General features: G+C 63.3%; 108 protein-coding genes and 2 tRNA genes (2 of these 110 running past the window's edge). 56 read left to right on the top strand and 54 right to left on the bottom strand.

Annotated features, from left to right (window positions below):
- Together EN824_RS05090 and EN824_RS05085 are read left to right on the top strand one after the other, a co-directional pair.
- Positions 1-679, top strand: the 3' portion of a protein-coding gene (locus EN824_RS05090; protein ID WP_127872680.1) for an FIST signal transduction protein. Its footprint begins 458 nt before the window's first position; the window shows 679 of its 1,137 coding nt (coding positions 459-1,137); its start codon lies off the left edge, out of view; its stop codon occupies positions 677-679.
- A 14-nt stretch (positions 680-693) separates the two neighbouring features.
- Positions 694-2,034 carry a hybrid sensor histidine kinase/response regulator gene (locus EN824_RS05085; RefSeq protein WP_135915751.1) on the top strand — a complete coding sequence of 447 codons (1,341 nt, stop codon included), beginning with the start codon at positions 694-696 and terminating at the stop codon, positions 2,032-2,034.
- Positions 2,035-2,049: 15 nt separating this feature from the next.
- Here the strand turns inward: EN824_RS05085 and EN824_RS05080 are convergent, their stop codons facing one another.
- Entirely contained in the window at positions 2,050-2,733 is a 684-nt protein-coding gene (locus EN824_RS05080) for a response regulator transcription factor (protein WP_127280441.1), read from the bottom strand.
- Positions 2,734-2,954: 221 nt separating this feature from the next.
- Here EN824_RS05080 and EN824_RS05075 point away from each other — a divergent pair, with 221 nt between their 5' ends.
- Entirely contained in the window at positions 2,955-3,653 is a 699-nt protein-coding gene (locus EN824_RS05075) for a fumarylacetoacetate hydrolase family protein (RefSeq protein ID WP_127280440.1), read from the top strand.
- Positions 3,654-3,663: 10 nt separating this feature from the next.
- Positions 3,664-4,314 (top strand): maleylacetoacetate isomerase, encoded by a 651-nt coding sequence (gene maiA, locus EN824_RS05070; RefSeq protein WP_127872683.1) that lies wholly within the window; start codon positions 3,664-3,666, stop codon positions 4,312-4,314.
- 2 nt (positions 4,315-4,316) lie between these two features.
- Here maiA and EN824_RS05065 read toward each other — a convergent pair whose 3' ends face one another.
- On the bottom strand, positions 4,317-5,561 hold the full coding sequence (locus EN824_RS05065; RefSeq protein WP_127280259.1) for an MFS transporter: 1,245 nt from the start codon (positions 5,559-5,561) through the stop codon (positions 4,317-4,319).
- 99 nt (positions 5,562-5,660) lie between these two features.
- Between EN824_RS05065 and EN824_RS05060 the strand changes: the two genes are divergently transcribed.
- Positions 5,661-6,122 (top strand): helix-turn-helix domain-containing protein, encoded by a 462-nt coding sequence (locus EN824_RS05060; RefSeq protein WP_135866789.1) that lies wholly within the window; start codon positions 5,661-5,663, stop codon positions 6,120-6,122.
- 116 nt (positions 6,123-6,238) lie between these two features.
- The gene (locus EN824_RS05055) at positions 6,239-7,279 is read left to right on the top strand and encodes a zinc-dependent alcohol dehydrogenase family protein (protein ID WP_135866787.1); all 1,041 of its coding nucleotides are present in this window, start codon (positions 6,239-6,241) and stop codon (positions 7,277-7,279) included.
- An 18-nt stretch (positions 7,280-7,297) separates the two neighbouring features.
- On the opposite strand, the gene EN824_RS05050 is transcribed toward EN824_RS05055, so the two are convergent.
- The gene (locus EN824_RS05050; RefSeq protein WP_127280262.1) at positions 7,298-8,188 is read right to left on the bottom strand and encodes a DMT family transporter; all 891 of its coding nucleotides are present in this window, start codon (positions 8,186-8,188) and stop codon (positions 7,298-7,300) included.
- A 106-nt stretch (positions 8,189-8,294) separates the two neighbouring features.
- Between EN824_RS05050 and EN824_RS05045 the strand changes: the two genes are divergently transcribed.
- Positions 8,295-9,698: a PLP-dependent aminotransferase family protein gene (locus EN824_RS05045; RefSeq protein ID WP_127872688.1), complete on the top strand. Its 1,404-nt coding sequence runs from the start codon at positions 8,295-8,297 to the stop codon at positions 9,696-9,698.
- A gap of 4 nt (positions 9,699-9,702) precedes the next feature.
- On the opposite strand, the gene EN824_RS05040 is transcribed toward EN824_RS05045, so the two are convergent.
- Positions 9,703-10,593, bottom strand: coding sequence for a LysR family transcriptional regulator (locus EN824_RS05040; protein ID WP_127280150.1), 891 nt, complete (start codon positions 10,591-10,593; stop codon positions 9,703-9,705).
- A 131-nt stretch (positions 10,594-10,724) separates the two neighbouring features.
- Here EN824_RS05040 and EN824_RS05035 point away from each other — a divergent pair, with 131 nt between their 5' ends.
- Positions 10,725-12,182 (top strand): MFS transporter, encoded by a 1,458-nt coding sequence (locus EN824_RS05035; protein WP_127280149.1) that lies wholly within the window; start codon positions 10,725-10,727, stop codon positions 12,180-12,182.
- Positions 12,183-12,324: 142 nt separating this feature from the next.
- Here EN824_RS05035 and EN824_RS05030 read toward each other — a convergent pair whose 3' ends face one another.
- The 3 genes from EN824_RS05030 to EN824_RS05020 form a co-directional block, all read right to left on the bottom strand.
- Complete coding sequence (locus EN824_RS05030; RefSeq protein ID WP_127280148.1) at positions 12,325-12,822, bottom strand: MaoC family dehydratase; 498 nt, start codon at positions 12,820-12,822, stop codon at positions 12,325-12,327.
- Between the two features lie 257 nt (positions 12,823-13,079).
- Positions 13,080-13,508, bottom strand: coding sequence for a phasin family protein (locus EN824_RS05025; RefSeq protein ID WP_127280147.1), 429 nt, complete (start codon positions 13,506-13,508; stop codon positions 13,080-13,082).
- Between the two features lie 104 nt (positions 13,509-13,612).
- Positions 13,613-14,908: a DUF445 domain-containing protein gene (locus tag EN824_RS05020; protein ID WP_135931952.1), complete on the bottom strand. Its 1,296-nt coding sequence runs from the start codon at positions 14,906-14,908 to the stop codon at positions 13,613-13,615.
- 271 nt (positions 14,909-15,179) lie between these two features.
- On the opposite strand from EN824_RS05020, the gene rirA reads away from it, so the two are divergent.
- Positions 15,180-15,644 carry an iron-responsive transcriptional regulator RirA gene (gene rirA, locus EN824_RS05015; protein WP_127278767.1) on the top strand — a complete coding sequence of 155 codons (465 nt, stop codon included), beginning with the start codon at positions 15,180-15,182 and terminating at the stop codon, positions 15,642-15,644.
- 31 nt (positions 15,645-15,675) lie between these two features.
- On the opposite strand, the gene EN824_RS05010 is transcribed toward rirA, so the two are convergent.
- Genes EN824_RS05010 through hemP form a run of 5 tightly spaced genes read right to left on the bottom strand, consistent with a single transcriptional unit; the run spans position 15,676 to position 19,807 of the window.
- Entirely contained in the window at positions 15,676-16,464 is a 789-nt protein-coding gene (locus tag EN824_RS05010) for a heme ABC transporter ATP-binding protein (protein WP_127278768.1), read from the bottom strand.
- Between the two features lie 26 nt (positions 16,465-16,490).
- Entirely contained in the window at positions 16,491-17,591 is a 1,101-nt protein-coding gene (locus tag EN824_RS05005; protein ID WP_135931951.1) for an iron ABC transporter permease, read from the bottom strand.
- Positions 17,592-17,596: 5 nt separating this feature from the next.
- The gene (locus tag EN824_RS05000) at positions 17,597-18,505 is read right to left on the bottom strand and encodes a hemin ABC transporter substrate-binding protein (RefSeq protein WP_135931950.1); all 909 of its coding nucleotides are present in this window, start codon (positions 18,503-18,505) and stop codon (positions 17,597-17,599) included.
- A gap of 10 nt (positions 18,506-18,515) precedes the next feature.
- Positions 18,516-19,577 (bottom strand): hemin-degrading factor, encoded by a 1,062-nt coding sequence (locus tag EN824_RS04995; RefSeq protein ID WP_135921424.1) that lies wholly within the window; start codon positions 19,575-19,577, stop codon positions 18,516-18,518.
- A 23-nt stretch (positions 19,578-19,600) separates the two neighbouring features.
- Positions 19,601-19,807 carry a hemin uptake protein HemP gene (gene hemP / locus EN824_RS04990; RefSeq protein WP_027051401.1) on the bottom strand — a complete coding sequence of 69 codons (207 nt, stop codon included), beginning with the start codon at positions 19,805-19,807 and terminating at the stop codon, positions 19,601-19,603.
- Between the two features lie 200 nt (positions 19,808-20,007).
- Here hemP and EN824_RS04985 point away from each other — a divergent pair, with 200 nt between their 5' ends.
- The 4 genes from EN824_RS04985 to EN824_RS04970 all read left to right on the top strand — a co-directional run bounded on the left by EN824_RS04985 (position 20,008) and on the right by EN824_RS04970 (position 24,162).
- Positions 20,008-22,197, top strand: coding sequence for a TonB-dependent hemoglobin/transferrin/lactoferrin family receptor (locus EN824_RS04985; protein ID WP_135931949.1), 2,190 nt, complete (start codon positions 20,008-20,010; stop codon positions 22,195-22,197).
- A gap of 6 nt (positions 22,198-22,203) precedes the next feature.
- A complete protein-coding gene (locus EN824_RS04980) occupies positions 22,204-22,641 on the top strand; it encodes a hypothetical protein (protein ID WP_135915735.1) in 438 nt (145 codons plus the stop codon).
- A 181-nt stretch (positions 22,642-22,822) separates the two neighbouring features.
- Entirely contained in the window at positions 22,823-23,788 is a 966-nt protein-coding gene (locus EN824_RS04975; RefSeq protein WP_245520962.1) for an energy transducer TonB, read from the top strand.
- A 59-nt stretch (positions 23,789-23,847) separates the two neighbouring features.
- Positions 23,848-24,162 carry an antibiotic biosynthesis monooxygenase gene (locus EN824_RS04970; protein ID WP_127872698.1) on the top strand — a complete coding sequence of 105 codons (315 nt, stop codon included), beginning with the start codon at positions 23,848-23,850 and terminating at the stop codon, positions 24,160-24,162.
- Positions 24,163-24,174: 12 nt separating this feature from the next.
- Here EN824_RS04970 and putA read toward each other — a convergent pair whose 3' ends face one another.
- The gene (putA, locus tag EN824_RS04965) at positions 24,175-27,783 is read right to left on the bottom strand and encodes a bifunctional proline dehydrogenase/L-glutamate gamma-semialdehyde dehydrogenase PutA (protein ID WP_135931947.1); all 3,609 of its coding nucleotides are present in this window, start codon (positions 27,781-27,783) and stop codon (positions 24,175-24,177) included.
- A 163-nt stretch (positions 27,784-27,946) separates the two neighbouring features.
- Between putA and EN824_RS04960 the strand changes: the two genes are divergently transcribed.
- Positions 27,947-28,399, top strand: coding sequence for an Lrp/AsnC ligand binding domain-containing protein (locus tag EN824_RS04960; protein ID WP_027046935.1), 453 nt, complete (start codon positions 27,947-27,949; stop codon positions 28,397-28,399).
- 57 nt (positions 28,400-28,456) lie between these two features.
- Here the strand turns inward: EN824_RS04960 and EN824_RS04955 are convergent, their stop codons facing one another.
- A complete protein-coding gene (locus tag EN824_RS04955) occupies positions 28,457-29,656 on the bottom strand; it encodes a cytochrome-c peroxidase (RefSeq protein ID WP_127280326.1) in 1,200 nt (399 codons plus the stop codon).
- Between the two features lie 7 nt (positions 29,657-29,663).
- Positions 29,664-30,113 carry a FixH family protein gene (locus EN824_RS04950; RefSeq protein WP_127280325.1) on the bottom strand — a complete coding sequence of 150 codons (450 nt, stop codon included), beginning with the start codon at positions 30,111-30,113 and terminating at the stop codon, positions 29,664-29,666.
- 151 nt (positions 30,114-30,264) lie between these two features.
- Here EN824_RS04950 and EN824_RS04945 point away from each other — a divergent pair, with 151 nt between their 5' ends.
- Positions 30,265-31,188, top strand: a complete 924-nt coding sequence (locus EN824_RS04945; protein ID WP_135880575.1) for a sugar kinase — start codon at positions 30,265-30,267, stop codon at positions 31,186-31,188.
- A gap of 5 nt (positions 31,189-31,193) precedes the next feature.
- Here EN824_RS04945 and EN824_RS04940 read toward each other — a convergent pair whose 3' ends face one another.
- From EN824_RS04940 to EN824_RS04930, 3 genes are all read right to left on the bottom strand, one after another.
- Positions 31,194-32,216 (bottom strand): aldose epimerase family protein, encoded by a 1,023-nt coding sequence (locus tag EN824_RS04940; RefSeq protein ID WP_127872702.1) that lies wholly within the window; start codon positions 32,214-32,216, stop codon positions 31,194-31,196.
- A gap of 86 nt (positions 32,217-32,302) precedes the next feature.
- Complete coding sequence (locus EN824_RS04935; protein ID WP_135931946.1) at positions 32,303-33,760, bottom strand: NAD-dependent succinate-semialdehyde dehydrogenase; 1,458 nt, start codon at positions 33,758-33,760, stop codon at positions 32,303-32,305.
- 182 nt (positions 33,761-33,942) lie between these two features.
- On the bottom strand, positions 33,943-34,893 hold the full coding sequence (locus tag EN824_RS04930) for an AEC family transporter (protein WP_127280495.1): 951 nt from the start codon (positions 34,891-34,893) through the stop codon (positions 33,943-33,945).
- Between the two features lie 106 nt (positions 34,894-34,999).
- Between EN824_RS04930 and EN824_RS04925 the strand changes: the two genes are divergently transcribed.
- Positions 35,000-38,020 carry a caspase family protein gene (locus tag EN824_RS04925; protein ID WP_135931945.1) on the top strand — a complete coding sequence of 1,007 codons (3,021 nt, stop codon included), beginning with the start codon at positions 35,000-35,002 and terminating at the stop codon, positions 38,018-38,020.
- A 100-nt stretch (positions 38,021-38,120) separates the two neighbouring features.
- Positions 38,121-38,669 (top strand): histidine phosphatase family protein, encoded by a 549-nt coding sequence (locus tag EN824_RS04920; protein ID WP_127872704.1) that lies wholly within the window; start codon positions 38,121-38,123, stop codon positions 38,667-38,669.
- Here the strand turns inward: EN824_RS04920 and EN824_RS04915 are convergent.
- Entirely contained in the window at positions 38,666-39,136 is a 471-nt protein-coding gene (locus EN824_RS04915; protein WP_135866750.1) for an SRPBCC family protein, read from the bottom strand. The genes EN824_RS04920 and EN824_RS04915 overlap by 4 nt on opposite strands.
- Before the next feature lie 17 nt (positions 39,137-39,153).
- Entirely contained in the window at positions 39,154-39,405 is a 252-nt protein-coding gene (locus EN824_RS04910) for a hypothetical protein (protein ID WP_127280385.1), read from the bottom strand.
- A gap of 246 nt (positions 39,406-39,651) precedes the next feature.
- Here EN824_RS04910 and EN824_RS04905 point away from each other — a divergent pair.
- The 8 genes from EN824_RS04905 (at position 39,652) to EN824_RS04870 (ending at position 46,457) form a co-directional block, all read left to right on the top strand.
- Positions 39,652-39,725, top strand: a tRNA-OTHER gene (locus EN824_RS04905).
- Between the two features lie 2 nt (positions 39,726-39,727).
- A tRNA-Leu gene (locus EN824_RS04900) sits at positions 39,728-39,796 on the top strand.
- Positions 39,797-40,154: 358 nt separating this feature from the next.
- A complete protein-coding gene (locus EN824_RS04895) occupies positions 40,155-41,297 on the top strand; it encodes a slipin family protein (RefSeq protein WP_189522124.1) in 1,143 nt (380 codons plus the stop codon).
- A gap of 230 nt (positions 41,298-41,527) precedes the next feature.
- Complete coding sequence (locus EN824_RS04890; RefSeq protein ID WP_135931944.1) at positions 41,528-41,821, top strand: acyl carrier protein; 294 nt, start codon at positions 41,528-41,530, stop codon at positions 41,819-41,821.
- A gap of 55 nt (positions 41,822-41,876) precedes the next feature.
- Positions 41,877-43,067 (top strand): beta-ketoacyl-ACP synthase, encoded by a 1,191-nt coding sequence (locus tag EN824_RS04885; RefSeq protein ID WP_135931943.1) that lies wholly within the window; start codon positions 41,877-41,879, stop codon positions 43,065-43,067.
- Between the two features lie 50 nt (positions 43,068-43,117).
- Positions 43,118-44,395, top strand: a complete 1,278-nt coding sequence (locus EN824_RS04880; protein WP_127279729.1) for a beta-ketoacyl-ACP synthase — start codon at positions 43,118-43,120, stop codon at positions 44,393-44,395.
- 36 nt (positions 44,396-44,431) lie between these two features.
- A complete protein-coding gene (locus EN824_RS04875; RefSeq protein WP_127279730.1) occupies positions 44,432-45,460 on the top strand; it encodes a zinc-binding dehydrogenase in 1,029 nt (342 codons plus the stop codon).
- A gap of 13 nt (positions 45,461-45,473) precedes the next feature.
- Entirely contained in the window at positions 45,474-46,457 is a 984-nt protein-coding gene (locus EN824_RS04870; protein WP_189343747.1) for a lipid A biosynthesis lauroyl acyltransferase, read from the top strand.
- Positions 46,458-46,527: 70 nt separating this feature from the next.
- Here the strand turns inward: EN824_RS04870 and EN824_RS04865 are convergent, their stop codons facing one another.
- A complete protein-coding gene (locus tag EN824_RS04865) occupies positions 46,528-46,956 on the bottom strand; it encodes a L,D-transpeptidase (RefSeq protein WP_127278311.1) in 429 nt (142 codons plus the stop codon).
- 217 nt (positions 46,957-47,173) lie between these two features.
- Between EN824_RS04865 and EN824_RS04860 the strand changes: the two genes are divergently transcribed.
- From EN824_RS04860 to EN824_RS04840, 5 genes are all read left to right on the top strand, one after another.
- A complete protein-coding gene (locus tag EN824_RS04860) occupies positions 47,174-48,454 on the top strand; it encodes an acetylornithine deacetylase/succinyl-diaminopimelate desuccinylase family protein (RefSeq protein ID WP_127278310.1) in 1,281 nt (426 codons plus the stop codon).
- Positions 48,455-48,615: 161 nt separating this feature from the next.
- Positions 48,616-50,094, top strand: coding sequence for an ABC transporter substrate-binding protein (locus tag EN824_RS04855; protein WP_127278309.1), 1,479 nt, complete (start codon positions 48,616-48,618; stop codon positions 50,092-50,094).
- A gap of 34 nt (positions 50,095-50,128) precedes the next feature.
- Positions 50,129-51,076, top strand: coding sequence for an ABC transporter permease (locus EN824_RS04850; RefSeq protein WP_127278308.1), 948 nt, complete (start codon positions 50,129-50,131; stop codon positions 51,074-51,076).
- Entirely contained in the window at positions 51,073-51,942 is an 870-nt protein-coding gene (locus EN824_RS04845) for an ABC transporter permease (protein ID WP_127278307.1), read from the top strand. Before EN824_RS04850 ends, EN824_RS04845 begins: the two co-directional genes overlap by 4 nt.
- Positions 51,939-53,561 (top strand): dipeptide ABC transporter ATP-binding protein, encoded by a 1,623-nt coding sequence (locus EN824_RS04840; protein ID WP_135866746.1) that lies wholly within the window; start codon positions 51,939-51,941, stop codon positions 53,559-53,561. The genes EN824_RS04845 and EN824_RS04840 overlap by 4 nt, the downstream gene beginning before the upstream one ends.
- Positions 53,562-53,664: 103 nt before the next feature.
- Here EN824_RS04840 and EN824_RS04835 read toward each other — a convergent pair whose 3' ends face one another.
- On the bottom strand, positions 53,665-54,096 hold the full coding sequence (locus EN824_RS04835; RefSeq protein ID WP_127278305.1) for a TerB family tellurite resistance protein: 432 nt from the start codon (positions 54,094-54,096) through the stop codon (positions 53,665-53,667).
- A 119-nt stretch (positions 54,097-54,215) separates the two neighbouring features.
- Between EN824_RS04835 and EN824_RS04830 the strand changes: the two genes are divergently transcribed.
- The 4 genes from EN824_RS04830 to EN824_RS04815 all read left to right on the top strand — a co-directional run bounded on the left by EN824_RS04830 (position 54,216) and on the right by EN824_RS04815 (position 56,649).
- On the top strand, positions 54,216-55,001 hold the full coding sequence (locus EN824_RS04830) for a TSUP family transporter (RefSeq protein ID WP_127278304.1): 786 nt from the start codon (positions 54,216-54,218) through the stop codon (positions 54,999-55,001).
- 51 nt (positions 55,002-55,052) lie between these two features.
- Positions 55,053-55,223, top strand: a complete 171-nt coding sequence (locus EN824_RS04825) for a hypothetical protein (protein ID WP_127278303.1) — start codon at positions 55,053-55,055, stop codon at positions 55,221-55,223.
- 103 nt (positions 55,224-55,326) lie between these two features.
- Positions 55,327-56,157, top strand: coding sequence for an AraC family transcriptional regulator (locus EN824_RS04820; RefSeq protein WP_127278302.1), 831 nt, complete (start codon positions 55,327-55,329; stop codon positions 56,155-56,157).
- A 72-nt stretch (positions 56,158-56,229) separates the two neighbouring features.
- Positions 56,230-56,649, top strand: a complete 420-nt coding sequence (locus EN824_RS04815) for a VOC family protein (RefSeq protein ID WP_127278301.1) — start codon at positions 56,230-56,232, stop codon at positions 56,647-56,649.
- A gap of 3 nt (positions 56,650-56,652) precedes the next feature.
- On the opposite strand, the gene EN824_RS04810 is transcribed toward EN824_RS04815, so the two are convergent.
- Positions 56,653-58,128, bottom strand: coding sequence for a cobyric acid synthase (locus EN824_RS04810; protein WP_135866744.1), 1,476 nt, complete (start codon positions 58,126-58,128; stop codon positions 56,653-56,655).
- Entirely contained in the window at positions 58,128-58,742 is a 615-nt protein-coding gene (locus EN824_RS04805; RefSeq protein WP_127279365.1) for a dimethylsulfonioproprionate lyase family protein, read from the bottom strand. The genes EN824_RS04810 and EN824_RS04805 overlap by 1 nt, the downstream gene beginning before the upstream one ends.
- 136 nt (positions 58,743-58,878) lie before the next feature.
- On the opposite strand from EN824_RS04805, the gene EN824_RS04800 reads away from it, so the two are divergent.
- Together EN824_RS04800 and mmsB are read left to right on the top strand one after the other, a co-directional pair.
- A complete protein-coding gene (locus tag EN824_RS04800) occupies positions 58,879-60,045 on the top strand; it encodes an isobutyryl-CoA dehydrogenase (RefSeq protein WP_127279364.1) in 1,167 nt (388 codons plus the stop codon).
- A 26-nt stretch (positions 60,046-60,071) separates the two neighbouring features.
- Positions 60,072-60,956 carry a 3-hydroxyisobutyrate dehydrogenase gene (mmsB, locus tag EN824_RS04795; protein ID WP_127279363.1) on the top strand — a complete coding sequence of 295 codons (885 nt, stop codon included), beginning with the start codon at positions 60,072-60,074 and terminating at the stop codon, positions 60,954-60,956.
- A 281-nt stretch (positions 60,957-61,237) separates the two neighbouring features.
- Here mmsB and EN824_RS04790 read toward each other — a convergent pair whose 3' ends face one another.
- The 4 genes from EN824_RS04790 to EN824_RS04770 form a co-directional block, all read right to left on the bottom strand.
- The gene (locus EN824_RS04790) at positions 61,238-61,882 is read right to left on the bottom strand and encodes a cytochrome c oxidase assembly factor Coa1 family protein (protein ID WP_127279362.1); all 645 of its coding nucleotides are present in this window, start codon (positions 61,880-61,882) and stop codon (positions 61,238-61,240) included.
- 105 nt (positions 61,883-61,987) lie between these two features.
- Positions 61,988-62,353, bottom strand: a complete 366-nt coding sequence (locus EN824_RS04785; RefSeq protein WP_127279367.1) for a hypothetical protein — start codon at positions 62,351-62,353, stop codon at positions 61,988-61,990.
- 123 nt (positions 62,354-62,476) lie between these two features.
- The gene (locus EN824_RS04780) at positions 62,477-63,856 is read right to left on the bottom strand and encodes an aspartate aminotransferase family protein (protein ID WP_127279361.1); all 1,380 of its coding nucleotides are present in this window, start codon (positions 63,854-63,856) and stop codon (positions 62,477-62,479) included.
- Positions 63,857-64,099: 243 nt separating this feature from the next.
- Positions 64,100-66,175, bottom strand: a complete 2,076-nt coding sequence (locus EN824_RS04770) for a prolyl oligopeptidase family protein (RefSeq protein ID WP_135866742.1) — start codon at positions 66,173-66,175, stop codon at positions 64,100-64,102.
- Positions 66,176-66,297: 122 nt separating this feature from the next.
- On the opposite strand from EN824_RS04770, the gene EN824_RS04765 reads away from it, so the two are divergent.
- Entirely contained in the window at positions 66,298-66,849 is a 552-nt protein-coding gene (locus EN824_RS04765; RefSeq protein ID WP_135866740.1) for a hypothetical protein, read from the top strand.
- 19 nt (positions 66,850-66,868) lie between these two features.
- Here EN824_RS04765 and EN824_RS04760 read toward each other — a convergent pair whose 3' ends face one another.
- Together EN824_RS04760 and EN824_RS04755 are read right to left on the bottom strand one after the other, a co-directional pair.
- On the bottom strand, positions 66,869-68,029 hold the full coding sequence (locus EN824_RS04760) for an MFS transporter (protein ID WP_135931942.1): 1,161 nt from the start codon (positions 68,027-68,029) through the stop codon (positions 66,869-66,871).
- 96 nt (positions 68,030-68,125) lie between these two features.
- Complete coding sequence (locus EN824_RS04755) at positions 68,126-69,301, bottom strand: MFS transporter (RefSeq protein ID WP_127278736.1); 1,176 nt, start codon at positions 69,299-69,301, stop codon at positions 68,126-68,128.
- A 256-nt stretch (positions 69,302-69,557) separates the two neighbouring features.
- Here EN824_RS04755 and EN824_RS04750 point away from each other — a divergent pair, with 256 nt between their 5' ends.
- The 3 genes from EN824_RS04750 to EN824_RS04740 all read left to right on the top strand — a co-directional run bounded on the left by EN824_RS04750 (position 69,558) and on the right by EN824_RS04740 (position 75,166).
- On the top strand, positions 69,558-71,135 hold the full coding sequence (locus EN824_RS04750) for a trimethylamine methyltransferase family protein (RefSeq protein ID WP_127278737.1): 1,578 nt from the start codon (positions 69,558-69,560) through the stop codon (positions 71,133-71,135).
- 95 nt (positions 71,136-71,230) lie between these two features.
- Entirely contained in the window at positions 71,231-73,801 is a 2,571-nt protein-coding gene (locus EN824_RS04745) for an FAD-dependent oxidoreductase (protein ID WP_135931941.1), read from the top strand.
- A 9-nt stretch (positions 73,802-73,810) separates the two neighbouring features.
- The gene (locus EN824_RS04740) at positions 73,811-75,166 is read left to right on the top strand and encodes a Xaa-Pro peptidase family protein (protein ID WP_135866732.1); all 1,356 of its coding nucleotides are present in this window, start codon (positions 73,811-73,813) and stop codon (positions 75,164-75,166) included.
- Here EN824_RS04740 and EN824_RS04735 read toward each other — a convergent pair.
- Positions 75,131-75,958 (bottom strand): PhnD/SsuA/transferrin family substrate-binding protein, encoded by an 828-nt coding sequence (locus EN824_RS04735; protein ID WP_135866730.1) that lies wholly within the window; start codon positions 75,956-75,958, stop codon positions 75,131-75,133. The two genes, EN824_RS04740 and EN824_RS04735, sit on opposite strands and share 36 nt — an antisense overlap.
- A gap of 93 nt (positions 75,959-76,051) precedes the next feature.
- Entirely contained in the window at positions 76,052-77,071 is a 1,020-nt protein-coding gene (locus EN824_RS04730) for a fatty acid desaturase (RefSeq protein ID WP_189343746.1), read from the bottom strand.
- 230 nt (positions 77,072-77,301) lie between these two features.
- Between EN824_RS04730 and EN824_RS04725 the strand changes: the two genes are divergently transcribed.
- Positions 77,302-78,159: a helix-turn-helix transcriptional regulator gene (locus EN824_RS04725; RefSeq protein WP_127280234.1), complete on the top strand. Its 858-nt coding sequence runs from the start codon at positions 77,302-77,304 to the stop codon at positions 78,157-78,159.
- Positions 78,160-78,245: 86 nt separating this feature from the next.
- Complete coding sequence (bmt, locus tag EN824_RS04720; protein WP_189521746.1) at positions 78,246-79,268, top strand: betaine--homocysteine S-methyltransferase; 1,023 nt, start codon at positions 78,246-78,248, stop codon at positions 79,266-79,268.
- A gap of 17 nt (positions 79,269-79,285) precedes the next feature.
- On the opposite strand, the gene EN824_RS35095 is transcribed toward bmt, so the two are convergent.
- From EN824_RS35095 to EN824_RS04680, 8 genes are all read right to left on the bottom strand, one after another.
- On the bottom strand, positions 79,286-79,555 hold the full coding sequence (locus tag EN824_RS35095) for a hypothetical protein (RefSeq protein ID WP_167531374.1): 270 nt from the start codon (positions 79,553-79,555) through the stop codon (positions 79,286-79,288).
- 352 nt (positions 79,556-79,907) lie between these two features.
- Complete coding sequence (locus EN824_RS04710; RefSeq protein ID WP_127871519.1) at positions 79,908-82,067, bottom strand: VWA domain-containing protein; 2,160 nt, start codon at positions 82,065-82,067, stop codon at positions 79,908-79,910.
- Positions 82,068-82,069: 2 nt separating this feature from the next.
- Positions 82,070-82,630, bottom strand: a complete 561-nt coding sequence (locus tag EN824_RS04705) for an RNA polymerase sigma factor (RefSeq protein ID WP_127871520.1) — start codon at positions 82,628-82,630, stop codon at positions 82,070-82,072.
- 114 nt (positions 82,631-82,744) lie between these two features.
- Positions 82,745-83,923, bottom strand: a complete 1,179-nt coding sequence (locus tag EN824_RS04700) for an NAD(P)/FAD-dependent oxidoreductase (RefSeq protein ID WP_127871521.1) — start codon at positions 83,921-83,923, stop codon at positions 82,745-82,747.
- A 102-nt stretch (positions 83,924-84,025) separates the two neighbouring features.
- On the bottom strand, positions 84,026-84,757 hold the full coding sequence (locus EN824_RS04695; RefSeq protein WP_135922126.1) for a dienelactone hydrolase family protein: 732 nt from the start codon (positions 84,755-84,757) through the stop codon (positions 84,026-84,028).
- A 104-nt stretch (positions 84,758-84,861) separates the two neighbouring features.
- Positions 84,862-85,542 carry a 4Fe-4S dicluster domain-containing protein gene (locus EN824_RS04690; RefSeq protein ID WP_127871522.1) on the bottom strand — a complete coding sequence of 227 codons (681 nt, stop codon included), beginning with the start codon at positions 85,540-85,542 and terminating at the stop codon, positions 84,862-84,864.
- Complete coding sequence (locus tag EN824_RS04685; RefSeq protein ID WP_127278060.1) at positions 85,539-85,988, bottom strand: hypothetical protein; 450 nt, start codon at positions 85,986-85,988, stop codon at positions 85,539-85,541. Before EN824_RS04685 ends, EN824_RS04690 begins: the two co-directional genes overlap by 4 nt.
- A gap of 142 nt (positions 85,989-86,130) precedes the next feature.
- A complete protein-coding gene (locus EN824_RS04680) occupies positions 86,131-87,705 on the bottom strand; it encodes a trimethylamine methyltransferase family protein (RefSeq protein WP_127278059.1) in 1,575 nt (524 codons plus the stop codon).
- 289 nt (positions 87,706-87,994) lie between these two features.
- On the opposite strand from EN824_RS04680, the gene EN824_RS04675 reads away from it, so the two are divergent.
- A complete protein-coding gene (locus EN824_RS04675) occupies positions 87,995-88,693 on the top strand; it encodes a B12-binding domain-containing protein (RefSeq protein ID WP_032930649.1) in 699 nt (232 codons plus the stop codon).
- Positions 88,694-88,775: 82 nt separating this feature from the next.
- On the opposite strand, the gene EN824_RS04670 is transcribed toward EN824_RS04675, so the two are convergent.
- Positions 88,776-88,913 (bottom strand): entericidin A/B family lipoprotein, encoded by a 138-nt coding sequence (locus EN824_RS04670; protein WP_019858698.1) that lies wholly within the window; start codon positions 88,911-88,913, stop codon positions 88,776-88,778.
- 54 nt (positions 88,914-88,967) lie between these two features.
- Here EN824_RS04670 and EN824_RS04665 point away from each other — a divergent pair, with 54 nt between their 5' ends.
- Positions 88,968-89,597 (top strand): DUF1638 domain-containing protein, encoded by a 630-nt coding sequence (locus EN824_RS04665; RefSeq protein ID WP_127278058.1) that lies wholly within the window; start codon positions 88,968-88,970, stop codon positions 89,595-89,597.
- A gap of 5 nt (positions 89,598-89,602) precedes the next feature.
- Here the strand turns inward: EN824_RS04665 and EN824_RS04660 are convergent, their stop codons facing one another.
- Positions 89,603-90,523 (bottom strand): NAD(P)-dependent oxidoreductase, encoded by a 921-nt coding sequence (locus tag EN824_RS04660; RefSeq protein ID WP_127278057.1) that lies wholly within the window; start codon positions 90,521-90,523, stop codon positions 89,603-89,605.
- Between the two features lie 120 nt (positions 90,524-90,643).
- Between EN824_RS04660 and EN824_RS04655 the strand changes: the two genes are divergently transcribed.
- The 9 genes from EN824_RS04655 to EN824_RS04615 all read left to right on the top strand — a co-directional run bounded on the left by EN824_RS04655 (position 90,644) and on the right by EN824_RS04615 (position 98,997).
- A complete protein-coding gene (locus EN824_RS04655) occupies positions 90,644-91,219 on the top strand; it encodes a DUF4893 domain-containing protein (RefSeq protein ID WP_127278056.1) in 576 nt (191 codons plus the stop codon).
- A 101-nt stretch (positions 91,220-91,320) separates the two neighbouring features.
- Entirely contained in the window at positions 91,321-92,103 is a 783-nt protein-coding gene (locus tag EN824_RS04650) for a formyl transferase (protein ID WP_127278055.1), read from the top strand.
- A gap of 202 nt (positions 92,104-92,305) precedes the next feature.
- Positions 92,306-92,608 carry a virulence factor gene (locus tag EN824_RS04645; protein ID WP_127278054.1) on the top strand — a complete coding sequence of 101 codons (303 nt, stop codon included), beginning with the start codon at positions 92,306-92,308 and terminating at the stop codon, positions 92,606-92,608.
- Positions 92,601-93,197 (top strand): methylenetetrahydrofolate reductase C-terminal domain-containing protein, encoded by a 597-nt coding sequence (locus EN824_RS04640; RefSeq protein WP_127278053.1) that lies wholly within the window; start codon positions 92,601-92,603, stop codon positions 93,195-93,197. The genes EN824_RS04645 and EN824_RS04640 overlap by 8 nt, the downstream gene beginning before the upstream one ends.
- Complete coding sequence (locus tag EN824_RS04635) at positions 93,194-94,285, top strand: methylenetetrahydrofolate reductase (RefSeq protein WP_127278052.1); 1,092 nt, start codon at positions 93,194-93,196, stop codon at positions 94,283-94,285. Before EN824_RS04640 ends, EN824_RS04635 begins: the two co-directional genes overlap by 4 nt.
- Positions 94,286-94,365: 80 nt before the next feature.
- Entirely contained in the window at positions 94,366-95,340 is a 975-nt protein-coding gene (locus EN824_RS04630) for a methyltetrahydrofolate cobalamin methyltransferase (RefSeq protein WP_135866672.1), read from the top strand.
- Entirely contained in the window at positions 95,291-97,420 is a 2,130-nt protein-coding gene (locus tag EN824_RS04625) for an ASKHA domain-containing protein (RefSeq protein WP_135866668.1), read from the top strand. The genes EN824_RS04630 and EN824_RS04625 overlap by 50 nt, the downstream gene beginning before the upstream one ends.
- A 178-nt stretch (positions 97,421-97,598) precedes the next feature.
- Positions 97,599-97,784, top strand: a complete 186-nt coding sequence (locus EN824_RS35090; protein WP_167531375.1) for a hypothetical protein — start codon at positions 97,599-97,601, stop codon at positions 97,782-97,784.
- Between the two features lie 232 nt (positions 97,785-98,016).
- Entirely contained in the window at positions 98,017-98,997 is a 981-nt protein-coding gene (locus EN824_RS04615) for an alpha/beta hydrolase (RefSeq protein ID WP_127280940.1), read from the top strand.
- Here the strand turns inward: EN824_RS04615 and EN824_RS04610 are convergent, their stop codons facing one another.
- On the bottom strand, positions 98,998-99,897 hold the full coding sequence (locus EN824_RS04610) for a LysR substrate-binding domain-containing protein (RefSeq protein WP_015317416.1): 900 nt from the start codon (positions 99,895-99,897) through the stop codon (positions 98,998-99,000). It lies immediately after the preceding gene.
- A 219-nt stretch (positions 99,898-100,116) separates the two neighbouring features.
- Here EN824_RS04610 and EN824_RS04605 point away from each other — a divergent pair, with 219 nt between their 5' ends.
- From EN824_RS04605 to EN824_RS04595, 3 genes are all read left to right on the top strand, one after another.
- Positions 100,117-100,302 carry a hypothetical protein gene (locus EN824_RS04605; protein WP_127280941.1) on the top strand — a complete coding sequence of 62 codons (186 nt, stop codon included), beginning with the start codon at positions 100,117-100,119 and terminating at the stop codon, positions 100,300-100,302.
- Between the two features lie 350 nt (positions 100,303-100,652).
- Positions 100,653-100,787 carry a hypothetical protein gene (locus EN824_RS36525; protein WP_127281166.1) on the top strand — a complete coding sequence of 45 codons (135 nt, stop codon included), beginning with the start codon at positions 100,653-100,655 and terminating at the stop codon, positions 100,785-100,787.
- Between the two features lie 404 nt (positions 100,788-101,191).
- Positions 101,192-102,130, top strand: coding sequence for a GlxA family transcriptional regulator (locus EN824_RS04595; protein ID WP_348630721.1), 939 nt, complete (start codon positions 101,192-101,194; stop codon positions 102,128-102,130).
- A gap of 37 nt (positions 102,131-102,167) precedes the next feature.
- Here EN824_RS04595 and EN824_RS04590 read toward each other — a convergent pair whose 3' ends face one another.
- From EN824_RS04590 to EN824_RS04540, 11 genes are all read right to left on the bottom strand, one after another.
- Entirely contained in the window at positions 102,168-102,953 is a 786-nt protein-coding gene (locus tag EN824_RS04590) for an ABC transporter ATP-binding protein (protein WP_135866666.1), read from the bottom strand.
- Positions 102,950-103,723, bottom strand: a complete 774-nt coding sequence (locus EN824_RS04585; RefSeq protein ID WP_135931940.1) for an ABC transporter permease — start codon at positions 103,721-103,723, stop codon at positions 102,950-102,952. The genes EN824_RS04590 and EN824_RS04585 overlap by 4 nt, the downstream gene beginning before the upstream one ends.
- Positions 103,724-103,791: 68 nt before the next feature.
- Complete coding sequence (locus EN824_RS04580) at positions 103,792-104,742, bottom strand: ABC transporter substrate-binding protein (RefSeq protein WP_127279860.1); 951 nt, start codon at positions 104,740-104,742, stop codon at positions 103,792-103,794.
- A gap of 113 nt (positions 104,743-104,855) precedes the next feature.
- A complete protein-coding gene (locus EN824_RS04575) occupies positions 104,856-105,704 on the bottom strand; it encodes a DUF1194 domain-containing protein (RefSeq protein WP_189343743.1) in 849 nt (282 codons plus the stop codon).
- Between the two features lie 94 nt (positions 105,705-105,798).
- Positions 105,799-108,360: an FAD-dependent oxidoreductase gene (locus EN824_RS04570; RefSeq protein WP_135931939.1), complete on the bottom strand. Its 2,562-nt coding sequence runs from the start codon at positions 108,358-108,360 to the stop codon at positions 105,799-105,801.
- 149 nt (positions 108,361-108,509) lie between these two features.
- Entirely contained in the window at positions 108,510-109,268 is a 759-nt protein-coding gene (locus tag EN824_RS04565; RefSeq protein WP_127277688.1) for an FkbM family methyltransferase, read from the bottom strand.
- The gene (locus tag EN824_RS04560; RefSeq protein WP_127277687.1) at positions 109,265-110,497 is read right to left on the bottom strand and encodes a hypothetical protein; all 1,233 of its coding nucleotides are present in this window, start codon (positions 110,495-110,497) and stop codon (positions 109,265-109,267) included. Before EN824_RS04560 ends, EN824_RS04565 begins: the two co-directional genes overlap by 4 nt.
- Before the next feature lie 21 nt (positions 110,498-110,518).
- The gene (locus EN824_RS04555) at positions 110,519-111,982 is read right to left on the bottom strand and encodes an aspartate aminotransferase family protein (protein WP_189522139.1); all 1,464 of its coding nucleotides are present in this window, start codon (positions 111,980-111,982) and stop codon (positions 110,519-110,521) included.
- Positions 111,983-112,051: 69 nt separating this feature from the next.
- Positions 112,052-113,059 (bottom strand): NAD(P)-dependent oxidoreductase, encoded by a 1,008-nt coding sequence (locus EN824_RS04550; RefSeq protein ID WP_127277685.1) that lies wholly within the window; start codon positions 113,057-113,059, stop codon positions 112,052-112,054.
- The gene (locus tag EN824_RS04545) at positions 113,056-113,490 is read right to left on the bottom strand and encodes an EamA family transporter (protein ID WP_127277684.1); all 435 of its coding nucleotides are present in this window, start codon (positions 113,488-113,490) and stop codon (positions 113,056-113,058) included. Before EN824_RS04545 ends, EN824_RS04550 begins: the two co-directional genes overlap by 4 nt.
- A 124-nt stretch (positions 113,491-113,614) precedes the next feature.
- On the bottom strand, positions 113,615-113,723 hold the 3' portion of the coding sequence (locus EN824_RS04540) for an FAD-binding oxidoreductase (RefSeq protein ID WP_127277683.1). It continues 1,241 nt past the right edge of the window; the window shows 109 of its 1,350 coding nt (coding positions 1,242-1,350); the start codon falls outside the window, past its right edge; it ends in the stop codon at positions 113,615-113,617.

Genomic DNA, 113,723 nt, shown 5'->3' with positions numbered 1-113,723 from the left:
CATACCGCTGCTCGGCGGCTCGGCCGGCGACGATTTGAAATTCGAGACGACGCGTCTGATCTCGAACGGCAGGGTCGCTTCGGACAGCGCCATCATCGTGCTGGTCGCCACAGAAATTCCGTTCCACGTCTTCAAGACCGACAACTTCGTTCCCACCGACGAAAAGCTGGTGGTGACCGCGTCCGATCCGGATCACCGCATCGTGCGGGAGTTCAACGCCACCAATGCGGCCGAGGAATATGCCGCTTCGGTCGGCATCCTGCCGCAGACCCTGACACCGCTGAGCTTCGCCTCGCATCCCGTGGTGGTGAAGGTGGGCGGCGAATATTACTGCCGCTCGATCCAGAGGATGCACGCGGATGGCTCGCTGTCGTTCTTCTGCGCCATCGACGACGGTGTGGTGCTGTCGATCGCCCAACCCAAGGACATGGTGGAATCGACACGAGCGGCATTGCGCGAGGTCGAGGAAAGGCTGGGCGGTATCGATATGATCCTTGGCTTCGACTGCGTGCTGCGCCGGCTGGACGCACGGAACCGGCAGGTCTTTCGCGATATTTCGGAGCTCTACCGGGTCAACAATGTCGTCGGCTTCGGCACCTATGGCGAACAGTACCGGTCAATGCACTTGAACCAGACTTTCACCGGCATCGCTTTCGGTGACCGGCAAGCGGCTGAATAGGGCGGCGCAACAAAATGCCGCTCAGGGACATCAACGATCTCGACAGGCTGAAGAGGATCAACGCCGCCCTGGTCAGCCGCGTCGAGCGCTCGATGGACCAGCAAGGCAACGCCTTTTCGCTGTTCCAGACCGCGATCTCGCTGGAAAACCGGGTGCGTACGCGCACCGAGGAACTGCATTCGACCTTGCGCAGGCTGGAGCAGTCGAACATCGACCTCAGCGCCGCCAAGGAAAACGCCGAACTGGCGAACCTGTCCAAGACGAGATTTCTCGCCGCCGCCAGCCACGACGTGCTGCAGCCGCTGAACGCCGCCCACCTCTCCGTCTCGGCGCTTGCCGAGGTGCAGACCAGCGAGGAGGGAAAAAAGCTGGTGCGGCAGGTCGAGCGCTCGCTGGAAACCATGGAAGACCTGCTGCGCACCTTGCTCGACATTTCCAAGCTCGACGCGGGCGTGGTCCAGCCCGACATTGGCGACGTCAGCCTGGAGGCGTTGTTCTCGTCGCTGCGTTCGGATTTCGAGCCTGTGGCGCAGTTGAAGGGGCTGTCGCTGAAATTCCGGCCGGTCAATGCGGTTGTTCGCTCGGACAGGACGCTGCTGCGCCGTATCCTGCAGAACATTCTCTCCAACGCGCTGGGTTATACACGCTCGGGCGGCGTCCTTGTCGGCACACGCCATCGCGGCGACACCATCCGCATCGATGTCGCCGACACCGGCTGCGGCATTCCGGAGGATCAGCGCGAAGCGGTGTTCGAGGAATTCCATCGCGGCACCTCGCCGGCCAGTGCCGAGATCGACGGCGGTGGTCTTGGGCTCGGGCTGGCCATCGTTCGCCGCATGGCCGGCGCGCTCGGCCACCCCGTGACGTTTTCCTCCAGGGTCGGCCGCGGCACCATCTTCCACATCGATGTTCCCGTCGGCATCGGCGCGCCAGCCGACGCCATCGCCAGTGCCGCCAGCCTGGAGCGGCCGCGCGGCTACGGCCTGTTCGGCACCAAGGTGCTGCTGGTCGAAAACGATGCCGAGGTGCTGGAAGCCATGACCTTCCTGCTTGAGCGCTGGCAGTGCCTGGTACGCGCCGCGACCTCGACCGACGATGCGCTTGACCTGCTTGGCGACACCGATTGGGTGCCTGATATCGTCATCGCCGACCAGCATCTCGACGGCGGCGATCTCGGCACCGCGACAATATCGGAGGTCCGCGACTATCTTGGCCGCGCCGTGCCGGCGTTGATCGTCACCGCCGACAGTTCGGAAGCTGTCGCCAAGGCGGCCCGCGCCGGCGGCATCGAGTTGATGCGCAAGCCGGTGAAGCCCGCGCAACTGCGCGCGCTGCTGGCGCATTTGCTGGCTTAGGGGACAGTTAATGGCTCAAAATCCGGCCTGATCCCGAAACAGCTCCGCATTGTCCAGCTTCGACACCTCGATCACCGCTTGCGTGCGGCTATAGACGTTGAGCTTGCGCAATATCTCCGACACATGCGCCTTCACCGTCGTCTCGCCGACCTGCAGCTCGTAGGCGATCTGCTTGTTGAGCAGGCCCTGGCGCAGCATCTGCAGCACGCGCAATTGCTGCGGCGTCAGCTTGGAAAGCCGCTGCACCATGTCGGCGCGGTCGGTGCTGTCGGGATCCGGCGGCTGGCCTTCGTAATTCTCCGGTACATAGACGGCGCCGTCCATCACCGAGCGGATGGCGGCGGCGAGATCGCTCTTGCGCGCCGATTTCGGGATGAAGCCGGCGGCACCATAGGACAAGGCCTCTGAAATGATCCTCGGCTCCTCATGACCCGATACGATCACCACAGGCAGGCGCGGATAGCGGGTCCTGAGCTGCAGGAGCCCGTCGAAGCCGTGCACGTCGGGCATGCTGAGGTCGAGAAGCGCAAGGTCGAAAGGCTTGGCGTCGGCCAACAGATCCAGCGCCTCGGCAATCGACCGTGCCTCGACCGTATCGACCTCGGGATAAGCCATCTGCACGGCACTGTGCAGCGCCTCGCGAAACAGCGGATGGTCGTCGATGATGAGGAACCGGGCACGATCGGTAGGGGCTGTCATAGGGCTCGTTCCGGTTTACCGGGCACACCATAGTCTCCTGACTGTGGCCGGATTATTGGCAAATAGTCTATCGCCTGTTGACGGGATTCATCGCTGCAAAAAATGATGGGAAGCCTGAATTCTTTATCCAGCCGCGGCAAAGCCCGTGCTTTATGAAAAGCGACGCCTTGCCCGATCCCCGAAATCGGCCGAATGTGCCGCCATCAAATGCAAAGATCGCCATGACCGCCTTTGTCCTTGCCGTGCCGCCAACGCCTTCCGTCGCCATTGCCGGCTCCAGCGAACGCTTTGCCGTGCGGCGTATTTTCTGCGTTGGCCGCAACTACGCGGCGCATGCGCGCGAATTCGGCAATGACGAGCGTGATCCGCCCTTCTTCTTCACCAAACCGGCCGACGCGGTGGTCGATTCCGGCACTGAAATCCCCTACCCGCCGCTGACGCAAAACCTCCACTTCGAGATCGAACTGGTGGCGGCGATCGGTACATCGGGTTTTCGCATATCCCGCGACAAGGCACTGGATCATGTCTGGGGTTATGCCGTCGGCATCGACCTCACCCGCCGCGACCTGCAGGATGTCGCCAAGAAGGCGGCCCGGCCCTGGGACTGGTCAAAGGCCTTCGACCGTTCCGCGCCTTGCGGCCCACTGGTCCCGGCACAAAAAGCCGGGCACCCGGCGAAGGGGCGTATCTGGCTCGCCGTCGACGGCGCGGTGAAACAGGATGCCGACCTTGCCGAACTGATCTGGCCGATATCGGACATCGTTTCGATCTGCAGCGAAGGCGTGGAATTGCAGGCGGGCGACCTTATCTTCACCGGTACGCCCGCCGGGGTCGGCGCGGTCAAGCCGGGCGAGACGATATCAGGCGGGGTCGAGGGCATCGGCACGATCGACGTGACCATCGGCCAGCCGCGGTCATGAGTGAAAAGTCATGAGCAATATCGTCCTGCACAACTACTATCGCTCTTCCACCTCCTATCGGGTGCGGATCGCGCTGGAGATGAAGGGGCTGAGCTATGACTATGTGCCGCATCACCTGCGCCATGGCGAGCATCTGGAAGCGGCCTATCTCGCGGTCAACCCTCAAGGGTTGGTCCCCGCGCTGATCTGCAACGACGGCACGCTGCTGACGCAGTCGCTGGCGATCATCGAATTCCTCGACGAGACCACGCCGGAACCACCGCTGCTGCCAAAAGACCCGCTTGGCCGGGCGCGGGTCAGGATGCTGGCGCAGATGATCGCCTGCGACATCCATCCGGTGAACAATCTGCGCGTGCTGACTTCGCTGCGCACCCTGTTCGGCGCCGGCGACCAGGATGTCGCCAACTGGTTCCGGCATTGGGTCAATGAAGGTTTTGGCCCACTCGAGACATTGCTGACGGCTTCGCCCGAAACCGGCACATTCTGTCATGGCGACACGCCGGGGCTGGCAGACATCTGCCTTGTCGCCCAGGTCACCAGCAACGCCCGTTTTGGCGTCGATATGACGCCCTACCCGACGATTTCGCGCATCAACGCCGCCTGCATGGCGCTACCCGCCTTCCAGAAAGCCGCGCCCCAGAACCAGATCGACGCCGAGTAAATTCACCGGCCGACGCGCAGCGACAGCGCCCAGAACAGCAGCGCTAGCAAGCCGATGCCAACGCCGAGCAGCGAGACACCGCTCCAGCCGGCCACGCCATAGGCCATGGTCGAGACGATCGAGCCCAGCGCGCTGCCGAGCGAATAGAAGATCATGTAGCCACCGACCAGCCGGCTGCGGGCATCCGGTCGACGCGCGAAGATCAGGCTCTGGTTGGTGACGTGTGTGGCCTGGATCGCCAGATCCAGCATGACGATGCCGGCGACCAGTAGCCACAGCGACATGCCCATGAAGGCGATCGGCAACCAAGCCGCTGTCATCAGCAGCAGGCTGAGCCCGGTGACCAGTTGCCCGCGTCCCCGATCCACCAGGCCACCGGTCCATCGCGCCCCCAGCGCGCCGGCGACGCCGGCGAGCCCGAAAAGTCCGATTGCGGTGTGCGACAGCGAGAACGGTGGCGCGCTGAGAGGCAGCACCAGCGGTGCCCACAGCACGTTGAAGCTGGCGAAGATCAGCAGGGCGAGAACCGCGCGCACACGCAGCAGTGGCTCCTTCACGAACAAGAGCACCACCGAGGCCAGCAGGCGCGGATAGCATGTGCTTGGCCGCTCCGCCTCATGGCGCGGCAGGACGAAGTAGAGAAGCACCGCCATGACGAGCGTGAGTGCGGCCGAGATGAGATAGACCCAGCGCCAGCCGGCGAAATCGGCGACGACGCCGGCGACGAAGCGGGCAAGCAGGATGCCCAGGATGACGCCGCTGGTGACGGTGCCGACCGCTCGCCCCCCCTGCGATGGCGCGGCGAGATCGGCCGCGTAGGCCACCAGCACCTGCACCACCACGGCAAGCAGCCCGACAACGGCGAGGCTCGCCAGCAGCATCGCCGCGTTCGGCGCGGCCCCAACGGCTATCAGCGCCACGCCCGAAAGGACCGCCTGCCCGGCAATCAGCTTGCGGCGATCGAACAGATCGCCCAGCGGCACGATGAAGAACAGGCCAAGCGCATAGCCGATCTGGGTGACCGTCACCACGATGCCGATCGAGGCCGGCGCAATGCCAAAATCATGCGCCATGGCGTCGAGCAGCGGATGGGCGAAATAGACATTGGCCACGCTCAGGCCGCAGGCGATGGCGAAAATCAGCGTGGTCATCCCGGACAATCCCGGCGATGACGCCGGCGTCACCTGCTCGCGCTCCTCGGTTCGCTCCGCCTTCGTCGCGGCGCCGTTCATCACCTCTATATTCATGTCGCTCTCCGCAAACGGTTTCAAATTGAAACCGCTTGCTGGATAGACAGAACAGTTTTATGTTGCAACCAAAATGACCGATCTGGACCAACCATTGCCATGGTGAAACGAACGAGCCACCAGAGTGCGGACTGCCTGATCGCACGACCGCTCGACGCGATTGGCGACTGGTGGTCGCTGCTCATCGTGCGCGACGCGTTCGACGGGTTGCGGCGCTTCGGTGAGTTCCAGAAAAGTCTCGGCGTTGCCAAGAACATCCTGTCGGCGCGCCTGCGCAATCTGGTTACGCACGGCATCCTCGAAACCGTCCCAGCGCCCAACGGCGGCGCGCATCATGAATATGTGCTGACGCAAAAAGGACGCGGCCTGTTCTACGTGCTGGTCGCGTTGCGCCAATGGGGCGAGACCTATTTCTCCGGCCCCGGCGAGCCCTACACATTCATGGTGGATACCGAGAGCGGCAGGCCGATAAAGCGCCTTGAAGTGCATGCCGAGGACGGTCGTCTGCTAGCCCCCGGCGACACCAGGCTTGCCGATTTCCGCAACCAGGAAAACAGGTAAACGTCGTTCCTTGGTTCGGCGGAGCGGCCATCCTGGTGGAATCGATTTCCGCTTGACCGGACAAGGAATCGGCTATCTTTCCGGTGACAAATGCCGTCTCAAGGGTGGAGTGACCGATGAAAGCCGTCGTCTTCGAAAAATTCGGCGAAGCGCCGACGATCCAGACTGTTCCCGATCCCAAGCCGGCTGCCGATGGCGTCGTCATCAAGGTCGAGGCGACCGGGCTGTGCCGCAGCGACTGGCATGGCTGGATGGGCCATGATGACGGCATCACCCTACCGCACGTGCCGGGACATGAACTGGCCGGCGTGGTTGTGGCGGCCGGCAAACAGGTCACCCGCTGGAAGGCGGGCGAGCGCGTCACCGTGCCGTTCGCCGTCGGCTGCGGCCGCTGCTTCGAATGCAACTCCGGCAATCACCAGGTCTGCGAGCATCAGACACAGCCTGGCTTCACCGGCTGGGGCTCGTTCGCCGAATATGTCGCTATCGAGCACGCCGACACCAATCTGGTGCGCCTTCCCGACGAAATGGAATTCGCCACCGCCGCCAGCCTCGGCTGCCGCTTCGTCACCTCTTTTCGCGCCATCGTCGACCAGGGCCGGGTGACGCCGGGCGAGTGGGTGGCGGTGCATGGCTGCGGCGGCGTCGGCCTGTCGGCGATCATGATTGCCAGCTCGATGGGCGCCAATGTCATCGCCATCGACCTCACCGACGAGAAACTGGACTTCGCCAAAAAGATCGGCGCCGTGGCGACCATCAACGCGTCCACGACGCCGAACGTCGTCAAGGCCGTCAAGCAGATCACCAATGGCGGCGCCCACATGTCGATGGACGCGCTCGGTCACCCCACGACGTCCTTCAACTCGATAGCCAACCTGCGCCGGCGTGGACGTCACGTGCAGGTCGGCCTGATGCTGGGCGAGCACGCCCGCCCCCAGGTGCCGATGGACAAGGTGATCGCCTTCGAGCTCGAAATCCTCGGCAGCCACGGCATGCAGGCCTATCGCTACCCCGCGATGATGGAGATGATCCGCCACGGCAAGCTGAAGCCCGAACTGCTGGTCGGCAAGAAGATCAGCCTCGACGAGGCGCCCGCGGCCTTGATGGCGATGGGCGGTTTCGAGGGCATCGGCATTGGCGTGGTGACGAAGTTCTAGCGAGGGTCGGCATCATCACTATGCAGCCGCACGCCGCGGCAAATCCTGCTTGGCGAATTTCTTCGCGCCGAACACACATGTCACCACGCCGAGCGTGACGACGATCATCATCGGACTGACCTGTTCACGCAGCAGTGTCGCCGCTAATGCGAGCCCGAAAAACGGCTGCAGCAGCTGCAACTGCCCCACTGCTGCAATGCCGCCTTGCGCCAGGCCGCGATACCAGAAGACGAAGCCGATCAGCATGCTGAACAGCGAGACATAGCCAAGACCGATCCAGGCATTGGAGCCAACGCTGGCGAAGGACGACGGCAGGGTAGCAACCGTCAGCACCAGCATGACCGGCAGGGACAGCACCAGCGCCCAGCAGATCACTTGCCAGCCGCCCAACCTGCGCGACAGCGCGGCGCCTTCCGCGTAGCCAAGGCCGCAGACGATGATGGCCGCAAGCATCAGCCCATCGCCGACCGGCGAAGCCGTCACGCCTTGCGCAAGCGCGAAGCCCGCCACCAGCGCACTGCCGAGGCATGAGAACAGCCAGAAGGCCGGCCTTGGCCGTTCGCCGCCACGCAACACGCCGAAGATCGCGGTCGCCAGCGGCAGCAAGCCGACGAAGATGATGGAATGGGCCGACGTGACATGCTTCAGCGCGAGCGCCGTCAGCAAGGGGAAGCCGACGACCACGCCAAGCGCAACGATGATGAGCGACAGCAAGTCATGACGCCCGGGGCGCTTCTCGCGGAACACAAGCAGAAGGGCGAGACCAAGCAGGCCGGCTATGACCGCGCGGGCCGATGTCAGGAATATCGGATCGAGATCCATCACCGCCACGCGCGTCGCAGGCAACGAGCCGCTGAAGATCAGCACGCCGATAAATCCGTTCACCCAGCCGCTCGCCGTCTTGTCCATTGCAGGCTCCATTGCTTTCGCCCTCTATGGTGCGAACAACCGTGGCGCGGCCAGAGACAATGGGGTACAATTCGACGAAACTGTAGTGACGAATTGAGCAGTACGGATGACAGACCTTGCTTTGGAACCCGACGGCGCACGCACCCTTGTGGAGAGTGTGATGGCGACCATCCGTCAGCGGATCGCCGCGCGCAGCCTGACACCGGGAACCCGGTTACCGTCTATCCGTGCCTTCGCGAAGTCCATGCAGGTATCCAAATCCACCGTCGTCGAAGCCTATGAGCGGCTCGCCGCCGAAGGCGCGATCCGCTCCCGGCCGGGTTCCGGTTTTTATGCCGCCGGCTCGCTGGCGCCGCTGTCTTTGGCCGAGATCGGCCCCCGGCTCGATCGTGCCGTCGATCCGCTCTGGGTTTCGCGCCAGTCGCTGGAGGCTGGCGAGGAAGTCCTGAAACCCGGCTGCGGCTGGCTACCGGCTTCATGGATGCCACAGGCCGGGCTCCGCAGGGCATTGCGCACGGTCGCGCGTGCCGACGATGTCGCGCTTGCCGACTACGGCACGCCGCTCGGGCTGCCGCCGCTGCGGCAATTGCTGGCGCGGCGCCTGGCCGGGCATGGCATCGAAGCTTCGCCCGAACAGATCATGCTGACGGAATCGGGCACCCAGGCCATCGACCTGCTGTGCCGGTTCCTGATCGAGCCCGGCGACACCGTGCTGGTCGACGATCCCTGCTATTTCAATTTCCACGCTTTGCTGCGTGCCCATCGCGCCAAGGTCGTCAGCGTCCCCTACACGCAATCGGGGCCTGATATCGAGCTGTTCGCCCAGGCGCTCGCCGAACACCGGCCGCGCCTCTACATCACCAACTCCGCCATTCACAATCCGACGGGGGCGATCCTGTCTCCGGTGACGGCCCATCGTCTGCTCAAACTGGCCGACCAGTCGGGCCTGACCATCGTCGAGGACGACATCTTCGCCGATTTCGAACATGCCCCTGCCCCCAGGCTGGCGGCGTTCGACGGCCTTAGCCGCGTTGTCCAGATCGGCAGTTTCTCCAAGACGCTGTCGGCGTCGGTCCGCTGCGGCTTCATCGCCGCCCCCCGCGACTGGATCGAGGGCCTGGCCGACCTCAAGATCGCCACGACTTTCGGCGGCGGACGGCTGGCGGCCGAACTTGTGCTGACGTTGCTGAAGGACGGCAGCTACCGCAAGCACATGGATTTGCTGCGCGCGCGCCTCTCGCGTGCCATGGGCGAGACCAGCGCCCGGCTGAAGGCGATCGGCATCACGCCCTGGATCGACCAACCGGCCGGGCTGTTCCTGTGGTGCGGCCTGCCGGACCGGGTAGACGCGGCCGACGTCGCCCGCCGCGCGCTCGCCGACAACATCGTTCTGGCACCCGGCAATGCGTTCAGCCTGTCGCAGTCAGCCAGCCGCTTCCTGCGCTTCAACGTTGCCCAATGCGCGGACGAGCGGATTTTCAAGACGCTCGAAACGGCAATGTCTCGCTGATCGGTCAGCGACCCGCACAGACTTCCCGCACGCAGTCCCGCAGCCACCGTTGCGCCGGATCCGCCTCGAGGCGCGGATGCCAGAGCATCGAGATGGTGACGTCCACGGTAGCGACCGGCGGCGCAAAACTGTGCATGCCGGCACGCGCTCCTGCCGTATGCCGCTCGGGCACGCTGGCGATCAGATCCGAGGCCCGGGCCATGGCAAGTGCCGCCGAAAAACCTGAGACCATGCACACGACCCTCCGCTGCAAGCCAATCATGCCCAGGGCCTCGTCGATCGGTCCCTTCTCGCGGCCGCGTCGCGAGACGCTGATGTGCCGGCCAGCCGCATAGCGCTCGGGCGTCACCTTGCCCTCGGCCAGGGGATGGCCGGCTCGCACGGCACCGATAAAGCGGTCGCGAAACAGGGCCTGGATGCGAACCTCGGGTCCGGTCTCGCCGGCAACGCCGATTTCCAGGTCGATCGCCGCTTCGCGCAGCGACATCGCATCCTTGTCGGACTTCGGTGCGAAACGCAGCCGCACCCCTGGCGCATCGGCCTCGGTGCGGGCGACGAGGCGAGGCCCGAACTCCTCGACGAAGCTTTCGTTGGTGCGCAATGTGAAGATCCGGTCCAGGCTCCGGGGATCAAGCAACTCGGTCGGGCGCAGGAGCACCTCCGCGTCCTGGACGACACGGCCGACCTGTCGCCGCAATTCCTCCGCACGCGGCGTCGCCACCAGGCCGCGCCCGGCGCGCACCAGCAGAGGATCGCCCGTTGCCTCGCGCAGCCGCGCCAGCGTCCGGCTCATCGCCGAGGGGCTGAGCCGCAGCCGGCGCGCCGCGCGCGCCACGCTGCCTTCGGCCAGCAGGACGTCGAGGGCAAAGAGGAGATTGAGATCGGGCGATGTCATGGATCGATCATAGCATATGATATGGCGTCCGATGCACGAATAAGATGCAAATGCTGCGCCTTCCGCCGCATCGGACACAAGACTAGATCTCCGACAGCTCCGGTTCCGGAGCAGACAGAAAGGAGATCGCCTTGGCAGTCGTTGAGCAAAATCGGGAACTGATATCGGCGCCGCGACAGGCCCAGTCCGCTGGCCTGGCGCTGGTGAGCCTGTCGCTCGCCACGCTGCTATCGTCACTGGGAACCAGCATTGCCAGCGTCGGCCTGCCTTCGCTGATGCAAGCCTTCGATGCATCGTTCCAGGCCGTGCAATGGGTGGTTCTCGCCTATCTGCTCGCCATCACCACGCTGATCGTCGGCGCCGGACGGCTGGCCGACATGTTCGGGCGTCGGCCTTTGCTGCTTTGTGGCATCGCGCTGTTCACGCTGGCATCGGTGGTCTGCGGACTGGCACCGACACTCTGGCTGCTGATCGCGGCGCGCGCCGTGCAGGGACTTGGCGCCGCGCTGATGATGGCGCTGACACTGGCCTTCGTCGCGGAAACCGTAAGCAAGGAGCGAACCGGCAGCGCCATGGGCCTGCTCGGCGCCATGTCCGCGATCGGCACGACCCTCGGGCCTTCGCTTGGTGGCTTGTTGATCGCCGGCCTCGGCTGGCGGCCAATCTTTCTTGTCAATGTGCCGCTGGGTCTTCTGACCTTCGCTCTCGCCTGGCGTGCCTTGCCGGCGCGAGGCGGAACAATGGAGGCCGGTCGAGGCACGTTTGACGTCACGGGCACCGCCCTGCTGGCCCTTACCTTGGGCGCCTATGCCCTGGCATTGACGCTTGGCCGAGGCAATTTCGGCGTGCTCAATCTGGGCCTGCTGGTCGCGGCCGGTATCGGCGTCATCGTGTTCGCCATCGCTCAGGCGAAAGCGAAGGCGCCCCTCGTCCAACTCGACCGCTTCCGCGACCCGCGGCTGAGCGCCGGCCTCGCCATGAGTCTCATCGTCGCCACGGTGATGATGGCAACCCTGGTGGTTGCTCCGTTCTACCTGTCGCGCGGGCTGGGATTGAATGCCGCGATGGTTGGAATGGTGCTTTCGACAGGGCCGCTTGTCTCGACCCTGTCGGCGCTGCTGGCCGGCCGGCTGACCGATCGCTTCGGTGCCCACGGGATGATGGTCGCCGGCCTGCTCTGCCTCGTAACGGGAACGTGCCTCCTGTCGCTTGCCCTGACCAGGCTCGGCATTGCCAGCTACGTCGCTCCAATCACCGTCACCTGCTTCGGCTACGCCCTGTTCCAGACCGCCAACAACGCGGCCGTCATGGGCGGTGTAAGTGCAAACGAACGTGGCGTCGTTTCCGGTCTGCTCAACCTGTCGCGCAATCTTGGTCTCATCACTGGCGCATCGCTAATGGGTGCCATATTCGCGATCGCATCGAGTGATGCACAGCAAGGGATCGGGCAGCAGCTCTTGAGTTCCGCGGCGGCGGCCCAAGGCATGCAGATCACCTTCCGGGCAGCCACGGCCCTGGCCCTGGCCGCGCTGGTCCTTGCGGTGCTCTCCGCCCGCGCCGACCGCCGAGCGGAACCCAACCGGCGTTGAACCGCAATCGTTTGACCGCTCGCCTTCGCCGCCCCTCCTTCACGACCTTCATCCTGCCCATGTGGGTGATGGCCATGCGCATCGTCTTTGCCGGAACTGTTACGGCCAATGAAATGACGCGAGGGGCCTGGCGGACCGCCGTTCAGGCCCCTGCCCGTTTGCGGCGTTCGTAAAGCATGACGAGCGTTTCAGCCATCAGCGCCGGCTTTTCCTCGCCTTCGATCTCGACCGTGTTGGCTGCCTTCATCAGATATTGGCCTGGGCCACGGTCTTCCATGGAAAGCAGCGTCGTGCGCAGGCGGATGCGCGCGCCGACCCTGACCGGCGCCAGGAAACGCACCTTGTCGAAACCATAGTTGAAGGCGGCCTGCGTATTCTCGGGCACGATGCCCATTTCGAGGGCCAGCGCGCCGATGATCGACAACGTCAGATAGCCATGCGCGATCGTGGTGCGGAACGGGCTTTGCCGCCGCGCCCGTTCAGGATCGACGTGGATCCATTGATGGTCGCCGGTGCATTCGGCGAACTGGTTGATGCGGTTCTGGTCGACCGTGGTCCATTCCGAGACGCCGAGTTCCTGTCCGGACATCGTTCTCAGCTGTTCGTAGGTTGGCGGCGTTTTAGGCCGTACTTCCGTCATTCCTGCTTTCCCGATCGCTTCCAGAGCTTCCGGACCACGAACCGGCGGCCTCTGTCAATTCGTTCCGCGCAAAACCGTTCCGCCGGATTCGAACACACTCGTGCCATGGCTTGCCACGCAATGGCAGGCCCGAACCGGACTTTTTGACCTTCCAGCTTGCCGGGAGCTTATGCCGTGGCGCTAATGCAACTATGTGCAAGGTTGCGGAATCGCGAACCGGCGTGCCGGATAGAGGGCGAAACGACAGCCGATGGGATTCACTTCTGCCCGTAGCCGGCGCGGACCTCCTCCATCGCCTCCTTGATGCGCGCGCGCAGTATGTCGATCGATTCGGTGCCTGATTTCCTGGCCAGTTCAGCCACTTCACCAGCGTTCTTGAGCGCGGCCTCGAAGGATTTTCTGGCAAACTCCGTCTGCTTGGCCATCAGTTCCTGCGGATTGCCCGGTGCGCGGTAGCTCTGCGCCATGTCGGCGACCTCCCGCAACGTGTCCTGCAGCATTTCGCGCTGCCTTGACATCAGCGAGGTTGCCCCGGCCGCACTGGTCCGTGCCGCCTTCTCCAGTGCCTCGAGGTTCTTGCGATGATGGGCAAGGATCGCCTCGACATCGACGTTGGGCACCTTCAGGTCACGGCCGAATCTGCCGAACATCTCCATGAAGGAATCGGATTCTGCTTGTCTGGCCATGACTGTCTTCTCCCCTTTGCCGCGGTTGCGGACGCCCTCGACGGGAGAATAGCACTCGAACGCCGTGTGTCCATTTCGAACGCACGCCTGGCGATCGATACGGATCAATTGACCGGGAGCAGCAACTCGATCGTATAGAGCACGATGCCAGCCAGCCCGCCGATGATCATGCCGTTGAAGCGGATATATTGCAGGTCCCTGCCGATGTTCATCTCGATCAGGCGTGTCAGTTGCGCCAGGTCCCAGCGCTTGACCTGGTCGGCGATGAATTTCGACACGCCGCTCTTCTGGCTTTCCACGAATGAGGCCAGCGCCACCACGAATCCTTGGTTCATGTCGGCCCGGATCTGGGCATCGCCGGCAAGATGGCGGCCGACTTCGACGAACATGTTGGCGAGATGCTCCCGGACCAGCGAATTCGGCGCCTTGGCATCCTGCTCGATGAACAGGCTGAGGCTCTCCCACATGTCGCCGGCCAGCGCCCTGACTTCGGGTCTGGCGAGAAAATCGCGCTTCATTTTCTCCGCTCGCTTGGCATATTGCTTGGACGTGCGCAGCCGCTCGACGAAACTTTGCGCGAAACGGTCGAATTCGGCGCGCATCGGGTGGTCGGGATCGGCACGCACTTCGTCCAGCAGGGAGCCCGCCGAGGCGACGATCTTCTTCAGGAGGTAGGCATCGGCGCGAAACAGGTTGAACAGCGACGGCAGTTCCTCGCGGATCTTGTCGCGCATCGTCGCCAGCGCCTGTTCGTCGTTGAGGAACCGGCCGATGACCTTGATGAACTCGTCGAACAATTTCTGGTGGCGGCGATCGTCGGTGAGCGCCGACAAGAGTTCGGCGGCCAGCGGCGCCAGAGGCACCTTTTCGATCTGCTCCAGCATGCGGCTGGTGACGAAACCGCGCAGGCCCGATTGTTCGACGGCCGCAAGCGTACGCGGCACCAGCCGCACGACGAAGCGCGACAGGCCGGCGGCGCGTTCGGCATCGGCGAGCCAATCGGCGACGAGCGCCGAAAAATCGACCTCGGCGAGTTTTTCACGCACCGGCTCCGTTGCCAGGAAATTAACCTCGATGAAACGGCCGAGATTGTCGGCTATCCGATCCTTGTTTTCCGGGATGATGGCGGTGTGCGGGATGGGTAGCCCGAGCGGCCGTTTGAACAGCGCCACCACCGCGTACCAGTCGGCAAGGCCGCCGATGGTTGCCGCCTCGGCGAAGGCGGCGACGAAGCCGAGCCACGGGTAGCTGGCCTGGAAGGACTTGGCCAAGACAAAGACCAGCACGCAGAGTGCCAGCGCCGCCGTGGCGACGAACTTTGTCCGCCGCAGCGCCGAAAGCTTGGAGCCCGCGTCGGTGTCGAAACGGACGGGCGCCAGCGACTGGGCCGATTGAGACATATGAGCCGCTCCTCGTCGATCCCAGGCTATTTAGTGCGTCGGTCGTCAAAATGCCCGCGACAGCCGATTTTCTCAGCGTTTCGCCTGGCCACGCACATAAAGTTGACGAGAATATTCAGCTATGATGCGAAGCCAGTCTGGAATTATTCCAAGGTATAGGCCATATTCGACCGAGGCCAGCGCGGCGACTCCGAAAATCCGGGTGAAGCCGCGCCGGCAAAGTTCCAGACTCTGGCATGGTTGCACCGCGCCAGCGCTTTGTGAGGATGAAATGCGGCTTACCCGCCAGACCAACTATGCCATGCGCATCCTGATGTATTGTGCCGCCAACAATGAACGGTTGAGCCGCATCCCGGAAATCGCGACCGCCTATTCGGTGTCGGAACTGTTCCTGTTCAAGATCCTGCAGCCTTTGGTCGAGAACGGCCTGGTCGAGACTGTCCGCGGCCGGAACGGAGGGGTACGGCTGGGCCGCGCCGCCGAAGCGATAAGCCTGTTCGATGTTGTGCGCGTGACCGAGGAAAGCTTTGCCATGGCGGAGTGCTTCGAGAATGACGCGGCAGAATGCCCGCTGGTCGACAGCTGCGCATTGAACTCGGCGCTGCGCGAAGCGCTCAACGCCTTCTTCGCCGTGCTTGCCCGCTACACGATCGCCGATCTGGTGGCGGCGCGGCCGAATGTGCGCAACCTGCTCGGTATCGACATGCTGATGGAGCGCCGCGCCCCGGCAGCTTGATCCTGCGCGGGCCGGGCCGAAGACCGCAGATCTAGGCTGCGGATTGCGGCAGCACGAATGGCATGTTGCCGGCCGGCAGCACGCCGACCTTGAGCCGGCAGTCGAACACCTTCTCGATCAGATCGTCACTCAGCACGTCCCGCGGCGATCCGGCCGCGGCCAGCCGGCCGCGATGCATCACGAAGATGCGGTCGGCGAACATCGCCGTCAGATTGAGGTCGTGCAGGATCGCGACCACGCCGCCGCCTCTTCTGGCGAAGTCGCGGGCGATGTTCATGATGATCAGCTGATGCTTGATGTCGAGGCTGGAAACCGGTTCGTCGAGGAAGAGATAGCGCGGCACTCCGTAAAGCACCGGCGCCCAGACTTGGCACAGCACGCGGGCAAGCTGGACACGCTGCTGCTCACCACCGGAAAGCTCCTGGTAGAAACGACCGGCAAAACCGTCGAGATCGACCCGCGCAAGCGCCCGCTCCGGCAGGCGTTCGTCCTCGCCGGGCAGCACGCCCGAGCGTCCACCGACAAGGCCAAGCCTGACGATCTCGCGCACGGTGAAGGGAAAGGACAGGGTCGTTGCCTGAGGCAGCACCGCTCGCACTGTCGCCGCCTCGACCGGCTTCATCGTCGACAGCTCGCGACCGTTGATAAGGATCCGTCCGGTATGGACGAGATCCCCCGACATCGCCTTGAGAAAGGTCGTCTTGCCCGATCCGTTGGGGCCGACGATGGCCGAGATTTCACCTGGCCTGACTTCGAAATCGACGTTGGCGACAATGCGCTTCTTGCCGATCGCCACAGAAACGTCGCGGGCTTCGATCATGAAACACTCCTACAGGGTCTCAAATCTCACAAATCGATCACGCCACGCTTGCGCAGCAGGATCCAAAGGAAGAACGGCGCGCCAGCGACGGCGGTGACGATGCCGATCGGCAACTCTGCCGGCGCCACGATGGTGCGGGCGACGGCATCGGCGAGCAGCAACAGCGAGGCGCCGAGCAGCGCCGAGGCCGGCAGCAGGTAACGATTGTCCGGGCCAATCAGCAGGCGCAGCAGGTGCGGCACGACGATGCCGACGAAACCGATGCCGCCGCTGACGGCGACGGACGCCCCGACCGCCGCCGAGACACCAATGATGGCTGTGTATTTCAGCCGCTGCACCGGAATGCCGAGATGGCCGGCGGTGGCCTCGCCGAGCGCCAGCGCGTTGAGACCCCGGGCAAGGAACGGCATCGCCGCGAGTGCCAGGACGATGATGGGCCCGACGGAAGCGATCTTGGCCCATGTCGCACCACCGAGCGATCCCAGTGACCAGAAGGTCAGATCGCGCAACTGGCGATCGTCGGCCATGAAGATGAGGATTCCGGTCAGCGCCATGGCGAGTGCCGCCAGGGCGATGCCCGCGAGCAGCATGGTGGCGACAGAGGTTTGCCCGCGTCGCGTCGCGATCTGATAAAGCACCAATGTGGTGGCGAGGCCGCCGAGGAACGCCGCAAGCGGCAGCGCAAGCGTTCCGAGCAATGCGGTCACCGGTGCCAGCATGGTCCCGCCCAGCACGATGATGGCCACCGCACCGAGGCTGGAGCCAGCTGAAACGCCGATCAGTCCGGGATCGGCGAGCGGATTGCGGAACAGTCCCTGCATGACGGCTCCAGAAACCGCGAGCGCCGCACCCACCAGCATGCCGAGGATGACGCGCGGCAGCCGGATGTCATGGACGATCAGGCTGTCACGAGCGTTTGGTGCCGCATCGCCGGGGACGGTGCCAAAGAGCCAATCCCTAATGACGTTCAAGGCGGATGCGTCCGACGCCCCGGATGTGAGCGAAAGCAAGACGGCGCCGGCCAGGCCCAGGCACAGCATAAGAATGACGGCACGGGCGCGGCCGGAACGATCCCCTTCGGATGCACCCATCGCCTTCACCGGACCGGCGATCGACTGGTCGGCCATGATGCTCAGTCCGTGACCTGTGCGCCATAGAGCGACACGGCGAGATCGTGGATCGCGTCGGCCGTGCGCGGTCCGAAGCCCAGTAGATAGGCGCCGTCGATGCGGATCAGCTTGCGCGCCGTTCCGGCCGGCGTCGAGGCGATGGATGGATTGCCGAACAATTCGTCGTCCGAGACTGGCGGCCCGGCATTGCTCATCATCAAGATTACGTCCGGCCTGGCGGTGATGATCGCTTCGTCGGACATCTGCCTGTAGCCGGAAAAGCCTTCCACCGCATTGACCCCGCCCGCCAGCCTGACCATGCCGTCGGCCGCGGTTTCACTGCCGGCCGCCAGGATCTTGCCACCCTGTATCGAGAGAACGAACAGGACGCGCTTGCGCTCCTTGATCGAGGCTGTCTGCTTTTCGGCGGCCGTGAGTTTGGCATCGAGCGCCTTGGCCAGCACCTCGGCCTTGGCCTCGACCCCGAGCGCCTTGCCGACGATGCGGACCTTCTGGAGGATGCCTTCGCGGCTGTACAGCTCGGGCACTTCGATGAAGGGAATGCCCGTCTTCTTCAGCACGTCGACGGCTTCCTTGGGGCCGCTGCCGTACAATGCCAGTATGCTTGTCGGATTGACCGACAAGACACCTTCCGGCGACAGCTGGCGCATGTAACCGACATCAGGCAGGTCGAGCGCGGCTTTTGGATAATTGCTGGTGGAATCGCGAGCCACCAGACGCTTTTCCTCTCCAAGCGCATAGACGATCTCGGTGATGGACCCGCCGATGGCGGCGATCCTCGAAGGATCGACGAAGACCGAAACGCCTTCGTTGGCGCCGGCCGGCTGCATTGCGGCGAAAGCCAGGGAAAGGCCGATCGCGGAACCGATCATCGATCCGCGCAGGGCGGACAGTCTCGACACAAAACTCATTACACTGTCCTCAGGCTGCCGTCGGGCTTGGAATGCGCGGCAGGTGCTCGGCCAGGAAGCGCCAGTCGTCGCGCTCGCTTTCGCCTTCGTGGCGCTTGCCGAAGAACTGGATGATCATGTCGCCATTGGCGGCATAGACCTCGAGCGAGGTGACGTGGCCGTCCCTGGTCGGCTTGCGCACCGCCCATACCTCATGGATGTGGTCGGTTCGCAGATGCAGATGAAAGGTCTCGTCCAGCACGTTGATCCACGGCCCCATCGGCTTGATCGACTTGACCGGGCCGGAATGGATCTGGATGCAGCCGCGGTTGCCCACGAAGCACATGATCGGCATCTCGCTTTCGGCGGCGTGATGGAACATGGCGCGCACCGCGTCATTGTCGAGCAGCCAGGCGTAATCCTGGCCGACCATGCGCACCGCCTGGCGGCGGCTGAGCTTCAACGTCTTCAGCATGCCGAAGAACTGGTGCACGTCCGTCAGCCGGCTCCAGCGGTCACGCAGATCGTCCAGGCTCGCGGTCGATGTCCCGGCCTCGTTTTCCTCGTCGAGAACGGTTCCTGAAATCTCGATCGTCGGCCCCTGGTTCGGCGATTCCAGAGAGGCGACCAGCTTCTGGTAGGCATAGAGGCTGGAGGCGGGGCGCAGATGCACCTTGTGCACCGCCTCGCCGGAAGCATCGAAGAATTGCAGGCTGCGGCGGATGTCGTCGCCGTCCCGCTTTTCCAGGGCGAAGCCATGCGCCCAGATTTTCGGGAAGATGCGCAGGTCGATGTTCTCGCCAAGCACCATCGCATTGTGATTGCCGGTGACGACCTTGTCGTAAACGCCGATCTTTTCGTGCACGGCGCTTTCGTTGCGGGTCAGCGCCATCACCTCGCCAACGGCCTCTAGACCGGTCAGAAGGTCATTGACGCGCGGCTCGATGCGAATGACGCCATCACCGCAATGCGCGGCCACCAGCTCGGCCTCCGAAATGCCGAGCTGGCCGGCCAGATCACGCTCGCGCGCTTTCGGATTCTCGGTCCGTGCCCGCCGGATTTCATGCGGAGCGGGTTTTACGCACTGGTCCATGTCCTTACCCCTGATGCCTTGCCTTACTTGTTGAGAATGAGCTTGCCCTGGCGGGTGATCTTCAGCCGGTAGAGCGCCCCATGATGTTCGATGCCGATCTCGTGCTCGCCCTGGAATAGGGTGTTGCTGGACAGCGTTCGCACCGCCAGCGGAATCCGATCGAAACGGGCGGAGGCATCGTCGGAACGGCGGACGCGATAGCGAAAATCGTTGGGATTATGCGTGTTCATCTGGGTCGATCCCTTTCCTGTGCCGGGCATCTGGCTAGGCGTTGCGAAATTGCCGATTCATTTCTTGACTCGAATAATCATGTTTACTAGTCAGTGCAATACCGGACTAAATGAGTCAACATTTAAGATGCCGGATACGATCAAAAATGCCAGCAAGCCCCAGGCCAGCCAGCATGGAACCTGGGATTTGGAGTTGGGGCATGGGGTCGATGAATTGGGAACGGCGCGGCCGGGCGACGGCGAACGGCGCGGCGGCTTTACTCGCGGGCGTGGCGGCGATCGCCTTGTCCGCGCTATCGGCGCACGCCCAGCAGGCAACGCAGCCGGCGGGCAAGCAACCGGATCAATCGAAGAAGACTGACCAGGAAAAAGCAACTCCCGCGGGCGCGACGCTGCTCGACAAGATCCTGGTGCTCAGCCGCACCGGCGAAACGGCGATCGAATCGCTGGCCTCGGCCAGCCATGTCGACCAGGAACAGCTCGACCGCCGCATGGCGACGACGCCAAACGAGATGCTTTTCGGTGTGCCCGGCGTCGCCGCACAGGCGGACGCCAGGCGCGTCAGCACCAGCATCAACATCCGAGGCCTGCAGGATTTCGGCCGCGTCGCTGTCATCGTCGATGGCGCGCGCCAGAATTTCCAGCGTTCCGACCACGGCACGCAGTCGACCTTCTACATCGATCCCAAGCTCGTCAAATCCGTCGACGTGATCCGTGGCCCGGTCGCCAACACCTATGGCTCGGGCGCCATTGGCGGTGTCGTCTTCTTCGACACCAAGGATGCCCAGGATTTCCTCAAGCCTGACGAGAGCTGGGCCGGTTCCGTCACCGGACGCTACGAGAGCAACGGCAAGGGCTGGACATCAAGCGCATCCGGCGCTTATCGCGTCAGTGAGAACTGGGAGGTGCTGGGCAACATCGTCTACCGCGACTACGACAACTACAAGGACGGCGACGGCGACACCGTCAACGGCACTGGTTTCGACGTGCTGAGCGGCCTGCTCAAGACCACCATCCGGCCGACCGAGAACAGTGAGCTGAAGCTTGGCTGGGTCGGATCGAGCGACGGCTGGGACGAGACCAGCGGCGGCGTGCCTGTGAATGATATCGACCTGAAGTCGAACACGTTCACGGCCCGCTACAACATCACGGACGAAGACAAGAGCTGGCTCGATCTCCACATCAACACCTCCTACAACAAGACCCATCTCGGCCTGACCAGTCTTGTCCCGCAGAACCGCTTCGATCCGGTGACCGGTCTTCCCGTGGTGCTGCCGGCAGGGTCACAGTCGACTTTCGATGTCGGCACGACCGGCATCGATATCTGGAACACCTCACGATTCGAGACGAGCGGCATTGCGCATGAATTGAGCTATGGTGGCGACTGGGTCGGCGACGATGTCAAGACGGGCGGCGCGGCCGGCGGCGACAGCTTCTACACGCCTTCGGGCAAGCGGAATGTGTCGGGCGCCTACGTCCAGGACAAGCTCACCTGGGACTGGCTCGAAGTCATCGCCGGCCTGCGCTACGACAGCTACAGCCTGAAGAACGACACGCACGATATTTCCGGCGACGGGCTATCGCCGCGCGTCACGGTCGGTGTCTCGCCTTTCGAGAGCGCCGGCCTTGCCGGCCTGCAATTCTACGGCACCTATGCGGAAGGCTATCGCTCGCCCTCGATCACGGAAACTCTGATCAGCGGCAACCATCCGGCAGGCGTCAGCTTCCCGTTCCTGCCCAATCCAAATCTGCGGCCTGAAACCGGCAAGACGACCGAATTCGGCGTCAACTACAAGCAGAACGACATCTTCGAGGCTGGCGACGCCTTGCGCCTGAAGGCAGCCTATTTCAACAACGATGTCGACGACTATATCGACGGCGTGACGCTGTCCCCGTTCGCCCCAGGCAGCGGCTGCCCCTTCGGCCCCGGCATCCCGATCTGCTTCCAGTATCAGAATTTCGCCAAGGCCAGGATCAACGGTGTCGAGCTGGAAGGTGTCTACGACGCGGCGTGGGGCTATGCCGGCCTCTCGGCTTCGATCACAAAAGGCCACACAGTTTCCTACAAGGGCGTGGAGGCCGACCTCGCCACCATTCCCTCCTCTCAGGTCACCGCTCAGCTCGGTTTGCGTTTCCTCGAGGACAAGCTGACCGTCGGGGGCGAAGTGCAGTACAACGGCAAGCCCAAGGGCAATGCGGTGGCCACCGACTATACGCTGGTCAACGCCTTTGCCAGCTATCAGGCGACCGACGATCTGAAGGTCGATTTCCGCGCCGACAACCTGTTCGACGTCAAATACGCCAACCCGCTGAATGGCGGCACGACGGCCGCCGTCTATGAACCCGGCATCACGCTGAAACTGGCGGCAACCATGCGATTTGGAGGCTGATCCATCATGACGAGCTTGACGACATCGCTTCGTCTGCTGACCTCGGCGCTGGCGATGTCGCTTGCGATGGTTCCGGCGTGGGCTGAGCAGTCCGCGCCGGTCCTGACCCTCGAACTCAATGCAGCGCAGCCTTCCGACAAGGGCTGCCGCCTGACCTTCCTGGTCAGCAACAATCTCGGCGCCGACCTCACCAAGGCGGCGTTCGAGATCGCCCTGTTCAACGAGGCCGGTATCGTCGACCGGCTGACCGTGCTCGACTTCAAGGACCTGCCGGCCGGCAAGACCAAGGTGACGCGCTTTGACCTGGCCGGCACTGACTGCACCAAGGTCAGCCGCGTGCTGATCAACAGCGCCACGGAATGCGCCGGCACCGGCGTCGAGCCGGCCGCCTGCATGCGCAAGCTGAAGACGGACACCAGGACCGGCATCGCTTTCGGAGTCTGAGGGCGGCGGTGGGACTGGAACTCGACTTGGCGCGACATATGGTGGCCCGGCCCCTGGCCGGCCTTCCGCTGTTTGAGCCAGTCCATCTTGATTTGACAATGACGCCTGGGCCGCTGCATTTTCCGCCGCGCGACATGCAGGAATCAGTCCCCTCCGCGACGCCGGCGACGAGTTGGCCATCGTGCCGGCCGAGCCGCTTGCCCAGACACGGCCGCCGGCCGGCAACGGCAAGTGGGCAACGGCGATCGCCATCTCCGGCCTGCTCCATGCCGCGGTAGCGGCGGCTTTTCTGGTCTCACCTGCCGGCACGCTTGTTTCCAGGGAGACGGAGCAATCGGAAGGCGGCGATCACACAGGCGACAAGGTAGCCGGCAGTGCGCTGGACAAGGACCCGACGGCAATGAATGTCACGTTGGTGCCGAGCCAGCCGCCGGCCAACCCCCCTCAGGCAAAGGCAGCCAGGCCGGCGCCGCCGACGGAACCTTCGCGGCCCGCGCCGGAAGCTGTGACACAGGATCGCGAGCCCGCCCGGGACGCCGCGAAGCAGGCTTCGGAGCCCTCGCAGGAACCGGCCAAACAGCCAATGGTGACACCCGACATACTGGTGACGGCAAAACCCCGCCCGGACGACCAGAGCGTGGCCGCCAGGAACGAAACGCAGGCGCAGCCGAGCGTCCAGGCCGAAACCGTCGAGATGCCTGTCGCCGCTCCCGATCACCCGCCGACCCCCTATGCAAGGCCGACTCCGGCGGCCGCGCCTGCGACAGCTGCAGCGGCGGATGAACGGAGCGGTACGGCCGACGGCCAGGATTGGCCGGCGCAAGCGGCCAGCATGGGCAAGAGGCAGAAAGAGGCCGGCAGCGCCGCGGAAGACAGCTACCGCGGCGACGTCTTTCGAAAGCTCGGCAGAGTCAATCGAACTCTCCCGCCTTCGCTGCAATTGGCCGCGCGAAACAATGCGGTTGTGGCATTCGCCATAGGCAAGAAGGGCAACATAGATCAGTTGCGTATTCTGGAAAGCTCGGGATCGAAGACTTTCGATGAGGCCGCGCTTGGCATCGTGCGCAAGGCTGCTCCCTTCCCTCCAATTCCGCCACAGGCCGCGAATCCGGGTTTGGAATTCGAGGTCGGGATCGGCCCGTTTTAAGATGTGAGCAGCACAAACGTTGCGGCGCCAACCATCAACATCCGCAGGAAAGGGACCCCATGTATATCGCCATGAACCGCTTCAAGGTGCAGACCGGCTCCGAGGCCGATTTCGAAGCCGTGTGGAAGAACCGCGATTCCAGCCTTGCCGAGATGAAAGGCTTCCGGGAATTCCATCTGTTGCGCGGCCCGGCCAACGAGACCGAAGGCTACACGTTGTTTGCCTCGCATACGGTCTGGGCGAGCCACGCCGACTTCGTCGCCTGGACCAAATCGGAGAACTTTCGCGCCGCCCACCGCAATGTCGGCACGACAAAGGTCCATTATCTCGGCCACCCGCAATTCGAGGGTTTTTCCGTCGTCGAAGGCGCGTAAGTACCGACTAATCTATGCGGCGGCCAACAGGCTGGCATTGCCGCCGGCCGCCGTGGTGTCGACGCAGACGGCCCGCTCATGCGCGTAGGCCGCAGGATTGAGCACCTCGCTGACCAGCGGCACGATCGGCCCGCTGCGCTCGGCGATGACCTTGCGCACGATGCGCGCCGCCTCGGGCGTGCCTGAAAAAGCAACGACATCGACGCGCAGCGAGCGCGCCTCGACCGGATCGGGGCGGCCATCGATGGCCGCCAGCGGCAGGCCTTTGCCGGTCAGCGCCGACAGTGCCGCCGGGGCACCTGGCGCCACGGCCAGCACTGCATTGCCGGCGGCGAGCGCCTGGATGGTCTGCGCCAGCAGCGTGTCGGCGTCCGGCCCCAGGCACAGCACCCGGCCGCGCGGCGACAGTGACAGCGTGTTGGCCTCGCCGGTCGGGCCGGGCAAATCGACCTGACCGAAATCGATTGCAGCGGCGGCACCGATCGCCGCCGCGCCCTTGCCGCGCAGATGTTTCCTCAGGATGGCGATCCGGTCCGGCCGCGTCGACCAGCCGCCCAGCGACGGATCGGGCAGATTGTCGGCCAGTTCGGTGGCGGTGACCTTGTGCCCGTCGGCCAGGTGCGTGCCAGCTTCCGGCCCCTTGCGGAAGCGCCTGAGATAATGCGGGCCGCCGGCCTTCGGCCCGGTGCCGGAGAGGCCCTCGCCGCCAAACGGCTGCGAACCGACGACGGCGCCGATCTGGTTGCGGTTGACGTAGATGTTGCCGGCATGAATGCCGTCGACGAAATGCTGGACGCGGCCCTCGATGCGGGTGTGCAGGCCGAAGGTCAGGCCATAGCCCTTGCGGTTGATGGCGGTGATGACGCTGTCGATCTGGTCGGCATCGAAACTGGCGACATGCAGCACAGGCCCGAACACCTCGCGCTCCATGTCCTCGATACCCTTGACCCGCAAGACATGCGGCGCGACGAAACGCCCATCCTTGGGGGCCTCGAGCTTGGCGATCAGCCGGCCCTCAAGACCCTTCTTCGTGCAATAGTCGCGGATCGAGGCCTGCGCCTCGTCATCGATGACCGGGCCGACATCGGTCGAGATCAGCCAGGGATCGCCAATATTGAGCGCCTCCATGGCGCCCTTCAGCATCTCCAGCATCTTCTTCTCGACGTCCTTCTGCACATAGAGCACGCGCAGCGCCGAGCAGCGCTGGCCGGCACTCTGGAAGGCCGACGCCAGGATATCGCGCACCGCCTGTTCGGGCAGCGCTGTGGAATCGACGATCATGGCGTTGAGACCACCGGTCTCGGCGATCAGCATCGCGTCCGGCGCGGCGGTCTCGGCCAGCTGTTTTTCGATCAGCTTGGCGACCTCGGTCGAGCCGGTGAAGCAGACGCCGGCAATGCGCGGATCCGCCGTCAGCGGGCCGCCCACCGATGGGCCGTCGCCGGGCAGGAGTTGGATGACGTCTTCCGGCACGCCAGCCTCGCGGAGCATCTCGACAGCGCGGAATGCGATCAGCGGCGTCTGCTCGGCCGGCTTGGCGATCACCGAGTTGCCGGTGACGAGTGCCGCCGCGATCTGGCCGGTGAAGATGGCGAGCGGGAAATTCCATGGCGAGATGCAGACAATGGCGCCGCGCGCTTGCGTGCCCGCCTCGGCGTTTGCCGCCTCGGCGGCGTAGTAGCGCAGGAAGTCGACGGCCTCGCGCACCTCGGCGACGCCGTCGGCCAACGACTTGCCAGCTTCGCGGGTGGCGAGCGCGAAGAACTCGACCGCATTGGCCTCGTAAAGGTCGGCCGCCCGGTTGAGGATCGCGGCACGCTCGGCAACCGGCCGTTTTGCCCAGGCCGGCTGCGCCTCGACAGCGATGCGCACTGCGGTCGCAACCTGCTTGGCGGCGGCCTCGTGAACCGTGCCGACGACCTCGGAAGGCTTTGCCGGATTGACGATCGGACGCTGCTTGCCGTAGCCGGCGGCGCGCGTGATCGGCTTGGCGTGCCAGCGATCCGGCCCGGCAAAAGCCGCTTTGGCCTTGTCGATATCAGCCAGCGTCACCGTATCCGTAATGTCGAATCCTTTCGAGTTGCGGCGCCCGATCCCAAAGATCTGGGATGGCCTGGCAATCGCCGGATTGGCGGCGGGACCCTGGCTTTCGACCGTTTCCAGCGGATCACGCGCGATGTCCTCCGGCTCGACGTCCTCGTCGGTCAATTGGTGCACGAAGGAGGAATTGGCGCCGTTCTCCAGCAGGCGACGGACCAGATAGGCAAGCAGGTCCGAATGCGCGCCGACGGGAGCGTAAATGCGGCAACGCGTGCCCTCTGACCGGCGCACGGTTTCGTGCAAGGCCTCGCCCATGCCATGCAGGCGCTGGAATTCGAAGGTATCGCGGTTGTCAGCCATCGACAGGATGGCGGCGACGGTGTGGGCATTGTGGGTGGCGAATTGCGGATAGATCCGGTCGGTCATGCCAAGCAGTTTTCTCGCGCACGCAATGTAGGAAACGTCGGTGTTGGCCTTGCGCGTGAACACGGGATAGCCGGAAAGGCCGAGCGTCTGCGCCCGCTTGATCTCGGTGTCCCAATAGGCACCCTTGACCAGCCGCACCATGATGTTGCGATTGTACTTTTTCGCCAGTGCATAGAGCCAGTCGATGGTGAAAGCCGCGCGCGGACCGTAGGCCTGCACGACGACGCCGAACCCGTTCCAGCCGGCGAGCTCCGGCTCGGCCAGCACCCGTTCGATGACGTCGAGCGACAGGTCGAGACGATCGGCCTCCTCGGCATCGATGTTGAGGCCCATGCGCGAATGCCTGGCCGCGAGTGCCAGCGACAACAGCCGCTCGGCCATCACAGGCAGCATTTCCTCCTTCTGCGCCACCTCGTAGCGCGGATGCAGCGCAGAAAGCTTGACGGAGATGCCATGGTTGAAGCGGATATCGGGGCCGTTGGAGCCAGCGTCGAGCGAGGAAATGGCGTCGGCATAGGCCCTGTGATAGCGCAGCGCGTCCGCCTCGGTGCGGGCGGCCTCGCCCAGCATGTCGAAGGAATAGAGATAACCCTTCTGCGTCATCGGCCGGCCGCGCTTGACGGCCTCGGCGATGGTGCGGCCAAGTACGAACTGTTCGCCCATCTCGCGCATGGCCGCGGCCACCGCCTTGCGGATGACCGGCTCGCCCAGCCTGCGCACCATCGAGCGCAGCGTACCTTCGATGCCGCCCTCGCCTTCATCGAGCACGCGCCCGGTCAGCATGAGCGCCCAGGTCGAGGCGTTGACGAAGATCGAACTCGAACCGCCCGAATGCGCCGACCAGTCGTGCGGCGCGATCTTGTCGGCGATGAGGTCGTCCATCGTCTCGGTGTCGGGCACGCGCAGCAGCGCCTCGGCCAGGCACATCAGCGCTACGCCTTCCTTGGTGGACAGACCGTAGGCGGAGAGGAAGACTTCCATCAGCCGGGGATCGGTGGAGCCCCGCACCGCCCGCACCAGGTCGGCCGCGCGGGCCGAGATCGCCTTGCGGTCTCCGGCCGAAAGCCCGGTCGCCTCGGCCAGTCGCCTTACGGCCTCGTCTTCGTCGGGCAAATAGTTGGCGCGGATCTGCTGGCGGATGGCGTCGAGCGGCATGGCGGTCCTATGAGCAAGCACAAGGGAGCGGACCGGCGGTCACCGGACCGAATGGCGCAAGCTAGCACAAGTCACAGATCTGAGGCGGTCTGAAAAAATCGACAAGCCAGTGCAATTGACCTATCATGTCGCCGAAAAATTGCTCATACAGGCTGCGGCTTCGATGACAGAAGACCAATTGGACCGCATCGACAGGAACATCCTGTCGGCACTCGCCGGCAATGGCCGGCTTTCCATGTCGGAACTGGCGGCCAAGGTCGGCCTGTCGAAGACACCGGTGCAGGCGCGGGTGAAGCGGCTGGAGAAGGATGGCTACATCAGGGGGTACCAGGCGATCATCGATCGTGAGCGCATGGGTGAAGGCCATGTCGCCTTCGTCCAAGTGAAATTGTCGGACACCCGATCCGCGGCGCTCGATGCCTTCAACCGGTCCGTACAGGCCGTGCCGGAGATCGAGCAGTGCCACATGATGGCGTCGAGCTTCGATTATCTCCTGAAGGTCCGCACCCGCGACATCGCCGCCTACCGGCGCGTGCTCGGCGAGCGCATCTCGGCCCTGCCTCACGTCGCCCAGACCTCGACCTTCGTGGCGATGGAGACGGTGAAGGACCGATGACCATGATCCCGAAAAGTGGAAGCCGGTTTCGGACAAGATCAGGTCAAACAGAAAGGGCTATTCCGACAGCGTCTTCAGGAACGCCACCAGTGCGGCGCGCTCGCGGTCCGACAACTCCAGCGGGTGGACCTCGGATACCCCTTCGACGCTCGGCGCAGCCTTGGCATAGTGAGCCACCACCTCGTCGAGCGATGAAAACTGCCCGGCATGCATGTAGGGCGGCCGTGTCGCAGCACCGCGCAGCGACGGCGTCTTGTAGGCGCGCACCAGTTCCGGCGCATCCTTGACCATGAAGCGCAGTTCGCCGCAGGCACTGGCCTCGCCATCGCGATAAGCGCCGAAGCAGTTGAAGGGGTCGGCCTCGACCTGCGCTACCGCGTCGACGCGCCCGCGATCCGCCGGCAAGCCGGCAACAGGCGGCACACCCGTATTGTGAAAACCGTTGTCGGTGAAACGCGGGCCATTGTGGCAGGTCACGCAATTGGCCTTGCCGATGAACAGTTTCAGCCCAAGGATTTCTTCCGGCGAAAAGGCCGCATCGCCTTTCGGCTCGGCGCCTGTGGCAAGGTCCAGCGCAAAGCGGTCGAATCGCGTCGGCGCCGGCTCGATCGAGCGTTCGAAAGCGGCAATCGCCTTGCCTATATTGGCATAGACGCTGTTGATGGCGTCACGCTGCGCATCGCTCATCGCGTTCCAGGCAGCTTTTTCGGTATCGCTTCCAAGCGGGCTGGCATTCAGCGGAATGCCGGAAAAATCGGGCAATGGCCCGAAAATGCGCTCATAGCGTTCGCCGAAGCGCGCCTTCATGTAATGCGCGTAGGCGGTGCGGTTTCCCGCCTGTTCCAACGGATTTTCGAGGGGTGTCAGCGCCTGCGCCCACAGGCTGTCGCGGCGGCCATCCCAGAAGAACCAGGGGTCGCGCGCCACACCGGCCAGCGGCATGGTGCGCCGGTTGGTCCGGCCGACACCCACCGCCTGCGGCAGGTCGTCCTGGAATTGGCGGTCGATCTTGTGGCAGGTCGAGCAGGACACGGTGCCGTCGCGGCTCATCCCAACATCGAAGAACAGCGTCGAGCCGAGCGCTGCGGCGGCCGGCACATCAGCGAAGCGGTTGGTGGTGTCAGGCTTCAGCGCCGGCAGCGTATTCAGCGCGAGCGAAGCGATCGTCTTCTTCTCGGCATCGGAAAAATCCGGCTTGCCGCAACCGCCAAGGAGCACGGCCACCGTCAGCGCCAAAAAGCAGAAAAGGCGCCTCATCGACCGCTCACAGCACCACGTTGAACAGCACAGTGTCGGAGCCCGCGCCGGACGATATGGCGAAACGCAGTTGCCACCAGCCGCTCATGGTGAATTTGAGCCCCTCGATGCGGTAGCGTCCCTCGCCGAGATAGTCGGTCGCCTGCGGACTGGTCGGCAGACCGTGATTGTGCTGCGGCATGCCGCCGGAGATGGCGATCGCGGCTCGCTCCACCGAAGCCCCTGTCTTTGTCTTCAGCGTCAGCACCCAGGATTCCAGCTCGCCCTGCCGCACCACGCCGCGTTCCGGCACGAAACTCGCTACATACAATCCGTTGTCGGTTTTCTTCGTCCTCGAGACATCCGGACCGACAGGCTGTGCCGAATGCGGCGCGGTCAGATAGACGACCGCGAGAACGCCGACCAGCAAAGCAGCCAGACCAAGACCTGCCAGGAGATAACGCCATAACGATGCCAAACCGGTTCCTCTTCTGCGGATAACGTTCTGCCGGACGGATCGCATCCCGCCAGGCTGTGGGAAAACGCTGTGGCGGAAAAAAGCCTGCTTGCCAAGCATGGCGCTGCGTCCGGCAAAAAGCTACAGCACCGACATCACTGGAGGATTGCAGATGATGGGAAACGGCGTCGCCTCGATTGGCGAATGCATGCTGGAACTGTCGGGCCAGACGGGCCCGAACTGGCGCATGGGTTTTGCCGGCGACACGTTCAACACGCTGTGGGCGTTGCATGCGCTTAGCGCTGACCTGCCGGCAACCTATGTCTCGGCCTTCGGCGACGACCCCTTCTCCCAAGGCCAGATCGCTTTCTTCGCTGAAAACGGCATCGGCATCGGCTCCAGTCCGGTCATACCGGGCGCGCGCCCCGGCCTCTATGCGATCACGCTGACCGGTGCCGAGCGCTCCTTCACCTACTGGCGTGGCGACGCCGCCGCGCGGCAGCTAGCTTCGGATCCGGCGGCACTATCGAAAAGCATGCAAAATCAATCGCTTGTGTACTTTTCCGGAATCACTTTGGCAATTCTCGACGATGCCTCGCGCAAGACGCTGCTGGCGGCCGTGGGCAAGGCGCGCGCGGCGGGCTCGACGATCGCCTTCGATCCCAACTACCGGCCACGACTGTGGCGCGGCCGCGACGAAGCGCAGGCAGCGATCGTCGAAGCGCTTGCCGTCACCGACATCGCGCTGCCGACCTTCCCTGACGAGCAGATGCTGTTCGGCGATGACACCCCGCGGGCGACCGCCGAGCGGCTCAGGCAATGGGTTGGCGAAGTTGTCGTCAAGAATGGCGAGCAGCCGGCACTGATTGCCGAAAACGGATCATTGCAGGACGTGCCTGCAATCCATGTCGCGGCCCCCGCCGACACCACCGGCGCCGGCGATTCCTTCAATGGCGGCTATCTCGCCGCCCGTCTTGCCGGCCACAACCCGCAGGAGGCCGCCCGCAGAGCCCATCGCGTTGCCGCTGCCGTCGTGCAGGTGCGCGGCGCGCTGGCACCGTTCGAGACGCTGAGGGCGGCGTTCGGCAAGCCCTGAAAAAGCTAACCTTGCCGGAACCGGTATTCGGTCACGTGGTGATAGATCGCGCCAGGCCATAGCGTCGCCTGCGGGAAATAGGGCCGGTTCGGCGCGTCAGGCCATATTTGCGGCTCCAGGCAGAAGCCGCTGAAGGCCTTGTAATTCCGCCCTTCCAGGCCGGTGCGTGGCGTCACATATTGCCCGGTGTAGAGCTGGACACCGGGCTCCGTTGTCCAGACTTCCATCTCGACGCCGGAATTCGCCCCTTGCACCCACGCGGCCTGCTTGAGCGGCCCGCGCGCCGCGGCCAGGCAGAAATTCTGGTCGTAGGGCAGTTGTTCGCCCTCGGTCTCCATGCGCAATGGCCGCGCCTGGCGAAAATCGAAAGGCGTGCCGTCGACCGGCTTCACCACGCCGGTCGGGATCATGTCGCCGTCGACAGGCAGATAGGCACCGGCGTTCAGCATCATCCTGTGGTCGAGAATGTCGCCCGTGCCGCCATCATCGAGGTTGAAATAGGAATGCTGGGTGAGATTGCACGGCGTCGGCTCCTCGCAGGTCGCCGTCAGTTCGACGCTCAGCGTGCCGGGAATTTTCAGCCGGTAGGTGCAAGTAACGTCGAGCGCGCCGGGAAAGCCCATCGCACCGTCGGGATCATGCAGCGTCAGAGTGACGAAATCCCTGCCGTGCAGCGAAACCGTCCATGGTCGGTGGGAGTAGCCTTGCGAGCCGCCATGCAGCGTATGCTTGTCGAGGAAGTTGCGCTCGGTCTGGTAGCGGTTGCCGCCAATTGTGAAGCGGCCTTCGCCGATGCGGTTGGCGTAGCGCCCGACCACGGCCCCGAAGAAGCCAGTGTCGGTCTCATAGGCCTCCAGATTGTTGTAGCCGAGGACCAGCGGCGCGTCGTGCCCGGTCAGGCGCAGGTCCTGGACGATGGCGCCAAGCCCGATGATGTTGGCGGTGAGGCCGCCGCCCCTGATCGTAAAGCGGCGGATCGGTTCGCCTGCCTGTGTCGTGCCGAAAACCTCGCCGTCCTTCATCGTCATGCCCGCAAATGCCAGTGGATCCAAAGGACTTCGGCTGGTTGTTCAGCCTGGAGCAGGTTTACCAGCCTGCCCCACGCACTAGCCTATCAGAGCCCGAGGCCGCCGATGCACACATATTTGGTATCGAGGTAATCCTCGATGCCCTGATGTCCGCCTTCTTTGCCGAGGCCCGATTCCTTGACGCCGCCAAACGGTGCTTCAGGTGTGGTGATCAGCCCTTCATTGACGCCGACCATGCCGTATTTCAGGCCTTCCATGACCCGGAAGGCGCGGCCGAGATAGCCGGTGTAGAAATAGCAGGCAAGGCCGAATTCGGTGTCGTTGGCGAGCGCGATGGCTTCTTCCTCGGTTTCGAACTTGAACACCGGTGCGACCGGGCCAAAGATCTCTTCCTTCATGAAGCGCATTTTCGGCGTCGCATTGGCGATGACCGTCGGCTGGAAGAACGAACCGCCCAGTGCATGGCGATGACCGCCGGCGACGACCTTGCCGCCCTTTGAGGTGGCATCGGCGATCAGTTCCTCGACCTTCTCGACCGCCTTCTCGTCGATCAGCGGCCCCTGCTGGACGCCCTCTTCGAGGCCGGAACCGACCTTCAGTCCGTTGCTGGCCGCGGCGAGCTTTTCGACGAACTTGTCGTACACACCAGCCTGGACGAGGAAGCGGTTGGTACAGACGCAGGTCTGGCCTGAATTGCGATATTTGGCGGTGATCGCGCCGGCAACGGCACGCTCGATATCGGCGTCGTCGAAGACGATGAACGGCGCGTTGCCGCCGAGTTCCATCGACACCTTCTTGACCGTGACCGACGACTTCTGGATGAGAAGCTTGCCGACCTCCGTCGAGCCGGTGAAGGTAATCTTCGACACCAGCGGATTGGCGCAGATCTCGTCACCGATCTCGCTCGCCGAACCGGTCAGGATGTTGACGACGCCCTTGGGGAAGCCGACCTCCTCGGCCAGCGCGCCCCAGGCCAAGCCGGAATAAGGCGTCTGCGAGGCCGGCTTGACGACCGCGGTGCAACCGGCGGCAAGTGCGGGACCAAGCTTGCGGGCCAGCATCGAGGACGGGAAATTCCACGGCGTGATGGCGGCAATGACACCGACCGGTTCCTTGGTCACCAGGATGCGGCGGTCCGCCCATGGCGAGGGTACGACGTCGCCATAGGTGCGCCGGCCTTCTTCGGCGAACCACAGGATGTAGGCGGCGGCCGAACCGATCTCGCCCTTGGACTCGAACAGCGACTTGCCCTGCTCGATGGTGAGGAGTTCGGCCAGCACGTCCTGATTGTCCATCATCGCGTCATGCAGCTTGCGCAGCAGCTTGGAGCGCTCGAGCGCGGTGGTCTTGCGCCATGACTTGAAGGCGGCGTCGGCAGCCTCGATGGCACGGCGTGTCTCGGCCTTGCCCGACTTCGGCACGGTGCCGATCTTGAGGCCGGTAGCTGGATTGTTCACATCGACCGTCTGGCCGCTGTCGGCCTGGACCCATTCGCCGTTGATGAGATTGGCCTGGCGCATGAAATGGCTGGTTTTCTGAAGCATGGTCTAGCCTCCGTTCGGCGCTCGCGGGCCGCTATCTGGATGTCTTCGGTAAAGCGCAGGCAGGGCCGCACGCTGGAGCCATTGCTCTTAACCTAGGGAAAGCCCCGCAAGCAATCGCAAGATGGCATATAGGGGTTGGACCAGCGCAAGACGAGAGCGGGTTGGCGCAGCTGTCGCCAACCTCACCCGAAAACATGCAGGACAACCGTCAGCCAGAAAGCAGTAGTGATGACCGCGCAAGCAGTGGCGATGGTCATCTGGTTCGATGCTAGCGCCTGGCCGGTGTTGAACTGGACGGCGATGAGATAGGAATTGATGCCCGACGGCAGCGCCGCCACCACGACCGCCACCTTGGCCGTCAACGGCGGCAGGCCGAGCAGCCAGACGAAGGCAAGAACCAGCGCCGGCATCAGGAACAGCTTCAGCACCGAAAGTACCAGCGCTGGCCGGACATTGCCTGATATGCCGAAGCGGCGCAGGCTGAGCCCCATGGCAAACAGCGCCACCGGCCCGGCCGTGTTGGCCAGCGCATCGACCAGTCGCATGACGAGGGCCGGCAGCGGCACGCCGCTGATGCGCCATGCCAGCCCCAGCAGAATGCCGATGATCAGCGGATTGATGAACAGCCGTCTCAGGAAGCTGCGCAGGACCCGTAGCGGATGCACATGTTCGCCGCTGCCTCGGCCGAACATCTCGAACAGCACGATCGAGGCCATCATCATGATCGGCAGATGCACCGAGACCAGCAGCGACAGAACTTCGAAGCCGCTCGGACCGAATATGCCAAGGATGAAGGGAGCGCCGAGCAGCACGACATTGGAGTAGGCGGACGATACGCCGCCGACGACCCCGGCGCGCGCGTCGCGTCCGAATATCCGCGTGGTGACGAGATGGCCCGCCGCCCAGGTGATCGCCGCGGCGGTGAAATAGGCGCCCCATAGTGGCCATGGCGCGACGCCATGGAAATCAGCGTTGACCATGGTCTGGAACAGGAGCAGCGGCATGGCCACCGAGACCGCGAAGTCGGATATCCCCTCGCCGCTCGCCGGTCTCAAATAGCCTGTGAACCCAGCGAGATAGCCGAGCGCGACAAGACTGAAGACGAACAGGACGGTTTCGGTGAGTGGAGACATTTTTCAGGGATAGGCGAGCCACGGCCGCGGCGCAATCGCGCCCGAATTTGATCATCGTTGGCTGGCAGGGTTATAGAGGGTTTGGATCATCAGGGCGGAACGACAAATGACCTTTGTCGACACCTCGAAACTGCGTCTTTTCCGGCGTGCGCGGGTGACGTTATTTGTCGCCATGCTTGTCTCCGTTGCCGCGTCGATGCTTCAGGCTGCCGAGGCAAAAGACCTCAAGGGCGTGGCGCTGATCATCGGCCAGTCGCAATACGAGCACATCGCCGCCCTCCCCAATCCAGCCAACGACGCCCGCGACATGGCCAAGATGCTGACCGACCTCGGCTTCGACGCCCGCAACGTCACCGATCGCGATGCGAGCAAGCTGAAGCGCGACCTCGAACGCTTCGTCGAGGACGCCGAGGGCGCCGACGTCGCCCTCATCTATTACTCCGGTCACGGCATCGAGGCCGGTGGCGAGAATTATCTGGTTCCGGTCGACGCCGACGTCTCGTCACTCAAGGATGCCGATCAGGAACTGGTGCCGATTTCCGCCGTCATGGACGAACTGAAGAAGACCGTGCCGGTGACGATCATGCTGCTCGACGCCTGCCGCACCAATCCGTTTCCATCGGACGCCGTGGTGCGGCGCGCACCCACCGCCTCCGCCGAGCCTATCGGCGCCGGGGGACTGGAGCCGGTGCGCGGCGCAAAGGCCCTCGGCAACGCGCCGGCGGCCGACGCGAGCCTCGGCACGGTGATCGGCTTCGCCGCGGAACCCGGCCGTCCGGCGCTCGATGGCGCCGCTGGCGAAAACAGCCCCTATGCGGCGGCCCTGCTGCGCCATCTCGCGGCGATGAAAGGCACCGAGTTCGGCTCGGTCATGCGCATGGTGACGGAAGAGGTCTATCTCGACACCAAGGCGAAGCAGCGCCCCTGGGTCAACGAAAGCCTGCGCCGGCTGCTCTATTTCGGTGTCGCACCGCCCGAACCGACCGGCGACGACGGGCTGATCACCGGCGAGCGGCGGCAGTTGCTGCTGACCATTTCCGAGCTGCCCGATCCCAAGCGGGCACAGGTGGAGCTGGCGTCGCTACAGGAAGGCGTCCCGCTCGACGCGCTTTACGGCGTGCTGAGGGCGCTCGGCACGGAGAAAATCCCGGAAGATCCGGCCGACCTGCGAAAAGTGCTTGACGCCCAGGCTGAGCGTCTGAGGAAGATGATGTCCGAACGTGCGGCGCTGCGCACCGACGATCCGGAGATCAAACGCCTGGTCGCTTCCGCCGACAAGGCCATCGGCCAGGGCGCGATCGCCACGGCGCGAAAATTCCTCGATGATGCCGTGGGGCGGGTCGAAGCGACCAATGACACGGTCGACAAGGCTGAGGAATTGATCAAGCAGAAGCGCATCGCGGATGCCGCGATCTACGCCAAGCGGGCCGACGCCTCGGCGCTGGTCTTCGACTACAAGTCGGCCGCCAATGACTATGCCAAGGCGTTCTCGCTGGCCGAGAAATGGGATGACAACCTGCGCTGGAACTACAAGAACCAGGAGGCGGAAGCACTTAATTCCTATGGCTACGCCACCGGCGACCTGGATGCGCTGCGGCACGCGATCGAAGCTTATCGCGCCATCTTGAACTTCATTCCCAATGGCGAACAGAATCGCGACTGGGCCATCACCCGCAACAACATGGCGGTGGTGCTGCAGAACATCGGCGAGCGCGAGACCGAGACCGCGCATCTCGAAGAGGCCGCGCAGATCTTTCGCGATTCGCTTGCCGTGTTCGAACATGTGAAGGACGACCTCAACTGGGCCGCCGCCCAGAACAATCTCGGCAATGTGCTGCTGAAGATCGGCGAACGCGAAAGCGACCCGAAACGCTTGAACGAGGCGGTGGCGGCGATGCGCGCCACGCTGGACAAGCGCCCGCGCGACAAGGTTCCGCTCGACTGGGCGTCCTCGCAGAACAATCTTGGCCTCGCGCTCTATGCGCTCTCCGAACGCGAACCCGGCGGCGAACATCTGGCCCAGGCGGAAGCGGCCTACCGGCTGGCGCTCGAGGAATATACGCGCCAGAAAACGCCGGTCGAATGGGCGATGGTCGAGAACAATCTCGGCAACACGCTTGTGACCCTCGGCATCCAGCTCAACGACAAGGCCAGGATCAACGAGGCCGCCGACGCCTTTCGCGCCGCGCTCGAAGTGCGAAACCGCGACACATTCCCCGTCTCATGGGCCACCAGCCGGCTCAACCTCGGCAATGCGCTGAGTGGTGTCGCCCGTTTCGACATGGGCACCGGCACGCTCGAAGAGGCGGCGGCAGCCTATGACGATGCGCTGACTGTGTTCACCAGGCAACGCTTCCCGATGGATTGGGCGTCGGCGCAGAACAATCTCGGCTCGATCTACCAGACGCTTGGCCAGCGCACCCGCGACGCATCCAGGCTGGAGCAGTCGGTTGCGGCATTCCAGGCGGCCCGCCAGGTCTATGTCAGGCGGAAATTCCCGCTTGATTGGGCGATGAGCTACTACAATCTCGGCAACACGCTGCAGCTTCTCGGCGGCGTGACGGACAAGCCCGAATACTATGACGAGGCGGTCGACGCCTACCGCAACGCCTTGCGCGAATACAAGCGCGAGACAAACCCACGGCAATGGGCGCTGACCCAGGCCGGCCTCGGCTCGACGCTGCACTGGTTGAGCATGAGCAATGCCGGCCCCGCAACCTTGCGGGATTCGATCGCCGCGCGCCGTGCGGCGCTCGAAGTGCTGACCATCGAGACCGCGCCGGTCGACTGGGCGAACGCGCAGAACGGCATCGGCATGAGCCTGCTCAACCTCGGCAACATCGAACGGACCGGCAAATATCTCGACGAGGCCGAGGCGGCCTTCACGGCGACGCTGAAAGTGTTCACCAGGGAAAGTCAGCCCATGCAGTGGGCCTTCGAACAGAACAACCTTGGCGACATCCATTGGAACCGCGCCAGCTATGGCGGCGGCAAGCCGGAATATCTCAAGGCGATCGCGTTCTTCGAGAACGCCAAACAGGGCTTTACCGAAGCCGGCTACACGATCCCGATCCCGCTGACCGACCAGAAGATCGATCTGGTGAAGCAGCAGCTCGCCAAAAAGTGAGGCTTGAGACGCGACCGGCGCCCGGCTTGTCTTTGTGCCCGCTTTCCAATCCCTATATGCGAATGGTTGGAGCCCGATACGGACTCATGGAAGGGTGGCGATGATCCGGTTAGCCTTGGCGTTGTTCCTGCTTGTCGTCCCCGCCGCCGCGCACGCGACCGACGCCGGCTGGGCGCTGCTGCGCGATGGCGGCCATGTCGTGCTGCTGCGCCACGCCATGGTCACCGGCACCACCGACCCGGCCAATTTCGACATCGGCAATTGCGCCACCCAGGTCAATCTGTCGGCGCGCGGCAAGCAGCAGGCAAGCAAGATCGGCGCCCTGTTTGCCGCCCGCGCGGCTCCCATCGAGCGCATTCTGTCCAGCCGCTACTGTCGCTGCCTCGACACGGCGCGCACCGCCTTCGAGGCCGAGCCGGAACTGTTCGCACCGCTCGACCTCCTGAAGGGCGACGATGCACAGAAAGCAGCGCAGATCGCCGCCATCATGAAGGAAATCCGCGCTTATTCCGGCTCCGACAATCTGATCATGGTCACCCATCTGGAAGACATCGTGGCGCTGACCGGCATCTCGCCGCGCGAAGGCGAAGCCGTGGTGGTCGAACCGCAGGGCGACGGCCTTCGCGTGCTCGGCCGCGTCACTTTCTAATCGTGGCCCGACCCGGCTGATACATCCGAGAGCAGCGATGCATCGATGCGAACTTTCCACGTCTCGATCATGCCTGTGAACGCATCCTCCGTCAGTTCGGACAGATACGACCTGCCGGCCTCGCTTAACGCCGTCAAAGTATAGGAAATCAATGCCTCGGTGTCTCCGCTGGTTACCTGGCGGCAGGCCACGTCAACAAATCCGAACCGCGAATCCGGCGTAACCCTCACATAGCGAACCTGATGGATCCGTGGATCCCAATGCGTACAGGCCCAAAGCGTTGTCTCGTCGCCGTGAGTAGTCCGGAAGACCATGCCTTGCCGCGTTTCTCCGCTTTGCGGGTGCAGAAACTCCGGATCCCAGCCCGCCACCCACAAGCTCTCGCCGATCGGCGAGAACAGCGGGAAGACGCGGTCGACCGGACCGGAGAGCACGATGCTATGACTGCGTTCAAGATGGCTCGTCATCCGCTTTCCCTTTCCATTCAATCAGAGGATGGCGCTTCAGCCAGACCGTGGCTGTCCGCCGCGCCAAGTTCCAGCCCGTAGATGCGCTTCAGCTGGCTGATTGTGTCGAGCGTCTCGGGCGAAAACGGCGTCTGCCCTTCGAAAGCGTGCAGGACGATGCCTTCAATGAGATCGCCAAGGCTCATGTCGCGATGCTCGGCCAATGCCTTGAGCACCTTCACCAATCGTTTTTCCAGACGAACCCCGGTCTGCACGCGTTCTATATCCATGATCTATGTTGTACCACGGTACATTGGTACAAACAACTGCCGATAGGCTGAAGTTGCTGAAATGTCACTGCCGGAATAAGCCGCAAATTCGCCGCCACAATGTCGCTTGCGACAACCCGTCGCAGGAGCTATAGGCGCGCTCCCGGTCACGAGAACCGAAGTGAGCACAGCGGTTGGAGCTTTCGTCTCCGCCCGTGCAGGCGGCTTTGCCGCCCTGTATACGGCGCCGCTTTGGGGATTGGGATCGCGGATGTAGCTCAGAGGTAGAGCACCGGATTTGGGTCCGGAGGTCGCAGGTTCGAGTCCTGCTGTCTGCACCACGGATAGCTCAGTTTGGTAGAGCATCAGATTTAGGTTCTGATTGTCGAAGGTTCGAATCCTTCTCCATTGGCCTGATAAGCCAGCACCCTGCCACGGTGTTATCTGAAAAACGGTCCGGGGACTGGAATGCTGAAGATCTGACGGACGGCCGAAGCCTTCGGGCCAAGGCCGGATCGAAAGGTCCGATGCCATCGGCTCGCGGCCAGGCTCGCGGTGATGGTCAAGGCGCAACGTCGCCGGCAAAGGAGGCCAAGGCCTCCGGCGCCCGCTTCGCTGCCTCGCGATCCGCTCCCGAGGGTCCGCCAAGGATTGATGCCACCAGTCCCCGGATCATTCGTGCCGGAATTGGAAGTGAAACGAGAAACGAAGGGAAGATCGACGCATGACGTGACGCCTCGCATGGGGCCATGCCCGACAGGAGTAAGACAATGACTATTCTCGATACAGTTCTTGGGCGCGAGCGCGTCCTCGTAAAGGAAAATGAGCGTGCCCTCACCCTGTACAAGGGAGAGATCAAGGCCGTCCTGCTGCCGGGTGAGCACTGGCTCGCCAACCGGCGCGGCAGCCTGGAAGTCTCGCGGCACGATCTGAGGAACCCGGAATTCGTTTCGGCGTACGAGAAGGCGTTGTTCGACAAGCTCCCGGACGTGGCCGCGCGTCATTTCACCGTCTTCCGCACCGGGCGCACGGAGGTCGCCGTCATCGAGCGCGACGGCAATTTGCACAGCGTGCTGGCGCCGGACCGCAAGCTGGTGCTGTGGACCGATGCCGGACCGTGGAAGGTGACGATGGTCGACACCTCGGCCGATCTGGCCATCGATCCGGCGGTCATGCGCCGGCTCGGCCAGGCTCGGAAGGCGGAATTGATGTCCGTCCATCCGGTTCTGGATGGTCAGGCCGGGCTGCTGTTCGTCGACGGTGTCCTCATTCGGACGCTTGCCGCCGGCGTGCACGGCTTCTGGAACGTCGGACGGATGGTGCAGATCAAGGTCGTCGACCTCAAGCGCCAGTCGCTCGACGTCGCCGGGCAGGAAGTGCTGACCAGGGATCGCGTCACGATCCGCGTCAACATCGCGGCCGAATACCGGGTCGTCGATCCGGTCAAGGCGGTGAGCGCGGTGAAGGACTTCTCCGAGGCCCTCTACCGAGCCCTGCAGTACGCCTTCCGCAAGACGCTGGGCGCACTGACGCTTGACCAGATCCTTGAAAAGAAGGTGACGGTCGATGAGGAAGCCGCGGCCAAGGTCCGGGCCGACATGGCCGAGATCGGGGTCGAGGTCAGCGATATCGCGCTCAAGGATGTCATCCTGCCGGGCGAGATGCGCGAAATCCTCAACCAGGTGGTTTCGGCCGAAAAGCAGGCCGAGGCCAACGTCATCCGCCGCCGTGAGGAGACGAACGCCACGCGTTCCCTGCTCAACACGGCCAAGGTGATGGCAGAGAACCCGGTGATGCTGCGGCTGAAGGAGCTCGAGGCCCTGGAAGCCATCGCCGGCAAGGTCGAGCGGCTGACCGTCCACAACGGGACGGGCGGGCTGTTGAACGACCTGGTCAAGCTTCGCGAGAGCTGATGCATGTCCCCAAGTGGTTCCGGTTTTGGGATGACGACATGCATCGAACCAAGCATTGACCTTACGTCAATGGGAAGGGCCGCCGGGTTGACCGGCGGCCCTTCTTGCCTTTTCAACGCGCCCTCCCCATCTGCGCCCGGCTTATCAGGCCTTTTCCTGCCGGGAAAAACCGATTAGACAGCGCCCAAACAAGCTGCGGACAGATTCCGCCCGCAAAGAAGGAAAAGCCCTTGTCCACCACGAACTCCACCACGTTCGACAAAGTCGCCAAGATCATTGCCGACACCAGCGAGATCGATATCGACACCATCACGCCCGAGAGCCACACGATCGACGATCTCGGCATCGATAGCCTCGACTTCCTCGATATCGTCTTCGCCATCGACAAGGAATTCGGCATCAAGGTGCCGCTGGAAAAGTGGACCCAGGAAGTCAATGACGGCAGGGCCTCGACCGATGACTACTTCGTCATGAAGAACCTGTGCGCCAAGATCGACGCGCTGGTTGCCGCCAAGACTGCCTGACATCGGCCGGCGCGTGGCCTTGACGGGCCGCGCCGCCTGACCCACAAAGCCGCTCATGAGCAGCCCCCACGACGTCGTCATCACTGGTATCGGCATTGTCTCCTCCTTGGGAGAAGGCCCTGACGCACACTGGCAGAAGCTCGCGCAGCCGGGCTTGCAGCCGGTGCTCGAAGCCGCGCGGTTCGCGCCCTATACCGTCCATCCGCTGCCGGAGATCGACTGGAACCTGCAGATCGCCAAGCGCGGCGATCAGCGGCAGATGGAAACATGGCAGCGGCTCGGCACCTATGCCGCAGGCCTGGCGTTGGACGATGCCGGCATCAAGGGCAATGACGAGCTCTGCACGACCATGGACATGGTTGTGGCTGCCGGCGGCGGCGAGCGCGACGAGGCGGTCGATGCCGCCATCCTCGCCGCTTCGGAAAGCCGCAACGACCGCGACGTGCTTCTCAACGAGAAGCTGACCACCGAGTTGCGGCCGACCTTGTTTCTGGCCCAGCTCTCCAACCTGCTCGCCGGCAACATCTCCATTGTCCACAAGGTGACCGGCTCGTCGCGCACCTTCATGGGCGAGGAAGGCGCCGGCGTCGCCGCCGTCGAAACGGCCGCCGCGCGAATCCGCTCCGGCCAGTCGACGCACATCCTGGTCGGCGGCGCCTTCCAGACCGAACATTCCGACATGCTGCTAGGTTACGAGCTTGCCGGCTATTTGCATCGCGGCCCCTGGAAACCTGTGTGGCAAAGACAGGGTGCCGAGGGCGGCGGCATCGTCACTGGATCCGGCGGTGCCTTCCTGGTGCTGGAGCAGCGCGAACACGCCGTGAGCCGCGGGCGCAAGATCTATGCGGAGCTCGGACCGGTGGTTTCCGGCCGCGCCAGGCGCTCACGCGGTGAGCTCGGCGCCGAGATCGCAGCACTACTCAGCCAGGCTGCGCTGCCGGACGGCAAGCTGCTTGCCCTGTCGGGTGCCTCGGGCGCGCATGCCGCAACCACCGCCGAGAAAACGGCGCTCGATGCCAATCCTGCGATTGCCACGCGCGGCTTCTCGACGCTGACCGGGCATATGAAGGAAGCGCAGTTTCCGTTCGCCGTGGCGCTGGCGGCACTCGCCGTCGACCGCAAGGCCGCCTACCCTGTTTTCGATGCCGCAGCCGAGAAGCCGTTCGAAGGCGTTCCCGCGACCGTCCTTGCAACGGCGATCGGCTATCACCAATTCGAGGGCATGGCGCTGGTCAACGCCGCGTAACGCGGCGCTGCGCGATCCATGCTGCAACGATAAACGCTCGAGGGCTCCAGATGGCCAATCTGAACGATCACATGGGCAGGCCAATTGTCGCCGTCACCGGCATCGGCGTGGTCACCTCGCTTGGTGTCGGCAAATCAGACAATTGGGCGGCGTTGACATCAGGCAAGTCGGGTATTCACCCGATCACCCGCTTTCCCATCGATCAACTGAACACCCGCATCTCCGGCATGGTCGATTTCCTGCCGTCGAGTTCGAAAGGTGCCAGCCCGCTCACCTATGAGCTAGCCGAGCTTGCCGGCCTCGAAGCGGTGACTGAAGCCGGTCTTAATTCCAGCGATTTCGGCGGACCGCTCTTCCTCGCATCGCCGCCGGTCGAACTCGACTGGGCCGAGCGCTTCTCGCTCTACAATTCCGACAAGGACAAGGACGACACCGCCGCCGAAAGACTGCTTCGGGTGGCGCGTAGCTTGAAAGAGCTGGATATTTTCGAGACCACCCAGTTCGGCTCGATCGCCGACCGCCTTGCCGACCGCCTTGGCACACGCGGTCTGCCGATCACCCTGTCGACGGCTTGCGCTTCGGGAGCGACCGCGATCCAGCTCGGTGTCGAGGCGATCCGGCGCGGCGAATGCGACCGTGCGCTATCGATCGGCGCTGACGGTTCTGCCACCGCCGAGGCTTTGATCCGTTTCTCATTGCTCTCGGCGCTCTCCACGCACAACGACATTCCCGAAAAGGCATCGAAGCCCTTCTCCAGGGATCGCGACGGCTTCGTGTTGGCCGAGGGATCCGGGGCGCTGGTGTTGGAATCGCTTGAAGCGGCATTGGCTCGCGGCGCGACTATTCTCGGAGTCCTGGGCGGTTGCGGCGAGAAGGCCGACGACTTTCACCGCACCCGCTCGAAGCCGGACGCTTCGCCGGCCATTGCCGCGGTTCGCGCCGCCCTCGCCGATGCGGGCCTGAGTGAAGACGAGATCGACTATGTCAACGCTCACGGCACGTCGACCCCCGAGAACGACAAGATGGAGCATCTGGCGCTGTCGACCGTGTTCGGAGAGCGGATTGGCTCGATGCCGGTCTCGTCGAACAAGTCGATGATCGGCCACACACTGTCCGCGGCCGGCGCTGTCGAAGCGGCGTTTTCGCTGATGACGATGCGCGAAAGCGTCATTCCGCCGACCATCAACTATGACAATCCCGACCCCGCGATCGCGCTCGACGTCGTGCCAAACAAGAAGCGCGACGCGCAGGTTCGCACCGTTCTGTCGAACTCCTTCGGCTTCGGCGGCCAGAACACTTGCCTTGTCATGGCGCGGGAACCGGTCTAAGCGAGCCCTTTCCGCTTAACAGAACCGACAGGCTCCATGCGCGCACTGCAACTTATCGAGGACCGCCGCCTTGAAACGGTGGACCTGCCGCCCCCACCGCCACCCGCGCTCGGCGAAGTGACGCTGCGCATCAGGGCAGTGGCGCTGAACCACATCGACGTCTGGGGCTGGCGCGGCATGGCCTTCGCCAAGCGCAAGCTGCCCCTGGTCGTCGGTGCCGAGGCTTCCGGCGAGGTCGAGGCGGTCGGCCCCGGCGTTTCCAGCCTGCTGCCCGGGCAATTGGTATCGATCTACGGCGCACGCACCTGCGGCCTGTGCCGGGCCTGCCGCGAAGGCCGCGACAATCTTTGCGAGCATGTTTCGGGCGTTCACGGCTTCCATCTCGACGGCTTCGCGCAGGAGAAGATCAACCTGCCGGCGCGCCTGCTGGTCCCCGCCCCGCCCGGCGTGACCGACATTGGCGCGGCGGTAGCGCCCGTCACCTTTGGTACGGTCGAGCACATGCTGTTCGACAACGCCAGGCTGCAGCCCGGCGAGACGATCCTTGTCCATGCCGGCGGATCCGGCATCGGCTCGGCGGCGATCCAGTTGGCCAAGCGGATGGGCTGCACGATCATCACCACGGTCGGTTCGAATGACAAGATCGACAGGGCCAAGGCGCTCGGCGCCGACCATGTCATCAACTACCGCGACGACCGCTTCGAGGGCGTCGTGCGCAAGCTGACCAGGAAGAAAGGCGTCGATGTCGTGTTCGAACATGTCGGCGCCGACACCTTTGCCGGCTCGATGCTGTGCCTGAAACGCGGCGGCCGCCTGGTGACCTGCGGCTCGACCTCGGGCGTGTCGACGCAGATCAACCTGATGCAGCTTTTCCAGCAGCAGTTGAAACTGCTCGGATCCTTCGGTTGCCGCATGGAGAACATGGCCAACGCCATGCAGAAGATGGCGGCGGGACAGGTCGCGCCGGTCATCGACACCGAGGTCGGCTTCGACGATATCGATGCCGCGCTGAAGCGCATGGAAGGCCGCGACGTCTTCGGCAAGATCATCCTGCGCGTCGCCTAGAGCCTCGATTTCCGTGCTCAAGAAGCTTCGCCGGGATCTGAAATTTCGCTATGGCAGGCAACTGCGCCAGGTGAATTACTGGCTTGTCGCGCGGGCCGCGATGATCATCATGTCGCTGCTGCGCCTGCTGCCGGTGGACAGCGCGCTGAATTTTGCCGACCGCGTCGCTCGCCTCATCGGTCCGAGGGTCGGACGCCACCAGGTCGCCCTCGACAATCTGCGCAAGGCCTATCCGGAAAAGAGTGATGGCGAAATCCAGGCCATCGCCTCCGACATGTGGGGCAACATGGCCCGCCTTGCCGCCGAATACATCTTCCTCGACGCCCTGTTCGACTATGATCCCGCCGCCGGCAAGCCCGGCCGCGTCGAGGTCAAGGGAACGGAGCATTTCGTCGAGATCGCGGCCGAGAAGCAGCCGCACATCGTCTTCACCGGCCATCTCGGCAATTTCGAGCTGCTGCCGGTGGCGGCCGCGACCTTCGGCATGAACATCACGGCGCTGTTTCGCCCGCCCAACAACCCCTACCTCGCCGACTACATCCTTTCGACAAGGCGCTCGACCATGGGCGGCTTGCTGCCGTCGATGGCCGGAGCCTCGTTCGCGCTGGCCGGGGTGTTGGAGAATGGCGGCAATATCGGCGTTCTCGTCGACCAGAAATTCTCCAACGGCCTGGACACGACCTTCTTCGGCCGTCCCTGCCAGAGCAACCGCGTGCTCGGCACCCTTGCCCGTCACTATGACTGCGATGTCTACCCGGCGCGCTGCGTCAGGTTGCCGGGCAACCGCTTCCGGCTCGAGATCGAGGACAAGCTGGTCTTGCCGCGCACCGCCGACGGCAGCGTCGACGTCCACGCCACCACCCAGATGTTGAACGACGTCGTCGAGCGCTGGGTCCGCGAGGACCCCGGCCAGTGGATGTGGTTCCACAAAAGGTGGGAGATCAGCAACTGGCGGCGAAAAAAGCGCACCAAGGTGGCTCCCGTCGCAAACGCCTGAGCGAGCCGCCGGCGGGAACGTGAGTTCCTCCGCCGACAGACAAAGCCAATATCAGCGAATCGCCAACCGCCTAGTTCGTGACGACAATGCGCGTATTGCCGAATCCGACTTCGCGCACCATCGAATAGAAGGCCGCGGCATTGGCCGTATGCAGCCTTACGCAGCCATGCGAAGCTGGGCGGCCGAGTTGCCTGACGGCGCCTGTTCCATGGATGGCATAACCACCATGGAAGAACACGGAATAAGGCATCGGCGACATTTCGTACTTGCGCGAATACCACATCCGCGCCGTGCGCTGCGGCCGGTAGGTGCCGCGTGGCGTGAAATAGCCCGGACGGGCGGTCGACACGGCCCACCGATAGACCGAATCACCATAGCGGACCGTCATTGTCTGCGACGACACGTCGATATTCGCCACCAACGTGGCCGCCTCGCTCGCGACCGATGCGCCAAACAGCGCGACGGCCAGCACCGTTGCCTTAAGGAACGACATTTTCATGCGATCAAACCCCTTTGATTGCCCCTTGCCTGCCCGCCATCACGTTATTTTTCACCTTTTTAATGGCAGTGAACAGATAGCACACACTCCTTGACCAATTCGCCAATCCAATGCAGCGAATTTGAACGATTTCCCGCGATAGTTGCCGCCAGGACACGTTGCACCGATTTGGTCGACGGGCTTGCAAAACCGTGGGGTTCGCTGCTCAACTCGTGGCATGAACGAGAGACTCCTCAAGGCAATCGACAGCAAGCGCGACGAGTTGGTGGCGCTGACCGCCGACCTGATCCGCTTTCCGACCATCAATCCACCCGGCGAAGCCTACAGGCCATGCGCCGACTATATTGGTGCGCGGCTAAGGAAACGCGGCTTCGAAACCGAGTTCATCCGCGCCGAAGGCACGCCCGGCGACACCGATCGCTATCCGCGCGTCAATGTCGTTGCCCGTTTCGATGGCCGGTCACCGGGCGCCTGCGTCCACTTCAATTCGCATATCGACGTGGTCGAGGCCGGCGAAGGCTGGACGGTGGATCCCTTTGCCGGCGTCATCAAGGACGGCAAGGTCTATGGCCGAGGCGCCTGCGACATGAAGGGCGGCCTGGCTGCCTCCATCATCGCCGTCGAGGCTTTCATGGAAGTCTTCCCCGACTTTCCCGGCGCCATCGAGATCTCGGGCACGGTCGACGAGGAGTCCGGCGGCTTTGGTGGCGTCGCCCATCTCGCCGGGCTCGGCTATTTCTCGAAGCCCAGGGTCGACCACGTCATCATCCCCGAGCCCTTGAACAAGGACCGCATCTGCCTTGGCCATCGCGGCGTCTGGTGGGCGGAGATCGAGACCAAGGGCGAGATCGCGCACGGCTCGATGCCGTTTCTCGGCGACAATGCGGTGCGCCATATGGGCGCCGTCCTCAGGGCATTCGAGGACGAATTGTTCCCCGCACTCGACCGCAAGATCACGCGCATGCCGGTCGTACCGGAGGGCGCCAGGCGCTCGACCATGAACATCAACTCCATCCATGGCGGCCAGACCGAGGATTTCCGGCCCGGCCTGCCCTCGCCCAACGTGCCCGATTCCTGTCGTTTGACCATCGACCGCCGCTTCCTGCTCGAGGAGGATCTGGCCACGGTCAAAAGCGAAGTGACCGGCATTCTCGATCGGCTGAAGCGGGAGCGCAAAAAATTCGACTACGAGATACGCGACCTGATGGAAGTGCTGCCGCTGATGACCGAACGCGACGCGCCGGTGGTCAAGGCGGTGGCGCAAGGCATTCATGCCATCTTCGACCGCGAGCCCGACTATGTCATATCCCCCGGCACCTACGATCAGAAGCATATTGCCCGCATCGGCCACATCTATGACTGCATCGCCTACGGACCCGGCATTCTCGACCTCGCCCACCGGCCGGACGAATGGGTCGGCATATCGGACATGGTGGAATCGGCCAAGGTGATGGCGATCGGGCTCGACGTGCTGCTGCGTGGCACCTCCACGGGATAACCCTCCATCGCGACAAGCTTCGACCTTCCTACACGGCTGGCACGGCAAAAACATTCCCAGCCATCCTGCCTGACAGCACGAAACGCAATTTACTCCCGCGCGAAATCACGCTTCTATCGCCCGGTTTGAGCACGTGTCCTGAACGCATGGGGAGTTGCACGATGAGACTGTGGAAAACCATTCTGGCCGCGGCGGTCCTTGCGCTAGCCGCTGGAAGCCAGGCCTTTGCGGCCCGGACCGACCTGGTCATCGGCATTCCGCTCGAACCTCCGCATCTCGATCCGACCGCGGGCGCCGCGGCGGCGATCAAGGAAGTGCTCTACGCCAATGTCTTCGAGGGCCTGACCCGGATTGGCCCCAATGGCGAGGTGCTGCCGGATCTGGCCGAGAGCTGGACCATTTCCGATGACGGCAAGGTCTACACCTTCAAGCTGCACACCGGAGTCAAATTCCATGACGGCGCCGATTTCAGCGCCGACGACGTGAAATTCTCGCTCGACCGGGCCCGCGCCGACAATTCGGTGAATGCGCAAAAAGGCCTGTTCGCGGCCATCGACAAGGTCGAAATCGTCGATCCGGCAACGGTCAAGGTCACGCTGAAGAACCCGCAAGGATCCTTCCTCTACGATATGGGCTGGGGCGACGCGGTGATGGTGTCGCCAAAGTCAGCCGACACCAACAAGGAGAACCCTGTTGGTACCGGCCCGTTCAAGTTCCAGAACTGGGCCAAGGGATCGTCGATCACCCTGGTAAAAGCCGACCATTACTGGGGCGCTCCGGTGTTCCTCGACAAGGTCGAGTTCCGCATCGTGCCGGATGCCGCGGCCTATGTGCCGGCCCTGCTGTCCGGCGACATCCAGGCCTTCCCCTTCTTCGATCCCGACAGCCTGGCACAGGTGAAGGACGATCCGCGTTTCAAGGTGGTGATCGGCTCGACCGAAGGCGAGACCATCCTGTCGATCAACAACAAGAAGCCGCCTTTCGACAAGCTGCAGGTCAGGCAGGCGATCTCCTACGCGCTCGACCGCAAGGCGATCATCGACGGCGCCTCGGCCGGTCTCGGACTGCCGATCGGCTCGCACATGTCGCCGGCCAACAAGGACTATGTCGACCTCACCGGCCTCTATCCGCACAATGTCGACAAGGCCAAGGAACTGTTGAAGGAGGCCGGGCTGGAGAACGGCTTCAAGGCGACGCTGAAACTGCCGCCGCCCAGCTATGCCAGGCTCGGCGGCGAGATCATCGCCTCGCAACTTCGCGACGTCGGCATCAATCTCGAGATCATCCCTGTCGAATGGGCGCAGTGGCTGGACCAGGTGTTCACCAAGAAGGACTACGACCTGACCATCGTCTCCCACACCGAGCCCAACGACATCGATATCTATTCGCGCAAGGACTACTACTTCAACTACGACAATCCGACCTTCGACAAGGTGATCGCCGACCTCAACCTCACCTCCGACGAGGCCAAGCGCAAGGAGCTGCTTGGCGAGGCGCAGAAGATCCTGGCCGACGACGCCGTGGTCGGTTTCCTCTACGAATTGCCCAAGGTCGGTGTCTGGGACGCCAAATTGCAGGGCCTGTGGGAAAACGCGCCGATCCAGGCCAATGATCTCACCAAGGTGAAGTGGAGCGAATGAGGTCTGTGGTGCGAGCGCCGCTCCTTCGCCTCCCATGACCGCCTACCTCCTCAAGCGCCTTGCCATCGCCCTTGCCACGCTGGTGCTTGCCTCGATGGTGGTCTTCGCCGTGCTGGAAATCCTCCCCGGCGACCCTGCGCGGCTGATGCTGGGCATGAACGCCAGCGCCGATCAGGTGGAACTCTTGCGTAACCAGATGGGCCTCAACGCGCCGCTCGTCCTGCGCTATTTGCACTGGGCAGGCGGCCTGCTCAGCCTCGATTTTGGCCGCTCCTATACCTATTCGGTGCCGGTCATCGATCTCGTGCGTGAACGGCTCGCCGTCTCGCTGCCGCTGGCGCTGATCGCGCTTGCGCTCTCCACCATCATCGCCGTTCCGGTCGGGCTTTATTCCGCCAGCCGGCGCGGACGGGCCGGCGACACGATTTCAATGGGCGTGGCGCAGCTTGGCGTCGCCGTGCCCAATTTCTGGTTCGCGCTGATGCTGATCTATGTCTTTGCCGTCTGGCTGCGGCTGGTCCCGGCCGGTGGCTTCCCGGGCTGGAGCGCCGGCGCCTGGCCGGCGCTGAAATCGCTGCTGTTGCCGGCGGTGGCGCTTGCCCTACCGCAAGCGGCGATCCTGGCGCGCGTCACCCGCTCGGCGCTGATCGAGATCCTGAACGAGGACTATATCCGCACCGCCCGCGCCAAGGGTCTGCCCTATCGGGCCGTGCTGTGGCGGCACGCACTGCGCAACGCCATGATCCCGGTGCTGACCATCCTTGGCTTGCAATTCGCCTTCCTGCTCGCCGGCACCATCATCATCGAGAATGTCTTCTACTTGCCCGGGCTCGGCCGGCTGGTGTTCCAGGCGATCACCCAGCGCGACCTGATCGTCGTCGAAAGCGTCGTCATGCTGCTGGTCGCAGCCGTCATTGCCGTCAACCTCGTCGTCGACCTTTCCTATGCGGTGGTCGACCCGCGCCTGAGAAGCCGGCAATGACGCTGCGCATCGACATCCCCGAGGAGACGTTCCGCAGCATTCTGGCCAAGGCGTTTGGAAATACCGCCTTCGTCACCGGCTTCGCCATCACCGTGCTGATCGTGGCGATGGCTGTGATCTCTTACGTCTGGACACCCTACGATGTGACGAAGCTGGTCATAGCCGACAAGACGCAAGGCCCCTCGCTGGCCCATTGGTTCGGCACCGACCATTTCGGCCGCGACATCCTGTCGATGATCATGGTCGGCGCCCGCAACTCGATTGCCGTGGCGCTGGTCGCGGTCGGCATCGGCATGGGAGTCGGCGTGCCGCTCGGCACCTTTGCCGCCGCGCGCGGCGGCCTCGTCGACGAGGCGCTGATGCGCGTCAACGACCTCGTCTTCGCCTTCCCGGCGCTGCTCTCGGCGATCATGATCACCGCCATTTTCGGGCCCGGCGCCGTCAACGCCATCATCGCCATCGGCATCTTCAACATTCCGGTCTTTGCCCGCGTCGCTCGCGCCGGCGCGCTTGCCGTCTGGCCGCGCGAATTCATCCTGGCCGCGCGCGCCGCCGGAAAAAGCCGCACGCAGATATCGATCGAACATGTGCTGCCCAACATCGCCACGCTGCTCCTGGTGCAAGGCACCATCCAGTTCGCGCTGGGCATCCTGGCCGAAGCGGGGCTTTCCTATCTCGGCCTCGGCGCGCAGCCGCCAATGCCGAGCTGGGGCCGCATGCTGTTCGACGCCCAGACGCGCATGGTGGTGGCGCCGTGGATGGCGATCTTCCCCGGCATGGCGATCGTCGTCACCGTGCTCGGCCTGAACCTTTTGGGCGACGGCATCGCCGATATTCTCGACCCGAAATCGCGGCGGCAGCGATGAGCCTGCTAGAGATCGAAAACCTATCGTTGACCATCGGCGACACGCCGATCCTGAAGGAGATCGAACTCTCCGTCGCGCCCGGCGAGATCATGGGATTGGTCGGCGAATCCGGCTCCGGCAAATCCATGACCGCGCTGACGGTGATGCGACTCCTGCCCCATGCCGCACGCGCCACCGGGCGCGTCACATTCGACGGCATCGATATCCTCGCGGCAACCGAGGACCAGATGTGCGCTTTGCGCGGCGACGACATCGGCATGGTGTTCCAGGAACCGATGACGGCGCTCAATCCTGTCAAGACGATCGGCGAACAGGTCGCTGAAGGCATACGCTGGCACACCAGGGCAAGCCGAGCCGACGCAGAGGAGCGGGCGCGAAAAATGCTCGACCGCGTCGGGCTGCCCTCGGCAAAGTTCCCGCTGTCGCGCTATCCGCACGAATTGTCCGGCGGCCAGCGCCAGCGCGTCGTCATCGCCATTGCCTGCGCGCTGAAGCCGAAGCTCTTGATAGCCGACGAGCCGACGACAGCGCTCGACGTGGTGCTGCAGGCACAGATCCTCGACCTGCTGCGCGACCTCGTTGCGGAAAGCCGCATGGGCTTGCTGCTGATCTCCCATGATCTCGCTGTCGTGACCGAGATGGCCGACCGCATCACCATCCTGCGCCATGGCGAGGTGATGGAGGCCGGCGACACGGCGAGCACGCTCTCCGGTCAGCTTCATCCCTATACGCGCCAACTGGCGCAGGCCTCGATGCATGTTCCGGCGCGCGCCAAACCTCATCTCGTCGGGACGGACCAACCTCTGCTGCAGGTCGAAGGCATCACCCGCGACTATCCCGGCCGCCGGACTTCGCTGTTCAGGCGCGCGCCTGCCATCCGCGCGGTCGACGACGTCTCCCTGTCGATGGCGCCGGGCCAGTCGGTGGCGCTGGTCGGCCGCTCCGGCTGCGGCAAGTCGACCCTTGCCCGCATGATCCTGGCGCTGGACCGGCCGAGTTCGGGCGCGATCCGCTTTCGCGGCGAAGCCATCACCGGCAAGAGCGAAGCCGAGTTGAAGCCCGCCAGGCGCGATATGCAGGTCGTCTTCCAGGACCCCTACGGCTCCTTCGATCCGCGCCAGAAGGTCGAAAAACTGGTCGCCGAGCCCCTGCATGTCCTGGAGAAAAAACCGACGCGCGCCGAAAGCCGGGAGATGGTGGCGCATGCGCTGCACGAGGTCGGCCTCGACCAGCGTGACATGGACAAATACCCGCACGAATTTTCGGGCGGCCAACGCCAGCGCCTGTCGATCGCCCGCGCCATCATCACCCGCCCAAAACTGGTGGTCGCCGACGAGCCGGTCTCGGCACTCGATGTCTCGATCCGCGCGCAGATCCTGGACCTTTTCGCCGGGCTCAACCAGAAACTCGGCATCGCCTATCTCTTCATCACCCATGATTTGACCGTCGCCCGCGCCATCACGGACGAAGTGCTGGTCATGCATGAGGGCAAGATCGTCGAGCGGGGCAAGACGAACGACGTGCTCGACCATCCGCAATCCGAGGCCGCCAGGGCGCTGGTAGCGGCGGCGCCGGATCTGCACCGCGCAATCGCCAAGCGGATGCAGGAACAGGGGTGATCGACCGGTTCTCGATGCAAATCCATCGTGCCAGTGGCTCGATGGAAGGCCGCGAACGCTGGGGAGATGCCGCAGGCAGCAGGCCCGGCCGGGACCTCCGCCCCTACTCTTCCGGCTTCACCACGTCGACCGGGCTGATGTCGAGCAAATCGAGCGTGCGGCGCAGCAGCCGCACCTCGCTCTCGGCCAGTTGCGAATCCGCCTTGGCGATCTCCGCCATGTGCTGCGCCAATTGCTTGCGGCGTTCGACGTCGAGGTCGCGGAACAGCGCGATCGCTTGCGAGCCGTTGGTCTCGTAGCCGAATTCGTTGAGATATTCGATGACGCTGTCGATGCTGGTTTCCGGAATGCCGAAAGCCCCCTTGCAGATGCGCCGGAAGGCAACCATCTCGCTCTCGCTCACCGTGCCGTCGGCCAGGATCATGCGGAACAGCATCAGCAGTTCCGCCGACAGGACTGGATCGTCCGCGACCTTGCGCACGCCCGGGTCGCCGTCGAAGATCGAGCGTATCTGGTCCAGCAACGCGAATGCCATGAACGGCCCCCTTTCCGATTCCTCTTTGATAGAATTAGCGCGGAATCGGCCTTGCGCAAACGGGGTGGTCGTGGTCGAACGCGCGCTATCTCAGCCGACCGGACATCTCGACACATCAGATGATCGACCTCACCGCCCAGTCCATCGCCATCCTCGCCTTCGCGGCTTTCGCCGCGGGCTTTGTCGATTCGATTGCCGGCGGCGGCGGATTGATCACCATCCCCGCACTGCTGCTTGCCGGTTTTTCACCGGTCGAGGCGCTTGGAACCAACAAGCTGCAAGGCATGTTCGGCTCGGGGTCGGCGACCATCCACTATGCCTCGAAAGGTCATGTCGACCTGCGCCGGCAATTGCCATCGGCGCTGCTGGCACTTGCCGGCGGCGCCATCGGCGCATTACTGGCCACGATCGTGCCCGGGGACCTGTTGCGCGCGGCCTTGCCGCTGGTGCTGATTGCCATCGCGCTATACTTCGCCCTCAAGCCCAACATGAACGATGTCGACCGGGCCGAGCGCCTGTCGCCCTTCCTGTTCGGCGTGACCCTGGTGCCGGCCATCGGCTTCTATGACGGCGTGTTCGGGCCGGGCGCCGGTTCCTTCTACATGCTGGCCTTCGTCGCCCTTGCCGGCTACGGCGTGCTCAAGGCGACAGCGCACACCAAACTGCTCAATTTCGCTTCCAACATTGGCGGCTTCATCGTCTTTGCCGCTGTCGGCGTCATCTCCTGGAAGATCGGCCTGATGATGGGCGTTGCCCAGTTCCTCGGCGCCCGGCTTGGTGCCAGCCTTGCCATGCGCATCGGCGCCAGGTTGATCAAGCCGCTGCTGGTGGTCGTCTGCGTGGCTCTGGCGGTGAAGCTGCTGGCCGATCCGGCCAACCCGCTGCGTGTCATGATTGGTGTGTGATCACGCGCCTGTTACAATATCGCTGTTCGAATCATGTTGCAGGAGCCAGACATGAATCTCAACGCGCCTACCCAGATTGTTTTCATCATTTCCCTGGTCATCGCCATCATCGGCATTCTCGCCGCGCTTGGCGTTCTTGCGTTCATACCTCTTGCATCGGTGTGGATCGTGCTTGTCGCCTACATCGTGCTCGCCGCCGGCTGCCTGATGCGCGGCGCCTGACAAGTTTCCCTCGACAAGTGGGGACCGAGAGCGCCCGGCCAAAGCCGGGCGTTTTTGATTCTGATGCGGCCTCTGCTAAATTCGCTTGGCGGAAGGATGGCCGATGCCAATCGAGATGCAGCGCCCGAAAGAACAGGATCGCTCCATATCGGGGCTGTTCGAAATGCGCCGGCGGCTTCCCAACGCCGCGCTTGACGGCGTTGTCACCGACATCTGCGGCTATCGCGAAACAGCTACCGGCCATTTCCGCAATGTCGAATACGCGTCGCTGACGGTGCCGCTGGTGATCAGCTTCGCCGAGCCGTTCGCCATCGGCCTCGGCAGGACGCCTGATGACAATGACCGCGTCGCCAGTTTCGCCGCCGGCCTTTTCGCCGGTCCGGTGATGATCGAATCCTTCGGCGGCGCCTGCTGCATCCAGGTGAATTTCACCCCTCTTGGCGCACGCCGCTTCTTCCGCCTGCCGATGAGCGAATTGACTGACAACATGGTCGTACTCGACGACGTGCTTGGCGCGGAGGGCGCGGCGCTGCGCGAACGGCTGGGCAACACGCCTGACTGGACGGCACGTTTCGATCTTGCCGAGGCCTTCGTCGCCGCACGTCTCGAGAGCGCCGCCGAAACACCGCTCGAAATCGCCTGGGCCTATGACCGCATCATCACATCAGGCGGCCGGACCCGGATCGCATCGCTTGCCGAACAGTTGGGCTGGAGCCGCAAACATCTCGCCGACAAATTCTCCGACGCGACCGGCATCGGCCCCAAGACGCTGTCGCGCATCGTCCGCTTCAACCGGGCGCTCCGCCTGTCGAGCGAGCCGACCGCCGACTGGGCGGATGTCGCCGCCGATTGCGGCTATGCCGACCAGGCGCATCTGGTGCGCGAATTCCGCGAGCTCGCCGGTGAGACACCAACGGCACTTTCGGTCAGGTAACATTTCTTCAAGACGCAGGAACGGCCCTTGGCCAGAGTGAGGCATAGACCGATCCAGATGAAGGAGGTTCCGATGCCCACCACCACTGAAGCACCCCGGCTCTACCCTGCCCTGCGCTACAAGAATGCGGCGGGGATGATCGACTGGCTGGGCGAAGCCTTCGGTTTCAGTGTCCGTGCCCGCTATGGCGAAGGCGATGTCGTGCACCATGCCGAACTGGTCTTAGGCTCCTCGATGATCATGCTGGGCACGGTGCGCGACGACGACTACGGCAAGATGGTCGGCGAACCCGGTTCAGGCGGCGGCAAGTCGATCTATATCGCCGTCGACGATGCCGACGCCGCCTACGCCAAAGCCAGGAAGGCCGGCGCGACGATCATCCAGGAACTGACGAACCGCGATTATGGCAGCCGCGAATTCATCTGCCGCGACCCTGAAGGCAATGTCTGGTCGTTCGGCACCTACTGGCCGAAGGCCGGTGAGAAGGCCTGACCTTCAACGTGCCAATGAAAAAATCGCATCACAGTCGAGATGGGTTTCCAGCTCGGCGGCGACCTCGTCCAGCGCGCGCTCGACCTCGGCTCGGTAATCTATGCCACCGCTCCTGACACCCAGGCTTTCGAGGAATTTCCCGCGAAAGCCGTCGGCGCCGAACAGGCCATGCATATACGTGCCGATCACCTTGCCATCGGCCGAGATCGCGCCGTCCTCGGCGCCATTGATGATCGCCGACGGCCGCCTGGTGTCCGGGCCCGTCGTGCGGCCGAGATGGATTTCGTAACCCTCGAGCGGCAGGTCGAACGGCACCGAGCGGGCGCTGACATTGCGCACCGTCTTTTCCGGCTCCATCACCGTCTCGACATCGAGCAGGCCGAGGCCCACGGCTTCGGTGACGTTGCCTTCGATACCGTCGGGATCGCGCACCATGCGGCCGAGCATCTGGAAACCGCCGCAAATGCCGACGACATGGCCGCCGCGCTTGCGGTGCGCCGCGAGATCCCGGTCCCAGCCGTTCTCGCGAAATTTCAGGAGGTCGCCGATCGTCGACTTGGAGCCGGGAATGACCACCAGCCCGGCATCGACCGGCAGCTTCTTTCCCGGCGGCACGAACACCACTTCGACCTGCGGTTCGGCCTTGAGCGGGTCGAGATCGTCGAAATTGGCGATGCGGCCAAGCATCGGCACCGCCACTTTCAACGCGCGCGCCTCGCCGGACGCCAGCCGCTCCAACACCACGGAATCCTCCGAGGGCAGCCGCGCCGCCGCCTTGAGCCACGGCACGACGCCAAAACAGCGCCATCCGGTGAATTTCCCGATCGCCTTCAAGCCATCATCGAACAGCGAGACGTCTCCCCGGAACTTGTTGATGAGATAGCCGGCGATCATGCGCCGGTCCTCTTCCGGCAGGATCAGATGCGTGCCGGCGATCGAGGCGATGACGCCGCCGCGATCAATGTCCCCGACCAGCACCACCGGTACATCGGCCCGTGTGGCAAAACCCATATTGGCGATGTCGCGGCTTCTGAGGTTGATTTCGGCTGGCGAACCGGCACCCTCGACAATGACAAGATCGGCGCCCGCGCCGACCTTTCCCCAGGACTCCAGCACGGCATCCATCAGCCGGCCCTTCAGCGCCTGATAGTCACGAGCCCTCGCCTCGCCGAACACCTTGCCCTGGACGATGACCTGGGCGCCGACATCGGTCTGCGGCTTGAGCAGCACCGGGTTCATATGGACCGACGGCGCAACCCCGCAAGCGATCGCCTGCAGCCATTGCGCGCGGCCGATCTCGCCGCCGCCATGGTTGTTGTCGCCGGGAATATCGGCGACGGCGGCGTTGTTCGACATGTTCTGCGGCTTGAACGGCCGCACTTTCAGGCCGCGATTCCTGGCGGCACGGCATAGCCCTGCGACAAGCACCGTCTTGCCGACATCCGAGCCCGTGCCTTGCAGCATGATTGCCCTGGCCATCAGCTCCTGTCCTGCACCGAGGTTCCGGTGATCGTGGATTTCTGCGCCAGCGGCCCGCCGCGCCAGATATAAAGCGCCAGCAGCGGCTCCTTGCCGGTACGCATGGCGTGGTTGACGTTGGAAACATGGTGGACGACCTCGCCGGCCTCCCGCTTGCGAAAGCCGCCCTCGCCCATGCGCCACTCGGTGCCGCCGGTCAGCGGAATATAGATCTCCTCGGCGACGTGATGATGGTCGGGATAGACGATCCCGGGTCCGAGCATCAGCAGGCCTGCGGCGACCTCGTCATTGGCGAAATGGCCGCGCGTGCCGAACATTTCCAGCCAGCCGTAATTGTCGATGAAGGCCTTGCCGAAATCAGCCTCGGTATAGGTCTGCCCCCAATGCAATTCGTTGCGCCGCTCGGCCAGCAATCGAACCAGGGGTTTCGCATCCGGCGGTGCCAGTTCGGCGGCGCGGTCGAGATGGCGCAGGCAGCCAAGCGGACGCGGCTCCAAATCGCGGGCCGGCATATCCCAGCCGATACGCGCCACGGCGTCGCGCACCAGGGCATCATCGACGGAAGCAAGATAGGCGTGGAACTGTCCCAACAGCTCGTCGAATTTTGTCGTCACATCTTGCTCCGGACATGCATTGGTGCACAGCCGCTCCGCGGCGGCTCGGGTTGCGCGGCGGCATCATTGGTCTAGATTGGTGCGCGCGCAAAGCCAAAAACGACAGGCCAGCAGGTCAGACATCAGGGAGCACGCCATGGACGCCGCGGTCGATGCGAGCACCAGCCAGTTCGAACTCACCGAGGAACAGCGCGCCATCCAGGAGATGGCGCAGGCCTTCGCCGCCGATCGCGTCGCGCCGAACGCACTCGACTGGGACCGCAGGAAACACTTCCCCGCCGACGTGATCCGCGAGACAGGGCCGCTCGGCCTCGGCGGCATCTACATCAGGGATGATGTCGGGGGATCGGCTCTCGGACGCCTCGACGCAGTGCTGATCTTCGAGGCGCTGTCGCACGCGGATCCGGCCTTTTCGTCCTTCATCTCTATCCACAACATGGTGGCATCGATGATCGACCGTTTCGGCAATGAGGAGCAGCGACAGCGCTTCCTGCCGAAGCTCACCTCGATGGAATGGCTGGCGAGCTACTGCCTGACCGAGCCGGGTTCCGGTTCCGATGCCGCCGCCCTGAAGACGCGCGCGGTGAAGAGCGGCGGCGACTATGTGCTCAACGGCGCAAAGCAGTTCATCTCCGGCGCCGGCGACAGCGATGTCTATGCCGTCATGGTGCGCACCGGCGCCGATGGCCCGAAAGGCATCTCCACCATCGTCGTGCCCAAGGATGCGCCAGGCCTGTCCTTCGGGGCCAACGAGCACAAGATGGGCTGGCACATGCAGTCGACCCGCCAGGTCATCTTCGAGGACTGCAAGGTGCCGGCCGAGAACCTCCTGTCGGGCGAAGGCGCCGGTTTCGGCATCGCCATGGCCGGGCTCGACGGCGGCCGGCTGAACATCGCCGCCTGTTCGCTGGGCGGCGCGCAGTCGGCGCTCGACAAGGCGCTGGCCTACACGGCTGAGCGCAAGGCCTTCGGCTCGAAGATCAACCAGTTCCAGGCGCTGCAGTTCAGGCTGGCCGACATGGAGACCGAATTGCAGGCAGCGCGCATCTTCCTCTATGCGGCGGCCTCGAAGCTCGACCGCAAGGCTCCGGACGCCGGTAAATGGTCGGCGATGGCAAAGCGCTTCGTCACCGACACCGGCTTCAACGTCGCCAACGATGCGCTGCAACTGCTCGGCGGCTATGGCTATCTGCATGATTACGGCATCGAGAAGCTGGTCCGCGACCTGCGCGTCCACCAGATTCTGGAAGGCACCAACGAGATCATGCGCGTCATCATCGCGCGGGCGCTGATAGGACGCTGAAGCCAGCAAACTCCGGGAGTGAGACAATGACGACGATCGCCTTCATCGGCCTCGGTAACATGGGCAATCCGATGGCCGCCAATCTCGTCAAGGCGGGGCATGCGGTGCACGGCTTCGACCTGATGACAGAGAACCTGACGATCGCGCGCGAGCATGGCATCACAATCATGGCCAACGCCGTTGCCGCCGTGAAGGATGCCGATGTCGTCATCACCATGCTGCCTGCCGGCAAGCACGTGCTGTCGGTCTATGAGGATATCGCCCCCAAGGCGAAGAAAAATGCCTTGTTCATCGATTCCTCGACCATCGACGTGGAATCGGCGCGCAAGGCGCATGCAATCGCCGCCAAACACGGCCTGCTGTCGATCGATGCGCCGGTCTCCGGTGGCACCGGCGGGGCGACAGCCGGCACGTTGACCTTCATGGCCGGCGGTTCCGACGATGCCTTCGCCGCCGCCGAGCCGATCCTGAAGCCGATGGCCGGGCGCATCGTCCATTGCGGCGGTGACGGCGCCGGCCAGGCCGCCAAGATCTGCAACAACATGATCCTCGGCATTTCGATGATCGGCGTTGCCGAGGCCTTCGTGCTGGCGGAGAAACTCGGCCTGTCGCATCAGGCGCTGTTCGACGTCGCCTCGACCTCGTCGGGCCAATGCTGGTCTCTGACCACCTATTGCCCGGTGCCCGGCCCGGTGCCCACTTCGCCCGCCAACAGGGATTACAAGCCGGGATTTGCCGCGGCTCTCATGCTGAAAGACCTGAAATTGTCCCAGGAAGCAGCGCTTGGCGCGGGCGCCGTGACACCGCTCGGCGCCGAGGCGGCGCAGCTCTATGCGCTGTTCAACGCCCAGGGCCATGGCGGCGCCGATTTTTCCGGCATAATTAATTTTCTGCGCGGCAACCCGGCCTAAACAGCGGATTCGATAGACTTTTCCCGGGTCTTTGCGGAGAAAGACCCGCAAATTTAGATTTGCTTAAGCTCTCGATAACTCTGCGGTAACGATGTCCCTATAAAACGGATTGCGAGGCGGACATATCGCATCCGCCCGGCGCTCCGGATCAGGTCTCGCGTACCGGAGCCCGTAAGTTTCGCAAGTGTCTTCGTAGCGAAACGCCATGCGTATCTGGCAAAGCCGCGTTCCCGATGGGGCGCGGTTTTTGCATTTCAGGCCCCTTTCCTATCCACGATCATCTATATTCCGATCGCCGCACCCGGGATCGGCACGTGATCTTCATTGGTCAGCACGATCGGTGCATCGACGCCGTCGACGCGGACCACGAGCAGGCGCGTGCTCCATGTGCCTGCATTGCGAACGAGATGCGAAAACACGGTGCCCTTGCCCTTGGCGCCGTGGACGGGAATACTGAACTGGGCGTCGCCGGCGCCATTCGCATTGACATTGAGATTACCGCCGACCCAGAAATTATCGGCCACATCGTCGCCGATCGTGGCCTTCACCCGGGTGTCGGCACGGACGGCGTCCATGGTCATCCGGTAGGCGTCGCTGCCCTTGAGCACGAAAGGGATGCTGCCGACCATCGTCGCACAGCCGCCGATACTGACCACCCAGACGGCAAGGCCGGCGATCGCCCAGTTGCGCTGCGTCTTGCGGAATTGCTCCGCATCGCGCCAGGCGCGGTTCCGCCAGGCCCAGCGGCTGCCGCGCGCGCCGAGCACGAAGATCATGATGAGGTTGACGACGGGGATCAGCGCCAGCAGCGCGATGAAAGTGCTGTTGCCGATGCCCCAAATCCAGTTGAGGAAGAAGGCGCCCCAGTTCCAGCGATCAAGCTCGGCTGGAATTTCAGCCGGCTGGTTGAGCGGTTGTCCGGCCATTGCATCCCCCACTGTAACTGCACCGGCTGGTTCTAGCCCATGATCTGGACGATGCGCAAAATCAAAGTTCCGCGCACCCCCATGCGCCTGAGCAGACACTGTGGATCAGGTCTTTGTGGAAAGCCGGCGAAAATTCGCCTTCACCGCTCGGCTGGCGGGCTTCAGCGCGGCGCTGATTGATCGTTCCGCCGCAATGCCATTGAGCAGCGACGGGGTAAGGCCGGAAAGGATTTCGGGCCAGAAACGGGTCGCCGATTGCAGCAGGGACATCTGCGCCGCGAAGACACCTTCAGCCAGTGCAACCGTCTTCTCGTTGACGGCCCGCGCGGTTTCGGTTCCCCACGGCTGGCCGCTTCCGGCGTCCATTGCCATGAGAGGCAGGCGCATCATCGCCACCATCGGCGCCAGCATGAGATCGCTGCCGATCGTGACCGCTTCTCGGCGGCGCCGGCTCCTGCCAGTCCTGCTCATGAACACAATCCCCATAGGGCAGCCGCTGCGCTGCGCCATCAACTACGCGCGGTAGCAATATTCGTTCCGACCGCGACGATATTTTGAGGCAGGCGTCCGATTGGTGGGCGCCTGCCTCGTTTCTTAGCGCTTGCGCAGGTCGGCCTGCGCCAGGTCGAGCGCCTTGCCGATGCGCTCGCAGGCCATGTCGATGGTGTCGCGGGTCCAGATCAGCGGCGGCGACAGGATCATCGTGTCGCCGGTGGCGCGCAGCATCATGCCGTTGGCGATCGCGTGGTCGCGCACAACAACCGCAGCACTTCCCGACGGCAGGAAGCGCTCCTTCGTCGCCTTGTCCTTGACGATCTCGATCGCGCCCATCAGGCCGATGGAACGCACCTCGCCGACCAGATCATGCCCGGCGATGCGCTCCTGCAGCGCCTTGGCGAAATAGGGTCCGGTGTCGTTCCTGACGCGGTCGACCAGGCCTTCCCTCTCGATGATCTCGAGGTTCTTCAGCGCCACGGCGCAGGCAACGGGGTGCCCCGAATAGGTGTAGCCATGGTTGAACTCGCCGCCCTTCTCGACCAGCGCCGACGCAATGCGATCGCCCACCAGCAGCGCCGAGAGCGGCTGATAGCCCGACGTCAGCGCCTTGGCCGTGGTGATGGTGTCCGGTTCGATGCCGAAGGTCTGGGCCGCGAACCACTCGCCTGTGCGGCCATAGCCGGTGATGACCTCGTCCAGCATCAACAGCACATCGTATTTGCGGCAGATGCGCTGCACTTCGGGCCAGTAGCTTGCCGGCGGGATCTTGACGCCGCCCGCGCCCATCACCGGCTCGCCGATGAACGCCGCGACCTTCTCGGCGCCGGCCTCCAGGATGGCATCCTCGACCGATTTGGCCGCGCGCAGGCCGAAATCATGGTCGCTTTCGCCAGGCAGAGCCAGCTCATAGGCATAGGGCATCATCACATGGACGATGTTGGGCACCGCGCCGTTGAGCTGCTTGTGCATGGCATCCATGCCGCCGAGCGAGGTGCCGGCGATGGTCGAGCCGTGATAGGCCATCTTGCGCGAGATGACGCGGTTCTTCTCCGGCTTGCCTTCCAGCACCCAATAGTGGCGCACAAGCCGCAAGGCGGTGTCGTTGGCCTCTGAACCGGACGAGCCATAAAACACCTGGTTGACGTTTTTCGGTGCGATCTCGGCCAGCTTCTTCGACAACAGCACCGGCGTCGGCGTCGAGCATTTGAAGAAGGAATTGTAGTAAGGCAGTTCCTTCATCTGGGCATAGGCAGCCTCGGCCAGTTCGTCACGGCCGTAGCCGATATTGACGCACCACAGGCCGGCCATCCCATCCAGCAGTTCCGTCCCTTCGGAATCGTAGATGAACGGGCCATTGGCGTGAGTGATGACGCGCGCGCCAGCCTCGCGCAACTCCTTATGGTCGGTGAAGGGATGCAAGTGATGCGCGGCGTCGATCTGCTGAAGCTGCTTCAGCGAATAGTTCTGATAGGTCATTGATTTGATCTTTCCTCTGAAATCATTCCGGCGGCGCCGGGGCGAATTCGTCAGAGGACGGCAGGTGGCGAATAACCGATACGGGCGCACAGCCGCAAAAGCTCGGCGCGCAGCGTGCGCGATGACGGTGTCACCGCGACCCGAAACGCACGAGCTGATAGTCTAGCGAGAGCCATGAAGGTACCTTAGAGCAAAGGGCGGTCGAGGTGAACCACCCTTTGCTCAAGTGGTGCTGGAATGAGATCAGGCTTCGCCGCTCAGCGCCCGCTGCAGAAACACATACTTCATCGCCGTCTGCGCCGCCTGCGGCCGGCGGTCGCCGCGCCCGCCATGTCCGCCTTCGGTCTCCTCGAAGAACAGCGTTTTGCCATGTCCGGCCTCCAGCAGGCGGGCCGCCATCTTGCGCGCGTGGCCGGGGTGGACCCGGTCGTCGGCGGTCGAGGTGGTCAAGAGTACCGGCGGATAGGCGGCATCCGCCTTGACATGTTGATAGGGCGAATAGGCCGAAAGCCACTGGGCATCTTCCGGCTTTGACGGATCGCCATATTCGGCCATCCACGAAGCGCCCGGCGGCAATTCGGTGTAGCGCAGCATGTCGAGCAGCGGCACCTCGATGATGACGGCGCCGAAAAGCTCGGGATGCTGTGTCAGGGAAGCGCCGGTCAGCAGGCCGCCGTTGGAGCCGCCCTGAATGCCGAGCGATTGGGCTGTCGCAATACCGCGCCTGACGACATCCTCGGCCACCGCGGCAAAGTCGTCGAAGCCGTTCTGGCGCTTGCCTTTCAGCGCCGCCTGGTGCCAGCCAGGTCCGAATTCGCCACCACCGCGAATGCAGGCCTGCACATAGGCATTGCCTTTCTCCAGCCACAGCCTGCCGCGCACGCCGGCATAGCCAGGCAAGAGCGGCACTTCGAAGCCGCCATAGCCATAGAGCAGCGTCGGCACCGGCCCGTTCTGGTCCCGCCGCCTGACGACGAAGTAAGGGATCATCGTGCCGTCCTTCGATCGTGCCTCGAACTGTTCCGAGATCAGCGGCGAGGCATCGAAGCGGGCCGGCTGCGACTTCACGGTGGCCAGCGTCTCGCCATCGTCATCGGACCAGATGATCGAGCTTGGCGTGAGGAAATCGGTGAAGGAAAAGGACACGGTGGAGCCGAAATGCTCTGCATGGCTGATGCCGACAGTGCCGTTTTCAGGCAGCGCGACAGGCTTCAGCGACCAGGCGCCATCCTTGCGCTCGCAGACGATAACTTTGCCGCGGACATTGTCCATCAGGTTGATGAACAGGCGGTCCTGCGTTCTGGCGAGCCCGGCAATCGAGACGCGATGCGCCGGCGCCAGCAAGGTCTCGATGGCGCCAAAACCGCCAGTTTCGATCCAATACGCGAAGTCGAGCGAATAAAGCCCGTCCGGCTGGCATGCGGTGCCGTCCGGCGCCGTCCACGGAGTGCGCACCCCGAACACCAGCTGATCCCTGAAGAGCGCGGTGTCGGTAACGTCGTCGGGCAGCGGGATGCGGCGGTTCTCGCCCGAAGGGAGGCGCAGGAAACTGTGCGATGCGAAGAAGTTGAGTGTCCGCGCCAGAAACAGATGGCGCTTCTCGCCGTCGAACTCGACGCCGGCGCCAACGGCGAGATCCTCGGTCTTTCCCTCGAAGATCGGGGTTGCCTCTTCCAGCCTGGTGCCGCGCTTCCAGAGCTTGACCACGCGCGGATATCCGGACTCTGTCTTGTCGGCCTCTTCGAACGCGGCCGAGACGATGACCGTGTCCTCATCCAGCCAGCCGAAGCCCGATTTCGAGGCCGACGCCTGAAAACCGCCTTCGACGAAGGACTTGGCCGCGATGTCGAACTCGCGCATTGCACTGGCATCACCGCCATCGGGCGACATCGAGACCAGGCAGCGGTTGAAATCGGGGTAGAGTCTGACAGCGCCGCCGAACACCCACTTTATCCCCTCCTTCGCCGCCAGTTGGTCGAAGTCGATGATCGTTTCCCATTCGGGCTTGTCGGTCTTGTAGGAAGCGACTGTCGTGCGCCGCCACAGGCCGAGCGCATTGGTCTTGTCCTGCCAGAAATTGTAGACATGGCCCGCGATTGCCGCGCCGACCGCGATATTGTCCTCGGCCGTCATCAGGTCGAGTGCCGTCTGGAACGACGCCTGATAGGACGGATCGCCCTGCAATTGCGCCACCGTCACCTCATTCTGCTGGTGAACCCAGTCGAGCGATTGTTTGCTGGTCCTGTCCTCCAGCCAGAGAAAGGGATCTTGCGTCTCGTCAACTGGCCCTGGCTGCCTTTGTGCGATCGAATTGGTCATGCGGGTCTCCGAAAAATTCATCAGGCTCGGTGCCACAAACATCGGCATGACGCTACCGACATTCAACGGGAACACGTAAAACGGTTCGCGGACGCGACAGCTGTTCAGAGCAGGCAGCCGGCATGCAACATCTTCACATCGCAACCGAGAAGTTCAGCCCATTCCACGGAAGCGGGTGGAGGGAATACATCGAGTGGTCGGGCCTCACCCAGTTGACCGAAGTCGTTACGCTCGACGGAATGCTTTGCCCGGTTGCGCTCCCGCAGATCAAGGACAACTACTGGCCTCACATCGTCAACGAAGACAACATGCTCGATTTCTTTGTCGACCTGGACTTCCTGCTCTCGGAATTGGGCGATCCCGCCAACTTCAACATCCTTGGCGTCATCCGAAGGCCTCCGGCAGACGTACGATCGCTTGGTTGGGACGGGTTCACCTTCATGGGCTATGACCTGATGGATCAGGCTGTCGGCGTCAGCGCTTTGACCAATTGCGGTGGCTTCCCAGACGTGTTTGCAAATGCAGAGCTGTCCAGGGTCGGGCTGATTGATGACTTCGATCGAGCCGTGGAGATTCGGGATTCGCCGCGCAGGATGCATCCCGAAGAACGCCATGCCGACTGTGACCTCTGGGCCATTTTCAGGCTGGCGAGCAAACCGGGACCAGGGATTTGAGCATCCCGATACCCCGATGCTACACAACCCGTCTTCGAATAAGCGTCGCCAGCGCCAGCGTGGCGCAGATCGCGCCAAGCGTGGCCGGCAGGCCACCCGCGCCAAGCACATCCATCATGCCACCGGTAAGCGGCGGGACCAGAATGCCGCCGACGCCCCACATCAGCGAGAATGCCGCATTGCCGGCAACCAGCGCCGAGCCGGTAAAGCGCTCGCCGAGCTCGATGATCGACATCGTGTAAATGCCGTAGGACACCGCGCCCCAGACGAAGATGCAGGGCCAGATCAGCGGGGTTTCGATCAGCAGCGGCAGCAGCACACAGCCGCCCAGCGTCAGCAAGACGCAGAGGAAACGTACCAGGCGGGCCGTCAGCCGCTCGGCCAGCAGGCCAAGCGGCACCTGCATGGCAATGTTGCCGGCAATCATGACCGCCAGCAGCGCCGACATGCGCGCCTCCGCGATGCCATGATGCGTGCCATAGACAGGCAGCAGCGCCAGCGCCGCCTGCTCGAAGCCGGCGGCCACGACCACCGCCGACAGAAGCAGCCAGGCAAGCGGCATGAAACCCATCACCGAAACCCGATGCCCGGCCTCGTCCACCCTGGGCAGCTGCGGCAGAACCGACGCCAGGCAAAAGCCGCACAGCACGAAGGCGCCAATCCCGACAAGGAATGGCGGCCAGCCTTCCGTGCCGACGGCAAGCAGGCAAAGCGGCCCGGTCGCAAAGCCGGCGGAAATGATCGTCGAATAGAGACCCATGATGCGGCCGCGCCGGGCCGGCGGTGCCAGCGCGATCACCCAGATTTCACTGAGCACATAGAGCGGGTTGGTCACCACGCCGATCAGGAAGCGCAGCGGAAACCAGAGATAGACGTTCTGCGTCCAGCCGATCAACGCCAGCACGATAGCCGAGAGTGCGGCGCAGGTGAGCGCCGTGCGCCCTGCCCCGAACCGGCGCGCCAGGCCAGGTATCAGCGGCGATGACAGGATGAAGCCGACAGGGGTCATTGCCGCCGACAGGCCGATCATCGCTGGCGAGACGCCCTGGCGCTGCAGGATGAAGCTCAAAAGCGGATAGGACAGGCCCTGCGCGATGGCGAACACGGACACGGTCGCGATCACACCGGTGATCGCCGCCCACTGCATCCTCTCGTCGCTTTTGGTGTCCACCAAGTCCATGATCCCCAGTGCCGTCGCGGTTGCAGACTTAGCGGTTCGGTCCGATGGCGGTAAGCCCTGCGGCCCGAACCGACGCGCGGCTCCAGCCAAACCTTGTCAGGAGCCTCCGCGGCGGGCCGATCTATAGAGCGCGAAGGCGACCAGCAAAGCGTCGAGGCCAATGATTACGGTCGGCAATCCCAGTGGTCCGATCGCTTGCATCAGCAGGCCCGCGCCCGGCGGACCGACGATGCCGCCGACGCCCCACAGCAAGGCGAAAGCCGCATTGCCGGTGACCAGCAGCGAGCCCCCGAAGCGGCTGCCGAGTTCGACGAGCGCCATCGTATAGACGCCGTAGCCGACCGCGCCCATTACCAGAAGCACGCCCCAGATCAGCGGTGTGGTGATCAGCAGCGGCAGCAGGACAGCGCAAGTGGTCGTCGCCACCGCGCAGGCCAGGATCATCGGCCGGCCACCGAAGCGCTCGGCGAGCAGGCCAAGCGGGATCTGCAAAAGGATGTTGCCCAGCGACAGCGCCATCACCAAAGCAGCCAGCACGGCCTCGGGCAGGCCATAGCCGGCGCCGAAGACCGGGACCAGCGCATAGGTGCTTTGCTGGACGGCAGCCGAGACCAGCACGGCCAGAAGCAGCGCCGGCGCCAGCCGGGCAAAACCCACAAAACTTCCTGCCGGCTGGCCGTCATCCTCGAACCCGGCGAGCTTCGAGGAGACGAGACGCAGGATGACCGCGCAAAGTACAAAGCCGCCAATGCCGACGCTGAAAGGCCCCCACCCCTCTATGCCGACAAAGGTCAGGGTGAACGGACCCGCCGAATAGCCGGCTCCCATCAGCGTGTTGAACACGCCCATGACGCGCCCGCGTCGCGACGGCGGCGCCAGCGACAGCGCCCACACCTCGCCAAGGATGTAGAGCGGATTGATGACCACCCCGATGATGAAGCGGATGACGTACCAGGCCAACCAGTTCTGCAGATAGCCGATGCCCAGGAAGCACAGCGCTCCGATCAGCGAGCATCCGACTGCCAGGTTTCGCGCACCGACCAGCCGAACCGCCGCCGGCACGAAGGAAGCCGACAGGATCAGCCCGAGCGGCATCATCGCCGCCGACAGGCCGATCAGGCCTGGCGACATGCCTTGCTTCTGCATCAGCAGCGTGAACAGCGGCGAACTCAGCCCTTGCGCCGCTCCGAACATGGCCAGCGCGGCGGTGACGCCGGCGAGCGCTGCCCACTGCGTTCCCGCTTCGCCTTCGCTCGAGCCGGTTGCGACCATGCTGTCATTCCATGTGAGGCGCCGGCTGACCTCCCTGCCGGCAGGCCTCACCAGCTACTGGTTCGATCCGGGGAAAGAAAGGGCCGCCGAGGAAAACCCGTTTGCGCCAAGGGATGAATGATCGGGCGAATGCGGCGGCCGCGCAACTGCCGTTCGGGCATGTCGCTTCCCTCGCCCTAGTGGTCGCCGCCTCCGCAATGGCCGGACGGGCGCCGGTCCATTATGCCGCCCGTTATCGCATCCTACGAGGACCATCATGACCGCCGCCCTACAACCCTCAGAGCCGGCTTTGGCACCCGACCGTGCCCGCCGTGGCGGTCGCGCCGGCAAGCGCGCCGGAGGCTCGGCCGCCTTCGAGCAGCCAGCTTTCCGCCAACTGAAAAATCCACTGACGCCGACCAAGCTGGTTTCCGAGGATGAGCTGGAATCGATCCACCTCGCCTCCCTGCGCGTGCTCAGGGAAATCGGTGTCGATGTCCTGCACGACGAAGCCCGCCGCATCATGAAGGCGCATGGCGCCGATGTCCGCGAGGGCTCTGAGCGGGTGCGCTTCGACAGCGACATGATCCTCGATCTGGTGTCGAACTGCCCGTCCGAATTCACCATTCATGCCCGCAATCCCGCGCACAATTTGCGCTTCGGCGGCGACAATCTCATCATTTCGATGATGGCCTCGGCACCCAATTGCTCCGACATCGATCGTGGCCGCCGACCGGGCAACCAGCAGGATTATCGCAATTTCCTGCGGCTGGCCCAGATGCACAACATCCTGAACTGCACGGGCGGCTATCCGGTCGAGCCGACCGATATCCACCCGTCGGTCCGCCACCTCGAATGCATCCGCGACCTCGCAACGCTGACCGACAAGGTGTTCCACATCTATTCGCTCGGCAAGGAGCGCAATGTCGACGGCATCGAGATCACCCGCATCGCGCGCGGCATCAGCCACGAGCAACTGCTCGCGGAGCCGTCCGTCTTCACCATCATCAACACCAATTCACCGCTCAAGCTCGACGTGCCGATGATGGAAGGCATCATCCAGATGTCGAGCAAGGGCCAGGTCGTCATCGTCACGCCCTTCACCCTGTCGGGCGCCATGGCGCCCGTCACCATTGCCGGCGCGCTGGTGCAGCAGAACGCCGAGGCGCTGTCGGGCATTGCTTTCGCCCAGATGGTGCGCAAGGGCGCGCCGGTCGGCTATGGCGGCTTCACCTCCAATGTCGACATGAAATCCGGGTCACCGGCCTTCGGCACGCCCGAATACATGAAGGCGCAACTCGTCGGCGGCCAGCTTGCCCGCCGCTACAACATTCCCTACCGCACCTCCAACACCTGCGCGGCCAACACGGTCGACGCGCAGGCAGCCTATGAAAGCGTGTTCTCGCTGTGGGGCGCCATCCAGGGCGGCGGCAATCTGATGATGCACGCCGCCGGCTGGCTCGAGGGCGGCCTGCGCTGCTCCTACGAGAAGACCATTCTGGATATCGACCTGTTGCAGATGGTGGCAGAATTCCTGACCCCGCTCGACCTATCCGAAGAGGCGCTCGGCTTCGACGCCATCCAGTCGGTGGGTCCCGGCGGCCACTTCTTCGGCACCCAGCACACGCAGGATCGTTACAAGACCGCCTTCTATTCGCCCATCCTGTCCGACTGGCGCAATTTCGAGACCTGGGCCGAAGCCGGCTCGCCGACAGCGCTGGAAAAGGCCAACAAGGTCTGGAAGGAGCGTCTGGCCTCCTATGAGGAGCCTTACATGGACCCGGCGATCCGCGAGGAACTCAACGCCTTCGTCCAGAAGCGCACCGCCGAAGGCGGCGCACCGACCGATTTTTGATCGTACGCCGTAGTGAGCTTTGACTTCCAAAGTCGAGGCCGCTCGCGGCGAACTGAACCAACTGATTCAATTTACACAAAAACGGACCTATCTTCATGAAATCTCATGTAAAAGCGGTTGTCATCGGCGGTGGTGTCGTCGGCTGCTCGGTGCTCTATCACCTGGCCAAGGCCGGCTGGACCGACATCATGCTGATCGAGCGGTCCGAGCTGACCTCGGGCTCGTCCTGGCACGCGGCGGGCGGCTTTCATACGCTGAACGGCGATCCGAACGTCGCCAAGCTCCAGGCCTACACCGTCCAGCTCTACAAGGAGATCGAGGAGATTTCGGGCCAATCCTGCTCGCTGCACCTGACCGGCGGCGTGATGATGGCTGATACGCCCGAGCGCATGGATTTCCTGCGGCTGGCCCACGCCAAGGGCCGCTATCTCGGCATGGACACCGAGCTGATCACGCCGTCCGAGGCCAAGGCGATGTTCCCGCTGATGGACGAGACCAATTTCGTCGGCGCGATGTGGGATCCGGTCGAAGGCCATCTCGACCCCTCCGGCACCACCATCGCCTACTCCAAGGCGGCCAAGAAACTCGGCGCCGAGATCGTGCTGCGCAACCGCGTCGTCGACCTGACGCAGCAGCCGGACGGCACCTGGAACGTCGTCACCGAACAGGGCACGGTTCACGCTGAACATGTCGTCAACTGCGGTGGCCTGTGGGCGCGCGAGATCGGCCGCATGGTCGGCGTCGAGCTGCCGGTGCTGGCCATGGAGCACATGTATCTCCTGACCGAGCCGATGCCGGAGGTCGAGGAATTCAACAAGTCGACCGGCCGCGAAATGATCGGAGTGCTTGACTTCAAGGGCGAGATCTACACCCGCCAGGAACGCAACGGCATCCTGCTCGGCACTTACGAGAAGGCCTGCAAGCCGTGGTCGCCGGTCAACACACCGTGGGATTTCGGCCATGAACTGCTGCCGCCCGATCTCGACCGCATCGCGCCGTCGCTCGAAATCGGCTTCAAGCATTTCCCCGGTATCGAAAAGGCCGGCATCAAGCAGATCATCAACGGCCCCTTCACCTTCGCGCTCGACGGAAACCCGCTGGTCGGCCCGGTGCAGGGCCTGACCAATTTCTGGTGCGCCTGCGCCGTTATGGCCGGCTTCAGCCAGGGCGGCGGCGTCGGCCTCGCTCTCTCCAATTGGATGGTCCATGGCGATCCGGGCTTCGACGTCTGGGGCATGGATGTCGCCCGCTTCGGCGAGTGGGCCGGCCTGCGCTACACCAATGCCAAGGTTCGCGAAAACTATTCGCGCCGCTTCTCGATCCGCTTCCCCAACGAGGAACTGCCGGCCGCCCGCCCGGCCCAGACGACGCCGCTCTACGACACCATGCTCACCAACAACGCCGTCATGGGCGACTCGTGGGGCCTCGAAACCCCGCTCTGGTTCGCGCCTAAGGGCAAGGAGCCGAAGGACATCGTCTCCTTCCACCGCTCCAACGATTTTGGGCCGATCGGCGAGGAAGTGCGCGCCACCCGTGAAAGGGTCGGCGTCACCGAAATCGCCAACTTCGCCAAATACGAAGTATCGGGGCCGGGTGCGGAAGAGTTCCTCAACCGGCTGATGACCAACCGCATGCCGAAGACCGGCCGCATCGTGCTGACGCCGATGATCAACGAATTCGGCAAGCTGATCGGCGACTTCACCATCGCCAAGGCCGGTGAAGACCGCTTCATGATCTGGGGGTCGTCGGCCGCGCAGAAGTACCACATGCGCTGGTTCGAAAAGCATCTGCCGAAGGATGGTTCGGTGCGCATCCATCGCTTCGACCAGACGCTGGTCGGCCTGTCGATTGCCGGGCCGAAGTCGCGTGACCTCCTGCAGAAGCTGGTCGATGTCGACATTTCGACCAAGGCGTTCCGCTTCATGGATTTCCGCGAAATGGCGGTCGGCGGCGCACCGTGCCTGGTCAACCGCATCACCTACACCGGCGACCTCGGCTATGAAATCTGGATGGCGCCGGCCTACGAGCGCCTGGTCTATAAGGCGATCAAGGAAGCGGGCGAGGAATTCGGCCTGGTCGATTTCGGCATGCGCGCCTTGCTGTCCATGCGCCTGGAAAAGAACTTCCCGACCTGGTTCCGCGAGCTGCGGCCGATCTACGGCCCGTTCGAAGGTTCGATGGACCGTTTCATCAAGCTAGAGAAGAACGACTTCATCGGCCGCGACGCCGCCGCCAAGGAACAGGCGGAAGGTCCAAAACTGCGCCGCGTCTCCTTCATCGTCGACGCGGCCGATGCCGACGTGATGGGCGACGAGCCGATCTGGGCCAAGGTCAGCAAGGATTACGGCACCGTCGAGAAGCCGCATGGCTACGGCGCGCCGCGCTTCGACACTTCAGGCAAGGAAATACGCGGTTCAAAGGCCGCCGAAGGCGCGTCCGCCGTGCGCGGCATCGTCGACGGCGACTGGCGCGTGGTCGGCTGGGTGACGTCGGGCGGCTATGCGCATTACGTGCAGAAATCGATGGCGCAAGGCTATGTGCCGGCGGCACTCGCCGAGGATGAAAGTGCCGGCCTGTTCGAGATCGAGATCCTCGGTCACCGGCGTCCGGCCCGCATCAATGTTGAGGCGCCCTTCGACCCGAGTGGCGAGAAGATGCGGAGCTGAGGTTTCGCCATGGACAGCGCGGCGCCAAAGGGAAGCTTCGGCCGCCACCGCAAGATCATGCCTTTTGTATCAGGCTCGATCGAGGCGCTGCGCGACGCCTCACGACAGAAGGCCGCTGGGCTCAACCAGCATGTGCTGGGTTATGGCGCGGTGGCTGAAGCGGAATGGGCCGCGGCAGACATTGCCGCTCCCGACCTGCCCGCCATGCGGCAATATCGGCTCGACCGCATTCGCGCCGAGCTGAAGCGCCGCGGCTATGCCGGCGCCCTGCTCTACGACCCGGTCAATATCCGCTATGCGACCGACAGCACCAACATGCAGCTCTGGGTGGCGCACAATCCGACGCGGCATTGCTTCGTCGCCACCGACGGGCCGGTGGTTCTGTTCGACTACTTTTCCTGCGAGCATCTTTCCGACCACTCCGGTGTCGTCGATGAAGTCCGCCCCGCCATTTCATGGATGTATCTCTATGGCGGCGAACTGACCGAGCAGAAAGTCCGCCGCTGGGCCGCCGCCATCGCCGATCTGGTCAGGGAGCACGGCGGCGGCAACAACCGCATCGCCGTCGACCACATCAATCCGGAAGGCGTCGAAGAGCTCCACCGCCTTGGTATCTCCCTCGGCAATGGCGAAGCCGTGATGGAAAATGCCCGGCTGATCAAATCACCGGACGAAATCCTTGCCATGCGCCGCGCCATTGTCGCCTGCGAGGCGGCAATGGGCGAGATGGAACAGGCGTTGAAGCCCGGCATCTCCGAGAACGAATTGTGGGCCGAACTGCATCGCGGCAACATCGCGCGCGGCGGCGAATGGATCGAAACGCGGCTGCTGACATCGGGACCGCGCACCAATCCGTGGTTCCAGGAATGCTCGTCGCGGATCATTGTATCAGGCGATCTTGTCGCCTTCGACACCGACCTGATCGGCCCCTACGGCTTCTGCGCCGATCTCTCACGCACCTGGCTCTGCGGCGATATAAAGCCGACCAACAAACAGCGCGACCTGTTCCGCATCGCCGCCGATCAGATCGAACACAACACGGCACTGATGCAGCCCGGCATCTCCTTCCGCGACCTTGTCGAACGCTCAGCAGTGCCGCCAGGAGACTGCTTCCCGACCCGCTACGGCGTTCTCTACCACGGCGTCGGACTTGCCGACGAATACCCGACCTTGCCGCATGCCAGCGACTGGACATCCGATACGCCCGACGGTGTGCTGGAACCAGGCATGGTGCTGTGCGTGGAGAGCTATATCGGCCGGCTCGGCGGCGGCGAAGGCGTCAAGATCGAGGAGCAGATCCTGATCACCGAGACCGGCAACGAAAAACTTTCAACCTACCCGTTGGATCAGCGGCTGCTCGGCTAGGCCGCCAAGCGCCTCGCGCATCGCGCGCACGGTCTTTTCCGGCGTCGTTTTCGCGGTGATGAACGGCAGACCTTTGCGCCGTGCTGTCCAGCCGACGATCACGACCTTGCGCGCCGCCGGCTCGAAGCGTTGTGCCAGCGCCCAGCTTTCGCAATCGAGCGCGGCGACATCCGCCATGCCTTCGGCGACCGCCACGATCGAGTCGCGATGGCCGCCGCTTTCGCCACGCGATGAAAAGATGTCCAGGTTTTCGCCGACCGCTTCCAGGTCGCGCGTCAGCGCGATGATGCCCGACATGGAATCGAGGCTGTTGAAGGTGAAGCGCTTGCCTCGGATGAGATCGAGCGGCAGCAAGGCCTTGCCGTCGGCGGGTGACCGAACCTCCGGCCCCTCGCCCGAGCGCATCACCAGCGCGCTCGAATAGAGCTCGCCCTGTCCGCCCTCATAGGCGTCATAGCTTGGCTGGCCGACCACCTGCACATGCCGGGACAAACCGAGTTCCATCGGCCCCCAACAGGTCTGCGCGAACAGCAGCGCCGGATGCAGCCAGAGCTTGTGGAAATCGAGCTCGTCCGGCGGCAGGGTCGCCGGATCCGGAGCGATCAGCCCCCCCTGGGCGTCGTGGATACCGCCTGGCACGGCGGGCAGGTCAGCGTTGCGCCGCACGATGGATTGCGGCGCATCGATACCCCTAGGCCGGAAAGCATCGCGCAACGACGCCCATTGCGCGTCGACCTCGTCGCGCACTTCGGGCCAGTCGTACATCGGCAACGCCGCAATCAATTCGCTCATGCCGATATCAAACCACATGCCTCGAAAAAAGTTCGCAAAAACGCGGCGCCCAATCAGAATTGGCCGACACGGCATCCACCCTATCGGCGGATCCTATTCCTTGGGTGGCTCGGCCGGGACCGGCACCGTGCCAAGTCCATTGATGTTGCGCGCCCTGACGCGCGGCTTGAACGCCCTGCCTGGCTCGGGCGCACGCCGCAGCACCGGATGCACGATCGGCTCCTTGGCCTTGAAGGCATAGGATTTGAGCAGCGCGAAATAGTTCGGGTAGGCATAGCCATTGTTCATCCGCAGCCATTCCTCGCGCCGGTCACGAAACAGCTTCGGCAGCCGGTACCAGGCGATCGTCGGGCTCTTGTGATGGACGAAGTGCAGATTATTGTTGAGGAACAGGAACGACAGCGGCGAGCGCTCGACGATCACCGTGCGGCCTTCCGGATGCTCCGACCACTGATGCTCGGCATAGGTGCGGATCGAGATCAGCGACTGGCCGAGCCACACCGGCACCAGCACATACAGCCAAACCGGCATGCCGAACCCGAACTGCACGACCGGCAGCACCACGGCAAGGCCGATCGCATGCAGCAGCCAGGCCTTGCGGATCGCCTTGTCGCCGGCAATCACATGCTTGGCATCGTCGATGAAGAAGCCGATGCAGGACAGCCACGGGCCGAGCACCAGACGACCAGCCATGGTGTTGTTGACCTTCAGCACGAATTTCATCAGCGGCGGCATTTCTTCGTGCATCCAGAGCGCCTGGTAATAGCTCTCGGGATCGTCCAGCGGATCGGTCAGGCGCTCGTCCGCATGGTGGCGCAGGTGAATGGTCTTGAAGCGGCGGAACGGCCACGCAAGACCGATCGGCAGGAAGACGAAGGCCTCATTGACCAAAGCGTTGCGGGTCGGGTGACCATGAAGCACCTCATGCATGATCGAGGACTGCAGAGCCAATGTAACGGCCATGACGATAAGGGCCAGGATGGGATAGGATGGCCAGAGGAAGAGGCCGGCGGCGAACCATGTGCCGTAGCAGAAGAAAGTGAGGACCACGGTCGGCCATTCGATGGCCGGTTTGCTGCTTCGACGGATGCTCTTGCCTGGTATGCTTGCCATGCTATCGACCACTGTCCCTCAGTCGCCGGAACCCCAAATGGTTCCTGACAGCATTGTGTCAGGAGAAGTGATTCCACTCAACGCGACAAAGTGCACAAAATGTTGCGATTGCGCATTTTTGACTGCATATGTTGTACATTGTAAACAATCTTAGGGATTCATTTACGCCTGGGAGCCCTGCTGCAGGGGCTTCGGCGCAAATTTTTCCTCCGGAAGACGGGAGCAAGGCCATGGACAAGCGCGATCTGTCGACGATCTTTCGGGAGCGTCTGAAGCTCCTCCTGACACGCTCGGATCTCAATCAGTCGGCGTTCGCGTCAGCGGTCGGCATCGATCGGTCGGCGCTGTCGCAGCTGATGTCGGGCGCGTCGACACGCCTGCCGCGAGCCGAAACGCTGCTCAACATAGCCGCCGAATTCAAGGTGTCGCTGGACTGGTTGCTGGGCTTGAGCCAGGACGAAGGCGTGACCGGCGAAATCCGCGAGAGCCTTGAGATCGAGGAAGCGCCCGATGGCTTCGACCGCACGCTGCTCGCCAAATGGTTCGCCGAAGCCGCTGGCACCAAGATCCGTTATGTGCCGGCCGGCATTCCCGATCTCCTGCGCACCCGCGCGCTCGTCGACTACGAGGCCAACATCACCAACAGGAGCCGCCTGGCGCAGGCCAGCGAGACGCAATACCGCATCGAATACAACCGGCGACCGGAAACCGACATGGAAGTCTGCATGCCGCGCCACACGCTGGAGATCTTCGCCCGCGGCCTCGGGGTGTGGGACCGTTTCCCGGCAGCCGACCGCCAGCAGCAACTTGCCCATATGGCGACGCTGCTCGACGACCTCTATCCGACCTTCCGCCTGTTCCTCTATGACGGCCGCATGCGCTATTCCATCCCGCTCACCATCTTCGGTCCTTATCGCGCCGCCATCTATGTGGGAGACATGTATGTGGTGCTGAACGCCACGCAGCCGGTCCAGGCGCTGACACAGCATTTCGACAATCTGATCCGTGCCGCCGACATCAACCCGCACGAAGCGGCCGCCTTCGCCCGCAACCTGGCCGGCATGTCGTTCGCATCAGGCTCAGCCTGAGCGCGTTCTGCATCGCAATTTCATTGACTAGACATAAAGACTTCTTTATATCCTTATTCGAATTTCAAGACATGAAAGCCAATCCGATGACGACGAGCAATCCGATCGAAGCCCTGCTGGCTGAAAAGGGCGTGCTGCTGGCCGATGGCGCCACGGGCACCAATCTGTTCGCCATGGGTCTGGAGGCCGGCGAGGCGCCGGAACTGCTGAACGAAACGGCGCCCGACACCATCACCAGCCTGCACCAGAATTTCGTCGACGCAGGCGCCGACATCATCCTGACCAACTCCTTCGGCGGTACCCGCCACCGGCTGAAGCTGCATCATGCGCAGGACCGCGTCCATGCGCTGAACAAACGCGCCGCCGAGATCGCCCGCGCTGTCGCCGACAAGGCCGGCCGCAAGGTGATCGTTGCTGGTTCGGTCGGCCCGACCGGCGAATTGCTGGTGCCGCTTGGCGCCATGACCTATGACGAGGCGGTCGACGCCTTTGCCGAACAGATCGAGGGTCTCAAGGAAGGTGGCGCCGAAGTCGCCTGGATCGAGACCATGTCGGCGCCCGACGAGATCCGCGCCGCCGCCGAGGCCGCCATCCGCGTCGGCCTTCCCTACACCTATACTGGCTCGTTCGACACCGCCGGCCGCACCATGATGGGCCTGCTGCCGAAAGATATCCACGGCGTCGCCGACGGCCTGTCGCAGGCGCCGCTCGGCGTTGGCGCCAATTGCGGCGTCGGCGCCTCCGACATCCTGGCTTCGCTGCTCGATATGACGCAGGCGAAGCCGGAGGCGACCGTCATCGTCAAGGGCAATTGCGGCATCCCCGAATTCCGTGGCACCGAAATCCACTATTCCGGCACGCCCGAATTGATGGCCGACTATGTCCGGCTGGCCGTGGATGGTGGAGCCAAAATCATCGGCGGCTGCTGCGGCACCTCGTTTCAGCATCTTGCCGCGATGCGCAAGGCGCTCGACGCCCACACCAGGGCGGATCGTCCGACGGTCGAAAAGATCGTCGAGCGCATCGGTCCGATGCGCAACAAGGTGGCGACGGCAAACACCGCCGAGACCAGCGAAGCCCGCCGCGAGCGGCGCCGCGGCCGGGCCTGACGCGATTTCTTTTGCGGCTATTCGCTGTTGTCGGCGTAACTCGACTGCGCCGACCTGAAATCGACGACATTGTCGCCGCGCATTGTCGCCAGCACACCCGACGCGCCCGGATCGGTAATCTGCTCCAGCATGGCGCGGAAGCGGTCATTGGTCAGCGCCGACATGGCGGTGTGACGCGCCTGCGCGACATCATCGCTGATGCGTCTGGATTCGGCTGACGGGGCTGATGAAACCGCCGAAGCATCCCGTGCCGGCGGAGTCGAGTTGGCGATGGTTCTGATCTGCAATTCCGGCTCCCTCAAGCCTTAGACATGACCGGTGTAGCGAGAGGAAATTGCTATCCGGTACCGGAAATGCAGCGCAATTTAACGATCCGGCGCGCTGCCCTAGGATCTGTTGAGATTCAGGTCAGGCCGAGCCGAAAACAGTGACTTTCGAGAACCGGAGCGGAGCGTACTTAAGTACGTGAGCACCGGAAGCGCAGGAAGCCACTGTTTGCAGGCCGGCATCACCTGAATATCAACAGATCCGAAAAAAAGGCCGGCAAGGGAAAGTATCCCTCGCCGGCCTGCCTCACCCGCCCGTGGGCCGGCTATCAGAACGATCCCATCATCTGAAAGAAGCCGGCCTTCATCGCCACTACCGGTTACCGCCCAGCGCCGAGGCAAGGCGCACAAGCGAAAGGAACTCGGACCTGTACCCAAACGGGTCGGCTCCTCGGGCGGCAGTGGCAATCTCCATGATCTTGTCGTAGCCGAGCTTCGCGGTCGCATCCTCGTCGCGCAGCTTCTGGCCGAAGGCCGCCACCGCGACGGAGAAACGCTGGTCGGTGCTCGCCTGGTCGAAGGAAGCCACCTCGTTGGCAGAGGTCACCGGCGTGGTGATCAGCTTCGAGACGTCCTCGTTGGGCAGCTTGTAGCGTATCTTGACGAAGGCGTATTCGTCCGCATTGGCAACGCCGCCATTGTTGACCGTGGCCTGACCATAGCGCAGCGGATCGATCTGCTCGCCGCCACTGCCTTTGGGCGTGATCTCATAGATCGCGGTGACCGAATGGCCCGAGCCGATGTCGCCGGCATCGACGCGGTCATTGTTGAAATCCTCGCGGTTGAGCGCCCGGGTCTCGTAGCCGATCAGGCGGTATTCCGAGACCTTGCTCGGGTTGAACTCAACCTGGATCTTCACATCCTTGGCGATCGGGAACAGGGTCGAGGAGGCATCCTCGACCAGCACCTTCTCCGCCTCGGCCAGCGTGTCGATATAGGCGGCGGTGCCGTTGCCGTTCTGTGCGATGGTCTGCATCATCTGGTCGTTCAGATTGTCGTGGCCGAAGCCGAACACCGACAGGAAGACACCCGACTTGCGCTCCTGTTCGATCAGGCGCTTCAGATCATCGTCGTCGCTCTGGCCGACATTGAAGTCGCCATCGGTGGCCAGCATCACCCGGTTGACGCCATCCTTGACGAAGGATTGCTGGGCAAGCTTGTAGGCCTCCTTGATGCCGGCCTCGCCGGCCGTCGAACCGCCGGGCGTCAGATTGTCGATGGCGTTGAGGATCTTGTCCTTTTCGGCCGCCTTGGTCGGCATCAGCACGGTGCCGGCCTCTCCGGCATAGGTGACGATGGAGATCGTGTCGTCGGCCTTCAGCTTGCTGACCAGCAGGCGGAATGCCGATTTGAGCAGCGGCAGCTTGTCCGGCTCGTCCATCGAGCCCGAGACATCGATCAGGAAGACCAGATTGGCCTTCGGCTGCTCGGTCGGCTTGATGTCGAACCCTTTGATGGCGACATGCATCAGCTTGGTGTGCTCGTTCCACGGCGTCGGCATGACGCTGACGGTCGAGTTGAACGGCGTCGATGCCGAGTCCGGCCCCTTCCAGTCATAGGGGAAGTAATTGATCATCTCCTCGACCCGGACCGTGTCGGCCTGCGGCACCGACCCTTCCTTCAGCGAACGGCGCACGAAGGAATAGGAGGCGGTATCGACATCGATCGAGAAGGTCGAGACCGGGTCTTGCAGGGCCGCATGCACCGGATTGGTCTTGAAGTCCTCGATGCGGTTGCGGTTTTCCTCTTGCGGCGCGATCTGATCCGCCGGTGCGGTCGGCTGCGGCGCCATCAGCTTGGATTCGGCAGCCGGCATGCGGGCAACCCGCGACGGCGCGCTTGTCGTGCCGTCGACCGCGAACTCGCCTGTCGGGGCCGGCGCTGGCTTGTAAGCCCGCAAAGTGGCCGACTCGGGTTCGTTGACCGTTGCCGGGGCCTCATTCGGCGTCACGTCACGCGTGCGTCCGTCCTGCTGCGCCACGCCGCCTGCGGCAGTCGTCTGCGGCTGCGGCGGCGAGGCTGGTGGCGCAAGCGCGTCGCTGGCATCGCGGCTTTCCACATCCGCGTCGGCCTTCTTGTCTTTCGCCAGTTCCGTCGGGGCCTGCTTCGGCTCGGCGGTGGCCGGCTTCAGCGTCGCCGGCTTGTCGGCCAGCGTCTCGGTGATCTTCTCCTTGTCGCCGAACGCCGGCGGCTGTTCCCTCAGCATATGGAAGGTGGCGTATCCGGCGATCGGCAGGGCGACGAGCCCGGCAAGGGCCGGCGTGGCAATGAGTTTCTTTTGCATGATTTCGCTCCAGAGCTTTTGTGCTCGCTCTGTGAGACGAAGGCCGCCGACCGATCCTTGGGTGACAGCAGAAATATTTTCCTGGTCGTAGGCGCGCAGGGCGGCCTCGAAGGCACGCGCCTTCGCGCTCTCGCCGGGTGCGGGTATTGCTGCGTCGCGCAGCTTTCTGAGTTCGTTGTCGTCGACCATGGTCACACTTCCCCGGCTGAACGCATCAACGTCTTCAGCCGTTTCTTCGCTTCATGGATGTGCCAGGAAACCGTCGTCTCCGAGATCGCCATCGCCTCGGCGGCGGCCGCGTGGCTCAAGCCTTCGCCATAGACAAGCATCACGGCATCACGCTGCTTGTCCGGCAATTGCCGCACCGCCGCCCACAGCGCTTCGGCAGGGTCTTCGCTCTCGGCCGGGGCCTCACCCGAAATCAGCGCATGGACGCCATAGGCCTCGGTCTTGACCGTCTCGCGCGCGGTCTTGCGCATCATATCGCGCGCGGCGTTCATCGTCATGGTATAGAGCCATGTCGTGAACGCACCGCCGCCGCGATAATCGCGGATCGCCTTGCCGAGCCGGACGCAGACTTCCTGGGCGATGTCCTCGGCATCGGCCTTCCTGCCGCACCAGCGATAGGCGGCGCGATAGACGAAGTCGTAGTGACGCTCCAGCAATTTGCCGAAGGCCCCCCTGTCTCCGCCCTTCGCCCGCCCGATCAGTTCGGCGTCGGAGGCTTCGCTCTCATCCAGCATCATCGCCATCATTTGCCTGTTGGACGAAGGCTAATGGCTAATCCTTGGGGTGATGGAAAGATTTTTTTCGAACAGGGCCTTTGCACCTGTTGAGGTTCAGGTCAGGCTGGCCTCACCTGAATGTCAACACGCCTGGCCCGCCGCCCAGCCCGACGACCATGCCCACTGGAAATTATAGCCGCCGAGCCAGCCCGTGACGTCGACGACCTCGCCGATGAAGAACAGGCCGGGTATCGATTTCACCCGCATCGTCTTCTGGTCGAGCCCGTTGGTGTCCACCCCGCCGAGCGTCACTTCGGCCGTCCGGTAGCCTTCCGAACCGGCTGGCTTGATGCGCCAGTCGTTGACCGCGGCCTCCACGGTTTTGACCTGGGCCTCGGAAAGATCGGCAAGATTGCCATTGAGCCCGGTTCGCTCGGCTATCGCCTGGGCAAGCCGTTTCGGCAAGTGATTTGCCAGCACGGTCTGCACCGCCTGCCGGCCATTGCCACGCTTGGCGGCGCGGACGAGTTCAGCCACATCCGTGCCCGGCAGCATGGCGATGCGGATTTCATCACCCTCGCGCCAGTAGGAGGAGATTTGCAGGATGGATGGCCCGCTTACGCCGCGATGCGTGAACAGCATCGCCTCGGAAAACCGCGCCCTGCCGCAGGCAATCTCGGCGTCGACGGCGTTCCCGGCCAGGGGCGAAAGCCGATCGAGCGTTTTTGCATCGAAGGTCAGCGGCACCAGGGCAGGCCGTGTTTCTACGACGGCAAGGCCAAACCGATCGGCAAGCTCGTAGCCGAAGCCCGTCGCGCCCATCTTGGGGATCGACTTGCCGCCACAGGCCACGACCAGGGACCGGCAAGAGACCGAGCCGGCGGAGAGCCTGAGTTCAAACCCTTCCTCGGTTTTGCTGACGGTCTCGACTGAAGTCGACAATACCAGCTCGGCGCCCCTGCCCTGCATTTCCGAGACCAGCATGTCGATGATCTGGCGCGCCGAGCCGTCACAAAAAAGCTGCCCCAGTGTCTTCTCGTGATATGCAATGCCGTGACGTTCGACGAGCGCAATGAAGTCGCGCTGCGTATAGCGGCTGAGCGCCGAGATGCAGAAATGCGGATTCCTCGAGATGAAATTCTTCGGGCTCGTATGGATGTTGGTGAAATTGCACCGACCGCCGCCGGAGATGCGGATCTTTTCGCCAGGTGCCGCCGCATGATCGAGGACCAGCACCGAACGGCCGCGCTTGGCGGCCTCCACGGCGCACATCATTCCGGCGGCGCCGGCGCCAATGATCACGACATCATAGGATTGCATCAGGCTGATCGTTCCCGCATGACCCGCGCCGCTTTAGCGGGCGAGCCGGTCATCCCGCCTGATACCTCCAATGTGGCGCGCGGCCAACAGGGTGGCGAAGGCTCAGACCAGCGTTTCGGCGAACAAATCCGTCAATCGCTTCCAATGCCGCTCGGCACCGGTTGCATTGAAGACACTATGGTCGGGCACACACCAGCCATGAGCCATGCCGACATAATTCTCGATCGTGTGGTCGACTTCAGCATTCCGCAGCGCCTCTTCCAGCCTCGTCGACTGTTCCGGCGGAAAGCTCCGGTCGACGCCCGCCATACCGACATAGATGCGCGCCTTGATGGAAGCCGCCTTGCGGTGCGGACTGTCGGCGGCATCGCTGGCGAGGTTGCCGCCATGGAAACTGGCGGCGGCCCGGATCCTGTCGGGATAGGTCGCGGCGGCGTTGAGCGCCCGCGCGCCGCCCATGCAATAGCCGACGACACCAACAGGTCCGGCGATCCTCTCGGCGGCCAGAGCATCGAGGAAGGCGCTGCCGTCGCGGATGGTCATGCCCTGCGTCGTGCCGCCGCTCAGCATCAACAGCAGGGCCTTGGTCTTTGCCTCGGCAAAGGCGGTTTTGGGATCGAACGGGCCATACGGCGCATAGCGGTAGAAGAGATCGGGCACCAGCACGGCATAGCCATGCCCCGCGAGGCGCTCGGCCATCTGGTCGAGCACCGGACGCGGACCGAAAATATCCATGTAGATGATGATGCCGGCCCTGGCGGGCGAGGCTGGACGAAACAGCCGTGCCTTCGCCGTGCCGTCCAGGGTCTTGATCTCGATGTCCTGCTTCGTCATTGCGCGCTCCGCCGGTTGCCAGGCGATAGATATCCGCGCCGCCCGCCAGGGCAAGCCGCAACCTGCCGATCTCGGTCAAGTTTCCGTGCGGTTCGGAGGAATGCCTATACTCCGGCGAACGCCGCCATGTGGAAAGCCTGGACATGGGCCGGATAGCGATGCTCAGCGCCGTAGGGACAGGCGTTGCGGTCGAGGCAGCCGCCGGCACGGCAAGGCGCACCATCCGTGCCGCGCACATGCGCCAGGCACGCCTGGTGCGCGAAGCCGTCCACCGAATAGGCGCCGACTGGACAGGATTTCAGGCAGGGTTTTTCGACACATGTGTCGCAAAGATGAATCGCTGCGTCAGCTTCGGGGGTTGCGATCTCCTGATCGAACAGCAATGCGCCGCGATAGGCGTGCCAGAGCCCATATTTCGGATGCATCAGGATGCCGAGCGGCGACTGTCTCAGCCCCTCGGCCCGCATCGCCCATCGCTGGAACGGCAGATACGGGCGGTCCGAAGGCGACACAGCGCGCGCGCCGAAATCGTCGGCAACGGCGCCGATGACCGCGCGCGACCATGTGTCGAGCGGATTGATGGCGGACGGTGGCTGCTTCTCACGCCACCGCAGGAAGTGCGGCCACGGCGCCGCGCCCGCCTGCCCGACCAGCAGCACCGACCTGGCTGGGACGCCTGATGAGCCTAGGGGAACGTCTTCGCCATCGACGAAATTGAAGCCGCCGCGGACAATTAGTCCATATCGGACCAGGGCCCCGCTGAGATGATCATAGCTACGGATCATCGGGCTTCAGCTTCGCTTTTAGCTCGCGAACTGCGTCGCTCTCGTTTTGGATCGTGCGGGTGAGAACAGCCGTAGACCTTGCGAATCCAAGCTTGTCCTCGGTCGTCAACGATCATCACAGCGCACGTGTATCCGGTTTCGTCCGCCGAGCACTGCCTGGTTTTCGGGAGATCGAACTCAATTTCAATTTGGCTAGAACAAACCCGAAGACCCTTTGCGGCAGTTTGAGTTTCGATCATTGACCGGTATTTGGCGGCTATCGAAGCGAATTCCGACAACGTACCTGATAACTGGCCTGATAAGTCAATCAGGATTTTGGCCGTAGAGTGCTCTCGTGCGTGCGCGTGAAGTTTGCCGATGGCCCAATAACCATCGGCGTCGTTGTTGCGGCTGATGAATGACGCGGCGACATCAGCCGCGATCCCCCTCAATGCCTTTCGACCCATCTCGATCTCCGACCGCCCGCCCGGAGAATAGCGGCGGCGTCGGCAAGAATCATCCCTTCCGGTCCGGATCGGAGAACGCGCTCCGCCAGACTTCCTTGTGGATGATGTTGGCGACTTTAGCCCCGCCTGACTCGGGCTCCTTTCAGGTGAAGGCGTCGGGCATCGACCCTTTCTTCTTGGCGATGAAGTCCTTCAGGGCTTCGTCGATGCCTTCATCAAGGTGCGGCGCCTCGTAAGCCTCCAGCCAGCGGCGGGCGAGATCGTTGGCACGCTGCGGGGCGGTCTTCTGGCCTTCGGCCAGCCACTGCTCATAGGAGTTGTTGTCGGCGATCGACGAGCGGTAGAAGGCGGTCTGGAAATTGGCCTGGGTATGGTCGCAGCCGAGATAGTGGCTGCCCGGGCCGACCTGGCGAATGGCATCCATCGCCTGGCCGTTTTCCGACAGGTCGACGCCTTCGCAGAATTTCTGCTGCATGCCGAGCTGGTCGATATCCATCATGAATTTTTCGTAGCAGGACGCCAGCCCGCCCTCGAGCCAGCCGGCCGAATGCAGCACGAAATTGGTGCCGGCGAGAATCGTCGAGTTCAGCGTGTTGGCGCTCTCATAGGCTGCCTGTGCATCCGGAACCTTGGACGCGCAGAGCGAGCCGCCGGTACGGAACGGCAGTCCGAGGCGGCGGGCGAGTTGCGCTGCTCCATAGGAGACCAGCGACGGTTCCGGCGTGCCGAAAGTCGGCGCGCCCGACTGCATCGATATCGACGAGGCGAAGGTGCCGAACAGCACCGGGGCGCCCGGACGGATCAGCTGCGTGAACGATGCGCCGGCCAGCACTTCGGCCAGCACCTGCGTCAGCGTACCGGCGACCGTCACCGGGCTCATCGCGCCGGCGAGGATGAACGGCGTGACGATGCAGGCCTGGTTATGCCGCGAATAGACTTTCAGGGCGCCAAGCATGGTCTCGTCGAACACCATCGGCGAGTTTGCGTTGATCAGGCTGGTCAGCACCGTGTTGTTCTCGACGAAATCGTCGCCGAACACCAGCTTGGCCATCGCCACCGTGTCCTCGGCGCGCTCCGGCGCGGTCACCGAACCCATGAACGGCTTGTCGGAATATTTGATGTGCGCGTAGACCATGTCGAGATGGCGCTTGTTGACCGGCACGTCGACCGGCTCGCACACCGTGCCGCCCGAATGGTGGATCGACGGCGCCATATAGGCGAGCTTGACGAAATTCTGGAAATCCTCGATCGTCGCATAGCGCCTGACGCCGTCCAGATCACGCACGAAGGGTGGGCCATAGACCGGCGCGAACACGGTCGCATTGCCGCCGATCTGCACCGAGCGCTCCGAATTGCGGGCATGCTGGGTGTAGATGGACGGCGCGGTCTTCAAGAGCGAACGGCAGAGCCCTTTGGGAAAATGCACGCGCTCGCCCTTGACGTCGGCGCCGGCCTCTTTCCACAATTGCAGCGCTTCCGCGTCATCGCGAAAAATGATGCCGATCTCCTCCAGCACCGTGTCGGTGTTCTTCTCGATCAGCGCCAGACCTTCCTCGTTCAGCACCTCGTAGACGTTGATCTTGCGCTTGATGTAGGTGAGCTGGGTGCCGGGACCGCCGCCGGAACGCGCGGCCCGGCGGGCCGCCGCTCCACCGCTGGCGCCGCGCCCACGCCGCGCGTTGGACGCTTCCTGGTCGACTGCCGCGTGTTCGCTCATGATCGCTCTTCCCTGAATATGGCCTGCCTGACTATGGCCGGTCCGTAACCGTTGCGGCCGCATGGCGCGGCTTTCGCCGGATCGTAGCCATGCACCCTATTCGAAACGGCCCGTCCGCGCCAACGCCTGTCGCAAAATCGACAAGAAATCCGATAGATTTTCCAGTCGCTTTCCTTTTGCGGGAAGTCGCAAATCAGCTATGGATACCCGCCCGTTGCGGGTTAGGTATGAACGCCATTATTTTGTGCCTTGCGACACAGTCGCGATGCCGTGAGGAGCTGGGATTAAAATGTCCGACGACGAGATCATCCTTTCTGAACTTTCCGACGACGAGTTGGTGCAGCAGATGCACGACGATCTCTATGACGGTCTGAAGGAAGAGATCGAGGAAGGCACGCGCATCCTGCTCGAGCGCGGCTGGGCTCCTTACAAGGTGCTGACCGAGGCGCTGGTCGAAGGCATGCGTATCGTCGGCGAGGATTTTCGCGACGGCATCCTGTTCGTTCCCGAAGTGCTGCTGTCGGCCAATGCCATGAAGGCCGGCATGTTCATCCTGCGTCCGCTGCTCGCCGCCACCGGCGCGCCCAAGCAGGGCAAGATGGTGATCGGCACCGTCAAGGGCGACATCCACGACATCGGCAAGAACCTCGTCGGCATGATGATGGAAGGCGCCGGCTTCGACGTCATCGACCTCGGCATCAACAATGCGGTCGAGAAGTATCTCGATGCGATCGAGCAGCATCAGCCCGACATCATCGGCATGTCGGCGCTGCTCACCACCACCATGCCCTATATGAAGGTCGTCATCGACACGATGAAGGAAAAGGGCATCCGCGACGACTATGTCGTGCTGGTTGGCGGCGCGCCGCTCAACGAGGAATTCGGCAAGGCCGTCGGCGCCGACGCCTATTGCCGCGACGCGGCGGTGGCGGTCGAGACCGCCAAGGATTTCATGAAGCGCAAGCACAACGTGCGCGCTTCGGCCTGATCCAAGGCATCGGGACGACGAAAAGGAAGCCGCGCCTTGCAGCGCGGCTTTTTTGTTCCCAGATGAGGGACGTGGCTGCCGATCAATTGGCGACGGTGTCTTTGACCGCCCTCGCCGTCGATTTGACATCCTTGCCGACACCCCGAATGGTGTTGGCGCAGGCCGTGAGTGCAAGCGCGCAGGCAAGGATGGCGATCGGCGCAATGCGTAGCAGTTTCATGGACGGTGTCTCCCTCGACAGATAGATTAGCCCCGCAGCGAAAGCCGGTTCTACTTGGTCAAGACGAAAAAAACCAAACCGAATCAGACAGACAGGCTGCTCGTCATCGCCTGCGGAATGATTGCGCGTGAGGTATTGGCCGTCAAGGAACAGCTCGGGCTGAGCCACCTGGAATTGACCTGTTTGCCGGCGGAATTTCATTTCTATCCGGACCGCATCGCGCCGGCCATGGACAAGGCCATCGAAAAGGCCAAGGCGGAGGGTTACGAACACATCTTCGTCGGTTATGCCGATTGCGGTACGGGCGGTCTGCTTGACCGCGTGCTGGAAAAGCATGGCGTCGAGCGCATGGCCGGCCCGCATTGCTTCGCCTTCTACCAAGGCATGGACGCCTATGCGAAGGTCGCCGACGACGACATGATGTCTTTCTACATGACCGACTTCCTGTGCCGTCAGTTCGATGCCTTCTTCATGAAGCCGCTCGGCCTGGACAAGCACCCGGAGCTGATCAAGGACTATTTCGGCAACTACGAGAGACTGATCTATCTGGCGCAGACCGATGATCCTGAACTCGATAACGTCGCGGAAAAAGCCGCTGCTCTGCTCGGCCTCGCCTACGAGCGCCGCTCGACCGGTTATGGCGATCTGAAGCCGGAGTTGGCGCGGGCCGCAACAAACGCCTGAAGGCGTCAGGCTGCTTCTTCCGCCGCCAGCGCCGTCAGCACATCGGCAAAGCTCGTCCTGCAGACAAAACCCAGCCTGTCCCTAGCCCGCGACGCGTCATAGACCCGGTCGATCGAGGAAAACATCGTCCAGCCCTTGCGCGCATAAAGGGCGGGAAATTCGGGATAATAACGCGCCACGACCGATGGAGCGTCGGCGATCAAGTCCGCGCAATCATCGGGCTGGAACGGCGTTGGCGCACAGGCGATGAAGATGTCGAAGCCGAGCTCCGGCGCCTTCTCCAATGCCGCGACATGCGCCCGCGCCGCATCGTCCACCGTCAGCCGCCGAAACAGCAGTTCGTTTGCCTTGGTGTTGGCGTCCGACTGTTCGATCGCATGCGCCATGTCGTCGGCTTCGGGAAAGAAGCGCGCCGTGCGCAGCACGACCACCGGCAGGCCATGCTGAAGATGGTAGAGGCGGCAAAGATGTTCGGCCGAGAGCTTGGTCACTCCATAGATGTTGCGCGGCTCGGGCGACATCGCTTCCGTCAGCCACGCCGCCCTGCGCGCACCGCCCTTGAAGCCGTCGCGTATCGCCTGCGAGATCATCAGCGAAGTCGTTGACGTAAAGACGAAGCGTTGCACATTGGCCGCCACCGCCGCATCGAGCAGGTTTAGCGTGCCTTGCACGTTGGTCGCGATGAAATCGCTGTTGGCATGGCTTTCTATGTTGGGCTTGTGCAGCGCGCCGCTGTGAATGATGGCCTCGATCCGGTTTTCCCCAACGGCACGCATCACGAGGTCACGGTCGGCAATCGAACCGACGATCCGCGTTTCGGCCGACGGAACGGGATCGAGGCCGGTGACGTCATGTCCAAGCCCGCGCAGGCGTGGCGCCAACGCGCTTCCCAGCCAACCCGATGATCCCGTAAGCAAGATTCGCATTCGTCACACCATGAATTTCGATCGTGACGCTGTTAAGCATGGATGACAGGCGCCAGCGACCCGGTAAGTTATGCACCAGACGGCAGCGGCGCCGTTCCAGACAAAACAGGGAATCCTTCGATGAACCTCCGCCCCTTGCTTGCCGTTGTCGGCCTGCTCTGCTGCTCCTTGCCCGCCCTTGCCGACGGTCAAGTGCAGAAACTGATCACCGCCTCCGACAAGGCGCGGCTCGACAAATATGGCGACACCCGCAAGGCAGCACTCGCCGAGGCAAAGGCGGGCAAACCCGCCGAGGTCAAGCAACTCGACGCGCTGCTGGCCAAGCCGCTGGTCGCCTTCTCCGACAAGGATCTCACCGGCAACTGGCGGTGCCGCACGATCAAGGTCGGCGGACTGAGCCCACTCGTCATCTATGGCTGGTTCAAATGCAGGGTGACCGATGATGGCTCCGGCTGGCGGCTGGAAAAGATCAGCGGTTCGCAGCGCACCCAGGGCCGCTTCTTCGACGATGGCGACAAGCGCTCGATCTATCTTGGCTCCGGCTCCGTCAACGACGACCGGGCAAAGCCCTATGGCAGCGGTCCGCAGACCGATCAGGTCGGTTACGCCTTCCGCAACAGCGCCAAGGAATGGCGCATCGAATTCCCCGCGCCATATTACGAATCGAAGCTCGACATCATGGAGTTCAAACGCTGACCGGCCTTCATGTCCTGGTAAGGCTTCCGGCATACCAAGGATTAACCCGCCTGCCCTAAGGTCCGGCCACGTCAGCCGGTCCTTGGAGCATGGCAAGATCAATGGCAGCGTCGGAATCCAATCCGCGACCGATTGTAGTCGTCACCGGCGGCGGCGCGCATGTCTGGGCCATGATCAACGATCTCGCCGACCGCGTCGGTCCTGTCACCGTCGTCCTCGAAATCCCTGAATCTAAAAAACAATTGCTGCGCGGCCGCGCCCGACGCCAGGGCTGGATCTCCGCCATGGGCCAGCTCGGCACCATGGTGCTGAGCAGGCTTGGCAAACGGCTCAACGTCAAACACGCCGCCCGGTTGATTTCCGAGGAGAAGCTTGAAACGGAGCCTCGGCAAGGCCAGGTCATCGTCCATGTGGAATCCGCCAACGGGCCGGAATGCCTGCAGGCGATCGAGACGATCAAGCCCGGCGTCGTGCTGTTGAACGGGTGCAGGCTGATTTCCAGGGAGATGCTGGCCAAAATGCCTTGCCCGGTACTCAACTATCATGCCGGCATCACGCCGAAATACCGCGGCATGAATGGCGGCTATTGGGCATTGACGTCAGGCGATCCGCAGAATTTCGGCACGACCGTCCATCTGGTCGATGCGGGCGTCGACACCGGCGGCGTGTTGAAGCAGGTGCGCGGCAAGCCCAAACAAGGCGACACCATCTCTAGCTATGCGCTGCGCCAGGCGGCGTTTTCGCGCGACATCTGCGTCGAGGCGGTCAGCGATGCGCTGGCCGGAAAACTCGCAACGTTCGATCCAGGGCTGCCATCGAAACAGTGGTACCACCCAACGATCTGGTTCTACGTCTGGACAGGGCTGAGAACCGGCATCTGGTGACGCATCCAGCCTCGGCAAGAGCGCAAACTCGGCCGCCATATTGCTGCATTGACCCCGCCGCGACATGGGTCGCAAACGAATAAACCCACCTTTCATTTTACGACATCCAAATGCGTCGCTTTTGAATGCGCGCGCGTCGTCCCATAACAAGCAGCCTTACGGCGCTTGCGGCAATGCTCGGAATATCGAGGAGCGAGAATTCATGGCCGATCTTATCGTCGTCTACTGGCGCGACATCCCTGCCCAGGTCATCGTCAGGAAAGGCCGGCAGAACGCCAAGCGCGAATTGCCATTGCGCTTCACCGAGGCGATCGACATGTGCGCCATGCGCACCGGCGCCGGTGGCACCGACGACTATCTCGCCGAATGGCGCAAGGCCGAACCGGTTGCGGTCGGTGACGATCTCGAAGCCGAGGTCGAAAAGGCTTTCCACGAGCTCGACGCGAAATACGACCGCGAGCGGCTGGTCGCTCTGGTCAAGGCGGGCGGGAAAGAAAATGTCTGACGAGAACCCGACGGTTACCCAAGCCACGTTGGTCAAGAAGGCTGCGGCGAAATCCGACTACAAGCCGGCCGACGTCTCGCCGCAGCGCCGCGTGCAGCGCTCGTTCGCGGTGAGATTATGGTCCATTCGGCACTCGCGCCTGCTCGAATGGTTTTATGCCCGCTTCGCCGACATGTTCCTGCTGCTGCATCCCTTGTGGAAGGGCATCGGCTATGGCCGCGTCGAGGCCCCGGTGAAATTCATCGAGAAGCGCGTAAAAGGCTTTATGTTCGACTGCCGCATGTGCGGCCAGTGCATCCTGTCCTCCACCGGTATGTCGTGTCCGATGAACTGCCCCAAGCAGTTGCGCAACGGCCCTTGCGGCGGCGTGCGCGCCAACGGCAATTGCGAGGTCGAGCCCGATATGCCCTGCGTCTGGGTCAAGGCCTGGGAAGGTTCGCAGAACATGGTCAACTCCGACAGGATCCTCACCGTGCAGAAGCCGGTCGACCAGTCGCTGCGCGAAACCTCGGCCTGGCTGCGCGTCACCGCGCAGGCGGCGGCAACCCGCGAAGCCGCCGCCGCGCCAAAGACCGGAGCCGCCGCATGACCGGCCGTCAGCGTGACGAGAACCCGGCCGGCATTCACCTGCCGCTCGATCCCCTGCCCGGCCACACCTCGCGCGGCCGGCTGGAGCGCGTGCTGCGGCGCGGCGAATTCGCCGTGACCACCGAGCTCAACCCACCCGACAGCGCCGATCCCGAGGATGTCTACAACAGGGCGAAGATCTTCGACGGCTGGGTCGACGCCATCAACGCAGTCGATGCGTCCGGCGCCAACTGCCACATGTCGTCGGTTGGTATTTGCGCGCTGCTGACCCGCATGGGCTACGCACCGATCATGCAGATCGCCTGCCGCGACAAGAACCGCATCGCCATCCAGGGCGACGTGCTGGGCGGCGCTGCCATGGGCGTCGCCAACATGCTGTGCCTGACCGGCGACGGCGTCCAGGCCGGCGACCAGCCGGGAGCCAAGCCGGTGTTCGATCTCGATTCCATGTCGCTGCTGGAGACCTGCCGCATCATGCGTGACAACGGCAAGTTTCTGTCCGGCCGCAAGCTGACGACGCCGCCGCAGCTGTTCCTGGGCGCTGCCGTCAACCCGTTCGCGCCGCCCTTCGACTTTCGCCCGATCCATCTCGGCAAGAAGATCGCCGCCGGTGCGCAGTTCGTGCAGACGCAGTATTGCTTCGATGTGCCGATGTTCAAGACCTTCATGCAGAAGGCGCGCGATCTCGGCCACACCGAGAAAGTGTTCATCCTGTGCGGCGTCGGCCCCTTGGCCTCGGCCAAGACGGCAAAATGGATCCGCTCCAACGTGCCGGGCATCCATATTCCGGATGCCGTCATCAAGCGGCTGGAAGGCGCCCAGGACCAGAAGAAGGAAGGCAAGCAGCTCTGCACCGACATCATCAACGAGGTGAAGGAAATTCCCGGTGTCTCGGGCATCCATGTGATGGCCTATCGCCAGGAGGAATATGTCGCCGAGATCGTCGATGAATCGGGCGTGCTGAAGGGCCGCCAGCCATGGAAGCGTGAAATCCGCCGCGACGACCAGATGGTCGCCGACCGGCTGGACCGCATCCTGCACGAAGATATTACCGAAACCCAGGTGGACATGGTGAAGACCGCGCATTGACCCGCGCGGAACGCACCATTCGCTTGATCGACAAGAGATAACGATATAAAGAACTCTTTATATCACGACGGAGAGATTTCATGACCCGGACCATCGTTGCCTCGGCGACACGAGAAATCATCATTGGCTTCGACCAGCCCTTCTGCGTGATTGGCGAACGCATCAACCCGACCGGCCGCAAGAAGCTCGCCGCCGAGATGGTGGTTGGCAATTTCGAGACCGTCATCAAGGACGCGCTGGAGCAGGCCGCCTGCGGCGCCACCATGCTCGACGTCAATGCCGGCGTCACCTCGGTCAACCCGAACGAAACCGAACCTGGTCTTTTGGTGCAGACGCTGGAAATCGTCCAGGGCCTGGTCGATCTGCCGCTGTCGATCGACAGTTCCGTCACCGCCGCGATCGAGGCCGCGCTGAAGGTCGCCAAGGGCCGCCCGCTGGTCAACTCCGTCACCGGCGAGGAGGAGAAACTCGAGGCCATCCTGCCGCTGGTCAAGAAATACAACGTGCCCGTCGTCGCCATCTCCAATGACGAGACCGGCATTTCGATGGATCCGGACGTGCGCTTCGCCGTCGCCAAGAAGATCGTGCAGCGCTGCGCCGATTTCGGCATTCCGGCGCACGACGTCGTTGTCGACCCGCTGGTCATGCCGATCGGTGCGCTTGGCGATGCCGGCCGCCAGGTGTTCGCGCTCTTGCGCCGCCTGCGCGAGGAGCTCAAGGTCAACACCACCTGCGGCCTCTCCAACATCTCCTTCGGCCTGCCGCACCGCCATGGCATCAACGCCGCATTCATCCCGATGGTAATCGGCGCCGGCATGACCTCGGCGATCATGAACCCGGTTCGCCCACAGGAAATGGAAGCCGTGCGCGGCGCCAACGTGCTCAACGGCACCGACGAGAACTGTACCAACTGGATCCGCACCTACAAGGACTACAAGCCGGCCGAAGGCGGTCACCCGGTGGCGGCGCCGACAGCGGTCAATGCACCGGGCGAAGGCGGCGGCAATGGCGGCCGCCGGCGCGGTGGCCGTGAAGCCCGGATGGGCCGGGGATAAGCGCGCAATCGTGAATTCACCTGCAAACATTACCGATCCGCTCGTGCTGTTCATGCCGTCAGGCAAGCGCGGGCGGTTCCCTGTCGGCACGCCCGTGCTCGACGCCGCGCGTCAGCTCGGCGTCTATGTCGAAAGCGTGTGCGGCGGGCGCGCCACTTGCGGGCGCTGCCAGATCGAGGTGCAGGAAGGTAATTTCGCCAAGCACAAGATCACCTCCTCAAACGACCACATCTCGCCCAAAGGCCCCAAGGAAGAGCGCTACGAGCGTGTGCGCGGCCTGCCCGAACGGCGCCGCCTCTCCTGCTCGGCGCAGATCCTCGGCGATCTCGTCATCGACGTGCCGCAGGATACCGTCATCAACGCTCAGACCATCCGCAAGGATGCCGACACCAGGGTGATCGCCCGCGATACGGCGATCCGCATGTGTTATGTCGAGATCGAAGAGCCCGACATGCACAAGCCCCTGGGCGATCTCGACCGGCTCAAGATCGCGCTGATGAAGGATTGGGGCTTTAAAAACCTCGAATTCGACTTCTACCTGCTGCCGCAGGTGCAGGGCATATTGCGCAAGGGCAACTGGACCGCCACCGCCGCCATCCACAAGGATGCCGACAGCGACATAGCGCGCGTCATCGCGCTATGGCCGGGCCTCAAGAACGAGGCCTATGGCCTGGCCTGCGACATCGGCTCGACCACCATCGCCATGCATCTGGTGTCGCTGCTGTCGGGCCGCGTCGCCGCCTCTTCGGGTACGTCGAACCCGCAGATCCGCTTCGGCGAGGATCTGATGAGCCGGGTCTCCTATGTGATGATGAACCCGGATGGCCGCGAAGGCATGACGGTTGCTGTCCGCGAGGCGATCTCCAGCCTCGTCGATAAGGTCTGCGCCGAAGGCAACGTCCAGCGCAACGACATCCTGGATTCCGTCTTCGTCGGCAATCCGATCATGCATCACCTGTTCCTCGGCATCGATCCGACCGAGCTCGGCGGAGCCCCCTTCGCGCTCGCGGTCTCCGGCGCGGTCCGCATCAAGGCATCCGATATCGGCCTCAAGCTCAACCAGGGCGCGCGCCTCTATATGCTGCCTTGCATCGCCGGCCATGTCGGCGCCGATGCGGCGGCGGTGACGCTGTCGGAAGGCCCGCATCGCCAGGACGAGATGATGTTGATCGTCGATGTCGGCACCAATGCCGAGATCGTACTCGGCAATCGCGCGCGTGTTGTCGCTGCCTCCTCGCCCACCGGTCCGGCCTTCGAAGGCGCCGAAATCTCAGGCGGCCAGCGGGCAGCGCCCGGCGCCATCGAGCGCGTGCGCATCGATCCCGACACGCTGGAGCCGAAATACCGCGTCATCGGCTCGGAACTGTGGTCCGACGAACCCGGCTTCCTCGACAGCGTGCAGGCGACCGGCGTCACCGGCATCTGCGGCTCCGGCATCATCGAGATCGTCGCGGAAATGTATCTCGCCGGCATCATCTCGGAGGACGGTGTCGTCGACGGTTCGCTTGCCGCGCGCTCGCCGCGCGTCGTCGCCAACGGCCGCACCTTCTCCTACGTGCTGAAGGAAGGCGAACCCAAGATCACCATCACCCAGACCGACGTGCGCGCCATCCAGCTTGCCAAGGCTGCACTCTATGCCGGTACCAAGCTGTTGATGGAAAAGCAGAACACCGAGCATGTCGACCGCATCCATTTCGCCGGCGCCTTCGGCTCCTTCATCGATCCGAAATACGCCATGGTGCTCGGCCTGATCCCCGACTGCGACCTCGACAAGGTTTCGGCCGTCGGTAACGCCGCCGGTGCGGGCGCGCGGATGGCGCTGCTCAATCGCGGCTATCGCCGCGAGATCGAGGAGACGGTGAGCCAGATCGAGAAGATCGAGACCGCGCTGGAGCCGAAATTCCAGGAGCATTTCGTCTATGCCATGGCGCTGCCCAACAAGGTCGATCCGTTCCCGAAACTGTCGGCGGCGGTGAAACTGCCGCCACGCAAGACGGTGAGCGAGGACGGCATCGCCGGCGACGCCGCCCCGCGCCGGCGCTCGCGCGAGGGCCACGCGGCACGGCGCAGCCGCGAATAGACCCGCCGGCCTCTCCCTCGATTTCATTTGTATGCAAATGTTTCCGGATCGAACCGATCCGGAAACCGAAACGCTGCTTCCGCGAAATCCATCCGATACATGGCAGGCGCATTTACCCCGCATCGAACGGCGGCCGAGGATAGTCCTTGGCCACGGCCGTTCTTCAAGGGAGATGAAAATGTCGATGTTCGAAAATCTCGGCCGCTTCGGTGTGACCATCAGGCAAGCCCATGCCAGGAACAAGGCGATCCGCGCGCTGAACAGCTTGCCGGCGCATGTCCAGAAGGACATCGGCTGGCCGGCATCGCCGCCGAACGATCCGCAGGTGACGCTCGCCTCGCTGCTTCTGGGTACGACGCGCTGATGACGTTCGCCGACAAATGCAAATTGCTCGGCATCCGCCGGGGATCTCGCACATCCCCGGTGGCCACCAGCAACCGATTGCGCGCGGCGCTTTTGCCGCGGCGCCGACGACAGCGCGCGGATCACACCAGCGTGTGGGCACAGCGTAAATCTTGACATTTTCGGCCAAGGTACGATCTTCGCTTGGAGGGGGAAATCTCTTAGTCGGCTGCCGCCGAAGTTCGTGTCTCCGCATGCCAAGTTTGAAAAGCCACGTCGTATCCTTCGTGCTCAGGCACAGCCGCAAGCAGGCCTTTTCCAGCCCGGAAAACTTGCGGCGCTGGATCGCGGCCGCGCGCAAAACCGAGGATCACCATCCACCGGCCGCGCTGCAGCAGCGTTACGACATCCAGACGCGCAGCGTGGACGGTTTCCCGGTCTACGAAATCGCCCCCCGGGCCGGAGAGCACAAGCGAATTCTCTACCTGCACGGCGGCGCCTATGTCTTTGAGATCACGCCCTATCACTGGTATCTGATCGCCGACATGGCCGACCGGCTGGGCTACGGCATCACCGTGCCGATCTATCCCATCGCACCGGAACACGATTTCCACGCCATGTTCGGCATGGTCGGCAATGTCTATCGCCAGATGATCGAGGAGACGGAGGCGGAAGAGATCATCTTCATGGGCGATTCCGCGGGTGGCAACATGGCGGTGGTACTGACCATGATGGCGGCGGAAGAGGGCCTGCCCCTACCCTCGCGCCATGTGCTGATTTCACCCGGGCTCGACGTCTCGCTCGCAAACCCCGAAGTGTTCGAGGCGGAGCGAAACGACCCATGGTTGGGCATTGCCGGTGGGCGGGAGGCAATCCGGCTCTATAGTGCCGGCATGGATCCGGCAGACTGGCGCATCAGCCCGGTCTATGGCGATCTGTCGGTGTTGCCGAAGACATTGCTCCTGACGGGCTCCCGCGATCTTCTCACACCCGACAATCTGATCTTCGCACAAAAAGCCCGCGCCGCCGGTGTCGAGGTGGAGCTGGTCTACGAGGAAGGCATGTTCCACGTTTGGCCGCTGATTGACATGCCCGAAGCGCGGCGCGCGCGCCAACACATCGTTGCTTTCCTGCGCGAGAGCTCTTCGCCGATCGTTCAAGGCACGGCGGCAAGGTTCAAGGCGCCCTCCGCGGAGGCCGCAGAGCAGCACCTCCAGTCCGGGTATCCCGGATAATCAGAACTTGCCGGTTTCCCGGAACACTTCGAAGGTCGCGCGGATGTGGTCGGCGACGGCCTTGACCGGCGCGCTGGCGTCCGGCGCCACCACCATGGCAAGATTGTAAGTGCCGATATCGGGCATGCCGTCCTTCGGGCAGAGTTCGACCATGTCATTGCCGAGGAACGAACGCGGCAGCGGCGCGACCGCGAGGTCGGCCATGATGGCGGCGCGCTGGCCGGCCGTATGGGCGCTCATGTAAGCGACGCGGTAATTGCGGCCCTCGCGGCCCAATGCCTCGAGCGCACCGGCCCGCCAGGCGCAGCCTTCTTCCCAAAGCGAAACCGGCAAAGGTTCGCGCAGATGCGCGCAGCCACCCTTGGCGCCGGCCCACACGATCGGCTCGGTCAAAAGCACCTCGGCGCCGAGCGCGCTGGTCTTGTACGAGTTCGTCAACAGCGTGATGTCGAGCGCCCGGTCGTCCATGCGGCGGCGCAGATTGCTGCTCTGGTCGATGGTGACGTCGACGGCGATCGAGGGATGCGACTGCGCGAAACGTTTCAGCACATGCGGCAGCACGCGCTCGCCATAGTCATCGGGGGAGCCAAGCCGCACAACGCCGACAATATCGGGGATGATGAACTTCGACACCACCTCGCGGTTGATCGACAAAAGCCGGCGGGCATAACCGAGCAGCATTTCGCCGTCCGTGGTCAGCGTTACCGAACGCGCATCGCGCGCGAACACCGAGCGGCCGAGAATATCCTCCAGCTTCTTGATCTGCATGGAGACGGCCGACGGCGTGCGGAACACCGCATTGGCCGCAGTGGTGAAACTGCCGGTCTCGGCAATCGCCACGAAAGTGCGCAAAACGTCGAGGTCGAGCAGCGGCAGCGGATGATTGAGCGGCGCGTTCATGTCGATCAGCCTTCAATTTTTCTGATACAAAGCATCATTCCATTTCGTTTGATTGAACATCAGATCAGGAGCATAGTCAACTCCATCGAAGCAGCATGCTGCCAAAAGCGGTCACCAAACGACCACGACGCAGACCTGCATTCGGCATGAAATGAAGCTGAAACAGACCTGACGTAACGCATTGCCGGCGCCTCCCGCGCCGCTGCAAAGGAGATCGAAATGTCTATCCTGTCGTCCCTCGGCCGCATCGCGACCGAATTCAACGCGGCCCGCGCCCGCTACCAGACCGAACGCGCCATCCGTTCCCTGCCGATCGAGTTGCAGAAAGATATCGGCTGGCCGGAAGCTTCCGACGCCAAGACCGGCATTCGCAATGGCGTTGGATCCTGGGCTGGAGCAAAGTAGATCGTGTGTACCCCGTGCTGAAGGCCTGCCGCGCAAACCGCCCGGCAGGCCTTCTCTATTTTATTTGTATTCAAACGAATTCAGGAGCCATGCCGCCGCTGCATGGCGCATATGAGCAAGCCGCATAGCAGCTCGTTTTTGAAGCTAACCGTCTGTAAATATTCGTAAATATTGGGCACGACAGCTTCACTCTGCCCAAATTTGTCGCATTTGGTGTCGCTTTTCATATCAAGCGCTTCGCTTTTGCGATTTAGTTTCCGCTCACACAAGCCTATATCACCGTCAGCAAACGAGCTGCCCCACTCCATCAAGCGAAGGCGACCCGTCTGAGCAACCGATTGGAGATGATCATGAAGCTTTTTGCCCGCCTCTTCGCCCGCCGCGAAATGAACCTGACCACGGCGCTCGAGCGTCAGCGCCTCGCCAAGACCATGCCTGGCCAGACCGGCGCCATGGCTGCGGCGCGCCTCGGCTTCGTCGCCTGAATAAGACTAGTTCCAGGAAAATCGTGTAACGGTTTTCCGTTCGGGACTGCATAGAAACACAAAATACCTCCAGAGCCGCGCTCCCCTGCCACGGCTTCAGAGTTGACTGCCGCCGCTTCGGTCCGCCGAGGCGGCGTTTATTTTGTTGCGCTTCCATCGTCTTTTCACAACCTGACGGTGGCCTGGTTTGAGCAGCACCGCGCGGCGATTGCCCATTTGCGACCCATGTCGCAAATTTAATCTTGCCAAAGCCACCTAGCCGATTGACAGGAATGGTTTTTCCTGATGACGCTATGCTATTCGCGACATCCTGTTCGCGTCATGGCCAGATGAGGTTCCCCGTGAACGCCGTCAAGCATCCGATCAAGCGGTCGTTTGTGTTCTTCCTTGTTCCCGATTTCACCATGATCGCTTTTGCGACCGCGCTGGACCCGCTGCGCTCCGCCAATCGGATGCTCGGTTACGAGGCCTATCGCTGGCGCCTTGCCAGCATCGACGGCAAGCCGGTGCGCGCCTCCAACGGCGTCGAATGCGCCGTCAACACCTCGCTGGAAGAGGAACGCAAGAAGATGGCGGGGCCGGATCGTCCCAACATGGCCATCGTCTGCAGCGGCATCAATGTCGAACGCTACCAGAACAAGTCGGCCTTTGCCTGGCTGCGTGAGGAATACAATCGCGGCGTCGCGGTGGGTGGCCTGTGCACCGGTGCGCATATCCTCGCCTCCGCCGGGCTGTTGTCGAACAAGCGCTGCGCCATCCATTGGGAAAACCTGCCGGGCTTTTCCGAGGCCTTCCCGAAAGCCAATGTCTTTGCCGACCTGTTCGAGATCGACCAGAACATCTACACCTGCGCCGGCGGAACCGCCGCGCTCGACATGATGCTGAAGCTGATCGGCGACGACTTCGACGAGAACCTCGTCAACCGCGTCTGCGAGCAGGTGCTGACCGACCGCGTGCGCAGCCCGACCGACCGCCAGCGCCTGCCGCTGCGCGCCCGGCTTGGTGTGCAGAACTCGAAAGTGCTGACCATCATCGAACTGATGGAGGCCAATCTGTCCGAGCCGCTGTCGCTGATCGAGATCGCCGACCATGTCGACCTGTCGCGCCGCCAGATAGAGCGCCTGTTCCGAACCGAGATGGGACGCTCCCCTGCGCGCTACTATCTCGAAATCCGCCTCGACCGCGCAAGGCATCTCTTGATCCAGTCGTCGATGCCGGTGGTCGAGGTGGCGGTCGCCTGCGGCTTCGTCTCGGCCTCGCATTTCTCGAAATGCTACCGTGAGCTCTATGCCCGCTCGCCGCAGCAGGAGCGCGTCGACCGCAAGCAATTGCTGGCGGCCTGACCCAAACCATACGCGCGGAACGACCGAACGTGAGCGGTTAGTGCGCGTCCGCGGTCCGCATCGCCTCGACGCGGATGTCCTCGGTCAGCCGCGCCTTCAACGCCGAGAATTCCGGACTGGTCTTCAGCGTGTAGTGGCGCGGATGCGGCAGGTCGATGGCGACATCCGACTTGATGCGGCCGGGCCGCGCCGTCATCACGATCACGCGCGAAGCCATGAAGATCGCCTCCTCGATGTCGTGGGTGACGAACAGCACCGTCTTCTTGCGCCGTTCCCATATGCCGAGCAGCAATTCCTGCATCAGCCCGCGCGTCTGGTTGTCCAGAGCCCCGAACGGCTCGTCCAGCAACAGGATTTCCGGATCGTTGGCCAGCGCCCGGGCGATCGCCGTGCGCTGCTGCATGCCGCCGGAAAGCTGCTTCGGCCAATGGTTCTCGAACCCTTTCAGGCCGACGAGATCAACATAGGAGGCGACGATCCCGTCCCGCTCCTCTTCGGCCATGCCGCGTTCGCGCAAGCCAAAGGCGATATTTTCGGCGACCGTGAGCCAGGGAAACAGCGTGTAGGACTGGAAGACCATGCCGCGGTCCGGTCCCGGTCTCGTCACCGCCTTGCCGTCAAGCAGAACGCGGCCTTCGCTTGGCGCCTCCAGACCGGCGACGATCCGCAACAGCGTCGACTTTCCGCAACCCGACGGCCCCAGAATGGTGATGAAGTCATTGGCCGCGACCGCCAGGTCGACCGGCATCAGCGCCCTGACGGGTTCTGCGCCTCGCACGCCGGCAAAGGTGCGCGACACACCCTCGATGAGAAGCTTGCTCACGCCAGGCTCCACGGAAAGAGCCAGCGGTTGAACGCCTTGAAAGCGAAGTCGGACAACAGCCCGATCAGCCCGATGACGATGATGCCGAAGATGATCTGCCCCGTCGCCAGCCGCGACTGGCTGTTGATGATCATATAGCCGATGCCCGACGACGAGCCGATCAGTTCGGCAACGATGACGTAGGTCCAGGCCCAGCCGAGCACCAGCCGCAGCGTCTCGGCGATTTCGGGCGCATTGGCCGGCATGATCACCCGCTTGACAATACTGTTGTTGGTCGAGCCCAGCGTATAGGCCGCCTCGACCAGGTCACGCCGCGTTGATCCGACCTTGACAGCAATGATCAGGATGATCTGGAACACCGAGCCGACGAAGATGACGAGCAGTTTTTCCAGTTCGCCAATGCCCGCCCACAGGATGAGCAGCGGAATGAAGGCCGAAGCCGGCAGATAGCGGGCGAAGGAGACGAACGGCTCCAGAAAGGCTTCCACCGGCTTCCAGGCGCCCATGGCGATGCCGAGCGGCACGGCGACGACCGAGGCCAGCACAAAGCCGCCGAAGACCCGCCAGATGGTGATCAGTATGTCGAGCCAGAAACGATCCTCGACCAGCAGCCGCCAGCCATCCCGCAGCATCGACAGCGGATCGGCGAGGAAGATGCGGTTGACGTTGTCACCAAGCGTGATCCAGGCCCAGAAAACCACGAACAGCACGAAGAAGGAAATGCCGAGCACTGTTCGCAGGCCCGGCGAGACAGGATGCAAGGGGCGCATCTTCGTCCTTTGTCAGCAGGAAGGCGGCGGCGCTCTGCGCCACCGCACGGTATCCAGGGGTTGAGCCGTCAATTCGCCACGGCGCTGGTGTCGGCCAGCGTGGCGACGTCGGGCGCCTCCTTGATCAGCCCCATCTGCAGCAGCAGGTCGCCGGCGGTCTTGGAAAAGTCCTGGAATTCCTTGGTGAAGAACTGCTTGTTGTCGGCCTTGTCGGCCCATTTCAGGTACTTCGCCGAATCCTCGAATTCCTTGGCCGACTGTTTCACGTCGGCGCCCATGATCTCGTAGGATTTCTGCGGATCTTTCTTGATCAGGTCGAGCGCATCGAAATAGCTGTCGGCAAGCGCCTTGGCGGCGTCGGGATTGGCCTTGAGGAATTCGGGCGTGCAGCCGACCGTATCGAGAACCATCGGATAGTCGAGCGTGGTCGCCAGGATATGGCCCTGGTCGGCCTTGTCGCGCACGGCCGAGATGAAAGGCTCATAGGTAACAGCCGCGTCATTCTGGCCGGCGAGGAAGGCTTGTGCCGCCGCGTCAGGCTCGAGATTGACGACCGTCACGTCCTTGGTCGACATGCCGTTCTTGTTCAGCACCCAGGCCAGCATGAAATAGGGCGACGTTCCCGGCGCGGAGGACGCTACGTTCTTGCCCTTGAGATCGGCGACGGTCTTGATGTCGTTGCGCACCACGATGCCGTCGGCACCATAGGATTTGTCGAGCTGGAAAATCTGCTTGGTGGTCACCCCGCTGGCGTTCCAGACCAGCCAGGTCTCGACCGTGGTGGCGGCGCATTGCAGGTCGCCGCTGGCGATGGCAAGCGGCCGGCTGGCCTGCGGCACCTTCTTCAAGGTCACGTCGAGTCCATGTTTCTCGAACAGCCCTGCCTGCTTGGCGAGTGTCAGCGGCGCGAAGCCGGTCCAGCCGCTAATGCCGATGGTGAGTGACGTGGCGGCCATCACCGGAGCGGATAAGCCCGCGGCAAGCGTCAATGTCGCGGCAAATACGGTTATCCTGTTCATATCAGTTCCCCTTTGTTTTTCTGGGGGAAATTGTTCACAGAGGCCGATGGGCTTGTCAATCAACAGGAACGTGTTCGCGCGGAAAGCAGCCGACAACCCGGTTTGGGATTGCCCTACCGGCTGTCGGGCATCCAGTTGCGGTTGCGCCACATTTTCTCGCCGATCTGGCAGTCGGCGGCGGACTTGTCCTGCGCCAGCACCACCGGCGGGTGATCCGCCTCCGCCGCCGCCCATTGCGGTGACGCTGGGCCGGCAAGCTCCAGCACCAGCTTGCGGCGGATGGCTTCGGGAAATTGCGTCCAGTCGTTGACCGGGATCATGAAGGCGCCGGCGCCGCCGATGACGCAATCACTGTAGTAGCGGTCGAGATCGTTGACGTCATAGACGCCGGAAAAGCCGCCTCGGGTCATCAGCGGCAGGCCGTTGATGACGATGCCTTGCCTGACCACCCCGTCGCGGACGAGATTGACCGGCGCGCCCTGGTTGTTTGGCCCGTCGCCCGAAATGTCGATGACGCGCTTGGTTCCCTGGTAGCCGCTTTCGGCGAAAAGGTCGCTGCCGAACTCAAGCGCGCCGGAGATCGAGGTGCGCCGCGCGCTGTTGGGCGGCTGGGCCGACAATTGCGCCACCACCCGCTCCGCGTCGGCCCGGGTCGCGATCACCGTCCACGGCACGATGACGCGTTGCCAGCTGGTGCCGGCCCATTCGACATAGGTGACGGCGATCTTGCCATAGGCGCCATCGGCGATCGCCTGCAGCACATTGTCATGCGTCAGCGCCGCCGCGTAACCATGGCGCTGAATCTCCAGCTCCTCCGCCGACATCGACAGCGAAACGTCCACCGCCAGCACCAGCTCGACATCGACCGGCTCGTCCGCGCGGGACGTTGGCGCCAGCCAGAGCACCAACGCCAGTGCAGCAGAGGCGGAAAGCAGATGTCTTGCGCAGGGCAAACCAGACATTGCGCAAGGGTAAGCGAGAATCGTCCACCGAAAAAGAGAAAAGCCCGGCCGTGGTCGGGCTGATCCAATCTATGCGAGCCCTACCGCTGGGCGATCAGCTCCGCGGCTTCAGATTTTCCGGGTCGTAAAGCGGCCTGTAACCGACGCCGACGACTTCGACCGGATAGGTCTCGCCGAAATACTCGACCATGAGCTTGCGGCCCTCCTGCGCATAGGCCCAGGGCAGATAGGCGAGCGCGATGTTCTTGCCGATCGTCGGGCCGTAGGCGACCGATGTGGTGAAGGAGCGACGGCCGAGTTCGTCGACCAGCGTTTCTCCGCTCTCCGGGTCAATCACCGGCATGATGCCGACGGGATAACGGGCAACACCCCTGGAATCCGTATTCTCGGTCATCACCAGCGTGCACAGCATGGCCGGCTGATGCGCGCGTTCGCGGTATTCGACATGCTTGGCCTTGCCGCAGAAATCGTTCTCCTTGACCTTCGGACGGGCGAGATCGGCCTCCAGCAGATTGTACTCGGTCAAGAGGTCGGCATTCTGCAACCGCAGGCTCTTTTCCATGCGGCGGGTGTTGGCATAGGTCTCGACACCGAACGGCATGACGCCGGTCGAGCGCAGCGCGTCCCAGACGGCGAGGCCATCCTCGTAGCGCATATGCAGTTCCCAGCCTTGCTCGCCGACATAGGATATGCGGAACGCGGTGACATCCTTGCCGCCGATGCGGACCGGCTTGATCGCCGCGAATGGAAAATTCTCCGGTGAAAGCCCATCCGGGTTCTCGACGACCTTTTGCAAGGTGGTGCGGGCGTTCGGCCCCCAGATGCCGATGGTGACGTACCTCTCGGTCACATCGGTGATGGTGACATCGAACCCTTTGTCCTGAGCCGTGCGGCGCATGTACTGGAAGTCGCGCGGCCCGGCATCGGCGCCGTCGATCAGCCGGCAGCGGTCGGCCATGCGGATCACGGTGAAGTCGGCGCGCACCATGCCTTCCTCATCGAGGAAGTGGGTGTAGATGCCCTTGCCGATGTTGTTGTCGCCGCCGATCTTGGCCGCGCACAGCCATTCCAGCAGTGCGACATGGTCGGGTCCCTCGATGTCATACATCGAGAAATGCGAGAGGTTGACGATGCCGCAATCCTCGCTCATCGCCAAATGCTCTGCGTTCGAGACGCGCCAGAAGTGGCGGTTGTCCCACTCGTTCTCGCGCACGGGCACCCGGTTGCCATACTTCTCGAGCAGATGCTCGTTGGCGGCGTAACCATGCGCGCGCTCCCAGCCGCCGAGCTCCATGAAATAGCCGCCGAGTTCCTTCTCGCGCTCCCAGAACGGCGAGCGCCTGATGTTGCGGCCCTTGGAGAAGGGTTCGCGCGGATGCACCGCCGGATTGTAGACCTTCATCGCCGTCTCGGTGCAGCGATCCCAGATGAACTGCTCCTTGGTCTGATGCAGGTAGAAGCGTGCATAATCGATGGCGTGATGGTCGATCGCGGTGCGGCCGTCGGTCATCCAGTCGGCGATCAGCTTGCCCATGCCGGGGCCGTCCTTGACCCAGATGGCGACGGCGTACCAGAGACCCCTCACCTTCTGGCTCTCGCCCATCGACGGCCCGCCATCGGCGGTCACCTGCAGCAGGCCGTTGAAGGAATGGCCCTCGTTGTAGCCGAGTTCGCCCAGGATCGGCGTCAGTTCCATGGCGCGTTCCAGCGGCGCCAGGATCTGCTCCATGTCGAGATCGCGCTGCGACGGCGACAGCCGTGCCTGGTCCTTCTCAAGCAGATCGCGCGGGTGGCAGAGGCGCGGATTGGTCTCCTCGTAATAGCCCCATTCGATCTGGCCGCCCTCGGCGGTCTTGGGGTCGCCGGTGTCGCGCATATAGGCCGAGTTGCCCTGGTCGCGCAGCAGTGGCCAGCCGATCTCCTTGCCGGTGCCGGCAAATTCGGTGTAGGGCCCGAAGAAGGTCAGCGGATGGTCGATCGGCATGACCGGCAGATCCTCGCCGACCATCTCGGCGATCAGCCGTCCCCAGATGCCGGCGCAGACGATGACATAGTCGGCCTCGATCGTGCCGCGGTCGGTCACCACGGCGCTGATGCGGCCGTCCTTGACGACAAGCGACTTCGCCGGCGTGTTGGCGAAGGGTTTGAGCTTGCCGGACGCTTCCGCCTGGTCGACCAGCTTGCCGGCAACCGTCTGCGAGCGCGGGATGACGAGGCCGGCGTCCGGATCCCACAGGCCGCCCTGCACCAGATCCTGTTCGATCAGCGGGAATTTTTCCTTGATCTCGGCTGGTTCGATCAGCCGGGCGCGCGTGCCGAAGGCCTTGGCCGAAGCGATCTTGCGCTTGATCTCGTCCATGCGGCTGTCGTCGCCGACGCGGGCGACCTCGAGGCCGCCGACACGCGCGTAATGGCCCATCTTCTCGTAGAAATCGATCGAATAGAGCGTCGTCCAGCAGGACAGGAAATCGTGGCTGGTGGTGTAGCAGAAGTCCGACGCATGCGCGGTCGAGCCGATATCGGTCGGGATGCCCGACTTGTCGATGCCGACAATGTCGTCCCAGCCGCGTTCGATCAGCTGATGAGCGATCGATGCACCGACAATGCCGCCGAGGCCAATGATGACGACCTTCGCCTTTTTCGGAAATTCTGCCATTGCCCGCGACTCCAAGTGCTGTTGCGGGCGGCGTCGGCGCCCGTTTGATCGGCGCACAATATGCAGGCGGCGGGCACTGCGCTACCGCCTGTTTGCGACACGCCACGGATGCGGCGCGACCCGTCGTGGCTCAGGAAAAACAGCTACCGTCAGGCAAACGCCCAGACGTCCTCGGCCTGGAAGCCGACCTGGTAGCCGGCGGTCTTCAGCTTGACCACGACCTGGCCGATTTCCAGGGCGGGCAGCGCACCGACCTCGATCTTGATCATGCCGGGACGGTAGCGCTTGAGGTCGAGCTGTTCGAAGACGATCCAGTCGGCGCCTTCGCAATCGACGAGGAAGGCGTCGATATGGCTGACGCCGTTGCGGTCGAGCAATGTCTGCAAGGTCTCCGACGGCACCTCGATGTCTTTCAGATGCGGCGCGAACTTGTTGAAGTTGGCATCGGCCTCGCCCCAGGCGTTCTTGCCCGACATCAAATTGGTGTCGGTCACCGACGAGCAACCGATGAACTCGATCGGCAGCGTGCCGGCCTCCAGGGCAGCGGCATCGAAAGTGTGGACGGTGATGGTGCCCTTGGTCCTGGTCACCGCCACAGGCTCGATGATGAAGCGCTCCGTATCTGGATAGTTGGCGCGTAGCCGCTTCTGATTGTACGGGATCGGCTCGACCAGCACGGCGCGGGCCCTTGGGATGCGGTGCAGCCAGGGCGTCACGTCATCGAACAGCGCGCCATCGCAGGCGCCGACATTGACCATCTGGAATGGCCGGCCGCCAACACCGAAATGCGCCCTCAGCGCCGCCTTGACCAGGAATTTGGTGCCGCGCAGTGACGGCCCGCGATCGAGCAGGCCGGCGGGAAGGCCAAGCGACAGGGCAATGCGCGCCAGGCTGGAAACCGAACTCATGATTTGTCTCCGGGAATGACGTGCAAGGCGGCGCGATGCTGGCCACGGGCGACCGCCGCCCACAGTTCCATGAAGGGCGGTGCCAGCAGCAGGAATGGCGGGATCAGATGCGGGAAATAGATGCGCGTATCGTGGATCGGAAAGACGGTGAATTTGGCTAGCGCGCCGAGCACCAGCGCCGCGAACAGGATACCGGCGCGGCGATCGAGCTTGAAGCCGGCACGGCTCGCCGCATACCAGCCGGCCAGCGCCAGCACCGAAACGCCGATCCAACTGTTCAGGTTGACGGCGCGCAGCAGCGACGTGGCGAACGCCCTGAGATAGGCGATGACCGAGAAGGCCGGCTCGAACCCGTCCATATTGTAGTGCTGTTCGATGCTGGAGAACCAAAGATGCGGCCACCAGCCGGGATGATGGGCCCAGTGCGAAATGGCGAAATAGGCAATTAAGGACGCGGCAAAGCCGGCCAGCGCGCCCCATGCCTGCTGCCGGAAGACGACCAGCAGCACAGCGAAAACAGCAAGGAAAACAATATTGTCCGGTCGCACCATGAAGGCGGGAAAGAGCAGGATCGCCGTCGCCGCCTCGCGGCCTCTGACGTAGGCGTAGAGCCCGCCGAGCAGCAGCGCCGAGGTGAGCAGATCCGGCGTCGAGGCGCGCGCCGCATCGCCGAAATCGGCCATGATCAGCACCGCGCCGACCACCGGCGCCAGGGCCAATGCGTTTTGCGAACGCAGCCAGAGCAGCGTGATCGCGCCGAACAGCAGTGCCGAAAACACCTGCACCAGACGCATCGCCTCGACCGGTGACATCACCCCGCTCAGCGTCGACAGGATTTCGGCATAGAGGAACTTGATCCGGTACATGCCGAGCAGCGAATGGAAGTCGGCGGCGTTCTGCGCCATGTGGCTGCGGAAGCCGCCGCCATCGTCGGTCAGCGCCTTGTAGTCGCCGGCCGAGACACCCGATTTGACGGTGTCGTAGGTATAGTCATGCAGCGCTTGCGCATCGGGGTAGGTGCTCTCCTCCGATATGGCGAGATAGGGCAGCATGTCCCAGTTGGCGTCGGGCATCACCCAGGCCGTGAACGCCGTCAGAAGGATATAGAGCGCGAAAGCCGCGGCGCCGATCGGAGCCGCCAGCCGCGCATAAGTTCCCTCACCCCACGCCAGGCCGGCCTCGACGAGCCGGTCGAGTGGATTCTTTGCAGAGGGCGACTTGGTCAGCATGACAGTGTTCAGCGAACCTCGTTAACGGACTTGGCTTTTGACGAAATCCTTAACGATCGCCACGATGCCGCGCGACAAAAGGCTGTCGAAGGCGTCGACGAAGCGGTCGACATGCTCGCGCTGGCAGATCAGCGGCGGCTCCAGCCGGATGACGTTGCGGTTGTATTCGGTGAAGGCGACGAGCACGTCATAGTCGCGCAACAACAGCGCGCCGACGAAGCCGGACAGCGAGCCCTTCAGCTTGTCGTCGAGCACGCTGACGATGGGGCGCAGTACCATAGGCAAGGTCTGCGAGAAGTCGTGGAACTCCAGGCCAATCATGAAACCCTTGCCGCGCACGTCCTTGATGATCTTGGGGTATTTTTCCCTGAGCGCCTGCAGGCGCTGCAGCAGGTAATCGCCGGTAACGGCGGCATTGTCGATCAGCCCCTCGTCGTAGAGCACGTTGATGCCCTCGATCGCGGTGGCGCACGCCTCGCCCATGCCACCGAAGGTGGCCATGGCATGGATCATCGCCGTCTTCGGCGTGCCATAGGCCTTCATGTAGATTTCGCGGCGCGCAATCATCGCGCCGACCGCTGCCTTGCCGGCGCCAAGCGACTTGGCCAATGCCGTCACGTCAGGCACGACGCCGTAATGCTCGAAGGCATAGAAGCGGCCCGAGCGGCCATAGCCGCACTGGACTTCGTCGGCGACCCACAGCACGCCATACTGGTCGCACAGCGCCCGCAGCTTTTGCCAGTATTCAGTCGGCGCCTGGATGATGCCGCCGCCGCCCTGGATGGTTTCCAGCACGATGACGCCGACTTCCGGATCGGAGCGGAACAGGCGCTCCACGGCTTCGATATCGGCGAAGGGAATGCGCACCGTGTTGTCGGCCATCTTGAAGTCGGCGCGATAGAGCTGGCCGTCGGTGATGCCCAGCACACCCTTGGTCTTGCCGTGGAAGGAATTCTCGGCATAGACGATCTTCGGCCGCTTCGGACCGGCGGCGCGCTCGGCGAGCTTCACCGCCGCTTCCATCGCTTCCGAGCCGGACGAGCCGAGGAACACCATATCGAGATCGCCAGGCGAGCATTTGGCGATGTTGTGCGCCAACGCGGCCGCATATTGCGACATGAAGGCGATGGCGATTTCCTGCCGCTTTTCCTCCTGGAATTTTTTGCGGACTTCCAGAATGCGCGGATGGTTGTGGCCGAAGGCCAACGAACCGAAGCCGCCGAAGAAATCGAGGATCTTGCGGCCGTTCTGGTCGATGTAGAACATGCCCTCGGCACGCTCGATCTTGATCTTGTGGAAGCCGAGCAACTTCATGAAATGCAGCTGGCCCGGGTTGAGATGCGCCTTGAACAGGTCGGTCATCCCTGCGACATCCATCGCCTTGGCCTGCTCGACGCTGATCAGGTCGGGCTTGGCGATGGTGGCGGGCGACAGCGTCGGCGCGCTGACCAGGGTGCGCGTATTCGTCTGCTCCGGCTTGGCCATGACGGTCATTTCAATCTCCTGTCAGCGCTCCGACCAGCGTCGTGCGCAATAAGCTGTGTTGGCAGGCCGCTATTCGCCGGGCACATGTTTGGTGGCGACAGCGGGACCTGCCTTCTTGGCGCGGTATTCGCTGTAGGCGGCGATCAGCATGTCCTCGTCGCGGTATTGCGGCACCCAGCCGAGCTGGCGCTCGGCCTTGGATACGTCGAGCACGCATTCCTCGTCGGCGATCAGATATTGCTCGGGATCCATGATCGGCAGGTTGATGAGATCGAGCAGGTCGAGCGTGCGCTTGACCGCCCAGCCGGGCGTAGGCAGCAGGATCGACTTCGAGCCGGCATGCCGGATCAGGTCACCGAGCAATTTTCTCACCGGCGGCGGGTTGAGCGAGCCGAGATTATAGGCCTCGTTGGGCACACCGGCCTTCCAGGCCGCGCGTGCGGCCTCGGCGCAGTCGAACACCGAGATGAATTGATAAGGGTTGCGGCCCGAACCGATCATCGGCACCGGAAAACTCCAGTCGATCAGCTTGAACAGCTTTTCCAGGATGCCGAGCCGGCCGGGTCCGATGATCAGGCGCGGACGAAACAGCGAGATCGACATGCCGCGCCTGCGCCATTCGGCGGCCAGTTCCTCGGTCTTCTGCTTCGACCAGCCATATTCGCCGAGCGGCGCGACCGGATGCTCCTCGGTCATCGGCTGGGTGACCGTGTGGCCGTAGATCATGTCGGTCGTGTAGTGGACAAGCTTCGGCGCGCCAGCCTTGTCCATGGCCTGCATGATGTGCTCGGTACCGTGGACGTTGACCGGAAAGAAGAAATCGTGCCGCTTGGCACGCACCTGGATCGGCGACAGCATCTTGGCCGACAAATTGTAGACCATGTCGTCGGCTTTCAGCCCGACCGCGGCAACCGAGCCCGGGTCGGTGACGTCGCACTTGATGAAGCGGACATTGCGGTAATGCGCAAGGTCGCTCTTGGCGATGTCGACGACGACGACTTCCTCACCATCGGCCACAAGCTTCGGCGCAAGGTGGCGGCCGACGAAGCCGTCACCGCCGAAAATCACATGTCTCATCGAACGATCTCGTTTGCCTGTATCTTGTCGGAGGTGATGGACGCGCTCTGCTCCTCATGCCCTCGCCCACTTTGCGCGATCAGCACCGTGCCGACGCAGATGCAGGCGATGCCGGCGATGCGCCAGCCGTTGAGATCCTCGCGGAACACGAAATAGGCGAAGATCGCGACGGCGACGTAAGCCAGGCTGAGAAACGGATAGGCAAAGGAGAGTTCGACTTTGGAAAGCACATAGAGGTGCGAGACCATCGAAATGACGAAGGTGCACAGGCCAAGGAAGACCCAGGGGCTGAAGACGATCTGCAACAGCTTGATCAGCGGATTGGTGCCCTCGAACGAAATCGGTCCGAGCGACATCATGCCTTGCTTCAGCATAAGCTGCGCGGCGGCATTGGTCATGACCGTAAAGAGAATGAAGACGATATATTTCATTTCAACCCGCCACCCCCGCAATATCAGGTAATACAAACCTGAAAAGATTTCGTGAACTCACGAAACTGTTTTGAGTAAATCTTGCCGTTAAGCGCTCAGAAACCATGATTAATTCCAATTTTATCTATTCGGCCGCCTCGGCGCCGCGGCGCCTGTGGTCGATGCTCCCGGCCGTACGCGCCCAGAAATCGGACATGAAGGCGGGATCGCGCAACGCTTCCAGTCTCGGCCAG

It is taken from the genome of Mesorhizobium sp. M8A.F.Ca.ET.181.01.1.1, from assembly GCF_004792025.1.
Classification (GTDB): Bacteria; Pseudomonadota; Alphaproteobacteria; order Rhizobiales; family Rhizobiaceae; genus Mesorhizobium.
Note: the sequence above shows the minus strand (reverse complement) of the source record. Positions and strands in the feature narration are given on the sequence as shown.

Bases quoted from the DNA above. Each gene is read 5' to 3' on its own strand.
- EN824_RS04645 (WP_127278054.1), top strand. From the start codon at position 92,306: ATGGCCGATCTTATCGTCGTCTACTGGCGCGACATCCCTGCCCAGGTC.
- EN824_RS04955 (WP_127280326.1), bottom strand. From the start codon at position 29,656: ATGAGGCGCCTTTTCTGCTTTTTGGCGCTGACGGTGGCCGTGCTCCTT.
- EN824_RS04725 (WP_127280234.1), top strand. From the start codon at position 77,302: ATGGACAAGCGCGATCTGTCGACGATCTTTCGGGAGCGTCTGAAGCTC.
- EN824_RS05085 (WP_135915751.1), top strand. From the start codon at position 694: ATGCCGCTCAGGGACATCAACGATCTCGACAGGCTGAAGAGGATCAAC.
- EN824_RS04680 (WP_127278059.1), bottom strand. From the start codon at position 87,705: ATGAGCGAACACGCGGCAGTCGACCAGGAAGCGTCCAACGCGCGGCGT.
- EN824_RS04705 (WP_127871520.1), bottom strand. From the start codon at position 82,630: ATGGCGATGATGCTGGATGAGAGCGAAGCCTCCGACGCCGAACTGATC.
- EN824_RS04700 (WP_127871521.1), bottom strand. From the start codon at position 83,923: ATGCAATCCTATGATGTCGTGATCATTGGCGCCGGCGCCGCCGGAATG.
- EN824_RS04615 (WP_127280940.1), top strand. From the start codon at position 98,017: ATGCCAAGTTTGAAAAGCCACGTCGTATCCTTCGTGCTCAGGCACAGC.
- EN824_RS04735 (WP_135866730.1), bottom strand. From the start codon at position 75,958: ATGAGCGAATTGATTGCGGCGTTGCCGATGTACGACTGGCCCGAAGTG.
- EN824_RS35090 (WP_167531375.1), top strand. From the start codon at position 97,599: ATGTCGATGTTCGAAAATCTCGGCCGCTTCGGTGTGACCATCAGGCAA.
- EN824_RS05060 (WP_135866789.1), top strand. From the start codon at position 5,661: ATGGTGAAACGAACGAGCCACCAGAGTGCGGACTGCCTGATCGCACGA.
- EN824_RS04840 (WP_135866746.1), top strand. From the start codon at position 51,939: ATGAGCCTGCTAGAGATCGAAAACCTATCGTTGACCATCGGCGACACG.
- EN824_RS04575 (WP_189343743.1), bottom strand. From the start codon at position 105,704: ATGTCTGGTTTGCCCTGCGCAAGACATCTGCTTTCCGCCTCTGCTGCA.
- EN824_RS04695 (WP_135922126.1), bottom strand. From the start codon at position 84,757: ATGACGAAGCAGGACATCGAGATCAAGACCCTGGACGGCACGGCGAAG.
- EN824_RS04815 (WP_127278301.1), top strand. From the start codon at position 56,230: ATGCCCACCACCACTGAAGCACCCCGGCTCTACCCTGCCCTGCGCTAC.
- hemP (WP_027051401.1), bottom strand. From the start codon at position 19,807: ATGAACACGCATAATCCCAACGATTTTCGCTATCGCGTCCGCCGTTCC.
- EN824_RS04670 (WP_019858698.1), bottom strand. From the start codon at position 88,913: ATGAAACTGCTACGCATTGCGCCGATCGCCATCCTTGCCTGCGCGCTT.
- EN824_RS04635 (WP_127278052.1), top strand. From the start codon at position 93,194: ATGACCGGCCGTCAGCGTGACGAGAACCCGGCCGGCATTCACCTGCCG.
- EN824_RS04915 (WP_135866750.1), bottom strand. From the start codon at position 39,136: ATGACGAGCCATCTTGAACGCAGTCATAGCATCGTGCTCTCCGGTCCG.
- EN824_RS04820 (WP_127278302.1), top strand. From the start codon at position 55,327: ATGCCAATCGAGATGCAGCGCCCGAAAGAACAGGATCGCTCCATATCG.
- EN824_RS04710 (WP_127871519.1), bottom strand. From the start codon at position 82,067: ATGGTCGACGACAACGAACTCAGAAAGCTGCGCGACGCAGCAATACCC.
- EN824_RS04790 (WP_127279362.1), bottom strand. From the start codon at position 61,882: ATGGCCGGACAACCGCTCAACCAGCCGGCTGAAATTCCAGCCGAGCTT.
- EN824_RS04745 (WP_135931941.1), top strand. From the start codon at position 71,231: ATGAAATCTCATGTAAAAGCGGTTGTCATCGGCGGTGGTGTCGTCGGC.
- EN824_RS04785 (WP_127279367.1), bottom strand. From the start codon at position 62,353: ATGAGCAGGACTGGCAGGAGCCGGCGCCGCCGAGAAGCGGTCACGATC.
- EN824_RS04910 (WP_127280385.1), bottom strand. From the start codon at position 39,405: ATGGATATAGAACGCGTGCAGACCGGGGTTCGTCTGGAAAAACGATTG.
- EN824_RS04675 (WP_032930649.1), top strand. From the start codon at position 87,995: ATGTCCGACGACGAGATCATCCTTTCTGAACTTTCCGACGACGAGTTG.
- EN824_RS04730 (WP_189343746.1), bottom strand. From the start codon at position 77,071: ATGGCAAGCATACCAGGCAAGAGCATCCGTCGAAGCAGCAAACCGGCC.
- EN824_RS05075 (WP_127280440.1), top strand. From the start codon at position 2,955: ATGACCGCCTTTGTCCTTGCCGTGCCGCCAACGCCTTCCGTCGCCATT.
- EN824_RS05005 (WP_135931951.1), bottom strand. From the start codon at position 17,591: ATGGCCGACCAGTCGATCGCCGGTCCGGTGAAGGCGATGGGTGCATCC.
- EN824_RS04580 (WP_127279860.1), bottom strand. From the start codon at position 104,742: ATGAACAGGATAACCGTATTTGCCGCGACATTGACGCTTGCCGCGGGC.
- EN824_RS04650 (WP_127278055.1), top strand. From the start codon at position 91,321: ATGGCAGCGTCGGAATCCAATCCGCGACCGATTGTAGTCGTCACCGGC.
- EN824_RS04925 (WP_135931945.1), top strand. From the start codon at position 35,000: ATGACCTTTGTCGACACCTCGAAACTGCGTCTTTTCCGGCGTGCGCGG.
- EN824_RS04630 (WP_135866672.1), top strand. From the start codon at position 94,366: ATGACCCGGACCATCGTTGCCTCGGCGACACGAGAAATCATCATTGGC.
- EN824_RS04660 (WP_127278057.1), bottom strand. From the start codon at position 90,523: ATGCGAATCTTGCTTACGGGATCATCGGGTTGGCTGGGAAGCGCGTTG.
- EN824_RS04970 (WP_127872698.1), top strand. From the start codon at position 23,848: ATGTATATCGCCATGAACCGCTTCAAGGTGCAGACCGGCTCCGAGGCC.
- EN824_RS05055 (WP_135866787.1), top strand. From the start codon at position 6,239: ATGAAAGCCGTCGTCTTCGAAAAATTCGGCGAAGCGCCGACGATCCAG.
- EN824_RS04690 (WP_127871522.1), bottom strand. From the start codon at position 85,542: ATGATCCGTAGCTATGATCATCTCAGCGGGGCCCTGGTCCGATATGGA.
- EN824_RS04560 (WP_127277687.1), bottom strand. From the start codon at position 110,497: ATGCTGACCAAGTCGCCCTCTGCAAAGAATCCACTCGACCGGCTCGTC.
- EN824_RS05030 (WP_127280148.1), bottom strand. From the start codon at position 12,822: ATGACGGAAGTACGGCCTAAAACGCCGCCAACCTACGAACAGCTGAGA.
- EN824_RS04855 (WP_127278309.1), top strand. From the start codon at position 48,616: ATGAGACTGTGGAAAACCATTCTGGCCGCGGCGGTCCTTGCGCTAGCC.
- EN824_RS05045 (WP_127872688.1), top strand. From the start codon at position 8,295: ATGACAGACCTTGCTTTGGAACCCGACGGCGCACGCACCCTTGTGGAG.
- EN824_RS04860 (WP_127278310.1), top strand. From the start codon at position 47,174: ATGAACGAGAGACTCCTCAAGGCAATCGACAGCAAGCGCGACGAGTTG.
- EN824_RS04755 (WP_127278736.1), bottom strand. From the start codon at position 69,301: ATGGTCGCAACCGGCTCGAGCGAAGGCGAAGCGGGAACGCAGTGGGCA.
- EN824_RS04740 (WP_135866732.1), top strand. From the start codon at position 73,811: ATGGACAGCGCGGCGCCAAAGGGAAGCTTCGGCCGCCACCGCAAGATC.
- EN824_RS04800 (WP_127279364.1), top strand. From the start codon at position 58,879: ATGGACGCCGCGGTCGATGCGAGCACCAGCCAGTTCGAACTCACCGAG.
- EN824_RS04875 (WP_127279730.1), top strand. From the start codon at position 44,432: ATGCGCGCACTGCAACTTATCGAGGACCGCCGCCTTGAAACGGTGGAC.
- rirA (WP_127278767.1), top strand. From the start codon at position 15,180: ATGCGGCTTACCCGCCAGACCAACTATGCCATGCGCATCCTGATGTAT.
- EN824_RS05025 (WP_127280147.1), bottom strand. From the start codon at position 13,508: ATGGCCAGACAAGCAGAATCCGATTCCTTCATGGAGATGTTCGGCAGA.
- EN824_RS04810 (WP_135866744.1), bottom strand. From the start codon at position 58,128: ATGGCCAGGGCAATCATGCTGCAAGGCACGGGCTCGGATGTCGGCAAG.
- EN824_RS04545 (WP_127277684.1), bottom strand. From the start codon at position 113,490: ATGAAATATATCGTCTTCATTCTCTTTACGGTCATGACCAATGCCGCC.
- EN824_RS36525 (WP_127281166.1), top strand. From the start codon at position 100,653: ATGAAGCTTTTTGCCCGCCTCTTCGCCCGCCGCGAAATGAACCTGACC.
- EN824_RS05050 (WP_127280262.1), bottom strand. From the start codon at position 8,188: ATGGACAAGACGGCGAGCGGCTGGGTGAACGGATTTATCGGCGTGCTG.
- EN824_RS04850 (WP_127278308.1), top strand. From the start codon at position 50,129: ATGACCGCCTACCTCCTCAAGCGCCTTGCCATCGCCCTTGCCACGCTG.
- EN824_RS04655 (WP_127278056.1), top strand. From the start codon at position 90,644: ATGAACCTCCGCCCCTTGCTTGCCGTTGTCGGCCTGCTCTGCTGCTCC.
- EN824_RS04830 (WP_127278304.1), top strand. From the start codon at position 54,216: ATGATCGACCTCACCGCCCAGTCCATCGCCATCCTCGCCTTCGCGGCT.
- EN824_RS04770 (WP_135866742.1), bottom strand. From the start codon at position 66,175: ATGACCAATTCGATCGCACAAAGGCAGCCAGGGCCAGTTGACGAGACG.
- bmt (WP_189521746.1), top strand. From the start codon at position 78,246: ATGACGACGAGCAATCCGATCGAAGCCCTGCTGGCTGAAAAGGGCGTG.
- EN824_RS04880 (WP_127279729.1), top strand. From the start codon at position 43,118: ATGGCCAATCTGAACGATCACATGGGCAGGCCAATTGTCGCCGTCACC.
- EN824_RS04780 (WP_127279361.1), bottom strand. From the start codon at position 63,856: ATGACCTATCAGAACTATTCGCTGAAGCAGCTTCAGCAGATCGACGCC.
- EN824_RS04760 (WP_135931942.1), bottom strand. From the start codon at position 68,029: ATGGACTTGGTGGACACCAAAAGCGACGAGAGGATGCAGTGGGCGGCG.
- EN824_RS05080 (WP_127280441.1), bottom strand. From the start codon at position 2,733: ATGACAGCCCCTACCGATCGTGCCCGGTTCCTCATCATCGACGACCAT.
- EN824_RS04565 (WP_127277688.1), bottom strand. From the start codon at position 109,268: ATGAGTTCGGTTTCCAGCCTGGCGCGCATTGCCCTGTCGCTTGGCCTT.
- EN824_RS04685 (WP_127278060.1), bottom strand. From the start codon at position 85,988: ATGGGTCGAAAGGCATTGAGGGGGATCGCGGCTGATGTCGCCGCGTCA.
- EN824_RS04585 (WP_135931940.1), bottom strand. From the start codon at position 103,723: ATGCGCCCCTTGCATCCTGTCTCGCCGGGCCTGCGAACAGTGCTCGGC.
- EN824_RS04940 (WP_127872702.1), bottom strand. From the start codon at position 32,216: ATGACGATGAAGGACGGCGAGGTTTTCGGCACGACACAGGCAGGCGAA.
- EN824_RS04865 (WP_127278311.1), bottom strand. From the start codon at position 46,956: ATGAAAATGTCGTTCCTTAAGGCAACGGTGCTGGCCGTCGCGCTGTTT.
- EN824_RS05020 (WP_135931952.1), bottom strand. From the start codon at position 14,908: ATGTCTCAATCGGCCCAGTCGCTGGCGCCCGTCCGTTTCGACACCGAC.
- EN824_RS04920 (WP_127872704.1), top strand. From the start codon at position 38,121: ATGATCCGGTTAGCCTTGGCGTTGTTCCTGCTTGTCGTCCCCGCCGCC.
- EN824_RS04550 (WP_127277685.1), bottom strand. From the start codon at position 113,059: ATGAGACATGTGATTTTCGGCGGTGACGGCTTCGTCGGCCGCCACCTT.
- maiA (WP_127872683.1), top strand. From the start codon at position 3,664: ATGAGCAATATCGTCCTGCACAACTACTATCGCTCTTCCACCTCCTAT.
- EN824_RS04995 (WP_135921424.1), bottom strand. From the start codon at position 19,577: ATGGACCAGTGCGTAAAACCCGCTCCGCATGAAATCCGGCGGGCACGG.
- EN824_RS04985 (WP_135931949.1), top strand. From the start codon at position 20,008: ATGGGGTCGATGAATTGGGAACGGCGCGGCCGGGCGACGGCGAACGGC.
- EN824_RS04555 (WP_189522139.1), bottom strand. From the start codon at position 111,982: ATGGCCAAGCCGGAGCAGACGAATACGCGCACCCTGGTCAGCGCGCCG.
- EN824_RS04945 (WP_135880575.1), top strand. From the start codon at position 30,265: ATGATGGGAAACGGCGTCGCCTCGATTGGCGAATGCATGCTGGAACTG.
- mmsB (WP_127279363.1), top strand. From the start codon at position 60,072: ATGACGACGATCGCCTTCATCGGCCTCGGTAACATGGGCAATCCGATG.
- EN824_RS04845 (WP_127278307.1), top strand. From the start codon at position 51,073: ATGACGCTGCGCATCGACATCCCCGAGGAGACGTTCCGCAGCATTCTG.
- EN824_RS05065 (WP_127280259.1), bottom strand. From the start codon at position 5,561: ATGAATATAGAGGTGATGAACGGCGCCGCGACGAAGGCGGAGCGAACC.
- EN824_RS04610 (WP_015317416.1), bottom strand. From the start codon at position 99,897: ATGAACGCGCCGCTCAATCATCCGCTGCCGCTGCTCGACCTCGACGTT.
- EN824_RS04605 (WP_127280941.1), top strand. From the start codon at position 100,117: ATGTCTATCCTGTCGTCCCTCGGCCGCATCGCGACCGAATTCAACGCG.
- EN824_RS04835 (WP_127278305.1), bottom strand. From the start codon at position 54,096: ATGGCATTCGCGTTGCTGGACCAGATACGCTCGATCTTCGACGGCGAC.
- EN824_RS04625 (WP_135866668.1), top strand. From the start codon at position 95,291: ATGGCGGCCGCCGGCGCGGTGGCCGTGAAGCCCGGATGGGCCGGGGAT.
- EN824_RS05000 (WP_135931950.1), bottom strand. From the start codon at position 18,505: ATGAGTTTTGTGTCGAGACTGTCCGCCCTGCGCGGATCGATGATCGGT.
- EN824_RS04960 (WP_027046935.1), top strand. From the start codon at position 27,947: ATGACAGAAGACCAATTGGACCGCATCGACAGGAACATCCTGTCGGCA.
- EN824_RS04930 (WP_127280495.1), bottom strand. From the start codon at position 34,893: ATGTCTCCACTCACCGAAACCGTCCTGTTCGTCTTCAGTCTTGTCGCG.
- EN824_RS04595 (WP_348630721.1), top strand. From the start codon at position 101,192: ATGATCGCTTTTGCGACCGCGCTGGACCCGCTGCGCTCCGCCAATCGG.
- EN824_RS05040 (WP_127280150.1), bottom strand. From the start codon at position 10,593: ATGACATCGCCCGATCTCAATCTCCTCTTTGCCCTCGACGTCCTGCTG.
- putA (WP_135931947.1), bottom strand. From the start codon at position 27,783: ATGCCGCTCGACGCCATCCGCCAGCAGATCCGCGCCAACTATTTGCCC.
- EN824_RS04765 (WP_135866740.1), top strand. From the start codon at position 66,298: ATGCAACATCTTCACATCGCAACCGAGAAGTTCAGCCCATTCCACGGA.
- EN824_RS05010 (WP_127278768.1), bottom strand. From the start codon at position 16,464: ATGATCGAAGCCCGCGACGTTTCTGTGGCGATCGGCAAGAAGCGCATT.
- EN824_RS04570 (WP_135931939.1), bottom strand. From the start codon at position 108,360: ATGGCAGAATTTCCGAAAAAGGCGAAGGTCGTCATCATTGGCCTCGGC.
- EN824_RS04750 (WP_127278737.1), top strand. From the start codon at position 69,558: ATGACCGCCGCCCTACAACCCTCAGAGCCGGCTTTGGCACCCGACCGT.
- EN824_RS04935 (WP_135931946.1), bottom strand. From the start codon at position 33,760: ATGCTTCAGAAAACCAGCCATTTCATGCGCCAGGCCAATCTCATCAAC.
- EN824_RS04980 (WP_135915735.1), top strand. From the start codon at position 22,204: ATGACGAGCTTGACGACATCGCTTCGTCTGCTGACCTCGGCGCTGGCG.
- EN824_RS04895 (WP_189522124.1), top strand. From the start codon at position 40,155: ATGACTATTCTCGATACAGTTCTTGGGCGCGAGCGCGTCCTCGTAAAG.
- EN824_RS04640 (WP_127278053.1), top strand. From the start codon at position 92,601: ATGTCTGACGAGAACCCGACGGTTACCCAAGCCACGTTGGTCAAGAAG.
- EN824_RS04825 (WP_127278303.1), top strand. From the start codon at position 55,053: ATGAATCTCAACGCGCCTACCCAGATTGTTTTCATCATTTCCCTGGTC.
- EN824_RS04885 (WP_135931943.1), top strand. From the start codon at position 41,877: ATGAGCAGCCCCCACGACGTCGTCATCACTGGTATCGGCATTGTCTCC.